The 112,568-nt window shown below is 60.6% G+C and carries 104 protein-coding genes (1 of these 104 running past the window's edge); 54 read left to right on the top strand and 50 right to left on the bottom strand.

The annotated features are described in order from the left end of the window. The 7 genes from V8J63_RS09360 to fabF form a co-directional block, all read left to right on the top strand. Positions 1-427, top strand: the final stretch of a protein-coding gene (locus tag V8J63_RS09360; protein WP_336463928.1) for a glycosyltransferase family 4 protein. Its footprint begins 719 nt before the window's first position; 427 of the gene's 1,146 nt are visible here — the last part of the coding sequence; its start codon lies beyond the left edge, outside the window; the stop codon is at positions 425-427. Then, positions 424-1,533, top strand: coding sequence for a glycosyltransferase family 4 protein (locus tag V8J63_RS09355; RefSeq protein WP_336463927.1), 1,110 nt, complete (start codon positions 424-426; stop codon positions 1,531-1,533). The genes V8J63_RS09360 and V8J63_RS09355 overlap by 4 nt, the downstream gene beginning before the upstream one ends. A gap of 457 nt (positions 1,534-1,990) precedes the next feature. Next, positions 1,991-2,962, top strand: coding sequence for a UDP-glucose 4-epimerase family protein (locus V8J63_RS09350; protein WP_336463926.1), 972 nt, complete (start codon positions 1,991-1,993; stop codon positions 2,960-2,962). Beyond that, positions 2,959-4,008: an MraY family glycosyltransferase gene (locus V8J63_RS09345; protein ID WP_336463925.1), complete on the top strand. Its 1,050-nt coding sequence runs from the start codon at positions 2,959-2,961 to the stop codon at positions 4,006-4,008. The genes V8J63_RS09350 and V8J63_RS09345 overlap by 4 nt, the downstream gene beginning before the upstream one ends. Positions 4,009-4,092: 84 nt before the next feature. Beyond that, positions 4,093-6,087: a polysaccharide biosynthesis protein gene (locus tag V8J63_RS09340; RefSeq protein WP_130888515.1), complete on the top strand. Its 1,995-nt coding sequence runs from the start codon at positions 4,093-4,095 to the stop codon at positions 6,085-6,087. 110 nt (positions 6,088-6,197) lie between these two features. After that, positions 6,198-6,533, top strand: coding sequence for a ComEA family DNA-binding protein (locus V8J63_RS09335; protein ID WP_197891856.1), 336 nt, complete (start codon positions 6,198-6,200; stop codon positions 6,531-6,533). A gap of 205 nt (positions 6,534-6,738) precedes the next feature. Beyond that, positions 6,739-8,013 carry a beta-ketoacyl-ACP synthase II gene (gene fabF, locus V8J63_RS09330; protein WP_336463924.1) on the top strand — a complete coding sequence of 425 codons (1,275 nt, stop codon included), beginning with the start codon at positions 6,739-6,741 and terminating at the stop codon, positions 8,011-8,013. On the opposite strand, the gene V8J63_RS09325 is transcribed toward fabF, so the two are convergent. The 3 genes from V8J63_RS09325 to eat all read right to left on the bottom strand — a co-directional run bounded on the left by V8J63_RS09325 (position 8,010) and on the right by eat (position 10,366). Continuing rightward, positions 8,010-8,567 carry a TetR/AcrR family transcriptional regulator gene (locus V8J63_RS09325; RefSeq protein WP_336463923.1) on the bottom strand — a complete coding sequence of 186 codons (558 nt, stop codon included), beginning with the start codon at positions 8,565-8,567 and terminating at the stop codon, positions 8,010-8,012. The genes fabF and V8J63_RS09325 overlap by 4 nt on opposite strands. A 137-nt stretch (positions 8,568-8,704) precedes the next feature. Beyond that, positions 8,705-8,872, bottom strand: a complete 168-nt coding sequence (locus V8J63_RS09320) for a DUF2897 family protein (protein WP_016770901.1) — start codon at positions 8,870-8,872, stop codon at positions 8,705-8,707. A 129-nt stretch (positions 8,873-9,001) separates the two neighbouring features. Continuing rightward, positions 9,002-10,366, bottom strand: a complete 1,365-nt coding sequence (gene eat / locus V8J63_RS09315; protein ID WP_016770900.1) for an ethanolamine permease — start codon at positions 10,364-10,366, stop codon at positions 9,002-9,004. A gap of 399 nt (positions 10,367-10,765) precedes the next feature. Here eat and kdpF point away from each other — a divergent pair, with 399 nt between their 5' ends. The 6 genes from kdpF (at position 10,766) to V8J63_RS09285 (ending at position 18,933) form a co-directional block, all read left to right on the top strand. Continuing rightward, a complete protein-coding gene (kdpF, locus tag V8J63_RS09310) occupies positions 10,766-10,855 on the top strand; it encodes a K(+)-transporting ATPase subunit F (protein WP_007899818.1) in 90 nt (29 codons plus the stop codon). A gap of 8 nt (positions 10,856-10,863) precedes the next feature. Beyond that, positions 10,864-12,558, top strand: coding sequence for a potassium-transporting ATPase subunit KdpA (gene kdpA, locus V8J63_RS09305; protein ID WP_024013853.1), 1,695 nt, complete (start codon positions 10,864-10,866; stop codon positions 12,556-12,558). A 10-nt stretch (positions 12,559-12,568) separates the two neighbouring features. After that, positions 12,569-14,626 (top strand): potassium-transporting ATPase subunit KdpB, encoded by a 2,058-nt coding sequence (gene kdpB / locus V8J63_RS09300; RefSeq protein WP_336463922.1) that lies wholly within the window; start codon positions 12,569-12,571, stop codon positions 14,624-14,626. Positions 14,627-14,856: 230 nt separating this feature from the next. Then, positions 14,857-15,402, top strand: a complete 546-nt coding sequence (gene kdpC / locus V8J63_RS09295; RefSeq protein ID WP_041478316.1) for a potassium-transporting ATPase subunit KdpC — start codon at positions 14,857-14,859, stop codon at positions 15,400-15,402. 144 nt (positions 15,403-15,546) lie between these two features. Beyond that, positions 15,547-18,198, top strand: coding sequence for a sensor histidine kinase KdpD (locus V8J63_RS09290; protein ID WP_336463921.1), 2,652 nt, complete (start codon positions 15,547-15,549; stop codon positions 18,196-18,198). Between the two features lie 48 nt (positions 18,199-18,246). Continuing rightward, positions 18,247-18,933: a response regulator gene (locus V8J63_RS09285; RefSeq protein ID WP_136492982.1), complete on the top strand. Its 687-nt coding sequence runs from the start codon at positions 18,247-18,249 to the stop codon at positions 18,931-18,933. Between the two features lie 118 nt (positions 18,934-19,051). Here V8J63_RS09285 and V8J63_RS09280 read toward each other — a convergent pair whose 3' ends face one another. Then, entirely contained in the window at positions 19,052-20,089 is a 1,038-nt protein-coding gene (locus V8J63_RS09280; RefSeq protein ID WP_071173138.1) for a patatin-like phospholipase family protein, read from the bottom strand. Positions 20,090-20,303: 214 nt separating this feature from the next. On the opposite strand from V8J63_RS09280, the gene V8J63_RS09275 reads away from it, so the two are divergent. The 3 genes from V8J63_RS09275 (at position 20,304) to V8J63_RS09265 (ending at position 22,481) form a co-directional block, all read left to right on the top strand. Then, positions 20,304-20,582 carry a hypothetical protein gene (locus V8J63_RS09275; RefSeq protein ID WP_016770894.1) on the top strand — a complete coding sequence of 93 codons (279 nt, stop codon included), beginning with the start codon at positions 20,304-20,306 and terminating at the stop codon, positions 20,580-20,582. A 106-nt stretch (positions 20,583-20,688) separates the two neighbouring features. Beyond that, positions 20,689-21,450 carry a CHAD domain-containing protein gene (locus V8J63_RS09270; RefSeq protein WP_136492983.1) on the top strand — a complete coding sequence of 254 codons (762 nt, stop codon included), beginning with the start codon at positions 20,689-20,691 and terminating at the stop codon, positions 21,448-21,450. Positions 21,451-21,686: 236 nt separating this feature from the next. Then, on the top strand, positions 21,687-22,481 hold the full coding sequence (locus tag V8J63_RS09265) for an acyl-CoA thioesterase (RefSeq protein WP_130888504.1): 795 nt from the start codon (positions 21,687-21,689) through the stop codon (positions 22,479-22,481). A 1-nt stretch (position 22,482) separates the two neighbouring features. Here the strand turns inward: V8J63_RS09265 and V8J63_RS09260 are convergent, their stop codons facing one another. From V8J63_RS09260 to V8J63_RS09250, 3 genes are all read right to left on the bottom strand, one after another. Further along, positions 22,483-22,848, bottom strand: coding sequence for an Mpo1-like protein (locus tag V8J63_RS09260; RefSeq protein ID WP_016770891.1), 366 nt, complete (start codon positions 22,846-22,848; stop codon positions 22,483-22,485). Positions 22,849-23,050: 202 nt separating this feature from the next. After that, positions 23,051-24,532, bottom strand: coding sequence for a methyl-accepting chemotaxis protein (locus V8J63_RS09255; RefSeq protein WP_336463920.1), 1,482 nt, complete (start codon positions 24,530-24,532; stop codon positions 23,051-23,053). A gap of 207 nt (positions 24,533-24,739) precedes the next feature. After that, complete coding sequence (locus V8J63_RS09250; RefSeq protein WP_130902140.1) at positions 24,740-25,546, bottom strand: TatD family hydrolase; 807 nt, start codon at positions 25,544-25,546, stop codon at positions 24,740-24,742. Positions 25,547-25,780: 234 nt separating this feature from the next. On the opposite strand from V8J63_RS09250, the gene V8J63_RS09245 reads away from it, so the two are divergent. From V8J63_RS09245 to V8J63_RS09235, 3 genes are all read left to right on the top strand, one after another. Continuing rightward, positions 25,781-27,202, top strand: coding sequence for a transglycosylase SLT domain-containing protein (locus V8J63_RS09245; protein ID WP_125926352.1), 1,422 nt, complete (start codon positions 25,781-25,783; stop codon positions 27,200-27,202). Positions 27,203-27,315: 113 nt separating this feature from the next. Next, positions 27,316-27,750, top strand: coding sequence for a DoxX family protein (locus tag V8J63_RS09240; protein WP_125926351.1), 435 nt, complete (start codon positions 27,316-27,318; stop codon positions 27,748-27,750). Between the two features lie 249 nt (positions 27,751-27,999). After that, positions 28,000-28,308, top strand: a complete 309-nt coding sequence (locus tag V8J63_RS09235; protein WP_130902139.1) for a class I SAM-dependent methyltransferase — start codon at positions 28,000-28,002, stop codon at positions 28,306-28,308. A gap of 6 nt (positions 28,309-28,314) precedes the next feature. On the opposite strand, the gene greB is transcribed toward V8J63_RS09235, so the two are convergent. Genes greB through V8J63_RS09220 form a run of 3 tightly spaced genes read right to left on the bottom strand, consistent with a single transcriptional unit; the run spans position 28,315 to position 32,034 of the window. Beyond that, positions 28,315-28,812 (bottom strand): transcription elongation factor GreB, encoded by a 498-nt coding sequence (gene greB, locus V8J63_RS09230; RefSeq protein WP_130902138.1) that lies wholly within the window; start codon positions 28,810-28,812, stop codon positions 28,315-28,317. Between the two features lie 34 nt (positions 28,813-28,846). Next, the gene (locus tag V8J63_RS09225; protein WP_336463919.1) at positions 28,847-31,351 is read right to left on the bottom strand and encodes an ABC transporter permease; all 2,505 of its coding nucleotides are present in this window, start codon (positions 31,349-31,351) and stop codon (positions 28,847-28,849) included. Then, on the bottom strand, positions 31,351-32,034 hold the full coding sequence (locus tag V8J63_RS09220; protein ID WP_016770883.1) for an ABC transporter ATP-binding protein: 684 nt from the start codon (positions 32,032-32,034) through the stop codon (positions 31,351-31,353). The genes V8J63_RS09225 and V8J63_RS09220 overlap by 1 nt, the downstream gene beginning before the upstream one ends. A 10-nt stretch (positions 32,035-32,044) precedes the next feature. Here V8J63_RS09220 and V8J63_RS09215 point away from each other — a divergent pair, with 10 nt between their 5' ends. From V8J63_RS09215 to V8J63_RS09205, 3 genes are all read left to right on the top strand, one after another. Next, a complete protein-coding gene (locus V8J63_RS09215; RefSeq protein ID WP_071173130.1) occupies positions 32,045-32,650 on the top strand; it encodes an arylesterase in 606 nt (201 codons plus the stop codon). A 57-nt stretch (positions 32,651-32,707) separates the two neighbouring features. Further along, positions 32,708-33,001 carry a hypothetical protein gene (locus V8J63_RS09210; protein ID WP_016770881.1) on the top strand — a complete coding sequence of 98 codons (294 nt, stop codon included), beginning with the start codon at positions 32,708-32,710 and terminating at the stop codon, positions 32,999-33,001. Positions 33,002-33,124: 123 nt separating this feature from the next. Beyond that, positions 33,125-34,096 (top strand): L,D-transpeptidase family protein, encoded by a 972-nt coding sequence (locus tag V8J63_RS09205; protein WP_024013783.1) that lies wholly within the window; start codon positions 33,125-33,127, stop codon positions 34,094-34,096. A gap of 126 nt (positions 34,097-34,222) precedes the next feature. Here the strand turns inward: V8J63_RS09205 and oprI are convergent, their stop codons facing one another. Next, positions 34,223-34,474: an outer membrane lipoprotei OprI gene (gene oprI / locus V8J63_RS09200; protein ID WP_003183784.1), complete on the bottom strand. Its 252-nt coding sequence runs from the start codon at positions 34,472-34,474 to the stop codon at positions 34,223-34,225. Between the two features lie 639 nt (positions 34,475-35,113). On the opposite strand from oprI, the gene V8J63_RS09195 reads away from it, so the two are divergent. Next, entirely contained in the window at positions 35,114-35,395 is a 282-nt protein-coding gene (locus V8J63_RS09195; RefSeq protein ID WP_016770879.1) for a GNAT family N-acetyltransferase, read from the top strand. A gap of 60 nt (positions 35,396-35,455) precedes the next feature. On the opposite strand, the gene V8J63_RS09190 is transcribed toward V8J63_RS09195, so the two are convergent. Continuing rightward, entirely contained in the window at positions 35,456-36,532 is a 1,077-nt protein-coding gene (locus V8J63_RS09190; protein WP_016770878.1) for a 3-deoxy-7-phosphoheptulonate synthase, read from the bottom strand. Positions 36,533-36,661: 129 nt separating this feature from the next. After that, positions 36,662-37,105 (bottom strand): PilZ domain-containing protein, encoded by a 444-nt coding sequence (locus tag V8J63_RS09185; protein WP_217878622.1) that lies wholly within the window; start codon positions 37,103-37,105, stop codon positions 36,662-36,664. Between V8J63_RS09185 and V8J63_RS09180 the strand changes: the two genes are divergently transcribed. The 5 genes from V8J63_RS09180 to cysB all read left to right on the top strand — a co-directional run bounded on the left by V8J63_RS09180 (position 37,104) and on the right by cysB (position 41,060). Further along, positions 37,104-37,490, top strand: a complete 387-nt coding sequence (locus V8J63_RS09180) for a thioredoxin family protein (RefSeq protein ID WP_073472427.1) — start codon at positions 37,104-37,106, stop codon at positions 37,488-37,490. The two genes, V8J63_RS09185 and V8J63_RS09180, sit on opposite strands and share 2 nt — an antisense overlap. Next, positions 37,487-38,443 carry a putative 2-dehydropantoate 2-reductase gene (locus V8J63_RS09175; protein ID WP_336463917.1) on the top strand — a complete coding sequence of 319 codons (957 nt, stop codon included), beginning with the start codon at positions 37,487-37,489 and terminating at the stop codon, positions 38,441-38,443. The genes V8J63_RS09180 and V8J63_RS09175 overlap by 4 nt, the downstream gene beginning before the upstream one ends. Positions 38,444-38,465: 22 nt before the next feature. Beyond that, complete coding sequence (locus tag V8J63_RS09170; RefSeq protein WP_024013777.1) at positions 38,466-39,371, top strand: 5'-nucleotidase; 906 nt, start codon at positions 38,466-38,468, stop codon at positions 39,369-39,371. Between the two features lie 97 nt (positions 39,372-39,468). Further along, positions 39,469-39,972 carry a universal stress protein gene (locus tag V8J63_RS09165; protein WP_016770874.1) on the top strand — a complete coding sequence of 168 codons (504 nt, stop codon included), beginning with the start codon at positions 39,469-39,471 and terminating at the stop codon, positions 39,970-39,972. A 113-nt stretch (positions 39,973-40,085) separates the two neighbouring features. Continuing rightward, a complete protein-coding gene (cysB, locus tag V8J63_RS09160) occupies positions 40,086-41,060 on the top strand; it encodes an HTH-type transcriptional regulator CysB (protein WP_016770873.1) in 975 nt (324 codons plus the stop codon). A gap of 9 nt (positions 41,061-41,069) precedes the next feature. Here cysB and V8J63_RS09155 read toward each other — a convergent pair whose 3' ends face one another. Both V8J63_RS09155 and V8J63_RS09150 read right to left on the bottom strand, forming a co-directional pair. After that, positions 41,070-41,552 (bottom strand): GreA/GreB family elongation factor, encoded by a 483-nt coding sequence (locus V8J63_RS09155; RefSeq protein ID WP_024013776.1) that lies wholly within the window; start codon positions 41,550-41,552, stop codon positions 41,070-41,072. 2 nt (positions 41,553-41,554) lie between these two features. Beyond that, positions 41,555-41,971, bottom strand: a complete 417-nt coding sequence (locus V8J63_RS09150) for a hypothetical protein (protein WP_071173125.1) — start codon at positions 41,969-41,971, stop codon at positions 41,555-41,557. Between the two features lie 125 nt (positions 41,972-42,096). Between V8J63_RS09150 and earP the strand changes: the two genes are divergently transcribed. Next, positions 42,097-43,239: an elongation factor P maturation arginine rhamnosyltransferase EarP gene (gene earP / locus V8J63_RS09145; protein ID WP_336463916.1), complete on the top strand. Its 1,143-nt coding sequence runs from the start codon at positions 42,097-42,099 to the stop codon at positions 43,237-43,239. Positions 43,240-43,287: 48 nt separating this feature from the next. Continuing rightward, complete coding sequence (locus V8J63_RS09140; RefSeq protein WP_003226785.1) at positions 43,288-43,857, top strand: elongation factor P; 570 nt, start codon at positions 43,288-43,290, stop codon at positions 43,855-43,857. A gap of 91 nt (positions 43,858-43,948) precedes the next feature. Here the strand turns inward: V8J63_RS09140 and V8J63_RS09135 are convergent, their stop codons facing one another. The 4 genes from V8J63_RS09135 to V8J63_RS09120 all read right to left on the bottom strand — a co-directional run bounded on the left by V8J63_RS09135 (position 43,949) and on the right by V8J63_RS09120 (position 47,233). After that, positions 43,949-44,959: an alpha/beta hydrolase gene (locus V8J63_RS09135; RefSeq protein ID WP_130889152.1), complete on the bottom strand. Its 1,011-nt coding sequence runs from the start codon at positions 44,957-44,959 to the stop codon at positions 43,949-43,951. Positions 44,960-44,996: 37 nt separating this feature from the next. Then, complete coding sequence (locus V8J63_RS09130) at positions 44,997-45,416, bottom strand: organic hydroperoxide resistance protein (protein WP_007940002.1); 420 nt, start codon at positions 45,414-45,416, stop codon at positions 44,997-44,999. Positions 45,417-45,744: 328 nt separating this feature from the next. Then, positions 45,745-46,200 carry a MarR family winged helix-turn-helix transcriptional regulator gene (locus tag V8J63_RS09125; protein ID WP_073472431.1) on the bottom strand — a complete coding sequence of 152 codons (456 nt, stop codon included), beginning with the start codon at positions 46,198-46,200 and terminating at the stop codon, positions 45,745-45,747. Positions 46,201-46,276: 76 nt separating this feature from the next. After that, on the bottom strand, positions 46,277-47,233 hold the full coding sequence (locus V8J63_RS09120; protein ID WP_122746655.1) for a LysR family transcriptional regulator: 957 nt from the start codon (positions 47,231-47,233) through the stop codon (positions 46,277-46,279). 111 nt (positions 47,234-47,344) lie between these two features. Between V8J63_RS09120 and V8J63_RS09115 the strand changes: the two genes are divergently transcribed. Continuing rightward, positions 47,345-48,091: a sulfite exporter TauE/SafE family protein gene (locus V8J63_RS09115; RefSeq protein WP_166554492.1), complete on the top strand. Its 747-nt coding sequence runs from the start codon at positions 47,345-47,347 to the stop codon at positions 48,089-48,091. Here the strand turns inward: V8J63_RS09115 and V8J63_RS09110 are convergent. Beyond that, positions 48,081-48,935 (bottom strand): LysR substrate-binding domain-containing protein, encoded by an 855-nt coding sequence (locus V8J63_RS09110; protein ID WP_174823892.1) that lies wholly within the window; start codon positions 48,933-48,935, stop codon positions 48,081-48,083. The genes V8J63_RS09115 and V8J63_RS09110 overlap by 11 nt on opposite strands. Before the next feature lie 97 nt (positions 48,936-49,032). Between V8J63_RS09110 and V8J63_RS09105 the strand changes: the two genes are divergently transcribed. Both V8J63_RS09105 and V8J63_RS09100 read left to right on the top strand, forming a co-directional pair. Further along, a complete protein-coding gene (locus tag V8J63_RS09105) occupies positions 49,033-49,254 on the top strand; it encodes a DUF1127 domain-containing protein (protein WP_016770864.1) in 222 nt (73 codons plus the stop codon). A 64-nt stretch (positions 49,255-49,318) separates the two neighbouring features. Continuing rightward, positions 49,319-50,545 (top strand): winged helix-turn-helix domain-containing protein, encoded by a 1,227-nt coding sequence (locus V8J63_RS09100; RefSeq protein ID WP_336463915.1) that lies wholly within the window; start codon positions 49,319-49,321, stop codon positions 50,543-50,545. Between the two features lie 89 nt (positions 50,546-50,634). Here V8J63_RS09100 and V8J63_RS09095 read toward each other — a convergent pair whose 3' ends face one another. Beyond that, positions 50,635-51,981: a class II 3-deoxy-7-phosphoheptulonate synthase gene (locus tag V8J63_RS09095; protein WP_038861070.1), complete on the bottom strand. Its 1,347-nt coding sequence runs from the start codon at positions 51,979-51,981 to the stop codon at positions 50,635-50,637. Between the two features lie 152 nt (positions 51,982-52,133). Between V8J63_RS09095 and V8J63_RS09090 the strand changes: the two genes are divergently transcribed. Continuing rightward, positions 52,134-52,889 carry a spermidine synthase gene (locus tag V8J63_RS09090; RefSeq protein ID WP_024013768.1) on the top strand — a complete coding sequence of 252 codons (756 nt, stop codon included), beginning with the start codon at positions 52,134-52,136 and terminating at the stop codon, positions 52,887-52,889. Positions 52,890-52,998: 109 nt separating this feature from the next. Here V8J63_RS09090 and V8J63_RS09085 read toward each other — a convergent pair whose 3' ends face one another. Beyond that, the gene (locus V8J63_RS09085) at positions 52,999-53,790 is read right to left on the bottom strand and encodes a crotonase/enoyl-CoA hydratase family protein (protein ID WP_336463914.1); all 792 of its coding nucleotides are present in this window, start codon (positions 53,788-53,790) and stop codon (positions 52,999-53,001) included. Positions 53,791-54,209: 419 nt separating this feature from the next. Between V8J63_RS09085 and V8J63_RS09080 the strand changes: the two genes are divergently transcribed. Beyond that, positions 54,210-55,883, top strand: coding sequence for a DEAD/DEAH box helicase (locus tag V8J63_RS09080; RefSeq protein WP_016770859.1), 1,674 nt, complete (start codon positions 54,210-54,212; stop codon positions 55,881-55,883). 117 nt (positions 55,884-56,000) lie between these two features. Here V8J63_RS09080 and V8J63_RS09075 read toward each other — a convergent pair whose 3' ends face one another. Beyond that, complete coding sequence (locus V8J63_RS09075; protein ID WP_016770858.1) at positions 56,001-56,768, bottom strand: DODA-type extradiol aromatic ring-opening family dioxygenase; 768 nt, start codon at positions 56,766-56,768, stop codon at positions 56,001-56,003. A 103-nt stretch (positions 56,769-56,871) separates the two neighbouring features. On the opposite strand from V8J63_RS09075, the gene V8J63_RS09070 reads away from it, so the two are divergent. Next, entirely contained in the window at positions 56,872-57,528 is a 657-nt protein-coding gene (locus V8J63_RS09070; RefSeq protein ID WP_336463913.1) for a thiopurine S-methyltransferase, read from the top strand. Between the two features lie 172 nt (positions 57,529-57,700). Here the strand turns inward: V8J63_RS09070 and htpX are convergent, their stop codons facing one another. Further along, a complete protein-coding gene (gene htpX / locus V8J63_RS09065; RefSeq protein WP_007908619.1) occupies positions 57,701-58,588 on the bottom strand; it encodes a protease HtpX in 888 nt (295 codons plus the stop codon). A 303-nt stretch (positions 58,589-58,891) separates the two neighbouring features. After that, complete coding sequence (locus V8J63_RS09060) at positions 58,892-60,103, bottom strand: pyridoxal phosphate-dependent aminotransferase (protein WP_016770856.1); 1,212 nt, start codon at positions 60,101-60,103, stop codon at positions 58,892-58,894. Positions 60,104-60,327: 224 nt separating this feature from the next. On the opposite strand from V8J63_RS09060, the gene msrB reads away from it, so the two are divergent. The 3 genes from msrB to V8J63_RS09045 all read left to right on the top strand — a co-directional run bounded on the left by msrB (position 60,328) and on the right by V8J63_RS09045 (position 61,768). Then, positions 60,328-60,723, top strand: a complete 396-nt coding sequence (gene msrB / locus V8J63_RS09055) for a peptide-methionine (R)-S-oxide reductase MsrB (protein ID WP_323164641.1) — start codon at positions 60,328-60,330, stop codon at positions 60,721-60,723. Between the two features lie 104 nt (positions 60,724-60,827). Beyond that, the gene (locus V8J63_RS09050; protein WP_016770854.1) at positions 60,828-61,313 is read left to right on the top strand and encodes a glutathione peroxidase; all 486 of its coding nucleotides are present in this window, start codon (positions 60,828-60,830) and stop codon (positions 61,311-61,313) included. Continuing rightward, on the top strand, positions 61,310-61,768 hold the full coding sequence (locus V8J63_RS09045) for a MarR family winged helix-turn-helix transcriptional regulator (RefSeq protein WP_130887912.1): 459 nt from the start codon (positions 61,310-61,312) through the stop codon (positions 61,766-61,768). Before V8J63_RS09050 ends, V8J63_RS09045 begins: the two co-directional genes overlap by 4 nt. On the opposite strand, the gene V8J63_RS09040 is transcribed toward V8J63_RS09045, so the two are convergent. Next, positions 61,752-64,073, bottom strand: a complete 2,322-nt coding sequence (locus V8J63_RS09040) for a hybrid sensor histidine kinase/response regulator (protein ID WP_130887913.1) — start codon at positions 64,071-64,073, stop codon at positions 61,752-61,754. The two genes, V8J63_RS09045 and V8J63_RS09040, sit on opposite strands and share 17 nt — an antisense overlap. 165 nt (positions 64,074-64,238) lie before the next feature. Between V8J63_RS09040 and V8J63_RS09035 the strand changes: the two genes are divergently transcribed. Next, positions 64,239-65,129 carry an ATP-binding protein gene (locus V8J63_RS09035; protein ID WP_041478431.1) on the top strand — a complete coding sequence of 297 codons (891 nt, stop codon included), beginning with the start codon at positions 64,239-64,241 and terminating at the stop codon, positions 65,127-65,129. Then, positions 65,126-65,608 (top strand): GAF domain-containing protein, encoded by a 483-nt coding sequence (locus V8J63_RS09030; RefSeq protein ID WP_130887914.1) that lies wholly within the window; start codon positions 65,126-65,128, stop codon positions 65,606-65,608. The genes V8J63_RS09035 and V8J63_RS09030 overlap by 4 nt, the downstream gene beginning before the upstream one ends. Here the strand turns inward: V8J63_RS09030 and V8J63_RS09025 are convergent, their stop codons facing one another. The 8 genes from V8J63_RS09025 to V8J63_RS08990 all read right to left on the bottom strand — a co-directional run bounded on the left by V8J63_RS09025 (position 65,609) and on the right by V8J63_RS08990 (position 76,976). After that, positions 65,609-68,554 (bottom strand): HD domain-containing phosphohydrolase, encoded by a 2,946-nt coding sequence (locus tag V8J63_RS09025; protein ID WP_336463912.1) that lies wholly within the window; start codon positions 68,552-68,554, stop codon positions 65,609-65,611. A 49-nt stretch (positions 68,555-68,603) separates the two neighbouring features. Next, positions 68,604-72,248, bottom strand: coding sequence for a transporter substrate-binding domain-containing protein (locus V8J63_RS09020; protein ID WP_336463911.1), 3,645 nt, complete (start codon positions 72,246-72,248; stop codon positions 68,604-68,606). Between the two features lie 8 nt (positions 72,249-72,256). Next, positions 72,257-72,883, bottom strand: a complete 627-nt coding sequence (locus V8J63_RS09015) for a response regulator transcription factor (RefSeq protein ID WP_016770847.1) — start codon at positions 72,881-72,883, stop codon at positions 72,257-72,259. Between the two features lie 372 nt (positions 72,884-73,255). Beyond that, positions 73,256-74,584 carry a deoxyguanosinetriphosphate triphosphohydrolase gene (locus V8J63_RS09010; RefSeq protein WP_016770846.1) on the bottom strand — a complete coding sequence of 443 codons (1,329 nt, stop codon included), beginning with the start codon at positions 74,582-74,584 and terminating at the stop codon, positions 73,256-73,258. 69 nt (positions 74,585-74,653) lie between these two features. Continuing rightward, entirely contained in the window at positions 74,654-75,817 is a 1,164-nt protein-coding gene (locus V8J63_RS09005; RefSeq protein WP_125926334.1) for an EAL domain-containing protein, read from the bottom strand. A gap of 120 nt (positions 75,818-75,937) precedes the next feature. After that, positions 75,938-76,276: a hypothetical protein gene (locus V8J63_RS09000; protein WP_016770844.1), complete on the bottom strand. Its 339-nt coding sequence runs from the start codon at positions 76,274-76,276 to the stop codon at positions 75,938-75,940. Next, entirely contained in the window at positions 76,273-76,659 is a 387-nt protein-coding gene (locus V8J63_RS08995; RefSeq protein WP_008079909.1) for a phage holin family protein, read from the bottom strand. Before V8J63_RS08995 ends, V8J63_RS09000 begins: the two co-directional genes overlap by 4 nt. Positions 76,660-76,661: 2 nt before the next feature. Further along, positions 76,662-76,976: a DUF883 family protein gene (locus V8J63_RS08990; protein ID WP_016770842.1), complete on the bottom strand. Its 315-nt coding sequence runs from the start codon at positions 76,974-76,976 to the stop codon at positions 76,662-76,664. Positions 76,977-77,277: 301 nt separating this feature from the next. Between V8J63_RS08990 and V8J63_RS08985 the strand changes: the two genes are divergently transcribed. Then, complete coding sequence (locus V8J63_RS08985; RefSeq protein WP_336463910.1) at positions 77,278-78,486, top strand: ammonium transporter; 1,209 nt, start codon at positions 77,278-77,280, stop codon at positions 78,484-78,486. Here the strand turns inward: V8J63_RS08985 and V8J63_RS08980 are convergent. Then, the gene (locus V8J63_RS08980; protein WP_016770839.1) at positions 78,483-80,195 is read right to left on the bottom strand and encodes a cation:proton antiporter; all 1,713 of its coding nucleotides are present in this window, start codon (positions 80,193-80,195) and stop codon (positions 78,483-78,485) included. The two genes, V8J63_RS08985 and V8J63_RS08980, sit on opposite strands and share 4 nt — an antisense overlap. Positions 80,196-80,393: 198 nt before the next feature. Here V8J63_RS08980 and V8J63_RS08975 point away from each other — a divergent pair, with 198 nt between their 5' ends. From V8J63_RS08975 to V8J63_RS08965, 3 genes are all read left to right on the top strand, one after another. After that, a complete protein-coding gene (locus V8J63_RS08975; protein WP_016770838.1) occupies positions 80,394-80,630 on the top strand; it encodes a glutaredoxin family protein in 237 nt (78 codons plus the stop codon). 113 nt (positions 80,631-80,743) lie between these two features. Next, positions 80,744-81,061 (top strand): hypothetical protein, encoded by a 318-nt coding sequence (locus V8J63_RS08970; protein WP_016770837.1) that lies wholly within the window; start codon positions 80,744-80,746, stop codon positions 81,059-81,061. 70 nt (positions 81,062-81,131) lie between these two features. Beyond that, on the top strand, positions 81,132-82,022 hold the full coding sequence (locus V8J63_RS08965; protein ID WP_130903338.1) for a pseudouridine synthase: 891 nt from the start codon (positions 81,132-81,134) through the stop codon (positions 82,020-82,022). Between the two features lie 82 nt (positions 82,023-82,104). Here V8J63_RS08965 and V8J63_RS08960 read toward each other — a convergent pair whose 3' ends face one another. Both V8J63_RS08960 and mobA read right to left on the bottom strand, forming a co-directional pair. After that, the gene (locus V8J63_RS08960; protein ID WP_016770600.1) at positions 82,105-82,326 is read right to left on the bottom strand and encodes a YgdI/YgdR family lipoprotein; all 222 of its coding nucleotides are present in this window, start codon (positions 82,324-82,326) and stop codon (positions 82,105-82,107) included. A gap of 78 nt (positions 82,327-82,404) precedes the next feature. Beyond that, positions 82,405-83,007 (bottom strand): molybdenum cofactor guanylyltransferase MobA, encoded by a 603-nt coding sequence (mobA, locus tag V8J63_RS08955; protein ID WP_125926331.1) that lies wholly within the window; start codon positions 83,005-83,007, stop codon positions 82,405-82,407. Between the two features lie 80 nt (positions 83,008-83,087). Between mobA and moaB the strand changes: the two genes are divergently transcribed. Both moaB and V8J63_RS08945 read left to right on the top strand, forming a co-directional pair. Further along, entirely contained in the window at positions 83,088-83,627 is a 540-nt protein-coding gene (gene moaB / locus V8J63_RS08950) for a molybdenum cofactor biosynthesis protein B (protein ID WP_016770598.1), read from the top strand. Further along, a complete protein-coding gene (locus tag V8J63_RS08945; protein WP_125926330.1) occupies positions 83,611-84,837 on the top strand; it encodes a molybdopterin molybdotransferase MoeA in 1,227 nt (408 codons plus the stop codon). Before moaB ends, V8J63_RS08945 begins: the two co-directional genes overlap by 17 nt. Before the next feature lie 59 nt (positions 84,838-84,896). Here the strand turns inward: V8J63_RS08945 and V8J63_RS08940 are convergent, their stop codons facing one another. Beyond that, positions 84,897-85,205: a hypothetical protein gene (locus V8J63_RS08940; protein WP_177433352.1), complete on the bottom strand. Its 309-nt coding sequence runs from the start codon at positions 85,203-85,205 to the stop codon at positions 84,897-84,899. 315 nt (positions 85,206-85,520) lie between these two features. On the opposite strand from V8J63_RS08940, the gene yegS reads away from it, so the two are divergent. Continuing rightward, positions 85,521-86,438, top strand: a complete 918-nt coding sequence (yegS, locus tag V8J63_RS08935; protein WP_016770833.1) for a lipid kinase YegS — start codon at positions 85,521-85,523, stop codon at positions 86,436-86,438. On the opposite strand, the gene V8J63_RS08930 is transcribed toward yegS, so the two are convergent. The 3 genes from V8J63_RS08930 to V8J63_RS08920 form a co-directional block, all read right to left on the bottom strand. Beyond that, the gene (locus tag V8J63_RS08930; protein ID WP_016770832.1) at positions 86,422-87,081 is read right to left on the bottom strand and encodes a response regulator; all 660 of its coding nucleotides are present in this window, start codon (positions 87,079-87,081) and stop codon (positions 86,422-86,424) included. The two genes, yegS and V8J63_RS08930, sit on opposite strands and share 17 nt — an antisense overlap. Further along, entirely contained in the window at positions 87,078-87,971 is an 894-nt protein-coding gene (locus tag V8J63_RS08925) for a sensor histidine kinase (RefSeq protein ID WP_123443514.1), read from the bottom strand. Before V8J63_RS08925 ends, V8J63_RS08930 begins: the two co-directional genes overlap by 4 nt. Positions 87,972-88,434: 463 nt before the next feature. After that, positions 88,435-88,905 (bottom strand): hypothetical protein, encoded by a 471-nt coding sequence (locus tag V8J63_RS08920; protein ID WP_336463908.1) that lies wholly within the window; start codon positions 88,903-88,905, stop codon positions 88,435-88,437. A gap of 454 nt (positions 88,906-89,359) precedes the next feature. Between V8J63_RS08920 and V8J63_RS08915 the strand changes: the two genes are divergently transcribed. Both V8J63_RS08915 and V8J63_RS08910 read left to right on the top strand, forming a co-directional pair. Then, positions 89,360-90,295 (top strand): chemotaxis protein CheV, encoded by a 936-nt coding sequence (locus V8J63_RS08915; RefSeq protein WP_016770829.1) that lies wholly within the window; start codon positions 89,360-89,362, stop codon positions 90,293-90,295. 87 nt (positions 90,296-90,382) lie between these two features. After that, a complete protein-coding gene (locus V8J63_RS08910) occupies positions 90,383-91,189 on the top strand; it encodes an MOSC domain-containing protein (RefSeq protein WP_336463907.1) in 807 nt (268 codons plus the stop codon). Between the two features lie 72 nt (positions 91,190-91,261). Here the strand turns inward: V8J63_RS08910 and ppnP are convergent, their stop codons facing one another. The 8 genes from ppnP to V8J63_RS08870 form a co-directional block, all read right to left on the bottom strand. Beyond that, complete coding sequence (ppnP, locus tag V8J63_RS08905; protein WP_024013687.1) at positions 91,262-91,546, bottom strand: pyrimidine/purine nucleoside phosphorylase; 285 nt, start codon at positions 91,544-91,546, stop codon at positions 91,262-91,264. A 71-nt stretch (positions 91,547-91,617) separates the two neighbouring features. After that, positions 91,618-92,160 carry an exonuclease domain-containing protein gene (locus tag V8J63_RS08900; protein ID WP_336463906.1) on the bottom strand — a complete coding sequence of 181 codons (543 nt, stop codon included), beginning with the start codon at positions 92,158-92,160 and terminating at the stop codon, positions 91,618-91,620. Between the two features lie 70 nt (positions 92,161-92,230). Beyond that, positions 92,231-94,192, bottom strand: coding sequence for an acetyl/propionyl/methylcrotonyl-CoA carboxylase subunit alpha (locus tag V8J63_RS08895; RefSeq protein WP_336463905.1), 1,962 nt, complete (start codon positions 94,190-94,192; stop codon positions 92,231-92,233). Between the two features lie 118 nt (positions 94,193-94,310). Continuing rightward, on the bottom strand, positions 94,311-95,108 hold the full coding sequence (locus V8J63_RS08890) for an enoyl-CoA hydratase/isomerase family protein (protein ID WP_336463904.1): 798 nt from the start codon (positions 95,106-95,108) through the stop codon (positions 94,311-94,313). Then, a complete protein-coding gene (gene atuD, locus V8J63_RS08885; protein ID WP_056788533.1) occupies positions 95,105-96,262 on the bottom strand; it encodes a citronellyl-CoA dehydrogenase in 1,158 nt (385 codons plus the stop codon). The genes V8J63_RS08890 and atuD overlap by 4 nt, the downstream gene beginning before the upstream one ends. Positions 96,263-96,289: 27 nt before the next feature. Then, positions 96,290-97,906 (bottom strand): acyl-CoA carboxylase subunit beta, encoded by a 1,617-nt coding sequence (gene atuC, locus V8J63_RS08880; protein ID WP_207807725.1) that lies wholly within the window; start codon positions 97,904-97,906, stop codon positions 96,290-96,292. 3 nt (positions 97,907-97,909) lie between these two features. Beyond that, the gene (locus V8J63_RS08875; protein ID WP_122700113.1) at positions 97,910-98,794 is read right to left on the bottom strand and encodes an SDR family oxidoreductase; all 885 of its coding nucleotides are present in this window, start codon (positions 98,792-98,794) and stop codon (positions 97,910-97,912) included. Between the two features lie 12 nt (positions 98,795-98,806). Then, entirely contained in the window at positions 98,807-100,591 is a 1,785-nt protein-coding gene (locus tag V8J63_RS08870; RefSeq protein ID WP_336463903.1) for an acyclic terpene utilization AtuA family protein, read from the bottom strand. Positions 100,592-100,775: 184 nt separating this feature from the next. Between V8J63_RS08870 and V8J63_RS08865 the strand changes: the two genes are divergently transcribed. The 3 genes from V8J63_RS08865 to V8J63_RS08855 all read left to right on the top strand — a co-directional run bounded on the left by V8J63_RS08865 (position 100,776) and on the right by V8J63_RS08855 (position 103,388). Continuing rightward, positions 100,776-101,399 carry a TetR/AcrR family transcriptional regulator gene (locus V8J63_RS08865; protein WP_016770820.1) on the top strand — a complete coding sequence of 208 codons (624 nt, stop codon included), beginning with the start codon at positions 100,776-100,778 and terminating at the stop codon, positions 101,397-101,399. A gap of 93 nt (positions 101,400-101,492) precedes the next feature. Then, the gene (locus V8J63_RS08860; RefSeq protein WP_125926323.1) at positions 101,493-102,290 is read left to right on the top strand and encodes a substrate-binding periplasmic protein; all 798 of its coding nucleotides are present in this window, start codon (positions 101,493-101,495) and stop codon (positions 102,288-102,290) included. Positions 102,291-102,374: 84 nt separating this feature from the next. Next, positions 102,375-103,388 carry a GNAT family N-acetyltransferase gene (locus V8J63_RS08855; protein WP_130887928.1) on the top strand — a complete coding sequence of 338 codons (1,014 nt, stop codon included), beginning with the start codon at positions 102,375-102,377 and terminating at the stop codon, positions 103,386-103,388. A 136-nt stretch (positions 103,389-103,524) separates the two neighbouring features. Here the strand turns inward: V8J63_RS08855 and V8J63_RS08850 are convergent, their stop codons facing one another. After that, entirely contained in the window at positions 103,525-104,079 is a 555-nt protein-coding gene (locus tag V8J63_RS08850) for an RNA polymerase factor sigma-70 (RefSeq protein ID WP_008088195.1), read from the bottom strand. A gap of 370 nt (positions 104,080-104,449) precedes the next feature. Between V8J63_RS08850 and V8J63_RS08845 the strand changes: the two genes are divergently transcribed. Continuing rightward, positions 104,450-112,568 (top strand): non-ribosomal peptide synthase/polyketide synthase (locus tag V8J63_RS08845; protein WP_336463902.1); only part of this gene is annotated, 8,119 nt, incomplete at its 3' end.

The following is a 112,568-nucleotide window of genomic DNA, read 5'->3' as shown; positions in this document are numbered from 1 at the left end:
TTACTATGGATGGCAAAACGAGGATATTCATAACCGGCTTGAAAGCGCACGTCGCGAGGGCTGGGCCTACTATCTCGGTTTTGTTCCCAGCGAAGACTTGCCTCTGTTGTTTGCCGGTGCCCGGCTATTTACCTTCCCCTCGTTGTACGAGGGTTTCGGTTTACCGGTGCTAGAGGCTATGAGTTCGGGCGTTCCCGTCGTTTGCTCCAACAGTTCTTCCCTGCCAGAGGTTGCCGGTAATGCGGCACTTATGTGCGAAGCAACGGACACGCTGGCGTTGACTGAGCTTTTGCGCCGAGGCCTTGAAGATGAGGTGTGGCGCGCCAGTGCCATTGAACAGGGATTGCTGCACGCAGCGAAGTTTTCCTGGGAGCGGTGCGCAAAGGAAACGTTCGAGGTTTATCAGAAGGTGGTCGACGGGCGATGATCAAGGTTCTGCACTTCTTCAAGACTTATTACCCGGAGACAATGGGGGGCATCGAACAAGTCATCTTTCAGATTGCCGAAGGTGGTTTGCAGCATGGGTACGAGTCCCAGGTGCTCTATCTCAGTGAGCGAGGGGCTGCACGCAATGAACCGATTGCGCATCATCTGACCCATCGCTCAAAACTGGATCTTCACGTTGCTTCTACGGGATTCTCGTTTTCGGCGCTCAGGGATTTCATCGAGCTGGCTCGAGAAGCGGATATTGTTCATTACCATTTTCCGTGGCCTTACATGGATCTCGTTCATTTTGCGAGTCGAGTCGGCAAGCCCAGTGTGGTCAGCTATCACTCCGATATCGTCAAGCAAAAAACGCTGCTCAAACTTTATCAGCCACTAATGAATCGCTTCTTGTCCAGTGTCGACTGTATTGTCGCGTCGTCGCCAAATTATCTGGCCAGCAGCCCGGTTTTGACACGATTTGAAGATAAGGTACGTGTTGTTCCTTACGGTCTGGATCGCTCGACTTATCCCGTCCCTTCTGCAGAGAAACTGGCATTCTGGCGAGACCGGTTGGGTGAGCGATTTTTTCTTTTTGTAGGTGCCCTGCGTTATTACAAGGGCCTGGATTACTTGCTTGAGGCAGCCAGGGCGACCGGGTTACCGGTGGCCATTCTCGGAGGCGGGCATCTTGAGGCAGAACTCAAGGCTCAAGCCGCGGAAGCGAGTGTGCCCAACGTGCATTTTCTGGGGTTGTTACCTGACGAAGACAAGGCTGCGCTGCTGACGCTTTGCTACGCTTTTGTCTTTCCGTCGCATTTGAGATCGGAGTCTTTCGGAATTTCCCTGCTCGAAGGGGCTATGTACGGAAAACCGATGATCTCTTGTGAAATTGGCTCGGGCACCACCTACATCAATATTGCCGAAGAAACCGGATTGGTCGTCCCTCCCAGGGATTCCATTGCATTGGCACAGGCTATGACAACGCTGTGGAGCGAACCTGCGACAGCTGCCAGGATGGGCTTGGCCGCCGAACGCCGGTTTGAGGAGGTGTTTTCCTCAAGTTTGATGGCGCAATCCTACGCTGATATTTATCGCTCGTTGCTATAAAGCTTTTCGCAACCCATGTTAATGGGCTGTCAGGACAATGCCTTGTCTGGCGGATGCTTGCGGATAATTAGAGTCGATTTTTTTCGTTTCATTGTCTGGCTACTTGCGTGCAAGTTTTTCTCAAGCAAAGTTTGTTTCATTTAATATTACTTGTTGCAGAGTGTGTGCGTGAGTTTGCCAAAGAACTTGGTTTGTTAACAGTCTGTAAGGCGCGCAAAATGCAGCAGTGAATTTTGCCTCAATGAAGGCGGGTTTCAGGGTGTGTTTTTATGACGTGGCGCAAGTTGTCTTTCCTGCTGCTTTGAAGTGGCCAAGAATCGCGTAATTCAATAGACTGCCACTCGCATATCCCTCGACGAAGCGATCTCCATGGTTGCTGCAGTCACGCATCCATTTGCCGCTTCAACGGGGCTGTTGCCGACAGGCAAGCATTGATTTCTTAGCTCAAGGTGCTTTCATGAGATCCAAGACATTCCTGATTACCGGCGGTAATGGTTTTCTGGGGAGAGCACTCATAGATCGGCTAATACTGGAGTCGGATTGTTCTGTCGTAGCGCCGATGCGTACTAGAACTCATGAACATGCTCCATGTGTGGACGTTATACCCTTCGAAGGTCTCAGTGGGGCTAACGATTGGAGTCGCGTCCTCACAGAAGTTGATGTTGTCGTCCATGCGGCAGCGCGCGTTCACGTCATGGACGAAGTCGCGGTCGATCCCTTGGCTGCCTTCCGGGAAATCAATGTCGACGCGACTTTGAATCTCGCTCGTCAGGCTGCAGCGTCAGGAGTTAAACGGTTTATTTTCGTCAGTTCGGTGAAAGTGAACGGAGAGAGCACTTTTTCAGGCGCTCCTTTTTGCGCCGATGATTTGCCTGCACCACTTGACGCCTATGGCATTTCCAAATTTGAAGCCGAGCAGGGCTTAAAGCGACTGGCGCAGGTTACGGATATGGAAGTGGTGATTATTCGCCCGGTTCTGGTCTACGGTCCGGGGGTGAAAGCTAATTTTCTCACCATGATGCAATGGCTGGAGCGCGGCGTCCCGTTACCATTCGGCTCAGTGCGTAACAGCCGTAGTCTGGTGTCAATAGGCAATCTTGTAGATCTCATCGTGACCTGTGCCAGCCATCCGGGTGCTGCCAATCAAACTTTTATGGCGAGCGATGGCGAAGATGTTTCCACGAGTGACCTGTTGCGCAAGCTAGGCCAAGCGTTGGGTAAGCCCAGTTATCTCTTGCCTGTTCCGGTATGGGTGATGAAGCGGCTTTTGGCACTGGTAGGACGGCGGTCTATATCTCAGCGGCTTTTCGGCTCTCTGCAGGTCGATATCGGTAAAAATCGACAGTTACTGGGTTGGACCCCGCCCATCAGTCTCGATAAGGGTCTTGCTTTGACCGCAACGCACTTTCTGGAAACCCGCAAATCATGACTAATGGATGGTTCCTTTCCGTCGTTCTGTGCCTATCCTTCTCCCTCACCTGGGCGTTACGCCGTTACGCATTGGCGCGCAGTTTGATGGATATTCCGAATGCGCGCAGTTCGCACTCTGTGCCTACTCCTCGTGGCGGTGGCGTAGCGATAGTGATCGCATTTGTTTTTGCGCAAGTAGTGTTATGGGGCGTCGGAATTACTTCGGGTAGTGCTTTTCTCGCTGTTGCCGGCGCTGGAAGTCTGGTTGCAGTGATTGGCTTCATGGATGACCACGGCCATATCGCGGCGCGCTGGCGTCTGCTGGGGCATTTTCTGGCTGCGGGATGGCTGTTGTTCTGGATGGGCGGCATGCCCGTGGTTGAGGTACTCGGAGCGCAGGTCGATCTGGGTATCTTTGGTCATTTCCTGGCACTGTTTTATCTGGTATGGCTACTTAATCTTTACAACTTCATGGATGGCATCGATGGAATCGCAGGTGTCGAGGCGGTTTGTGTTTGTCTTGGGGCGTGTGTGTTGTATTGGCTTGTCGATGCAGCAGCGTTGATCTGGGCTCCGTTGATGTTGGCTGCGGCGGTGATGGGCTTTCTCTGCTGGAATTTTCCGCCGGCAAAAATTTTCATGGGTGATGCGGGTAGCGGATTTCTTGGCGTTGTTTTGGGCGGACTTTCTCTGCAGGCTGCGTGGCATGATCCTTCACTATTTTGGGGCTGGCTCATACTGCTCGGTGTGTTTATCGTGGATGCCACCTTCACGTTGTTCCGGCGCCTGCTCAGAGGAGACAAACTGTATGAGGCTCACAGAAGCCACGCCTATCAGTTTGCTTCCAGGCAATTTGGCCGGCATTTGCCCGTAACCTTGGCAACAGGCTTGATCAATCTATGCTGGCTGTTGCCCATTGCGGTAGGTGTTATACGGTTTGAACTGGGCGGCGTATGGGGTGTACTTTTAGCCTATATCCCGCTGGTTTTTCTAGCGATCAGGTTTCATGCTGGGGAGCTTGAAAAGACCGCTGATGATGGAAAAGAAAACAATTCTGTCATCTAGGTTTAGAGTCATGATGCCGGCTTGTGGTGATTCATTACGGTGATCAGCATTTGAAAGAGGGAAACTGAGGTGCTTGAAGAGTTAATGGATAAAGTCAGAGAGCGTCTCGTTGGACTACCACGGCGGCGCAAACGACTGATACAGGTTGGCACAGACATTTTTCTGGTTTGGGTGGCCCTGTGGTTGGCATTCATCGTGCGCTTGGGTATCGATGATATGTACAACCCCTTCAAAGTCCACTTCTGGCTATTCGTCTGCGCCCCTGTTGTGGCCATTCCATTGTTCATTCGCTTCGGCATGTACCGTGCCGTCATGCGCTATTTTGGCAATGACGCGTTGATTGCAATTATCAAGGCTGTCAGTTTGTCTTCGCTGATTCTGGCGGTTGTCGTTTATTGGTACAGCAATCACGAAGCGGTTGTGCCTCGCTCGATCATTTTCAATTACTGGTGGTTGAGCCTGGTCATCATTGGGGGGTTGCGGTTATGTATGCGGCAATACTTCATGGGGGACTGGTTTACAGCCGCGCAGCATGTTCCTTTTGCCAACCGTGACGATGGTCTGACCAAAGTTGCGATATACGGCGCAGGCGTAGCAGGCAATCAACTCGTTGCCGCACTACGCATGGGGCGCGTTCTGCGCCCTGTCGCCTTTATCGATGATGACCCGGGTATTTCCGATCGCTCGATCTCAGGCTTGCAGGTTTATAAACCCAAGCATATTCAGCAGATGATCGACGTCACAGGGGCGCAGGAAATCCTTCTCGCTTTGCCATCCTCGACTCGTGCTCGTCGCCGGGAAATTCTCAACTTGCTTGAAGGCTTTCCACTGCACGTTCGCAGTGTGCCGAATTTTTCCGATCTGGCGAGTGGCCGAGTCAAAGTTGAAGATATTCAGGAAGTCGATATTGCAGACCTGTTGGGGCGCGATGCCGTTCCAGCTCAGCCTGATCTTCTGGAGCGCTGTATCAAAGGCAAGACTGTCATGGTCACAGGTGCCGGCGGTTCGATCGGTTCGGAGTTGTGTCGGCAGATTTTTGCGTTGGAGCCAACCGCGCTTCTGTTGTTCGAACACAGTGAATTCAATCTCTACAACATTCTTTCAGAGCTGGAGCAACGCAGCTCTCGAGAGTCGGCTCCGGTTCGATTGCTTCCCATACTCGGGTCCATACGCCACCAGGATAAATTGCTCGATGTGATGAAAACCTGGAAGGTCGACACGGTTTATCATGCGGCCGCCTATAAGCATGTGCCCATGGTCGAACACAACATTGCCGAAGGTGTGCTGAACAATGTGATCGGCACCCTCAACACCGCTCAGGCGGCTTTGCAGTGCGGCGTCGCTAACTTCGTGTTGATCTCCACTGACAAAGCGGTCCGCCCCACCAATGTCATGGGAAGCACGAAGCGCTTGGCGGAATTGACACTTCAGGCCCTGAGCCGTGAAATCGCCCCTGTCTTGTTCGGCGACAAAGCCAACGTTTCCAGAGTCAACAAAACCCGTTTCACCATGGTCCGCTTCGGCAACGTGCTCGGCTCTTCCGGCTCTGTCATCCCGCTGTTCCATAGCCAAATCAAAGCCGGCGGGCCGTTGACCGTCACCCATCCAAAAATCACCCGCTACTTCATGACCATCCCCGAAGCCGCACAGTTGGTCATCCAGGCTGGTTCCATGGGGCAGGGCGGAGACGTCTTCGTCCTGGATATGGGCGAGCCAGTACGGATCGTCGAACTCGCAGAAAAAATGATCCACCTGTCCGGACTAAGCATCCGGTCCGAGCGCAATCCTCAAGGCGACATCTCCATCGAGTTCACCGGTTTGCGTCCAGGCGAGAAGCTGTACGAGGAATTGTTGATCGGGGACAACGTCGCAGCTACGTCGCATCCGATGATCATGAGCGCCAATGAGGATCACCTTCCTTGGGACGTTTTGAAAGCCCGATTGAGTGAACTGCTCAAAGCCGTGGAAGCCGACGACTACACCCGCGTCCGCCAGCTCCTGCGCGAAACCGTCTCCGGCTACACCCCCGACGGCGAGATCGTTGACTGGATCTACCAGCAACGTCGTCTCGAGCCGTGATTGTTTCACATCCTGTAACGCTCGCATTTTTGACTTCCCTCCATCATGACCTACGTTTGGAGAGCAGCTTGGGAAAAGCTGCTTTCTAAAACGATGATGGAGCGTCACTTATGCGTACCGGTTATTTCTACTCGCTGATTTTTGCTTTCCTCACCAGCGCCTCGATCGCTGCGATTGCTGCGCCTGTAGCGCCCACCGAGACAACAAAGGCGCCTTTGCTGATGGATGCGGCTGCGCCCTCGGCAAGCGCCAAGGTCGATCTCAACGGCGCGGATGCGGCAACGTTGCAGAAGGAGTTGGCGGGTGTGGGTGAGGCCAAGGCGCAGGCAATTGTTGCGTATCGGGATACAAACGGGCCGTTCGCGTCGGTGGATGAGTTGCTGGAAGTGAAGGGGATTGGCAAGGCGATTCTGGATCGCAATCGTGAAAGGCTGGAAGTGAACTAAGCTGACAGTTCTACGCCGAGAGGCCGGTCATTGACCGGCCTTTTTATTGGGTGCTGATCGGGTGGATGCCTGAACGCTGAAAATTACGGGTATCATATTGCGCCTTGATTATGCCTATAATAATTTCGCTCGGGACTGATTCAGCAGTCGAATCGCAGCACACCGATGCACGTCGAATTTTGAATTGATAAGGGGTAACCACGGTATGAACCAACGTCGAGTCGTCGTCACGGGCATAGGCCTGGTTTCACCCTTGGGCAGTGATGTTGAAATTGTCTGGCAGCGTTTGCTGGCCGGTCGTTCCGGGTTGCGCAATTTGCCCGATGCGGTTGTGGCTGATCTGCCGACCCGGGTCGGCGGCAGTGTGCCGACGGTGGAGGAGGATGCCGAGGCCGGATTTGATCCGGATCGTGCGACGCCGCCCAAGGAACAGAAGAAGATGGATCGCTTCATCATGTTCGCCATGGAAGCCGCGCGGCAGGCGCTGGAGCAGGCCGGGTGGCATCCAGCCGACGCGGAAAGCCAGGAGCGCACTGCGACAATCATCGGTTCCGGTGTCGGCGGTTTCGGTGCCATTGCCGATGCGGTGCGTACCACCGACAGCCGTGGCCCTCGGCGGTTGTCGCCGTTCACCATTCCATCGTTTCTGGTAAATCTCGCGGCGGGTCATGTGTCGATCCAGCATGGCCTCAAAGGACCGTTGGGCGCACCGGTTACCGCCTGTGCCGCCGGGGTGCAGGCGATCGGTGATGCCGCGCGGTTGATCAGGGCGGGAGAGGCGGACATCGCAGTATGTGGCGGTGCTGAAGCTTCGATCGATCGCGTCAGCCTGGCCGGTTTCGCCGCCGCGCGGGCGCTGTCCAGCGGCTACAACGACACCCCGGAAAAAGCTTCGCGCCCCTTCGACAGTGGGCGCGATGGTTTCGTGATGGGCGAGGGCGCCGGTCTATTGGTCATCGAGTCGCTGGAGCATGCACTGGCACGCGGTGCGAAGCCGCTGGCCGAACTGGTCGGTTACGGCACCACCGCCGATGCCTATCACCTGACCGCCGGGCCGGAAGACGGCAGTGGCGCACGCCGGGCGATGCAATTAGCACTGGCTCAGGGCGGTGTAACGCCGGAGCAGGTGCAGCATCTCAACGCACATGCGACGTCGACGCCGGTCGGTGACCTGGGCGAGTTGGCGGCGATCAAGGCGTTGTTTGGCACGCAGAACAAGATCGCCGTAACGTCGACCAAATCCGCCACCGGTCATTTGCTCGGTGCGGCCGGCGGGCTGGAGGCGATTTTCACGCTCTTGGCGATTCGTGATCAGATGGTGCCGCCAACGCTTAACTTCGAAAACCCGGACCCGGCCAGCGTAGGTGTTGACATTGTCCATGGCGAAGCGCGATCAATGGCAATCGAATATGCCTTGTCCAACGGCTTCGGTTTCGGCGGGGTCAATGCGAGCGTGTTGTTCAAGCGCTGGGAAGGTTAATCGCTCGATTGCTTGAGATGTTCGCGGGTGACGTCGAGGATGCGCTGGGCGAAGTCGGCATCCGCGACGCTGCGTGACAGCAGCAGTGCACCGGCCAGGGTCGCCATGATGACAATGCTGCGATCGGCGACGTGCTCGCCTTCGAGCGCGCCCTGAATTTGTTCGAGGCGAGCATTGAGGACTTCGTCACTGGTGGGGCTTGGCTGGCCGCGCAGGCCCAGCTCGGAGGAAATGGTCAGCAGTGGGCAGCCTTCGTGGGGCGAGGTCTGATGCCACTCTGACAGGTAGGTGTCGATAAAGACTTGCAGAGGGTGTTCCTGCGCGAAAATTTCTTCGCACAGGCCCGCGACTTGCTCGCCAGCCTCTTGCAGGGCTTTTTCGACCAGTTCTTCCTTGGATTTGAAGTGCGAGTAGAAACCGCCATGGGTCAAGCCCAGGGCTTTCATCAAAGGCTGCAGGCCGGTGGCGCCGATACCGTCCTTGCGAAATCGGGCGGAAGCTTCCTTGATGATGCGTTGATGGGTCTGGGCTTTGTGATCTGGCGAGTAACGCATGTGGAGCTCTCCGCGACGATGCTGCCATCTTAACCACGGAAGATTAAATGGTGACTGTACTTCTAAAATCTAAACAGCCTGTGGGTAAGTCCGATCGTGCTGAAAAAACAAACCCCGCCATTGCGGCGGGGTTGGTATCAGCGGTCTTGTGCATCCTTGGCATCCGCTTCGGCATTGCGCTGTGCGACGCGCTTGCGTTCTTCATCGGTCAGTTCGACCTTGTTGGCGGTGTCGCGCAACATCATCAATCCGCCGACAATCGAGCCGATCGCAACGACCAGAATCAACCAGGCATACCAGGGCATAACGGCTCTCCTTAATGGCAGCTCGACGGGCGAGGACTTCGCCGTGCAACGCTGCATACCACCTTTGAGCGAAACGACTTCGCGGTGGTTCCATTCTAGGCCGCTTATGCCCGGTACACCCGAACCGTGTTACAGACCAGTCAACATGGCATCCGCCGGCGCATCGGCGCGCAGTTGCCCGGTCAGCATGAAGTAGCAGAACCCGACCGCCATGAAACCGAGGAAAATCAGCCCGATCAGTGTGTTGAACCACGCCATCGCCACCAGGCAAACCACCGCCAGCACCAGCGCGATCAGCGGAACCAGCGGATAGCACGGCGCGCGGAAAGTACGCTCCAGATTCGGTTCCGATTTACGCAGTTTGAACAGGCTGAGCATGCTCATGATGTACATCACGATCGCGCCGAATACGGCCATGGTGATCATCGCTGCGGTGAGTGTCATGCCGCCGAGGTTGATCAGTCCGTCGCTGTAGATCGCCGCGATGCCGATAAGCCCGCCAGCGATGATTGCGCGGTGCGGGGTCTGGAAGCGCGACAGTTTTGCCAATGAGGCGGGCAGGTAACCGGCGCGGGCAAGGGCGAAGAATTGTCGTGAGTAGCCGAGGATGATGCCATGGAAACTGGCGACCAGGCCGAACAGGCCGATCCACACCAGCATGTGCAGCCAGCCGGAGTTGTCGCCGACCACGGTTTTCATCGCCTGCGGCAGTGGGTCGTTGATGTTGGACAAGGTGCGCCAGTCGCCGACGCCGCCCGCGAAGAACATCACGCCCATGGCCAACAGCACCAGGGTCAGGATGCCGCTGATGTAGGCTTTTGGGATCGTGCGTTTCGGGTCCTTGGCTTCTTCGGCGGCCATGGCGGCGCCTTCGATGGCAAGGAAGAACCAGATCGCGAAGGGAATCGCCGCGAACATCCCGGCAATTGCCGGCGCGCCGAAGACGTCGGAACCGGCCCAGCCATTCAGCGCGAAGTTGCTGAAGCTGAACGCCGGCGCGACCACGCCCATGAACACCAGCAACTCAGCCACCGCCAGCACGCAGACGATCAGCTCGAACGTCGCGGCCAGTTTCACCCCGAGAATGTTCAGGCCCATGAACACGATGTACGCGCCGACCGCCGCGTGTTTCGGGTCCAGCGCCGGGAATTGCACATTGAGATACGCGCCAATCGCCAAAGCAATCGCTGGCGGCGCGAAGACGAATTCGATCAGTGTGGCCAGTCCGGCGATCAATCCGCCTTTTTCGCCAAACGCGCGACGGCTGTAGGCAAACGGCCCGCCGGCATGGGGAATCGCGGTGGTCAGTTCGGTGAAACTGAAGATGAAGCAGGTGTACATGGTCGCGACCATGAATGAAGTCACCAGAAAACCCAGCGTACCGGCCACGCCCCAACCGTAACTCCAGCCGAAATATTCCCCGGAAATCACCAGCCCCACGGCAATGCCCCACAGGTGCAACGTGCCCAGCGTGGGTTTGAGTTGTGTGTTCATGCGCTTGCTCCCGCAATGGTTGGAAAGCTCGAGGGAGGGCGCGTGCAGTGGGCGTGCCATTACGCTGAAACAAGTCGTAATGAGTTCAAAGCTGTCGCAGCGGGGATGTTCGGGTGGGGATAGCTGCTTTTTGTGCGCCAGTTGGGTGCGATGTTGTCGGTGATGCCGTCTTCGCGAGCAGGCTCGCTCCCACATTTTGAAATGCGTTGCCCCTGTGGGAGCGAGCCTGCTCGCGAAGGCGCCAGCCCAAACACCACGAAATTCAGCCGTAAAGCCCGCATAAACCCACTCTTTACGCTTTCTTTATGACCCACGCCGGGCCTCGCTCTCGTTCCTTTACAGCCTCCTTCCCGACAATCGCTGCACACACGGCAATACGCCGTTACACGGAGATCTTCCATGAGCGTTCTGGACGGGGTGTCACTGCTGTTGGCAGTGGGGCTGTTCATTTATCTGTTGGTTGCGCTGTTGCGCGCGGACCGGAACTAGGAGCGGCTATGCACAGTTATGACTATTGGCTGATCCTCGGGTTTTTTGCGCTGGTCCTGCTGCCGGCGCCGTTCCTTGGGCGCTTCTATTACAAGGTCATGGAGGGCCAGCGCACCTGGCTGACGCCGATTCTCGGACCGGTCGAGCGTGGTTGCTATCGTCTTGCCGGGGTCGATGCGCAGGCGGAGCAGAGCTGGCAGAAGTACACGCTGGCGCTGCTGGCGTTCAACCTTGCCGGTTTTCTGCTGCTGTTTGCGATTCTGCTGTTCCAGGATCACCTGCCGCTGAACCCGCAAAACCTGCCCGGCCAGGAATGGACCCAGGCGTTCAACACCGCGGTCAGTTTCATGACCAACACCAACTGGCAGTCCTACAGCGGTGAAGCGACCCTCAGCTACCTGAGCCAGATGGTCGGTCTCACCGTGCAGAACTTCGTCAGCGCCGCCACCGGCCTCGCCGTGCTGGTCGCGCTGTGCCGTGGCATCGGCCGTAAATCGGCGCAGACCCTCGGCAACTTCTGGGTCGACATGACCCGCGCCACCCTCTATGGCCTGCTGCCGCTGTGCCTGCTGCTGGCGCTGTATCTGGTCTGGCAGGGTGTGCCACAAACCTTCGCCCAGTATGTAAATGCCGTGACCCTGCAAGGCGTCGATCAGGTGATCCCGCTCGGCCCGGCCGCCAGCCAGATTGCGATCAAGCAACTGGGCACCAACGGTGGTGGTTTCTTCGGGGTCAACTCGGCGCATCCGTTCGAGAACCCTACTGCGTGGAGCAACCTGTTCGAAGTCGCTTCGATCATCCTGATCCCGGTGGCGCTGGTGTTCACCTTCGGCCATTACGTCAAGGATCTGCGCCAGAGCCGCGCGATCATCGCCTGCATGCTGGCGCTATTCCTGATCGGCGGTGCGACATCGTTGTGGGCTGAGTATCAGCCGAATCCGACCCTGAACAACGCCGCTGTCGAGCAGACTGCGCCGCTGGAAGGCAAGGAAGCGCGCTTCGGTACCACCGCGACGGTGCTGTGGTCGGTGACGACCACGGCGGCTTCGAACGGCTCGGTCAACGGCATGCACGATAGCCTCAACCCGCTGAGCGGCATGGTCGCGCTGGTCAACATGATGGTCGGCGAAGTGATCTTCGGCGGGGTCGGCGCCGGGCTCTACGGCATGTTGCTCAACGTGCTGATCGCGGTGTTCCTCGCCGGTCTGATGATCGGTCGGACGCCGGAATACCTCGGCAAGAAGCTACAAGCGCGTGAGGTGCAATTGCTGGTGGTGACGCTGTTGGTGATGCCCGTCGGCGTGCTGGTGCTCGGCGCGATTGCCGCCACGGTTCCCAGCGCTGCGGCAACCATCAGCAACCCCGGCGCGCATGGTTTCAGTCAGTTGCTCTATGCCTACACCTCGGCGAGCGCCAATAACGGTTCGGCATTTGGTGGCCTGGGCGCGAACACGCCGTTCCACAACCTGATGCTCGGCCTGGGCATGTTGATCGGCCGCTTCGGCTACATCCTGCCGGTGCTGGCACTGGCCGGTAGCCTGGCGATGAAGAAAAGCGCACCGGTCGGCCAGAACAGCTTCCCGACTCACGGCCCGCTGTTCGTGACCCTGTTGACCGTGACCATTCTGCTGGTGGGCGGCCTGACGTTCTTGCCGACGCTGGCGCTCGGTCCTGTCGCCGAACATTTAAGTATGGGCTTCTAAGGAATCCATCATGAATATGCCTGCAATCAAACCCGCCGCCGTCAAAGCGCCGGAACAAGCCAAAACCGCGATCTCGGCCCTGTGGCGCCCGGCGCTGGTGCAAGCCTTCGTCAAGCTCGACCCACGGCAGCTGGCGCGTTCGCCAGTGATGCTGGTGGTCGAACTGACGGCGATTTTCACCACCGTGCTGTGCTTCCTTCCGGACGCTGATGTGCCGACCTTCGTCGCCGCACAAATCGCTCTGTGGCTGTGGTTCACCGTGCTGTTCGCCAACTTCGCCGAGGCCCTGGCCGAAGGACGTGGCAAGGCTCGCGCCGACAGCCTCAAGGCCGGCAGCGAAGGCCTCAGCGCCCGTTGTCGCCAAGCCGATGGCAGCTTCAAGATCGTGCCGGCTGCCAATCTGCGCAAGGGCGACGTGGTGCGAGTCGAAGCCGGGGAGATGATCCCCGGTGACGGCGAAGTCATCGAAGGCATCGCGGCGGTCAACGAAGCGGCGATCACTGGCGAATCGGCGCCGGTGATCCGCGAGTCCGGCGGCGACCGCTCGGCCGTCACCGGCAACACGCGGTTGGTGTCCGACTGGCTGCTGGTGAAGATCACCACCAACCCTGGTGAATCGACCCTCGACCGCATGATCGCCCTGGTCGAAGGCGCCAAGCGTCAGAAGACCCCGAACGAAGTCGCGCTGGATATCCTGCTGATCGGCCTGACCCTGATCTTTCTGCTGGTGGTCGTCACCCTGCAACCGTTCGCGCATTTCGCCAATGGCAGCCTGCCGCTGGTGTTCCTCGTGGCGTTATTGGTCACGCTGATCCCGACCACCATCGGCGGTCTGCTGTCGGCCATCGGTATCGCCGGGATGGATCGGCTGGTGCGCCTGAATGTGATCGCCAAATCCGGCCGCGCGGTGGAAGCGGCGGGTGATGTGCACGTGCTGTTGCTCGACAAGACCGGCACCATCACCTTCGGTAACCGTCGTTGCAGCGCGGTGTATGCCGCGCCGGGTGTGACCGGCCGTGAGCTGGCCGAAGGCGCGCTGTTCGCCTCGCTGGCCGACGAAACCGCTGAAGGCAAGTCCATCGTCGAGTTCCTTCGTGGCCTGCATCCACAACCGGAGCCGGCCCTGGAAACCCTGATCGCCGTGCCGTTCAGCGCGGAAACCCGTTTGTCCGGCGTCGATTATCAGGGCCGCGTGTATCGCAAAGGCGCGGTGGATTCGCTGCTGGCGTTTCTCGGTCAGCAACGTAGCGATCTGGCCCCGGCGCTGGCGCGGGAAATCGACAAGATTGCTCAGAGCGGTGGCACGCCGTTGCTGGTCTGCGCTGACGGCAAATTGCTTGGTGCGATCCATCTCAAGGACGTGGTCAAACCAGGCATCCGCGAGCGTTTTGCCGAGTTGCGCAAACTGGGGATTCGCACGGTGATGGTCACCGGCGACAACCCGCTGACCGCAGCAGCGATCGCCGCTGAAGCGGGCGTCGATGATGTGCTCGCCGAAGCCACGCCGGAGAAGAAACTCGCGCGGATTCGTCACGAGCAGAACGACGGTCGCCTGGTCGCCATGTGCGGCGACGGCGCCAACGACGCCCCGGCGCTGGCCCAGGCAGACGTCGGCATGGCGATGAACGATGGCACGCAAGCGGCACGCGAAGCGGCGAACATGGTCGACCTCGACAGCGACCCGACCAAGCTGCTCGACGTGGTGCAGATCGGCAAGGAATTGCTGGTGACCCGTGGCGCACTGACGACCTTTTCCATCGCCAACGACATCGCCAAATACTTCGCGATTCTGCCGGCGCTGTTCGCCTCGATTTACCCGCAGCTGGGCGTGCTGAACATCATGCATCTGAGCAGTTCGCAGAGCGCGATACTCTCGGCCATCGTCTTCAACGCGCTGATCATCGTTGTGCTGATTCCACTGGCATTGCGCGGCGTGCGGGTGCAGGCGGCGAGTGCGGCGGCGTTGCTGCGGCGCAATCTGCTGATCTATGGCGTCGGCGGGATTGTCGTGCCGTTCGTGGGGATCAAGGTGATCGACATGCTGCTTACGGCGTTGCATCTGGTGTGAGGCTGAAAAGAGCCCCTCACCCTAGCCCTCTCCCGGGGGGAGAGGGGACTGACCGAGGTGTTTGTGCGAGGTTCGCCGACCTGAAATTCCGAGCCGAACTCAGGTCTTGAACAGCATGAAGATCGGCTCCCTTTCTCCCTCGCCCCCTTGGGGGAGAGGGCTGGGGTGAGGGGGAAAAGATCTCCCTGACACCCGGCAAAAGTTTGTCCAACGAATTTGAGGATCTTGAAATGTCCACAATGATACGCCCGGCCCTGACCCTGTTGGCGCTGATGACCCTGATCACCGGCGTCGCCTATCCACTCGCGGTTACCGGCATCGCCCAAGTCGCTTTCCCGGCTCAGGCCAATGGCAGCCTGATCCACGACGCTGACGGCAAAGTCCGAGGCTCGGCGCTGATTGCTCAGGATTTCAGCGGCGACAACTGGTTCCACCCACGGCCGTCCGCCGGGGCTTTTGCCACCGTCGCCAGCGGCGCCAGCAACCTCGCGCCGAGCAATCCGGCCCTCGCGACCCGCGTAATCGAAGACGCGCAAAAACAACAAGTCGCTGGGCAGGGGCCGGTGCCATTGGCCTTGCTGACCACCTCCGCCAGCGGTCTCGATCCGCACTTGCCACCGGCGGCAATTGCCTATCAACTGGCGCGTGTCGCGGCGGCGCGCAACCTGCCGGTGTCGACCTTGCAGCAATTGCTCGATAAGCACATCGAACAGCCGCTGGTTGGGCCGCCGGTGGTGAATGTGCTGGAGCTGAATCTGGCACTGCAAAACCTGTAATTCAGTTGATACCGATCGTTCCCACGCTCTGCGTGGGAATGCATCAATAGACGCTCTGCGTCTGCTTTTATGGGACGCAGAGCGTCCCGGGCTGCATTCCCACGCAGAGCGTGGGAACGATCATCAGGAAGAGAGACATCAAGCATGAGCGACTCCGGCCGCGCCGACGCATTATTAGCAGACCTGCCCCGCGATGGCCGTGGCCGGCTCAAGGTTTTCCTCGGCGCCGCCCCCGGGGTCGGCAAGACCTACGCCATGCTCCAGGCTGCCCACACGCAACTGCGCCAGGGCGTGAAGGTCCTCGCCGGCGTGGTCGAAACCCATGGCCGCGCCGAAACCGAAGCCTTGCTCGGCGGCCTGCCGCAGCAGCCGTTGGTGCGCAGCGAATACCGTGGCGTGCTGCTCGAAGAAATGGACCTCGACGGCATTCTCGCGGCCAAGCCGAAGCTTGTGCTGGTGGATGAACTGGCCCACAGCAACGCCCCCGGCAGTCGGCACGCCAAGCGCTGGCAAGACATTCAGGAACTGCTCGCCGCCGGCATCGACGTGTTCACCACGGTCAACGTCCAGCACCTGGAAAGCCTCAATGATCAGGTGCGCGGCATCACTGGCGTGCAGGTGCGCGAAACCCTGCCGGACTGGGTCTTGCAGGAGGCGTTCGAACTGCTGCTGATCGACCTGCCGCCGCGCGAATTGCTCGAGCGTCTGCGCGAAGGCAAGGTCTACGTGCCGGAACAGGCCCGCGCCGCCATCGATGCGTTTTTCACCCAGACCAATCTCACCGCCCTGCGCGAACTGGCGATGCAGACCGCTGCCGCGCAGGTCGACAACGATCTGGCCCAGGGCTATCGCCAACTCGGCCAGGCCGCGCCGGCGGTGCGCGGGCGTTTGTTGGTCGGCATCGATGGCGATGCGCAGGCCGAGCGGCTGGTGCGTCACGCCAGCCGCGTCGCCCAGCGCCGGCATCTGCCGTGGAGTCTGGTGCATGTCGACAACGGCAGTGCGCGGGATGAGCAATCGCGGTTGCGCCTGCAAAGCGCCCAGCAACTGGCCGAACGCCTCGGTGGCGAAGTGGTGCTGTTGCGGGCGGGCGAAGTGGCGAAAACCCTGATTCAACACGCCGCCGAACGCCGCGCCAGTCTGTTGCTGGTCGGCCAGTCGCGGCCACGGTTGCGCCGTAGACTGTTCGGCGGTGGTCTGGCGGCGCGCCTGCTGCGTCAGGCGCACGGTCTGGAAATAAACGTGCTCGACAGTGATCACGAGCAGCACCAACCGCGCCCGCGCAATTCAGTTACGCTGGTGTGGTTCGACTATGCGCTGGCGCTGGTCGCGACGTTGTTGGCCACGGCCCTGGCCTGGGCGGTGTCGAGTGTGTTGCCGCTGCCGAACATCTCGCTGGTGTTTCTCGCGGCGGTGTTGCTGGTGGCGGTGCGCAGCAGCCTCGGCCCGGCGCTGGCCTGTGCGGCGCTGTCGTTTCTCACCTACGATTTTCTGTTTATCCCGCCGAATTTCTCGTTCAGCATTCAGCGCGAAGAAGACGTGCTGACGCTGCTGTTCTTCCTGTTGATGGCGGCGCTCACCGGCAACCTTGCGGCGCGTCAGCGGCGGCAGTTGCAGGCTTTGCGCGATACCCAGGAAGAGACCAGCGAACTGCTCGACCTGTCGCGCAAACTTACCGCCGCGACGGATCGCCAGGCCGTGATCAGCGCCGCCGCGCAACACCTCGAAGGCTGGAGCGATGTGCAATTGTGCCTGCTCAACCGCGACGGGCAGGGCGGCTGGAAAGTCGAAGCCGGCGGGCCACTGCAATTCACCGAGGCCGAACGCGCCGCCGCCGATTGGGCCTGGCAACACGATCAACCGGCGGGCAAGGGCACCGGTACCTTGCCGCTGGGGCGTTGGTGGTGGTGGCCGTTGTCGGTCGAGGACGGGCCGCTGGCGTTGCTTGGTGTTTGCGCCAAGGAAGGCCAGAGCTTGAGCGGTCAGCGCCGACGTTTGCTCACTGCGCTGAGCCAGCCGTTGGCGCAAGCCTTGGCTCGTGCGCAGTTGGCCGATGACCTCGAAGCGGCGCGTCTGCACGGCGAAACCGAACAGTTGCGCAGCGCCTTGCTGGCCTCGGTGTCCCACGATTTGCGCACGCCGCTGACGGCCATGCGCGGCAGCATCGACAGCCTGTTGGCCCTCGGCGAAGCGATCCCGCTGGAGGATCGCCGCGAGCTGCTCGAAGGCACCCGCGATGAGGCCGAACGCCTCGACCGCTACATTCAGAACCTGCTCGACATGACCCGCCTCGGCCACGGCGCCTTGAAGCTGGCGCGGGACTGGGTTTCGCCAGCCGATATCGTCGGCAGTTCGCTCAATCGCCTGCGCGCCGTGCTGGCGCCGCTGCAGGTCAGCACCGAAGTGCCGGCCGAGTTGCCGTTGCTCTATGTGCACGCGGCGCTGATCGAGCAGGCGCTGGTTAACGTGCTGGAGAACGCCGCGCGATTTTCGCCCAGCCATGGTCGCCTGCAACTGCGCGCCGGTGCCGATGAGCAGGAGATTTTCTTTGCGGTCAGCGATGAAGGCCCGGGGATCCCTGAAGAGGACCGAGCGAAGATTTTCGACATGTTCTACACCGCCGCGCGCGGTGATCGCGGCGGGCAGGGCACGGGTTTGGGGCTGGCGATCTGTCAAGGCATGGTCGGCGCGCACGGCGGGCGTATTTCCGTGGCTGACGGCATCGACGGGCGCGGCACCTGCATCACCTTGCACCTGCCGTTGCAGGCGCAGCCGGGGATGGACGGTGAAGCTTGAAGTCGACTGCGCTACTCTCTTGCCAATCTATTGTGTTGATGTGAATTCATGAGCCAGACCGCGACCATTTTGGTCATCGACGACGAACCGCAGATTCGCAAATTCCTGCGCATCAGCCTCGCTTCACAAGGCTACAAAGTGCTCGAAGCCGGCACCGGCGCTGAAGGCCTGGCACAAGCCGCGCTGAGCAAACCGGACCTGGTGGTGCTTGATCTCGGCCTGCCGGACATGGACGGTCAGCAGGTCCTGCGCGAACTGCGCGAGTGGGCGACCACGCCGGTGCTGGTGCTGTCGGTGCGTGCCAGTGAAGGGCAGAAGGTCGAAGCGCTGGATGGCGGCGCCAATGACTACGTGACCAAGCCGTTCGGCATTCAGGAGTTTCTCGCCCGAGTCCGCGCGTTGTTGCGTCAGGCCCCGGCGGGGGAGGCGCAGCCGGCGGCGCTGAGTTTCGGCCCGTTGACCGTGGATCTGGCCTATCGGCGCGTGCTGCTCGATGGCGCCGAAGTCGCCCTGACCCGCAAGGAATATGCGGTGCTCGCGCAACTGGCGCGGCATCCGGGGCGGGTGATCACCCAGCAGCAATTGCTAAAGGATATCTGGGGGCCGACGCACACCGAGGACAGTCATTACCTGCGCATCGTGGTCGGGCATCTGCGGCAGAAACTGGCGGATGACCCGACCCGGCCACGGTTTATCGTGACTGAGGCGGGGGTGGGGTATCGGTTGTTGAGTTAAGCTGGCTGAGCTGACGCTTTCGCGAGCAGGCTCGCTCCCACAGGGGAATGCATTTCAAATGTGGGAGCGAGCCTGCTCGCGAAGAGGCCATCAAATACTCCGAAAAATCCGCATCAGATCAACCCTGCTCCTGCTCATACCGATCCAGCGTATCACTGGCAATCTGTCTGCCCAGCGCGATCAACTCCGGCGCCTTGTAGAACTCGAAAAACCGGCACACCCGCTTCGGCACGTTGATCAGGATATCCGGCGGATACCCGGCAATCTTGTACTGCGCCAGTGAGGTCTGCATCACCTCGAAACTCTGGTTGATCAGATCCAGCAACGACGCCGGCCCGACGTTATCGATGATGAACGAACCGGTGGCGGATTTCGGTGCGCCTTCGCGTTCCGGGGCGGCGGCCGGTTGCTGGCTTTCCGGTTCGACGCCTTCGAGCCACGGATTGATCTCCGCTGCCTCGGCGCGCAGGGCTTCCTGTTCCAGCTTCAACAATTGCTCGGCCTGTTTACGCCGGAACGGCAACTTCGAACCCATGGATTTGATCAGGCTGTCGAAGCGCGAACGGAACGCCGCCGGTCGCTCGATCACCGGCAACTTGTACTGGCGCTGATTGGTGGCGTTGAGGTTGACCGCGATGATCAGGTCGCAATGGCTCGATACCACCGGAACGATCGGCAACGGATTGAGAATGCCGCCGTCGACCAGCATGCGGTTGCCCTGCATCACCGGGGTAAACAGGCTGGGAATCGCCGCCGAGGCGCGCATGGCCTGATGCAGGCAGCCTTCCTGAAACCAGATTTCCTGCTGGTTGGTCAGATCGGCGGCGACGGCGGTGTAGGGGATGCGCAGGTCTTCGATGTTGATCTCGCCGACGATCTTGCGGATCTGCCCGAAGACCTTTTCGCCGCGAATCGCGCCGAGACGGAAACTCACATCGACCAGGCGCAGCACGTCGAGGTAATCAAGGCTTTCGATCCAGCGCCGGTACTCATCCAGTTTGCCGGCGGCATAGATGCCCCCGACCACCGCGCCCATCGAACAACCGGCAATGCAGGCGATGTCGTAGCCGCGTTTTTCAATTTCTTCGATAACGCCGATATGGGCATAGCCCCGGGCGCCACCGGAGCCCAGCACCAGTGCGACACGCTTTTTCATCAAACTTCCTCCCGACAAGCCTGCACAATGCACGCATCGGCCAAGCGGCTCAATCGCCAAGGTCGTTGCGCGAAGCGGTGACGTCGTTTTTCGCTCGCGAATGACACTTCAGCGCTATGCTCTGCGCCACGTGGTTTCAGCGCCCGGCGAGGCACTTTTTCGCCGCTTGACCGTCTTACCTGCACGACTGTTGACCTACCTTGAGGTGTGAGTGATGAAAGCCTGGATCTGTGTACCGTTGATGGCCCTGGTTCTGGCCGGTTGCGCCGGCAAAACCGCGTACCGCGACAGCTGCGGCAGCCAACTCGACGCGGCCTGGCACGAACTGGACCTGGCCAAGGCTGAAGGCTTCGCCGGCACCGTCAGCTATTCCAAAGCGCTGTCGCTGCTGACCGCCGCCAAGACCCAGCAACAATTCGAAGGCTTTGAAGGCTGCAGCAAGAAAGCCGAGAAAGCCCGCTTCTACATTCGCGAATCCCGCGCAGGAAGATAAAAAAGCAGCTGCAAGTTTCAAGCTGCAAGCGGCAAGCTTTGAAGCAAACGCATTCAGCTTGAAGCTTGTAGCTAGAAGCTTACAGCTGTCTACGGAGTAGACCCCCATGATCGATCGCTTGGTGGCTCATGTGTTGAGCCTGGATGTGCGGCTGTTGGCATGTCAGGCGCGCTTGACTGCGCGCACTGATCCCGAGGCGTTGCATGATTTGCGCACTACGGTGCGGCGCTTGCGCAGTCTTTTGCGGCCGTTGCGCGGCTTGCCGGGTGTCGAGCAACTGGAGGCGGCGGCTTCTGCGGTGGGCGATCTGACCACACCGTGGCGTGATCGCGAAGTGCTGGCGGCGTATCTGCTCGAGCATGATCAACCCGAGGCTGCGCAGCGGCGTCTGGCGCAAATGGCCGAGGCGTATCCGGCGCTGGCGGCGAGTGCGGAACTGGCTTCGCTGCTGATGATTCTCGACGCGTTTCCACGATTTTTGCGCGCGTCCGAGCGTCAGGGCTTACTCAAGGATCTGGGTAAACGCATTGAAAAACGCTTGGGCAAACAATGGCAGAAACTCGACGAAGCGCTGCACGATCCCGCCCATGACCGCCATCGTCTGCGCCTGCTGATCAAGCGCGTGCGCTATGGCATCGAAGCCTATCCCGAGCTGGATCGCTTGCCGAAACCGGCTTACAAACGCCTGAAATCGGCGCAAGGCGCACTGGGCGACTGGCACGATTGCTGGCAATGGCTGGCCCGCGCCGAGCAGGAAGCCGATCTGCAACCGTGTGTGGCCACCTGGCAGGCCGGCTTGATCAAGGCAGAGCTGAAGGCCGATCAAGTGCTGGAAAAGCTCAGCGCGACGTGTTTCAAACACTCCTGAAGATGGCTCTGTTCCCCTGTGGGAGCGAGCCTGCTCGCGAAGGGGCCGTGTCAGTCGCAATCGTTGTCGACTGATCGACCGCTTTCGCGAGCAGGCTCGCTCCCACAAGGTGATTTGTCGCTTGAAGGAATCGGGCCAAGGCCTATCTGTCAGCCCATTTGACCGGAATAGACGCTGCGCCGCCGCCCGGGGCTGGGTAAGATCCGCGCATTCCTTTCTCGTTTTCCGAGGTTGCCATGCGCTTTTGCGATCTGCTCGATGCTGTCCGCCAACAACCTGAAGTGACCATCCCCGCCGAATGGGGGCAGGGCCGTGCCAGTTTTGGCGGGCTGGTGGCTGCGCTGCAATTTGAAGCCATGCGCGCCAGGGTGCCGACGGAGCGCCCCGTGCGTTCGCTGGCGATTACCTTTGTCGGCCCGGTCGAGCCGGAGGTGCCGGTGAGTTTCGAAGTCGATGTGCTGCGTGAAGGCAAAGCCGTCAGCCAGGTGTTGGGTCGCGCCATGCAAAATGGCCAAGTGGTGACTATCATTCAGGGCAGCTTCGGTGCCTCGCGGCCTTCGGTAGTCGCCGTCGAAGCCTATCCGGCGCCCACCATGAAACACTGGGACGAGTGCCAGGAGCTGCCCTACATCAAAGGCGTGACCCCGGAATTCATGCGCCATCTGGCGATGCGCTGGAGCGTCGGCGGTATTCCGTTCTCCAACACGCCATCACGCTTGATGGGCGGCTGGGTGCGGTTGCGTGGGGATGTCAAAGAGGAGCCGGTCAACGAGGCGCATCTGCTGGCGCTGGTGGATGCCTGGCCGCCGGCGCTGTTGCCGTATCTGAAGAAACCGGCGCCGGGTAGCACGCTGACCTGGACCATCGAATTCGTGCAGCCGTTACACGACTTGAGCACGCTGGACTGGTGCCAATACCTGGCCGACATCGAATACGCAGCCGACGGCTACGGCCATGTCGCCGCGAAGTTGTGGAGTGCGAAGGGAGAGTTGATTGCCATGAGTCGGCAGACTGTGACGATCTTCGCCTGACTCAATGCCGACGGTGACGCTCACGCCAGGCGCGCCACCAGCCACCGCTGAGAAAGAACCGCGGAAAGGTCAGAAACTGCTCGACCAGCAAACGTGACACGGCATCTTTGCGATCACTGAACGGCTCGGAGGCTTGCGCCTCCAGGCCGTGGCCGTGGCGCTGCAGACCCAGCGCCGCGATGATACCGATCACGCCGATGGCGACGCTGGCCAGGCTCAGGCTGAACACCCCCGACACGATCAGCAGAAACGCCACGATAAACAGCGGCACGGCGATCAGGTGCAGGACCAGATTGGTCGGATGCTGATGATTGCCCGGGTAAGCGCGCCATTGCCAAGCGGGAAGGTTGGGGTGACGTTTGCCCATGTTTGCTACTCCTCGATCCATGTTGAACACATGCTTGAAGAATAGGCCCGGGTGCGGAGGGCGGCGAATCAAGGTTGGCTATTGAAGTGATAGCCGTCATCGCAGGATTCGATGTAGATGCCTCTGACGCCTTCGCGAGCAGGCTCGCTCCCACATTGATTCAATGGTGCATGTGGGAGCGAGCCTGCTCGCGAAAGCGGACTCACAATTTCAACTGACCTATCGCCTTGTTCAACTCCCCGGCCAATGTAGCCAGCTCATTACTGGTCGTCGCCGAATCCACCGTCTGCTGCACGGTATTTTCAGTCACGTCACGAATACTCACCACCGCCCGGTTCATCTCCTCGGCGACCTGACTCTGCTGTTCCGCCGCCACGGCAATCTGCGTGTTGCTTTCGCGCATCTGCGCCACCGCTCCGGTGATTTCCGCCAGCGCCGCGCCAGCCTCCTGCGCCTGCTGCACGCAGTCGTCGGCCTTGTATGAACTCTCCTGCATGAAATCCACCGCATCGCGGGTGCCGGCCTGCAACGCGGCGATCATGCCGGTGATCTCGTCGGTGGACGCCTGCACGCGCTTGGCGAGGTTGCGCACTTCATCGGCGACCACGGCAAAGCCGCGCCCCATCTCCCCGGCGCGGGCCGCTTCGATCGCCGCATTCAGCGCGAGCAGATTGGTCTGTTCGGCAATGCTGTGAATCACACTGACCACGCCGTTGATCTTCTGACTGTCCTCGGCCAGGCGTTGAATCATTTCTGCCGTCTGCTGCACGCCGCTGGACAAACCGGCAATCGACTGCTGCACCCGCGCCACCACCTGCTGACCGCTGCCAGCGAGACCATCGGCGGCTTTCGACAGATCGCGGGTGGCGCCGGCGTGTTGCGCGATGTGATAAACGGTGGCGGTCATTTCGTTGATCGCAGTGGCGGCCTGATCGGTTTCGCTTTGCTGGCCAAGCATGCCGTGGCGCACATCATTCATGCTCGAGGCCAGCCGCGCAGCGCCGTCATCCAGTTGTCGAGCGGTGCTGGCAACGGTGGTTACGACGCGTTGATAACCGGCCTGCATGGCGTTGAAGGCATTGGCCATCTGCCCGACTTCGTCCTTGCCCACCAGCGGAACACGAGCAGAAAGATCGCCGGTTTTTTCAACGTGCAGCATCACGTCTTTCAACGTGTTGAGCTGGCTGAGCAGAAAGCGGATCAGCAGTTGCGAAGCGCCGAGCATCGCCAGCATCAGGACGAAGACCGCCAATGCATAGTTGGCGAAACGCTCGCTAAACACCTGGCTCAGGCTCGGGGCATAGGCGATGACCGCCACTTGCTCACCGTCGGCACGGCTGAACACTTCGGCGCCCAGCAACGGGTCGTCACCGAACAGTGGCATTTCATTGATGGCATTCCAGCCGTTGCTGCCGCTGATTTCCAGCAGCGGTTGATCATTGAGACGCGGCGCTTCACCGCGCTTGAAGGTCAGCACCTGAGCGGACTTGGGCAACGATTGCCCGGTCGGCCAGGCCTTGAGCAACTGCGCCTGCGCCTGCGCGGACACCTGCGCGGCATGGCTGCGGGCCTGTTGTTCGAGATGCACGGCGTACAAAACCAACAGCAGGGTGGTGACAAAGGCGACCGCGTTGACCGCCCAGAATTTATATTTCAGCGAGATGTTGCTAAGCCAGGCACCCATGGAGGTCTTCTCTGATAGCGGAAACAGTTTTGGCAAGGTGCCATTATTGTGCCGCTATGCAGATTCGGGAGTTTTGATATGAATCAACAGATGCCGAGATCTATTGTGGGAGCGAGCCTGCTAGCGAAAGCGCTGCGTCATTCAGCCCATTTGTAGCCGATCCACAGCCTTCGCGAGCAGGCTCGCTCCCGCGGGGGACGTGTGCAGTCAGGGGAGAATGGGGAGTTTAAAAAACGCCCGGGCACACGCGGTGGTATGCGCGGCCAGCGCTTCCTCGGTCTCGCCGCGATGCAACGCCACTTCGCGCAGCACTTCGCTCAGATACGCCGGTTCATTGCGGCCGTTTTTCGGCTTCGGCCGCAATGTGCGCGGCAGCAGATACGGCGCGTCGCTTTCCAGCATCAGCCGTCCCGCTTTGATCTCTTTGACCAGCGGATGCAGATGCGTGCCCCGGCGTTCGTCGCAGATCCAGCCGGTGATGCCGATGTGCAGATCCAGATCGAGGTAGCTGAACAAGGCCTTTTGCTCGCCAGTGAAGCAGTGCACCACCGCCGCCGGCAGTTGATCGCGGAAGTCCTTGAGGATCTCCAGCAGCCGCTGGCTGGCATCGCGCTCGTGCAGGAACACCGGCAATTGCAGTTCGACGGCCAGCGCCAGGTGTTCTTCGAGAACCTTTTCCTGTTGCGGGCGCGGGGAGAAGTCGCGGTTGAAATCCAGCCCGCATTCGCCCACCGCGACGACGCTGGATTCGTTCAACAGACTGCGCAGGCGACGAGCACTGTCAGCGTTCCAGTCGCTGGCCGAATGGGGGTGAATACCGGCGGTGGCGAACAGCCGTTGGCCGCTTTCATCCAGTTGCTGGCACAGTTCCAGCGCCTGCTCGCTACCCTCGACGCTGGTACCGGTCAGCACCAGTTGGCAGACGCCGGCGGCGAAGGCGCGGTCGAGCACGGCCTGGTGTTTGTCGGCGAAACTGGGGTTGGTCAGGTTGACGCCGATATCGATGAGTTGCATGGTGCTACCTCGGGCCGAAGGCCGGAAAGCATATCAGAGCTGTAGATTTATAAGAAAAGCCAAGAACTACAACGACTTATGGCTGTCTGTTGAGGCCGCGAAGGACTCCGGGGTGGCGACGATGCCATCACTGTGCCAGTCTCTCGCACTTTACCAGCGCTCAAAGCGCTCTGTTTTCGTCGGTGATGTCGTCTTTTTTGCGACGAATCGCCCCGTATTCTTTTCGGAGAGTGGATGCATCGTCCCTCGGTTCTGCTGCTGTTGTGTGCTGCGTTGCTGCTGCCGATGACGGCGGTCGCGCGCCTGCCCGGGCCGCTGCAAGCCGTGCCGGCGAGCAAGGTTCGCGACCTCTCGGACATTCGCAGCAGCCGCGTGTTGCGGGTGTTGGTCAATCAGAGCCGCAACAGCTCCGGCGAGGTCCAGGGCCAGGCCATCGGTGTCGAGTACCACCGACTGCGCGCGTTCGAGCAATACCTCAATGGCCATGCTCGTGACGGCCAGGAAGTCACCCTCAAGATCATTCCCAAAGCCAAGGATCAATTGCTCGGCGCCTTGCAGCGCGGCGAAGGCGATATGGTCGCGCCCGGTGAATTGCTCGACCTGCCTTCTGGCTACGCGGTCGCCAGCAGTGAACCGATTGCCAGCAACGTGCCGCTGGTGCTGGTCGGCATCAAGGGCCAGCGCCGTTACACCAAGGTCGAGCAACTGTCCGGCAAAACCCTGGCGCTGCCCACCGGTAGTGCGGCGGGGGAGGTGGTCAGTCAGCTCAACCAGAAACTGGCGCTGCACAAACTCGCGCCGATCAACATCGAATGGGTCGATCCGACGCTGGCGGTCGAAGATGTGCTGGAGATGGTTCAAGGCGGGATTTTCCACCTGACCATCGTCGAGCAACCGATTGCCGAGCGTTGGGGCAAGATCCTGCCGAAGCTGCGCCTCGATCGGCAACTGAGCCTCGGCGAGCCGGGCGAGGAGCATTGGTTCGTGCGTCGCGATGCATCGATGTTGCGCGCGAGCATCGATCGCTTCCTCACCGATTACAAGAAACCGTCGGACGAAGACGCGGCCTTTCTGCGCATCTATCGACGCCTGTATCAAGTACACAATCCGCTGGCCAAGGCCGATCGCCAGCGTCTGGAAAAACTCCGTCCGACCCTGCAAAAGCACGCCGATGCGCAGAACATGGACTGGCTTAACCTGGCGGCGCTGGCGTTCAAGGAGTCGCGTCTGCAGCCCAACGCTCGCAGCGGCAGCGGTCCGACCGGGCTGATGCAGATCACCCCGTCCGCCGCGCAGCGGGTCGGCGTGAGCAATATCCAGAATCTCGATGCGAATGTGCAGGCCGGCGCCAAGTACCTGGCGATGATCCGCCGCAAGTTCTTCAGCAGCCCGAAACTCAACGAGCGTGAGCGCATGGCCTTCACCCTCGCCGCGTACAACATCGGCCCCGAGCGCGTGCAGGGCATGCGCGCGGAAGCCCGCCGCCGCGGCCTCAATCCCAACCAGTGGTTCTTCCAGGTCGAGCGCATCGCCATGGAGCAGGTGGGGATGGGCGCCGTCAGCTATGTTAATAGCGTGAACAAGTATTACCTGGCATTCGACCGGGAGCGTGAGTCGCTCGAGCCCCGGCAGCAGAAAGTGGTCACACGGAAATAATCTAACAATTCGATTGTTATGGCGAAATTTTTGCGCTTTAAACATGAAATAAACTGATTAATATAGCGACCAACCCAAACACACAAACACTTCTGCACAACAAGGAATGCACCATGAGCTCTCTGATCAACAAGGTTCTGTTCACCCGCGCCGGTTACGGCCTGACTGTCCTGCGCATTGCTGTCGGCGTGATCTTCGCCGCCCACGGTTCGCAGAAACTCTTTGGTCTGTTCGGTGGTTACGGCCTGGCCGGCACCGCGCAATGGATGGAAAGCATCGGCCTGACCCCGGGCTATCTGATGGCCGCGCTGGCAGGTGGTACCGAGTTCTTCGCCGGTCTGGCGCTGATCATCGGCCTGCTGGCACGCCCGGCGGCACTCGGTCTGGCGTTCCTCTCGCTGGTGGCGATCTTCTCGGTGCACATCGGCAACGGTCTGTTCATGGCCAACAACGGTTATGAGTTTGCTCTGGCTCTGCTGGCCGGCAGCATCGCGGTACTGATCGAAGGTGCCGGCAAGCTCTCCGCGGATCGCGCCATCGCCGGTTGAAGGCTCTGGCTCAAGGCAAAGGCCCGCATTGTGCGGGCCTTTTTTTGTTGCGGGGGATTATTGACACTGGTCGGTCACGTTCTCTAGGATGTTGCCCATGCGCCGATTTAAACAGCTACTTGCGGGGCGCCAGGTGACTTCTACAGTTACCGTCAGAAGCCGGAACAGGGCTTCGAAATACCGCTAAAGCGCTGGTTCGGTGTTGCCTCTCACCTGCCATGCAGACTTTTGAGGCAGAGACACGACACGATGAACGCACTACGCCCTCCAGCACGTCCCGCGCCGATCACGGCACATGTCACCCAGCACAACCCGAAAATCCTTCTTGGCGGCAAACACCAGCCGACGCTGTTGCGTTATCTCGATGGCTGGCCACGTCGCAGCGGCGGTCCTGCCGCGTTCCTGATCCAGTTTGTCGATGACGGCGAGTCGCTGGCGCGTTTCGCGACGGACAGCTTTGATCTGGCGGTGATTCAGGCGCCGAGCGCAGACGATGCGCCGGAGATGATCAAGCAACTCACCCGCGTTGCACGGCAGGGTCTGATCACTCGGCGCTGATGGTGCTTACGGGTATTCAATCGCAACGATGTAAACGAACTGCTCGCCGGTCGGCGTCTGCACCCGCACTTCCGCGTCGAGTGCCTTGCCGATCAGCGCGCGTGCCAGCGGCGAGTCGATGCTGATCAAACCCTGTTTGAGTTCCAGTTCATCGGGGCCGACGATGCGGTAGCGCGACTGCTTGCCGTCCTCGTCTTCGATGGTTACCCAGGCGCCGAAATAGACTTTGTTCGGGTCGCTGGGTTTTTCGCTGACCACCTTGAGCGCTTCCAGGCGTTTGGTGAGAAAACGCACGCGACTGTCGATTTCGCGCAGCATCTTCTTGCCGTAGGTGTACTCGGCGTTTTCCGAACGATCGCCCTGCGCCGCCGCTTCACTCACCGCCTGGGTGACCTGCGGGCGACGCACATGCCACAACTCATGGAATTCGGCGCGCATCCGCGCTTCACCCTCGGGGGTGATCAGCGCGGTGCCGGCGGTGCGGGGAGGGCGATAACGGCTCATGGCGACTTCTTGTGATTAAGACCGCTTGAGTCTATCAACCCTCGCGCAACACTGTCAGCGGGCTGGCGTTCAGCGCCCGACGCGTGCCGAACACACCGGCGCCACCAATCAGCGCGGCGCCAATCAGCGGTAGCACCAGCAGCCATGGATGCGGATGCCACGGCAAATCGAAGGCGAAGCGGTACAGCACCAGACTGACCACCTCCGAACCGATCGCCGCGAGCAGACCGCTGACCGCACCCAACAAACCGAATTCGATACGCCGCGCCTTGATCAGCAACTGCCGCTCGGCGCCCAGCGCGCGTAATAGCGCACCCTGGCGGATTCGTTCATCCAGCGTCGCTTGCAGACCGGAGAACAGCACGGCCATCCCCGCAGCCAGAACAAACAACAACACATATTCCACCGCCAGGGTGACCTGAGCGAGGATGCTGCGCAGCTGTTCGAGCAACGCTTCGACCTGCAGGATGGTCACCGCCGGGAAGGTCCGCGACAGCTCGACGATCTGCTGATCATGCCCTGGCGCCAGGTAGAAACTGGTCAGGTAGGTCGCGGGCAGATCCTTCAAGGTGCCGGGCTGGAAGATCATGAAGAAGTTCGGCTGGAAGTTGTCCCAGTTGATTTCGCGCAGGCTGGTGACCTTCGCTTCGCGATTGACCCCGCCGACGCTGAATACCATGTGATCGCCGAGTTTGAGTTTCAGGCTTTCGGCCACCTTGCCTTCCACCGAAACCCCCGGCACGTCGTCGGACGGCTGGCCGCTCCACCACGAGCCGGCGGTGAGCTTGTTGCCCGCCGGCAGATCTGCCGCCCAGGTCAGGCTCAGGTCACGCTGGATGGCGCGGTCACCGGCCGAGTCCTTGCTGACGATTTGCTGCACCGCCTCGCCATTGATGCTGATCAACCGACCCGGCACCACCGGATACAACGGCGCCGCTTGCGCCGACACCTTGATCAGGTGATCGGCGAAGGCCTGCTTGTCAGCCGGGAGGATATTCAGCGCGAAATAGTTCGGCGCGTTTTTCGGTAGCTGGTTTTGCCAGGTGTCGAGCAGTTCGCCGCGCAGCAGTGCGATCAGCGCCATCGACAACAGGATCAGACCGAACGCCAGCGACTGCCCGGCCGCCGCCAATGGATGCCGCAACAACTGGCCAAGGCCCAGACGCCATGGCAACGAGGCGCGGGCGAGCATGCGGCGCAGGCTTTGCAGCAGCAACAACAGCAGGCCGCCCAGCACCAGCGCGGCGACCACGCCACCGCCGAGCAGGGCGAAGGTCAGCAGCAGGTCGAGGCTCAGACGCCACATGATCAGGCCCAGCGCACCCAGCGCCGCGCCGTAGACCATCCATGTGCTCGAGGGGATCGGCAGCATGTCGCGGCGCAACACCCGCAGCGGCGGCACGCGACCCAGTGCAGCCAATGGCGGCAAGGCAAAACCCGCCAGCGCCACCAGCCCGGTGCCAATCCCGGCCATCGCCGGAAACAGCCCGCCCGGCGGTACGTCACTTGGCAGCAAATCATGCAGCAGGGCGAACAGCCCCAGTTGCGCCAGCCAGCCGAGCAGCGCGCCACTGATGGCGGCAACCAGGCCGAGCACGGTCAGTTGCAGGCTGAACAGCACCATGGTTTCCCGGCGCGACAAGCCGAGGCAGCGCAGCAAGGCACTGGCGTCGAAACGTCGACTGGCGAAACGGTTCGCCGACAACGCCACGGCTACGCCAGCCAGCAATACCGCAACCAGACTGGCCATGTTCAGGTAGCGCTCGGCCTTGCCCAGCGCGCCGCCAATCTGTCGGTTGCCGTCGCGGGCATCCTGGATTCGCTGGTTTGCAGCGAGGCCCGGTTTGATCAACTCACGATAGGTTTCCAGCGTCTGCGGTTCACCGCGCCACAGTTCTCGATAGCTTACCCGGCTGCCCGGTTGCACCACGCCGGTGGCGGCGAGGTCGTCAAGATTGATCAGCACCCGTGGCGTCAGGCTGTAGAAGTTGCCAGCGCGATCCGGCTCGTAGGTCAGCACGCGGGTCAGCTTCAAGGTCTTCATGCCGACGTCGATGTTGTCGCCGATCTTCAGATCCAGCGCGGTCAACAGACGTGCCTCGACCCAGGCTTCACCGGATTGCGGTTCGCCGCCGACTTCTTCCTGGGCAAAGGGTGCGGGCGCGCTCTTCAGCTCGCCACGCAGTGGATAGGCGCGGTCGACGGCTTTGATGCTGGATAACTGAATGCCGTTGTCGGTGGCAATGACGCTGGAAAACTCCACCACTTGCGCATGATTGAGGCGCAGTTCGGTGCCGCTGCGGATTTGCTCCTCGCGGGCCGGCGAGCTGCCTTCAAGGACCAGATCGGCACCGAGAAACTCGGTAGCGCGCAGCATCATCGCGCCATTGAGGCGGGCGCCGAAATAGCCGATCGCGGTGCTCGCCGCGACGGCCACCACCAGCGCAAAGAACAACACGCGCAACTCACCGGCGCGGGCATCGCGCATGAGTTGGCGCAGGGCAAGGCTGAACAGACGCAACAGCGGCAGACGTGCCATCAAGGCTCCAGAGGGGCGACCAGCAGCCCGGCTTCAAGACGGATCAGGCGCCGGCAGCGATGGGCCAGGCGTTCGTCGTGGGTCACCAGCACCAGGGTGGTGCCGCGTTCCTTGTTCAATTCGAACAGCAAGTCGCTGATGCGCTCGCCGGTGTGGCTGTCGAGGTTGCCGGTCGGCTCGTCGGCGAACAGCACGTCCGGTTCGGCCGCGAAGGCGCGGGCGATGGCCACGCGCTGCTGTTCACCACCGGAGAGCTGGCGCGGCGAGTGGGTCAGGCGCTGCCCGAGCCCGACGCGCTGGAGCAATTGCGTGGCGCGCTCGCGGGCATCTTTGCGGCCGTCGAGCTCAAGCGGCAGCATGACGTTTTCCAGCGCGTTGAGGCTGTCGAGCAACTGAAATGACTGGAAGACAAACCCGACGTGCTCGGCGCGGATTCGTGCGCGCTGGTCTTCGTCGAGATTGCTCAGGCCCTGGCCGGCGAGGGTGACTTCGCCGCTGCTCGGCAGGTCGAGGCCGGCGAGCAGGCCGAGGAGGGTGGATTTGCCGGAACCGGACGCGCCGACGATGGCCAGGCTGTCGCCCTTGTTCAGTTCCAGGCTGAGTTCGTGCAGGATAGTCAGTTCACCTTCCGCGCTAGGGACCACTTTGCTGAGGTTCTTCGCGGTGAGAATGCTTGCGCCCATGGAGAATCCGATGCGTGTATGGTTTTTGAGTGCTGGCCTGGCCTTGATGTGCATGGCCCAGAACGCAGCGGCGGGTACTGTCCTGATCGTTGGCGATAGTATCAGCGCCGGTTTCGGCCTGGATACCCGTCTGGGGTGGGTGTCGCTGCTCGAGCAGCGGCTCAAACAGGAGGGTTTCGACGATAAAGTGGTCAACGCCTCGATCAGTGGTGACACCAGCGCCGGAGGCCAGGCGCGGCTGCCGGCGCTGCTTGCAGAGCATAAGCCGGAGTTGGTGATCCTCGAGCTGGGTGGCAATGACGGCCTGCGCGGGATGCCGCCAGCGCAATTGCAACGAAATCTTTCCTCGATGATCGACAGCTCGCGGCAGAGCGGCGCGAAAGTGCTGCTGCTCGGCATGCAGTTGCCACCCAATTATGGCAAGCGCTACACCGATTCGTTCGCCGAGGTTTACGGCAAGCTCGCGGAAGAGAAAAACATCCCGTTGGTGCCGTTTTTTCTCGAAGGTGTCGGTGGTCATCCGGACCTGATGCAGGCCGACGGTCTGCACCCAGCGGCCGGGGCTCAGGGCAAGTTGCTGGAAAATGTCTGGCCGACGCTAAAACCGCTGTTATGAGGCTTTTCTAGTGGCAGGCTTTCGGCTAATGTGGCGCCCCCGAATTTGGAGCCCCCGATGCCGCGTCCTGCCTGGTCCCTGTTTGCCTACCAACTGATCGAGCCTGACGAGCAGCTGGATCTGTTCGCCTGCCAGGAAGTGCGGGTGCATCTGGTGACGCGGCAGCTGGAACTCGGTGGCTCGGCCGATCGCACGCTGTGCGGCACTCTGCTGCCGGCGCAACCGCGCTGGTCGAATGTTGATCGCCGGGTGTTCCAGGATCAGCGCCTGTGCTCGCTGTGCCGGGCGATTCTCGAATCGCAGAAGCGCGGCACCTCGCCGATCTGGCCTGAGCTGCGATTCGAACTCTGAGCGCTCAAGATCAAAGTGTGGGAGCACCCTGTCGCCAATAGCGGTGCTACCTCCCCGAATCCCCAAGCCGCGGTGTACAATCGCGCCCTTATACCCTTGATGATCATGCGAAGGATTTTCCGGATGTTGCCGCGCTTTCCTGCCGTCACCCGCTGCCTGTCACTTGCCGCCCTGTGTGTGGCCGGTCCCGTTGCTGCATTGGAGCTTCCCCTGCCACCACCCGGCGAGGACATCGTCGGCCAGGTGCAGGTGATCAAAGCCAAGTACGAAGACACCTTCGCCGACTTGGGCACCACCTACGATCTGGGCTATTCGGAAATGGTTGCGGCCAACCCGGGCATCGATGCCTGGCTGCCTGGCGCCGGTACCGAGATCGTCCTGCCGACGCGCTTCATCCTGCCGCCGGGCCCGCGTGAAGGCATCGTCATCAACCTCGCCGAATACCGTCTCTATTACTATCCGAAAGGCCGCGACGTGGTGTACACGTTCCCGCTGGGTATCGGCCGCGAAGGCTGGGGCTCGCCGATCGCGCACACCTCGATCATAGCCAAGACACCGAACCCGACGTGGACGCCTCCGGCTTCGATCAAGGCCGAACACGCTGCTGACGGTGATCCGCTGCCGAATGTGGTGCCGGCCGGTCCTGATAACCCGCTGGGGCCGTTCAAGTTCACCCTCGGCACGCCGGGCTACCTGATCCACGGTTCGAACAAGAAGTTCGGCATCGGCATGCGCACCAGCCACGGCTGCTTCCGCATGTTCAACAACAACGTGCTGGAAATGGCCGGCATGGTCCCGGTCGGCACCTCGGTGCGCATCATCAACGACCCGTACAAGTTCGGTCGCAGTGGCGGCAAGGTCTATCTGGAAGCGCACACGCCGCTCGACGACAAGGGCAACCCGTCGGTAGTCGACAAGCACACCGCGGTGATCAACGCGATGCTCAAGCGTGAAGACATCACCAGCAATTTGCGCATGAACTGGGATGTGGTGCGTGATGTGGTCGCCGCCGAAGACGGCCTGCCGGTAGAGATCGCCGTGCCGAATACCTCGGCGCCAATGGTGAGCAGTGCACCGATCGATCTGCAGCAATAAGAGCTGATTGAAAACCCGCCGATGCGTGCAGCGTCGGCGGGTTTTTTGTTGCGCGGGGAAAAGCGCCGGGCACAAAAAAGCCGACCCGGAAAACCGGATCGGCTCGATAACAATCCCGAGGGATTATTACTTGCGGCTAGCTTTTTCCAGCATGCGCAGAGCACGCTCGTTAGCTTCGTCAGCAGTCTGTTGTGCTTTTTGAGCAGCAGCCAGAGCTTCATCAGCTTTACGGTAAGCTTCGTCTGCACGAGCCTGGGAGCGAGCAGCTGCGTCTTCAGTAGCGGTCAGACGTGCTTCGGTTTCTTTCGATGCGCTGCTGCAACCGGTAGCCAGAACTGCGGCCAGAGCCAGAGCAGAGAATTTCAGAACGTTGTTCATCGTGTTCCCCTTCAAGGACTTTCAAATTAAGTGGCTGTCTCCTCACGATTGAGGAAATAGCCGGCGTACATACTACCCATTACTTGTAGTAAGTAAACTGACGTAGCGCAAGAAGCAAAAAAAATTGTAGGCGTTGATTCTTTTTCGAGCAACTTTTAACTGCGCTGTATAAAAAATATCCAGCTGCAAGCCCCGGCGTGAGCGACTCAAACGGAAAAAGTTCCCGCCCTCGTGCGCTGTTTTTGCGACTTCGGCTAAAGTCTTTCTAAATGAATTCGTCCACACTTTTGTTCAGGTTCTGCGAAGCGCTTCGCGTATCTTTGTTGATGTACAGGTGACTTTAAAAAAGGTTGCACGTCTTAAGTCTCAACATTCCGGCAATGTTCAGGCAAACGGCACGCAAAGATTGTCTTGCGGCCGAACCTGCGACCATCGATGCCAATGCACGCAAACCATCCGATGACGAGCGTACCTTGAGCATTTTCGCCAATGGTGCCTACTATTCAGCAGGTGTCAGATTGCGCGAGATCGGTGTGGCTCTTCTCAGTGTCCATCAGGCACGGGGTGGCGTAGATGTTCCTTCGCCGGAAAAACATCGGTAAGGTAGGGGTCACAATTCAAGACCCGCGAGGAGTAGTGATGAGCGAGGCGTTGTCCATCCACCATGACCAGGCTGGTCATCAATTCGAGACCACTGTGGACGGTCATCGTGCTTACCTGACCTACATGGATCTGGGCAAGCAGACCCTGGATATCTACCGCACCTTCGTGCCTAATGCCCTGCGCGGCCGTGGCATTGCCGCAGCGCTGACTGAACGCGCGCTGCAATACGCCGAAGAAATGGGCTACACGGTGATCCCGTCTTGCTCCTACGTCGAGCGCTACATGGAACGCCATCAGCGTCGCGCCGCGAAGATCTGAATCGCACACACAAAAACGCCGGACAATGTCCGGCGTTTTTTTATGCCCGTAAAACGCAGCTTACGTGCGCTGACGCTTCGGCAATACGTCCTTGAGCTTGGCGTGCATGCTGCGCAAGGTGTTTTCGGTAGCGGACCAATCGATGCAGGCATCGGTGATCGACACGCCGTATTGCAGGTCGGCGAGGTCTTTCGGAATCGCCTGGCAGCCCCAGTTCAGGTGGCTCTCAACCATCAGGCCGATGATCGACTGGTTGCCTTCGAGGATCTGGTTGGCGACGTTTTCCATCACCAGCGGTTGCAGGGCCGGGTCCTTGTTGGAGTTGGCGTGGCTGCAATCGACCATGATGTTCGGCTTGATCTTCGCTTTGTTCAGCGCCTGCTCGCACAGGGCCACGCTGACCGAATCATAGTTCGGCTTGCCATTACCGCCACGCAGCACCACGTGACCGTAGGCGTTGCCTTTGGTGGTGACGATCGACACGCCACCTTCCTGGTTGATGCCGAGGAAACGGTGCGGGCTGGACACCGACTGCAAGGCGTTGATCGCCACGGTCAGGCCGCCATCGGTGCCGTTCTTGAAGCCGACGGCCGAGGACAGGCCGGAAGCCATTTCGCGGTGAGTCTGCGATTCGGTGGTACGCGCGCCGATGGCCGACCAGCTGATCAGATCCTGCAGATACTGCGGGGAGATCGGGTCGAGGGCTTCGGTCGCGGTCGGCAGGCCTTTCTCGGCCAGGTCGAGCAGCAACTGACGACCGATGTGCAGACCGTCCTGGATCTTGAACGAGTCGTCCAGATACGGATCGTTGATCAGACCTTTCCAGCCGACGGTGGTGCGCGGCTTCTCGAAATACACGCGCATGACCAGATACAGGGTGTCGGAGACTTCCTCGGCGAGCACCTTGAGGCGATCGGCGTATTCGTGGGCAGCCTTTATGTCGTGAATCGAGCACGGGCCGATCACGACGAACAGACGGTGGTCGGTGCCATCGAGAATGTTGCGAATGACTTCGCGGCCCTTGGTGACGGTGCGCAGGGCGGCGTCGCTCAGGGGGATATCACGCTTGAGCTGATCGGGAGTGATCAGGGTCTCGTTAGAGGCGACGTTTAGGTCGTTGATCGGTAAATCAGCCATCGTTTACTCGTCAGGTCACGGGTGCCGGCCGCCAGCGATCCCCGCGCGGCGGAGCACAGCAGATTTAGCGCGTCGGGGGAGCCGAACCTTAGCGCGTCAGAGGCGGCTCGACAATGGGCAAACCGTGCTTTAGTCCAGCGCTGGCTGCGCAAAAGCCTTGCGCACATTGTCGTGGGAGAACTCTTCGGCGTGCTCCTCGACCCATTGCAGGGCCAGCGCCTGACTATCCTGCAGATCGTCGTGGCTGTCCTGCATGCGCGAATAGCGTTCGATCTGACACACCTGCTCACCCATTCGCGCGCTGAACAGGGTCTGTTCGTCAGTGAAGGCAATGCCCACCAGATAGCCTTTTTTACGGCGCAGACACCAGGCCACGTAGCCCGGGCAACAGAAGTCGGCATTCAGCGTCGGCATGCGTACTTGCAGTGCAGTGCCGTGGCGCCAGGCGCGGTGGTAATTGCAAGCGATGCCGCCGAGGCTGATAGTGTGCAGCTGTTGTCTGGAAATGCATTCAGGCTTGAGTAACGTCAATTCAACCGGCACTTCGTCCGGATGAGGAATGAAACGTCCCATGAGCACAGACTCCCTGTGTCGGCCATCTGACATTGTTTCCCCCAGTATAGTGGTCGAATCCGAGCTGACCGACTTCGACGCCGACCAGCGGCTGCTGGCGATGCGCGGGGTTTCTCTGGTGATCTTCACCAGCGTCGGCTGCGCCAGTTGTCGTTATGCCCGCGAGGTGTTGCCGGGATTGCCGCTGGCGATCGATCGGCTGTGCTGGATCGACGCCGGCAACAATGGCGGCCTAGTCGAGCGTTATCAGGTGTTTCATTTGCCGGCGCTGTTTGTGGTGCGCGACGGCGAGTTCTTTGGCGCAGTGCACAGCCGCCTGACGGTTGCCGAGCTCAACCAGGCAGTGGCACAGGCGCTGGGTCGAATTGCAGAGGAGTTGCCATGAGCGAGACAGTCAGCAAACCGGTGGTGGGAATTATTGGCACCGGTGCGATCGGCGGGTTTTACGGGGTGATGCTGGCGCGTGCCGGTTTCGATGTGCATTTCTTGTTGCGCAGCGAATTTTCCGCCGTGGCTGAGCGCGGTTTGCAGATCAACAGTGCGGTGCACGGGCCGTTGACGCTGAATCCGGCCAATGCCTATTCCGCTGCCGAAGACATGCCGCCCTGTGACTGGCTGCTGGTCGGCACCAAGACCACCAGCAACGCCGGTCTGGCCCCGGCGATCATTCAGGCCGCCAAACCTGACGCAAAAGTGCTGTTGCTGCAGAACGGTCTGGATGTCGAAGACAGCCTGCGACCACTGTTGCCGGATTCGCTGCATCTGCTCGGTGGTCTGTGCCTGATCTGCGTGCACCGCGAGGGGCCGGGGCAGATTACCCATCAGGCCCTTGGCGCGGTGAATGTCGGTTATCACAGCGGCTCGGCCATTGATGAAGTAGCGCGCATGGCGATCGTCGAGGAGGGCGCCGGACTGTTCCGTGCCGCCGGCATCGACTCTCAAGCGATGGCCAACCTGCATCAGGCGCGCTGGCAGAAGCTGGTGTGGAATATCCCCTATAACGGACTTTCAGTATTGCTCGGCGCGGGAACGCAAGCGCTGATGGCCGATGCCGACAGCCGCCTGTCGATTCAGGCGTTGATGGCGGAAGTGGTTCAGGGTGCCAAGGCCTGTGGTTACGAGATCCCGCCCGGCTATGCCGAGTACCTGTTCACCATGACGGAAAAAATGCCCGATTACTGGCCGAGCATGTACCACGATTTTGCACACAAGCGTCCGCTGGAGCTGGAGGCGATCTACGCCCGGCCACTGGCGGCGGCGAACGCGGCGGGCTGCGAGTTGCCGCGCATCGAGGCGTTGTATCGCCATTTGGGTTTTATCGACCGACGCAATACCTGAGTCGGTTGTTCTGGGGGAAGGCATGGCCAATAACATCGATGACAAACTGGTGCTGGCGATTTCCTCGCGCGCCTTGTTCGACCTGAGCGAAAGCCACAAGGTCTACCTGTCGAGCGGAGTCGAAGCCTATCGGCAATATCAGATCGAGCACGAAGATGAAATCCTCGCGCCGGGCGATGCGTTCCCGCTGGTGGAAAAACTCCTGAGCCTGAACAGCCGCCTCGGCCGCGCGCGGGTCGAGGTGATTCTGGTTTCCCGCAACAGCGCCGACACCGGTCTGCGCGTGTTCAATTCGATTCATCATTACGGCCTGGCGATTTCTCGTGCGGCGTTCGTCGGCGGGCGCAGTCCGTATCCGTATCTGAAAGCGTTTGGCTGCGACCTGTTTCTCTCGACCCACGCCGAAGACGTGCGTGCCGCGCTGGACGCCGGGTTCGCTGCGGCAACGATCCTGTCCGGTGGCGCGAGCCGTGCGGCCAGCGATGAATTGCGTATCGCCTTCGACGGTGACGCGGTGATCTTCTCGGACGAGTCCGAGCGCGTTTATCAGTCCGGCGGCCTGGAAGCGTTTCAGGCCAAGGAACGCGAATCGGCACGCGAGCCTTTGCGCGGTGGGCCGTTCAAGGGCTTTCTGGCAGCGCTCAATCTGTTGCAGCGCGAGTTTCCCGATGACGATTGCCCGATCCGCACGGCGCTGGTTACCGCGCGTTCGGCGCCGGCCCATGAGCGGGTGATTCGCACCTTGCGGGAATGGGATATTCGTCTCGATGAGTCGCTGTTTCTTGGTGGCCTGACCAAATCGGCGTTCCTCGAAGCCTTCGCCGCCGACGTGTTCTTCGATGACCAGACCGGTCATTGCGAACTGGCTCGCGAAGTGGTCGCCACCGGCCACGTGCCCCACGGCATCAGCAACGAACCGCCGATCTAGAGCCTTTTCATTCAGGACGTTGCGTCGCACGTCGTACTCGCCAAGGCACTGCTAAGCTGAATCAATCTCCGCCATCGTTGGCTCGCGAGGAGGTCCCATGATTCGCTCAATGCTGTATGCCACCGACCTCGGTCTGTACGCACCGTTCGTGATGCAGCATGCCCTGGCCTTGGCGCGCACCTTCAATGCCGATCTGTATGTAGTACACGCGGTGGAACCCATGGGCCTGTTTGCCGAGTCGGTGCTGCAAAGCTATCTCGACGAACAGGCATTGAACGAATTCCATAGTCAGGGTCTGAAAACAGTCATCGCCAATATCGAACAACGGGTGCTCGACAGCTTTCGTGAAGAACTGGGGGACGACGGCGAACAGGATCTGCAGCGCATACGCGCGGTGCGCGTGCTGCAGGGTGATCCGTCGCAGGTGATTCTCGACCAGGTGCACAAGCTCTCGGTCGATCTGCTGATCGTCGGCAGTCACAGCCATGGTGTCGGTGCGGAAACGCCGTTGGGGCGCACGGCGGCGCGGGTCCTGCAACTGGCCAAGGTGCCGGTCTATCTGGTGCCGCTGATGGAGCGCCGGCGGCGTGAGGATCGCTGAAGCAGGAATAATGGCGTTTTGATAAAAAAGTTCTAGATTTATTCTTCGAACCATTAATATAGTTATATACCGTCGCTGATGCCCGTGGCGTCTACCTGCTTTGAGGGATTGATATGAAGCTTCAACAACTGCGCTACATCTGGGAAGTGGCGCACCACGACCTCAACGTTTCCGCTACCGCTCAAAGCCTGTACACCTCGCAACCGGGCATCAGTAAGCAGATCCGCCTGCTGGAAGACGAGCTGGGCGTCGAAGTCTTCGCCCGCAGCGGCAAGCACCTGACCCGCGTCACCCCGGCCGGCGAGCGCATCATCACCACCGCTGGCGAGATCCTGCGCAAAGTCGAAAGCATCAAGCAGATTGCCCAGGAATTCTCCAACGAGAAGAAGGGCACCCTGTCGATCGCCACCACCCACACCCAGGCGCGTTATGCGCTGCCGCCGGTGATCAGCAATTTCATCAAGCAATACCCGGACGTGGCCCTGCACATGCATCAGGGCTCGCCGATGCAGATCGCCGAAATGGCCGCTGACGGCACCGTCGATTTCGCCATTGCCACTGAAGCGCTGGAGCTGTTCGGTGATCTGGTGATGATGCCGTGCTACCGCTGGAACCGCTGCGTGGTCGTACCCCATGGCCACCCGCTGACCAAGCTGCCGAAGCTGACCCTCGAAGCGCTGGCCGAATATCCGATCGTCACTTACGTGTTCGGTTTCACCGGCCGTTCCAAGCTCGACGAAGCCTTCAGCCATCGTGGCCTGACGCCGAAAGTGGTGTTCACTGCTGCTGACGCCGACGTGATCAAAACCTACGTGCGCCTGGGCCTGGGCGTAGGCATCGTGGCTAAAATGGCGGTCGATACCAAACTCGATAACGACCTGGTGGTACTGGATGCCAGCGAGCTGTTCGAGTCGAGCATCACCAAGATCGGTTTCCGTCGTGGCACCTTCCTGCGTGGCTTCATGTGCGACTTCATCGAGAAATTCGCCCCGCACCTGACCCGCGAAGTCATGGCCAAGGCCATTCAGTGCCACAACAAGCAAGAGCTCGAAGAGCTGTTCGACGGCGTCGAACTGCCCGTTCACTAAACACCCGCTTCAGAGCACCTCGGTGACAGCAAACTGTTGCCGGGTGCCCGCCACCAGAATCTCCACCTCATCGCCCGCGAACTTGCCCAGCAGGCTTTTGCCAAGCGGCGAGCGCGGGGTGATGACGGTGATCGGCTGACCGACCACGTCGACTTTCAGCCCCGCCGCATCCGGCGCCAGAAACAGCCATTGCTCGCGACCCTTTTCGTCCTCCAGACCGAGCAGGGCGCCGACTTCAATGCCGCGATTTTCATCGTAGGCACGCAACGTCAGGTTCTGACACAGCGCCAGTGACTGACGGATTTCCTCAACCCGCTTCGCCTGACCCGCCGCCAGATACGACGCCTCCAGCCCCAGCGTGTCGTACTTGTTTTCGGCGATGTTTTCTTCGTGGGTCGCGGTTTCGTAAGCGGTTTGCGCGGCGCGCTCGGCGATGTCGAGGTCGATGCGCAGCTTGTCGAGAATCAACTGGTGGACGCTGTGTTTGTTCATGATCAATCGCAGAATTGCAAAACGTTGGCGCGGCTCTTTTCGGTCGGCGCGGTCTGGTCCTGCTGCAGCCAGAACTGGCATTTCGGGTTCGACGCATTACGCGAATTGGCGCGCGCCTGATCCAGTCGGGCCTGCTGTTCATTCTTGCGCAGGTTTTCTTCGTACTGTTGGAACAGCGGACTTTGCGGTGGAATGTCCGGCTGAACCTGCACGGGCGCCACAGCCTGGGGATTGACGCGCTGCTGCACCGCTTGCGCGACAGGGGCCAGTTGCTCGGGAAAGATAAAGCGCGAAAGCAGCCAGCAGGTCAGCGCAATCGCCAGGAACCCCAGCCACAGGCCCAGCGCAATGCTGCCGGTCAGATGCAGCGCGCTAAGCTGAACAGGCAAGGGACGACGGGGATTGGGACGGTAGGGCATGGCGGCCTCCTGGCGGATGGTTGCGGGCAAGCGGCGATTGTCGCACGAAGATTAATCGCCGTCGGCTCTTCTGCGCGAGCGCATTTATGCGGACAATCGAGGTTTTTTGCCAACGGGAGAACGGCATGCCTGAAGCGAAACCCCGCTGGGACATTTTCTGCACCGTGGTCGATAACTTCGGTGACATCGGCGTAACCTGGCGCCTGGCCCGGCAGCTGGTGGCCGAGCATGCCTTGCCGGTGCGCCTGTGGGTGGATGATCTGCGCGCGTTCGAGCGCCTCTGTCCTGAGATCGATGTCGATGTTGTGCAGCAGTGGCAGCAGGGCGTCGAGGTGCATCAGTGGCCGAGCGAATGGCTGCACGCCGAGGCGGCCGACGTAGTCATCGCCGCCTTCGCCTGCCAACTGCCCACTGATTACATGGACAGCATGGCCGCACGGGAAACGCCACCGCTGTGGCTCAACCTCGATTATCTCAGCGCCGAAGACTGGGTCACCGGCTGCCACGGCTTGCCGTCGGTAAAATACAAAACGGTGCAGAAGTTCTTCTTCTTTCCGGGCTTCAAGCCGGGCACCGGTGGCCTGCTGCGCGAACGCGGACTGCTCGAACAGCGTCGGCAGTTTCAGCAGCATCGGCCGGCCCAGCGACATTTCCTGCAAGCCTTGGGTATCGATCCTGCTCCGGACGCGCAACTGATCTCGCTGTTTGCTTATGAAAACCCCGGGCTGGCCAGTTGGCTGGACGTGTTGGCGGCCGATGCACGGCCGACTCACCTGCTGGTGCCGGAAGGGCGAATTATCGGCGATGTGGCGCGCTGGCTGGGCGTTGAAACCTTGATGGTCGGCGCGATTCACGTGCGCGATTCGCTCACCGTGCAAGTGCTGCCGTTCGTCCGTCAGGACCAATACGACCATCTGCTCTGGTGCTGCGATTTCAACGCGGTGCGCGGTGAAGACTCATTCGTTCGCGCGCAATGGGCGGGGCGGCCGATGCTCTGGCACATCTATCAGCAGGACGATGACATCCATCTGGACAAGCTCGACGCTTTCCTCGCGCTCTACACTCACGGCCTTTCACCCGCTGCGGCGCAGGCGATGAACGGTCTGTGGCGAGCATGGAGCGCCGGGCAACCGATCGGCGAGCACTGGCTGGCGGTGCGAAATCATTGGCCGGAACTCGAGGAGAACGCCGAAGCATGGTGTCTGGAACAGGCCTTGCAGGCGGATCTTGCCACGGCGCTGGTACAGTTTTATGTAAATTGGATATGATACGCGGCCTAGATTTTTGTAAATCCCATCCAAATTCGGATATTCGCAATGAAAACTGGTAAAGAACTCAAACCCGGTACCGTGATCCGTATCGACAACGATCCTTGGCTGGTTCAGAAAGCTGAATTCACCAAGTCGGGCCGTAACAGCGCGATCATGAAGACCAAGCTGAAGAACCTGCTGACCGGTTACAAGACCGAAACCGTTTACGGTGCGGACGACAAACTGGACGACGTGATCCTGGATCGTAAAGAAGCCACCCTGTCGTTCATCAGCGGTGACACCTACACGTTCATGGACACCACTGACTACACCATGTACGAGCTGAACGCCGAAGATATCGAAAGCGTTCTGCCTTTCGTTGAAGAAGGCATGACCGACGTTTGCGAAGCCGTGTTCTTCGAAGAGCGTCTGGTTTCCGTAGAACTGCCGACCACCATCGTGCGTCAGGTTGACTACACCGAAGGCTCCGCTCGCGGTGACACTTCCGGCAAGGTGATGAAGCCTGCCAAACTGAAGAACGGTACCGAGCTGTCGGTTGCCGACTTCATCGAAATCGGCGACATGATCGAGATCGATACCCGCGAAGGCGGTTCCTACAAAGGCCGTGCGAAATAAGCACTGCTTTTTGCGGAAAGAAAAAACCCGACCATTGAGTCGGGTTTTTTTGTGCCTGTAAGAAACACTCGCTCCCACAATGGGACGGTGATTACTTCAAGTGTTGCTTCAGCGCTTCAGAAGCCTGCAACATCGCCGAACGCACCGCCGGTACCTGGCTGACCACGTTGAGCAAACCGTAGTCGTGGATCATGCCGTTGTAGCGCACCGATGTTACCGGAACCCCGGCTTCGTCGAGTTTGCGCGCATAGGCTTCGCCTTCATCACGCAACACGTCGGCGCTGGCAGTCTGCACCAGTGCAGGCGGCAGGCCTTTGAGCTGTGCGGTGGTGGCGCGCAGCGGTGAGGCGTAGATCTCGTTGCGCTGCTTGGCGTCGGTGGTGTAGTTGTCCCAGAACCACTTCATCATGTTGCGGGTGAGGAAGTGCCCTTCGGCGTACTGGTTGTACGAACCGGTGTCGAAGTTGGCATCGGTCACCGGCCACAGCAGCACCTGGAATTTGATCGCCGGAGTGCCCTTGTCCTTGGCCATCAGCGCAACCACTGCGGCCATGTTGCCGCCGACGCTGTTGCCGGCCACGGCCAGGCGCTTGCCGTCGACATTGATCTCTTTGCCATGTTCCGCCACCCACTTGGTCGCAGCGTAGGCCTGGTTGATCGCCACCGGGTAATGCGCTTCCGGCGAAGGGGTGTAATTGACGAACACCGCCGCCGCCCCCGAACCGACCACGAGATCGCGCACCAGACGTTCGTGAGTCGGGAAGTCCCCCAGCACCCAGCCGCCGCCGTGGAAGAACATGAACACCGGCAGCTCACCCTTGACCCCGGCCGGCCGGACGATGGTCAGGCTCAGCGGTTGGCCATCGACCTGGATGGTCTTCTCGCTGACATCGGCTTTGGGCAACGTCAACTTGACCCCGGACTGCGCGCCGACCAGCACGGCGCGGGCATCCTTGGGTGACAGCTGCTCGATCGGCTTGCCGCTGCCTGAATTCAGCGCATCGAGGAATGCCTGGGTGTTTTGTTCGACATCACCGGCGAAAGCGCTGTGTACCGACAGGGCGAGAAGGGTACCGGTCAAGACTTTGCTGAAGGTGTTCATGTTCATTTTTCCTTGTTCGGGCCGGGGGCTTGAGTGATTACACAGTCACGTGCAGACGCACATCGACGTTGCCACGGGTGGCGTTGGAGTACGGGCAGACCTGGTGAGCGGCGTCGACCAGCGACTGCGCATCGGCTTGTTCCAGGCCCGGCAGGCTGATGTGCAAATCAATGTCCAGACCGAAACCGCCAGGAATCTGACCGATGCCGACATGCGCGGTGATTGACGCGTCGTCAGGAATCTTGCGCTTGGTCTGGCTGGCGACGAATTTCAGTGCGCCGATGAAGCAGGCCGAGTAACCGGCAGCGAACAGTTGCTCAGGGTTGGTCGCCGCACCGCCAGCACCGCCGAGTTCTTTCGGGGTGGCCAGTTTGACGTCGAGTACGTTGTCGCTGGAGATCGCACGACCGTCACGGCCGCCAGTGGAAGTTGCGATTGCGGTGTAGAGAGTTTGCATGGTGTGAGCCTCATTGGTTGCGTTTTTGCGCGCTAATTGTTTGCGCGCTAAGTAGGTGTGAAGAGAATGTATAGCGCTAATGTTTAGCGCGCAAGATAAATTTTTAATAAAAATCGCATTTTGTTCAAGGGCATAGCGTGGAAGGGGCGGTTAAGGCTTGATTTAGAGCGCTTGACGAGGGAATGCAGGCGGGAAAAATATTTTTATTGGCGCTGAAATCACTGTGGGAGCGAGCCTGCTCGCGAAGGCGGTGGAACATTCAACGACTCGCTGTCTGATCGGACGCTTTCGCGAGCAGGCTCGCTCCCACAGGGGAATGTAGCGGGGCTTAATTCAGGCTGTCTTGCAGATGTCCGCGCAGCGCTTGCAGCTCGGCCTGCAACTTCTGCAGACGTTCAAGGGTGAAGCCACTGGCGCCAAGGATGCACTGCGGCACGGTCTGCGCCTTGTCACGCAAGGCGCGGCCTGCTGCGGTCAGTTCGACAATCACCACCCGCTCATCTTCGCGACTGCGGGTGCGGCTGAGCAGGCCTTCGGCTTCCAGGCGTTTGAGCAATGGCGTCAGCGATCCCGGATCGGTCAGCAGGCGTGCGCTGATTTCTCCGACAGTCAGACCGTCCTTCTCCCACAACACCATCATCGCCAGATACTGCGGATAGGTCAGGCCCAGCGCCTGCAACAGCGGCTTGTAGACCTTGGTCATCATCAGCGAGGTCGAGTGCAGGGCGAAGCACGCCTGATTGTCGAGCAGAAGGTCGTCGCAGTTGTCGCGTTCGCAAGTCATTGTCAAAGCCTTGATCGTTGATCGTTTTTTAATCTAGCGCTCGAATCTTTAAGGCGCCAGATAAATATGTCCGGCGTCAGTGCCGGGCGAATTGCCGTTGCAACGCCAGATCCCACGGCGGCACCGGGCTGAAGCGGGTTTTCAGGTATTCCAGCAACAACCGACTGCGCGAATGGACCTGCTGTTCCATGCGCAGCGCGTAAATACCGGTGGACTCCGGCGGCGGCAGGCCGTTTTCGCAGAACAGTGGCACCAGTTCGCCACGCAGCAAGTATTCGCTGGCCAGCCAGGTCGGCAAGTGTGCGACGCCCAGACCCGCCGCCGCGCCACACACCAGGGCCTCGGCATTGTTGGCACTCAGCCGCACCCGCGATGGCCGGTGCAATTGCATTTGCCCGTCCACTTCGAATTTCCAGGCAAACGGCGGCGCAAGGCCCTCCCAGTCGAGCCCGTCGTGTTCACTCAACTGCGCCGGGTGCTCGGGCACGCCGCGCTGCTTGAGATAGTCAGGGCTGGCGCAGGCGACGCGGACCATGCTCGCCAATGGCGTGGCGACCAGGCGCGAGTCAGCCAACTGGCCGGTACGCAGCACCAGATCGACCTTGCCCAGGCTGCTGCCGGCCATGTCGCTGAAGCTGTCGATCAGATGCATCTGCACATCCAGTCCCGGGTACAGCAGGAGAAAATCGGCAATCACCGGCGCCAGATGCCGCCGCCCGAAGGCTGCTGGCGCATCGATGCGGATCAGGCCTTCCGGTGCACTGCTTAACGACACCGCTTCGGCCCGCGCCAGTTGCAACTCGGCGATGATCCGTCGCGCCCGCTCGGCAAAGGCCAGGCCGGCCGAAGTCGGCAGCACGGCATGGGTGCTGCGCACGAACAGCTGACTGCCGACGGCACTTTCCAGGCTATCGATGCGCCGCGCCACGGCGGAAGGCGTCAGCGGATGGCGGCGCGAAGCGGCAGAAAAGCTGCCACTCTCCAGCACATCGAGAAACAGGCCGAGCTGATCGGTCAATTGGTTGGGATTCATGGAAACCACGCTTGTGCAAAATCGGCATAGCCATTGTGCGTTGCTATGCGTTTCCCCGCTAGGCGCGAGTGCGTAGCATTGGCCGCCTGTCGTTAGAGGATTACCGTTGTGATGGATTTTCTGTTGTACCTGCTGTTCGGCGCCGCCCTGGGCACATTGGGCGGGATCTTTGGCATTGGCGGTGGCTTGATTGCGATTCCGTTGCTTGGCGTATGGTTTGGGCTTGATCAGCAGATCGCCCAGGGCACGGCGCTGGTGATGGTGGTACCGAACGTGATGCTGGCGCTGTGGCGTTATCACCAGCGCAATCGCATCGAACTGCGCCATGCGCTGCCGTTGGCGGTGATGGGTTTCTGCTTTGCCTGGCTTGGCTCGATCTGGGCGGTGGGCATTGATGCGCAGACCATGCGCATCGGATTTGTTGCCTTTCTGGTGGCGCTGTCGGCCTACAACCTGTTGAAGATGTTCGGTCCGCGACCAGCGCCGACTGCCGAGATGCGCTATTCGTGGCCGTGGTTGGGCGTGCTCGGCGCCGCCTCGGGGACCATGGGCGGCTTGTTCGGCGTCGGCGGCGCGGTGGTGGCGACGCCGGTGCTGACCAGCCTGTTCGGCACCAGCCAAGTGGTTGCTCAGGGATTGTCGCTGGCGCTGGCCCTGCCGAGCACTGGCGTAACCCTGGTGACCTATGCGGTGCACCACGAAGTCGACTGGATGATCGGCCTGCCTCTGGCGGTCGGAGGTCTGCTCAGCATCAGTTGGGGCGTGAAAGTTGCCCACGCCATGCCGGAAAAACTCCTGCGTGGGCTGTTCTGCGGTTTTCTGGTGCTGTGTGCGGTGATGCTCGCGTTTAAAGTTTGAAGCCCTCGACGATGTGCTCGGCCAGGCACTCGGTGATCGGCGACGGGTTGTTCAGATTGCGGATCAGCATGATGCTCGCCTCGGGCAGCAGTGGCAGGTCTTCGGCGGCGCCAAGGATGCGCATGTCCGGGGTGATCAGACTCTCCAGTTGCGCGGTGATCGCCAGCCCTGCGCTGACCACAGCCATCAGCGCCGACAGGCTGCTGCTGTTGTAGGCGATGCGGTAATCGCGGCCCATCGCGTCCAGCGCATTGCACGCCCACAGGCGGCAGAAACAATCACTGTTGAACATCGCCAGGGGCAGCGGCGTCTGTTCGTGGGCGCTGAAGTTCTGCGCCTCGGCCCAGACAAAGCGCTCCTTGCGCAGCAACTGGCCGATCTCGTTGCCCGGCTCACGGGTGACGATCGACAAGTCCAGATCAGTGCGCTGCAACAGTTGTTTGGTCGATTCGCAATGCACTTCGATCTGGATCAGCGGATAGAACTGCGCGAACCGCGACAGGATCCCCGGCAGAAAACGCATCACATAATCATCCGGCGTACCGATGCGCACGGTGCCGACCATGTGCGGCTCGCGCAGGGTGTTGAACACCTCACTGTGCAGTTTGAGGATGCGCCGCGCATAACCAAGCAGCACTTGGCCTTCAGCCGTAAGCCGCACCTGACGGCCATCGCGCTCGAACAGCTGGCGCTGCAACACGTCTTCTTCCAGACGTTTCATCTGCATGCTCACCGCCGACTGGGTGCGGTTGACCATCTCGCCGGCACGGGTGAAACCGCCCTGATCGGCAATCGCGACAAAGGTGCGCAGGACATCGGTATCGATACTGGGGTAGGCGGACAATTGATGAATCTCCGTGATGCATGCCATCAGAAACATTCGTTGGATTGATCTTAGCGCTGGCGCGAGACTTGAGCCATCCACAAAAGGAGGCAAGGCGATGAAAGGTCAAAGAGAGTATGCAAGCCAAGAACAGCTGTCCGGCCATGGCCATATCGTGTCCGATCTGCTGCACAAATTCAGCCGTTGGTATGAGCTGCATCGTGAACGGGAAATGCTCGCCGGTCTGAGCGATGAGGCGCTGAAGGACATCGGCATCAGCCGCGCCGATGTCGAACACGAAACCGTGCGGCCGTTCTGGGACGACCCGATGCATAAATGATGAGGCTATCGCTACACAAACCCCTTTCAGGTGAGGTAGGTTGCGAGCAGACATGGAGGAATAAATGCCCGCGACAGTGTCCTTTTCCCTCAAACAGGCGCGACGTCTGGCGCTGGCTGCCCAAGGGTTCAACGGGCGCCAGCCGCCGACCGTCAATGCCAGTCATCTCAACCGGCTGATCGAACGGCTGGGCCTGCTGCAAATCGATTCCGTCAATGCCGTGGTGCGCTCGCACTACCTGCCGCTGTTTTCCCGTCTCGGTTCCTACCCCTCTGACTTGCTCGACCAGGCTGCCTGGAGTTCGGGGCGTCGGCGCACGCTGTTCGAATACTGGGGCCATGAAGCGTCGCTGTTGCCGCTGTCGATGTACCCGTTGCTGGGCTGGCGCATGCAACGCGCCAAGCGTGGCGAAGACATCTATCAGCAATTGGCGAGGTTTGGTCGCGAACAGCAGGAAACCATTCGCCGCGTGCTGACTGCGGTTGAGGAGCGGGGCGCGCTGGGTGCCGGCAGTCTGTCGACCCGCGAAGACAAGGCCGGGCCATGGTGGGACTGGAGTGCCGAGAAACATGCGCTGGAATGGTTGTTCGCCGCCGGTGAGGTCACAGTGGCGGGGCGACGCGGTTTCGAGCGCTTGTACGATTTGCCCGAGCGAGTGATTCCGGCAGCGATTCTGCAGCAGCCCACGCCGGACGAGGCCGAGGCGCAACGCGGTTTGCTGTTGCATGCGGCGCAAGCATTGGGCGTTGGTACGAAAAAAGACCTGCGCGATTACTTTCGCCTGAGCCCCGCGGATGCTCGCCCGCGTCTGGCTGAGTTGGTTGAAGCTGGTCAATTGCAGATGTGTGAAGTCGCCGACTGGCGGCAGATCGCCTATTGCCTGCCGGAGCCCAAAGTGCCGCGCAAGGTCATTGCCAGTGCGCTGCTGTCGCCGTTCGACTCGCTGATCTGGGAGCGCAGCCGCACCGAGCGCCTGTTCGATTTCCGCTATCGCCTGGAAATCTACACACCGCAGGCCAAGCGGGTTTACGGCTATTACGTGCTGCCGTTTTTGCACAACGAGCGGATCGCAGCGCGGGTTGATCTGCGCGCCGAACGGGCGGCAGGGCAGTTGGCGGTGCATGCGGTGCATGAGGAAGAATCGGGACTGGACGAGGAGGGCATGCTGGCGCTGGCGCTGAATTTGCGGCGGATGGCGCAGTGGTTGGGGTTGGCGCGGGTGGAGTTGAATTGTCAGCGCGAGAGTGCGTGGCGGTTGCGGGTGGCATTGGCGCGGATTGAGGTTGCCTGAGCCGGCCCTTTCGCGAGCAGGCTCGCTCCCACAGGGAAACGCATTGCAAATGTGGGAGCGAGCCTGCTCGCGAAGGGAGGCGACACGGTCTAGCGCCGAACTTGCTTCAGGGTTTCGGCAATCAAAAACGCCAATTCCAGCGACTGATCGGCATTCATCCGCGGATCACAGTGGGTGTGATAACGATCGGACAAGCCATCCTCGGTAATCGGCCGCGCGCCGCCGATGCACTCGGTGACGTTCTGCCCGGTCATCTCGATATGGATGCCGCCGGCATAGCTGCCTTCCGCTTCGTGCACCTGGAAGAACTGCTTCACCTCGCCAAGGATCTGCGCGAAGTCACGTGTCTTGTAGCCGCTGCTGGCCTTGATGGTGTTGCCGTGCATCGGATCGGAGCTCCACAGCACCTGCTTGCCTTCGCGCTGTACCGCGCGGATCAGTGCCGGCAGATGATCGCCGACCTTGTTCGCACCCATCCGCGCGATCAGGTTCAAGCGGCCCGGATCGTTGTCCGGGTTGAGCACGTCGATCAGGCGGATCAGGTCATCAGGGTTCATGCTCGGTCCGACCTTGACCCCGATCGGGTTGTTCACCCCCCGGAGGAACTCGACGTGCGCGCCGTCGAGCTGGCGGGTGCGGTCGCCGATCCACAGCATGTGCGCCGAGCAATCGTAGTAATCGTTGGTCAGGCTGTCGCGGCGGACGAAGGCTTCTTCGTAGTTCAGCAGCAACGCTTCGTGGGCGGTGAAGAAACTGGTTTCGCGCAGTTGCGGCGAGCTGTCCATGCCGCAGGCGCGCATGAACGCCAGGGTTTCATCGATGCGGTCGGCGAGGTGGCTGTACTTCTCGGCCAGCGCCGAGTTGGCGATGAAATCCAGGTTCCACTTGTGCACTTGATGCAGGTCGGCAAAACCGCCCTGGGCGAAAGCGCGCAACAGGTTCAAGGTCGCTGTGGACTGATGATAGGACTGCAGCAAACGCTCCGGATCCGGCACGCGGCTCTTTTCGTCGAAGCCGATGCCGTTGACGATGTCGCCACGGTAGGCCGGCAGGGTTACGCCGCCGATGGTTTCGTCGTTGGCCGAACGCGGTTTGGCGAACTGGCCGGCCATGCGCCCGACCTTGACCACCGGGCAGCCAGCGGCGAAGGTCATGACGATTGCCATTTGCAGCAACACTTTGAAGGTGTCGCGGATCTTCGCGGCGGAGAATTCGGCGAAGCTTTCCGCGCAATCGCCGCCCTGCAACAGAAACGCGCGACCCTGAGTGACTTCGGCGAACTGGCGGCGCAGCTCGCGCGCTTCGCCGGCGAACACCAGCGGCGGATAGCTGGCCAGGGTCTGCTCGACCTGGCGCAGGTGCGCGGCGTCGGGGTATTGCGGTTGTTGCTGGATCGGCAGGGCGCGCCAGCTGTCAGGGCTCCACGGTTGGCTCATCACGGTCTCGAAGTTCATACGCAGGGAAGCGCCATGTTAGCAGCAATTTAGTGCGTGACCTGCTCCCGCCCCATCGCCGACAATCGCCGCTTTGCCACGGCGCCACAGCGGTGCCATCGCGTCACCGCGCCCGGTGACCATCAGGAGACGAAATGACTGAGGAGCGCGTCGAGCATCTGCTCGCCGAAGTACAGGATGAGTTCGGCGTGATTCGCGTGCTGGAAGTGGCCGATTACCGCTTTCTCGAGTTCGGCGATGCGATCGAGCAGAGCTGCGTGTTCACCGCCGACCCGAGCTGGCTGGAGTATGACTACACCCGCGCGATGCTGATCGGCGCGCTGTGTCACGAGCAGCCGGAGAGTGCGCTGTTTCTCGGTTTGGGCGCGGGCACGCTGACCCAGGCTTGCCTGAAGTTTCTGCCGCTGGAAGACGTCGAAGCCATCGAACTGCGCCCGGACGTGCCGCGCCTGGCCATCGAATATCTCGGTCTGGATGATGATCCGCGTTTGTACATCCGCGTCGGCGATGCGCTTGAACTGCTGCCGACTGCCGAGCCGGCGGATCTGATTTTCGTCGACCTCTATACCGATGTCGGTCCCGGTGTCGGGCATCTGGCCTGGAGTTTTCTCGGCGATTGTCAGAAGCGCCTGAATCCGGGCGGCTGGCTGGTGATCAACCAGTGGGCCACCGACGATGGCAAGCCACTGGGCGCGGCGTTGTTGCGCGGGCTCTATCACCGGCATTACTGGGAGTTGCCGGTGAAGGAGGGCAACGTGATTCTGATCGTTCCGGCGGATCTCGATCAGGCGCTGGACATGCAGGCGCTGACCCAACGGGCCGAAGCGCTGGCGCCGCAGCTGGGTTATTCGTTGCAGTCGTTGATCAACGCGATTCGCCCGGCGACCTGAGCCGGCAGTACCGCCCCCTTCGCGAGCAGGCTCGCTCCCACATTTGAAATGCATTCTCCCTGTGGGAGCGAGCCTGCTCGCGAAGAGGCCCTGACAGGCAGCAGAATCTTCAGACGCCTTTGAAGATCCCCGGACGCCGCTCCACCAACGACCGCACCCCCTCCAGGGCATCTTCAGTGGCGAGCAACTTCTTCACCAGCGCCGGTAATGCCTGCGCCGCCGCTGTCTCACCCTCATAACGCGCCTGTCGCGCTGACATCAAGGTCGCCTGCACGCCCAACGGTGCCTGCCGGGCAATCCGTTCGGCCAGCTCAATCGCCCTTGGCAGCAAATCCTCACTGGCCATTACTTCCTGCACCAGGCCCAGATGCAACGCATCGTGGGCATCAAATTCATCGCCAGTCAGCAGCCAGCGCATCGCGTTGCCCCAGCCGGCGATCTGCTGGAAACGCAAAGTCGCGCCGCCAAACGGAAAGATCCCACGCTGTATTTCCATCTGCGCGAAGCGAGTGTTGCTCGCGCACAGGTTGATGTCCGCCGCCAGCATCAGCTCGATGCCGATGGTCAGGCAGTAACCCTGCGCGGCGACGATGACCGGTTTGCTCACCCGTGGGCCGACGAAAACGCCCCAGGGATCGCAGCCGCCGCTCGGAACCTGCCAGCCTTCGGCCAGGGCTGCGCTGGCATTGACCAGATCGAGCCCGGCGGTGAAGTGCTCGCCATGGCCGAACACCACGGCGACCCGCGCTTCGCGGTCGGCTTCGAATTCGCCGTAGGCCAGGCTCAGGTCGTTGAGCAGGTCGATATCGAAAGCGTTGCGCTTGGCCGCCCGATCGAGGCCGATCAAGTGCACATGACCACGACGTTCTCGGCTGACGCGGCCGGCGCAGGGCTGATTCATGGCTAAATCCTCGAGCAGGAAGGGCGGGTGCGCGGCGCTTTGCCGCAGGTCGGTGAACCGTTTAAGCGTCATCGCCCGCAGGGCCGGGCCTTTGCAAAATAGACCGTTGCGCGATTATCCGCAAAACCCCGTTACACGGCGGTGACACACGGATAAAGGCCACAAAAAAAGCTCCCTTTTCGGGCGAAATCCGGTATAGTGCGCGCCGGCCTTTAACCGGGCCGCGTTTAGGTAGCGCATTTCCCGAAGTCAGCTTCGGCTGCACGTCCGCATTGCGGGCTCTTCCTTGACGATTCATCTTCATTCATTCGTTTTCGCAAATCCCCGCCGACAAAGCTGCCAGGGCGACTCTTGAGTCTCAACACGGCATGCGCAGCTTTGGAGCATGGGTCTTTGCGGATGCACTTAGAGGCAGACCCATGACCCAGGAAACCGGCGGATTCGCCGCTTTTAATCTCAACCCGAATATTCTTGCAGCCGTCGCAGCGACTGGCTACGAAGAGCCTTCGGCGATTCAGCAGCAATCGATCCCGATCATCATGGCCGGCCAGGACATGATTGGCCAGGCGCAAACCGGTACCGGTAAAACCGCCGCGTTCGCACTGCCTATTCTGCACCGCATCGATCCTGCCAAGCGCGAACCGCAAGCCCTGATCCTGGCGCCAACCCGAGAGTTGGCGCTGCAAGTAGCAACCGCTTTTGAAACCTACGCCAAGCAAATGCCAGGCGTCACCGTCGTGGCTGTCTACGGCGGCGCGCCGATGGGCCCGCAACTCAAGGCAATCCGTAATGGCGCACAGATTGTTGTCGCTACTCCGGGTCGTCTGTGCGACCACCTGCGTCGCGACGAGAAAGTCCTGTCGACCGTGAACCATCTGGTTCTCGACGAAGCTGACGAAATGTTGAAGCTGGGCTTCATGGATGACCTGGAAGTCATCTTCAAGGCTCTGCCATCGACCCGCCAGACCGTGCTGTTCTCGGCGACCCTGCCGCAGTCGATCCGCGCCATTGCCGAACGCCATCTGCGCGATCCGCAACACGTCAAGATCCAGACCAAGACCCAGACAGTCACCGCGATCGAACAGGCTCACCTGTTGGTTCACGCTGACCAGAAAACCTCGGCCGTACTCAGCCTGCTGGAAGTCGAAGACTTCGACGCGCTGATCATGTTCGTGCGCACCAAGCAAGCGACCCTGGACCTGGCCAGCGCCCTCGACGCCAAAGGCTACAAAGCCGCTGCGTTGAACGGTGACATTGCCCAGAACCAGCGTGAGCGCGTGATCGACTCGCTCAAGGATGGCCGCCTGGACATCGTTGTCGCGACCGACGTTGCTGCCCGTGGTCTGGACGTTCCGCGCATCACTCACGTGTTCAACGTTGACATGCCGTACGACCCGGAATCCTACGTGCACCGTATCGGCCGTACCGGCCGTGCCGGTCGCGAAGGTCGAGCACTGCTGCTGGTGACTCCACGTGAGCGCCGCATGCTGCAAGTGATCGAGCGCGTAACCGGTCAGAAAGTTGCCGAAGTACGCCTGCCAGACGCTCAGGCCGTTCTCGATGCACGCATCAAGAAACTGACCAACAGCCTGTCGCCGCTGGTTGCTGATGCCGAATCGACTCACGGTGAGCTGCTCGACCGTCTGACCGCCGACATCGGTTGCACCCCGCGTGCACTGGCCGCTGCGCTGCTGCGCAAGGCTACCAACGGTCAAGCGCTGAACCTGGCAGCGATCGAGAAGGAACGTCCACTGGTGCCGAACAACGCACCGCGTGGCGACCGTCCTGAGCGTTCCGGTGATCGTCCTGATCGTGGTGACCGCGAGCGTCGCGCGCCAATGCCTTTGGGCGAAGGCCGTGCTCGTTGCCGTACCGCGCTGGGTGCGCGTGACGGTATCGCTGCGAAAAACCTGCTGGGCGCCATCCTCAACGAAGGCGGTCTGGCCCGTGAAGCGATCGGTCGCATCCAGGTGCGTGACAGCTTCAGCCTCGTCGAACTGCCGGAAGAAGGTCTGGAAAAGCTCCTGACCAAGCTGAAGGACACTCGCGTGGCTGGTAAGCAGCTCAAGCTGCGTCGCTACCGCGAAGATTGATCCGCCCTTGGGCTGATTGATCGAACATAAAAAATCCCCGACTGGTTCGGGGATTTTTTTTGCCTGCTTTTAGGGTTCACACAAAACACTGTGGGAGCTGGCTTGCCAGCGATGACGTCAGCCGAAGCGATATATATCCATACCCAGCGCCCCCATCGTGAAACCCTGATGCGCCACGCTGAAAACCCCGCCAGCACCGCGAGCAAAATACAACGGCAACAAATGCTCATCACTGGGGTGACTGCGCACGGCATTCGGCGCCTGCTGGCGATAATCATGCAGCGCCGTTTCATCGTCGGCCGCCAGTTTGTCGATCATCCAGTCACGAAAATCCCGCGCCCACGGTTCAATGCTTTCCGGGCCGGCATGCCAGTCCAGCTCGCGGAGGTTGTGGGTGATGCTGCCGGAGCCGATCAACAGAATGCCGTGTTCGCGCAGGCTCGCCAGCGCACGGCCAACCCGCGTCTGTAACGCCGGCCCGCCACGACTCGGCAGCGAGACTTGCACCACCGGAATGTCGGCCTGCGGATACATCAACGACAGCGGCACCCAGACACCATGATCGAACGGTCGTTGCGGATCGAGCCGAGCCGGCAATTCATGGGCGTTCAGCAGTTCAGCCACTTCGGCGGCCAGCTGCGGATTGCCCGGGGCCGGGTACTGAACTTCAAACAGCGCACGGGGGAAACCGCCGAAGTCGTGCCAGGTTTCCGGATGCGGGTGGCTGCTGACCAGCAGTTCCTGGCTTTCCCAGTGCGCCGAGACGATGACGATGGCTTTGGGGCGCGGCAGTTCGGCGGCCAGTCGCGCCAGTGCCGGGCCGCTGGCACCGGGCTCCAGCGCGAGCATCGGTGAACCGTGGGAGATAAACAGGCTGGGCAACATGGACGGGCTCCTGAGCGCTAAGATGAGCCATCTTCAGTCAGATCATCGATCTGAATCCAATATAAGTTTCTGCGGTTTTTCATCGGTTTTTCGGGAGTGAGCCATGCAGCCTGAGTTTTGGTACAAGAAATGGGATTCGAACCAGATCGGCTTTCATCAGGCCGAGGCCAACCCGTATTTGCAGCGCTACTGGCCGGAGCTGGCGATTGCACCGTCGGCACGCGTGCTGGTGCCGCTGTGCGGGAAGAGTCTGGATCTGCTCTGGCTTGCCGGGCAGGGACACCAGGTCATTGGAGTGGAGCTATCGGAAAAGGCTGTCGAGGAGTTTTTCAGCGAACATCAGTTGCAACCGCAGATCAGCGAGCAGGGCGCATTCAAGGTTTATCGCACTGTTGCGTTCGAATTGTGGTGCGGTGATTTTTTCGCGCTGACGGCAGAGGATGTTGCCGGTTGCACGGCGCTGTACGACCGCGCCGCGCTGATTGCCTTGCCGGACGCGATGCGCCAGCGCTACGCGGAGCATCTGCAACAGTTGCTGGCGCCGGGGATGAAAGGGCTGGTGATTACCCTGGATTACGATCAGTCGCAGATCCCGGGACCGCCGTTTGCGGTGAATGATGATGAGGCGCAGCGGCTGCTGGGCCAGGGTTGGCAGCTGGAGAAACTGGAAGAGCGGGATATTCTGGATGAGAGCCCCAAGTTTGTGCAGGGCGGGGTTGAGTGGTTGGTGGAGCGGGTTTATCGGGTTTCTTCCAGATAGTTTTCTGTCAGCAGCTTCGGCGTCCTCGCGAGCAGGCTCGCTCCCACAGTGGGATGCATTCCAAAGGTGGGAGCGAGCCTGCTCGCGAAAGGGACTTTGCTGACAACGCATGATCTGGAGATACAAAAAAAGGCCCGCATCGCTGCGGGCCTTCTTTTTCACTTCGGTCAAATCAACCGCGACGACGCAGTGCGTCAATACGCTCTTCCAGCGGCGGGTGGCTCATGAACATGCGGGCGAAGCCCTGTTTGATGCCACCGTTGATGCCGAAGGCGTTCAGGGTGTCGGGCATGTGCACCGGCAGGCCTTGTTCGGCACGCAGACGTTGCAGAGCGCCAATCATCGCGCTGGTACCGGCCAGGCGGGCGCCGGCTTCGTCGGCACGGAATTCGCGCTTGCGCGAGAACCACATGACGATTGCGCTGGCGAGGATGCCCAGCACCAGTTCGGCGAAGATGGTCGCGACGTAGTAGGCGATGCCCTGGCCTTCTTCGTTCTTGAAGATGACCTTGTCGACGAAGTTGCCGATGATCCGCGCGAAGAACATCACAAAAGTGTTCACCACGCCCTGGATCAGCGCCAGCGTGACCATGTCGCCGTTGGCGACGTGACCGATTTCGTGGGCCAATACGGCTTTCACTTCATCGGGCGAGAATCGCTCGAGCAGGCCCTGGCTGACCGCGACCAGCGCGTCGTTCTTGTTCCAGCCGGTGGCGAAGGCGTTCGCTTCGTAGGCCGGGAAAATCCCGACTTCAGGCATCTTGATCCCGGCTTCGCGGGACAATTGCTCGACCGTTTGCAGCAGCCATTGCTCATGACGGGTGCGTGGCTGGCTGATGATTTGCGTGCCGGTGCTCATCTTCGCCATCCACTTGGAGATGAACAGCGAGAACAGCGAGCCGGCGAAACCAAAGACCGCACAGAAAACCAGCAGCTGACTGAGGTCGAGGTCGACCCCGTTGGCCGCCATGAACCCGTTGAAGCCGAACAGGCTCAGGGTGATGCTGGCTATCAGCACGACCGCCAGGTTAGTGGCCAAAAACAGCAGGATGCGCATCATGGTTGTAGAACTCTCCTCAAGCTAAAGATGTAGCGTACTGCGGGGTATATAAGGTGCGGCACCGGGCTATTCAACCGAGTGACTATTTCAAACTGTGTCCTACAGCGGTTTCCTGAGCAAAAAGAAAATTCCCACCCTCGATTCCGACACGGATGACACAGCCTTTCGCCCCGCCGCCATTAGGTCAGATACGTCTGTACGGCTCGCATCGCAAGTGTAGAAGGGCTGCAAAGGCGCGGAACAAAGATGTGTTGCTGAATCAGACAGTGCGCAACAGCCAATCCGTTGCGCACTGCTGGCCCATTACTGGCGGTAGGACTTGAGGAAGTTGCCGATGCGGCCGATGGCCATTTCCAGATCATCGACGCGGGGCAGGGTGACCACGCGGAAGTGATCCGGCCACGGCCAATTGAATGCCGTGCCCTGCACCACCAGCAGCTTCTCGGAAAGCAGCAGATCAAGCACGAATTTCTCGTCGTTATGGATCGGGCAGACCTTCGGGTCGATTTTCGGGAACGCGTACAACGCGCCCATCGGCTTCACGCAGCTGACGCCGGGAATATCGTTGAGCAACTCCCAGGTGCGATTGCGCTGCTCCAGCAGGCGACCCTGCGGCAGCACCAGATCGTTGATGCTCTGGTAGCCGCCCAGCGCCGTCTGGATCGCGTGCTGGCTCGGCACGTTGGCGCACAGGCGCATGTTGGCCAGCATGTCGATGCCTTCGATGTAGCTCTGCGCGTTGTGTTTCGGCCCGGAGATGGCGATCCAGCCGGAGCGGAAACCGGCCACGCGGTAGGATTTCGACAGGCCGTTGAAGGTCAGGCAGAGCAGGTCCGGGGCCAGCGAAGCGGTGCAGATGTGCACGGCGTCGTCATAAAGAATCTTGTCGTAGATCTCGTCGGAGAACACCACCAGATTATGAGCCCGGGCGATTTCCAGCATGCCCAGCAACACTTCCTTCGAGTACACCGCACCGGTCGGGTTGTTCGGGTTGATGATCACCATGGCCTTGGTGTTCGGGGTGATCTTGGCCTTGATGTCGGCCAGATCCGGGAACCAGTCGGCGCCTTCGTCGCACAGATAATGCACAGCGTTACCGCCAGCGAGGCTGACGGCAGCGGTCCACAGCGGATAGTCCGGGGCTGGCACCAGCACTTCGTCGCCGTTGTTGAGCAGCGCCTGCAGCGACATCACGATCAGCTCGGACACACCGTTGCCCAGGTAGATGTCTTCGATGCCGACACCTTCAACCTGCTTCTGCTGGTAGTACTGCATCACCGCCTTGCGCGCGCTGAACAGGCCTTTGGAATCGCTGTAGCCCTGCGCGGTCGGCAGGTTGCGGATCACGTCCTGGAGGATTTCGTCCGGCGCTTCGAAACCAAACGGCGCCGGGTTGCCGATGTTCAGCTTGAGGATGCGCTGGCCTTCCTCTTCCAGTCGTTTGGCGTGCTTGAGCACCGGGCCGCGAATGTCGTAGCAGACGTTGGCGAGCTTGTTCGATTTGCTGAACTGCATGGCGATGTGATCCCGAAAATGAACGATCCAGGCGGCAAATGGACAACCGTACTGGGATTGCTGCGTCTTCGCACAGGCGGAGGTCTGGCGCTTTAGCGCTCAGAATCCGTTTGAATGCGCCCGGTCTGGCTGCCAGACTGGCGCGTGACGAGGCGCAATCATACGTGCCGCCCGATCCGTGGAAAAGGTACAGATCGGGCTTTTTCAGCCGCTGAGGTGTGATGATGGAAAAGTTGCAGAAAACCCTGGAAGAATGGCGTGCCATGCTCGACCCCGAGCAGTACAACGTCTGCCGTATGAGTGCCACCGAGCGCCCGTTCTCGGGCAAATACAACGACACCAAAACCGACGGTGTCTACCACTGTGTCTGCTGCAACGAGCCGCTGTTCGATTCCAAGACCAAATTCGACTCCGGCTGTGGCTGGCCGAGCTTTTACGCGCCGATCGGCGATAGCGCGATGGCTGAGATCCGCGACACCAGTCACGGCATGATCCGCACCGAAGTGAAATGCGCGCGCTGTGATGCGCACTTGGGCCACGTGTTCCCGGATGGCCCACCACCGACGGGCCTGCGTTATTGCATCAACTCGGTGTGCCTGAATCTCGAGCCGCGCGAATAACCGAAACAGGCGACATTGCGTCGCCTTTTTATCGAGCAATTAGATTGCACGCAATTCAATTGCTCGTTATGTTTGCGCCTTCCTCACCATTGCGGAGCCGACCCATGAGCGACAACCTGCTGAATATTCCGTGCACCACCATCAAGGGTGAGCAAAAGACCTTGGCCGATTTCGCCGGTAAAGCGGTGCTGGTGGTCAATACCGCGAGCAAGTGTGGCTTCACTCCGCAATACAAGGGCCTCGAAGAACTCTGGCAGACCTACAAGGACCAGGGGCTGGTGGTACTGGGTTTTCCGTGCAACCAGTTCGGCAAGCAGGAGCCGGGCAATGAGGGCGCCATCAGCGAGTTCTGCGAGCTGAATTTCGGCGTCAGCTTCCCGCTGTTCAAGAAGATCGACGTCAACGGCGCCGATGCTCACCCGCTGTTCGTGCAGTTGAAGAAGCGCGCCCCGGGCCTGCTCGGCTCGCAGGGCATCAAGTGGAACTTCACCAAGTTCCTGATCGGCAAGGATGGCCAGTTGGTCAAGCGTTTCGCCCCGACGACCAAACCGCAGGACCTGAGCGGCGAGATCGAAGCTTTGCTGAAATGAGCCAGCCGGGTGACTCGCTGAAGCTCGACAGCCAGTTGTGCTTCAAGCTGTACGCGGCCTCGCGGGCGGTGATTCGCGCCTATAAGCCGATGCTCGATCAGTTGGGCCTGACCTACCCGCAGTACCTGGCGATGCTGGTGCTGTGGGAATGGCAGGATGCTGCGCCGGAGCAACCGACGGTCAAGGCCTTGGGCGAACGTCTGGCGCTGGACTCGGGGACATTGACGCCATTGCTCAAGCGTCTGGAGCAGATCGATCTGGTCCGGCGTCGGCGCTCGGCGCGCGACGAACGTGAGATGCATCTGAGCCTGACGCCTGCCGGAGCCGCATTGCGCGAGCGGGTCGGTCCGCTGAAAGCGCGCCTGCTCTGCGACAGTGGCGTTGATCTGGACCGACTCAATGATTTGCGCGCCGGCCTCGATCACTTGCTCGGGCAAATCAAAGCGCTGGCGTAGTCGGCATCCACTGATCGAGCAGCGCGGCGAGTTCTTCGCGGCGAAACGGTTTGGCCAGATAGTCACTCATGCCCGCCGCGCGGCAGCGTTCGCGTTCCTCGGACATGGCATTGGCGGTCAGCGCGACAATCGGCAGATTCGGCCAGCGCCCGCTCTGGCGAATCTGCCGACTGGCTTCATAGCCATCCATCACCGGCATATTGCAATCCATCAGCACCAGATCGAAATCGGCAAACTCCAGCTGATCCAGCGCCTCGGCGCCATGCCCCGCCACCACCACATCGCAGCCAAGCTTGCCAAGCATGCCTTTTGCCACCAGTTGATTGACCGGGTTGTCCTCGACCAGCAGCACCTTGCCCCGACGCGCGGACGGCGAGGCGTCCGCTTGCGCTTCGGTGAGGGCGGCGACCTCCGGTTGCAGAATCCGTCGCAGATGCTGGTACAGCGCGTTGCGCGCCAGCGGCCGGGCCTGCTGCTGCAAGGGGGCGAGGGCGGCGGCTTCTTCGCTGGGCAGAAAACTGCCGTAAGCAGTCACCAGCAGAATCGGCGCGGTGATGCTCGGGCGTAAACCGAACAGGCATTCCGGACAATCGGTGATCAGCACATCCGGATTCAGGCCCAGCAGCGAATCATCGATGGTGCGCTGCGTGTATTCCAGGCCCCACACCGGCAACAGGCTTTTCAGCAATTCCGCCAGGCCACTGCTGGCAGCGGTGATGGCGAGAACCTTGCCGCGTAACGGCAGCGGAGGGAGGGCGCGAGTGTGGCAGGGCAGTGGCAGCTCGGCACAGAACTGGCTGCCAAAACCGCTTTCGGAGCTGATGGTCAGGCGCCCCTGCATCGCTTCGCACAGGTTATATGTCAGCGCCAACCCCAGCCCGGTGCCGCCGTACTGACGGGTGATACCAGCGCCGGCCTGGGTGAACGGCTGGAAGATTTTCACCTGCGCTTCCTGGGCGATGCCGATGCCGGTGTCGCAGACTTCGATGCGCACGCCGCCCTTGTGTGCCGACAGGCGCACATCGACCCGACCGAAACGGGTGAATTTCAGCGCATTCGACAGCAGGTTGCTGACGATCTGCCGCACTCGGGTCGGGTCGCCCAGCACCAGCGCCGGGAAGTGCGGCTCGATCAGGCAGGTCAGCTCTACGCTCGGCGCGGCGTTCTGCGAGAGCAGGTTGGCGGTGTCTTCGATCAGCGAGCCGAGGTCGAACGGGATGTTTTCCAACTCCAGTTGCCCGGCGTCGAATTTCGACAGGTCGAGAATATCGTTGAGCAGTTCCACCAGCACCTTGCCCGAGTCGTGGGCGATCGACAGTTGTTGCTGCTGCTCGGCGTTGAGCGGGCCATCCAGCGACAGTGCGATCATCCCCAGCAGACCGTTGAGCGGTGTGCGGATTTCATGGCTCATGTTGGCCAGAAACGCCGAACGCGCTTCGGCCATGTCCAGCGCAGTGCGGCGGGCCACTTCGAGCTCTTCGTTGGATTGACTGAGGCGGGCGTTGATTGCCTTGAGCTCGGCGGTGCGCGCCGAGACGATGTCTTCCAGTTGCGCGAGGTATTCGGTCAGGCGGTTTTCTGCGGTTCGCCGCTGCTGGATTTCGGTGGCGATGTTTTCGAACTGCTGATTGGCGACCTTGACCAGCACGCCGATTTCATCGTTGCCGTGGCCGGCCGGGCACTCGAGCGTGGTCGGCTCGGCGCTGCGCGGGTCGCGGCCGCTGAGCTCACGGATGACCCGCACCAGTGGTTTGGTCAGCATCACGTAGAACAGCGCCAGGAGGATCCCGGTCAGCAGCAGGCTGCGGGCGAAACCGTTGAGCAGGGTGACTTCCGCGCGGCGCAAGAAGCGGCTGCCAAAGGCGTAGGTGTCGACTTCCAGTTTGAGGACGCCGAGGGATTCGTTGGGCAAATGGTCGAGGTACAGGCGATCTTCGAAATGACGCTTGGCGCCGAACAGGAAGTCGCTGATCAGCCGATAGCTGCTCTGCAGTTCCGGGCGTTTGACGTTGGCCAGGACGGTCTCGTTGTTGTCGATTAATTGCGCGGCGATGATCGCCGGCGAGCGCAGCAGGCCGAGGGTGAGCTCCTGCGCCAGTTCGGCATCGATGTTGTAGGCGATGCGCGAGGCCGGATTGTGGCTGATTTCCAGCAGTGCGAGGATTTCCCGGTTGATGGAAGCGTCTTCGCTGGCATAATCGATGCCGATCTGCAGCAGACTGAGCAGGGTGCCCAGAATGAACCCGACCAGCACGGTAAGCCTGGCTTGCTTGTAAGACAGCCGGTGGGTGAATTTGATATCCATGGGTTGTTGAACCACTTCCGTTTCCCTTCGCTGCTCAAGCATAGTCGATCATGCAGGGATACCGAGGTTCCCGAATCGCCTTGTAACAAGGCTTGCTGAGGCGATTTTATCTGTGTGTCGTCGCTGGATCGTCATCATCACTGTGAAAGTGCCCGAGGAGAAGACGTGGATTCCCGATTGAATGCTTTTCTTGAACGCGCCGAGTCGGTTCTGGCGCGAATCGAACCACTGTTGCCGGCACCGCGCCCCGTCATTGACTGGAACACATGCCTGGCAGCGCGCTGGCAGCGTGACGGTCGCAGCGGCTACCTGTTGCCGCTGGAAGTCAGCCTCGACATGCGTCTGTCCGACCTGATCGGCGTCGACCGGCAGTTGGAGCAGTTGGGGCGCAACACACAACAATTTCTTGATGGCATGCCGGCCAACCACGCCTTGCTCTGGGGTTCGCGCGGTACCGGCAAGTCTTCGCTGGTGCGTGCGTTGCTGGCCGAGCACGCCGGTGCCGGCCTGCGTCTGATCGAGATCGAACGCGATCACTTGGCTGACCTGCCACGGGTGGTCGAGCAAGTCGCCAAATTGCCGCAACGTTTCGTGCTGTTCTGCGATGACCTGTCGTTCGAATCCGGCGAAGGCGACTACCGCGTGCTGAAAAGCGTGCTCGACGGTTCGCTCGAGCAGGCCCCCGACAACGTCTTGCTGTACGCCACTTCCAACCGCCGCCACCTGGTGCCGGAAAAGGAAAGCGACAACGAAAACTGGAAGCGCGTCGACGGCGAACTGCACCCGAGCGAAGCGGTGGAAGACAAGATCGCCCTGTCCGACCGTTTCGGTCTGTGGCTGTCGTTCTACCCGTTTACCCAGGAACATTTTCTAAACGTCGTCGAGCACTGGATCGGACAGTTGGCCGCCAAGGCCGGCCTGAGCTGGCAGCGCGACGAAGCACTGGACATCCTCGCCGTGCGCTGGGCCACCGGCCGCGGTAATCGCAACGGACGTTGCGCGTATCAATTCGCCCGTTACTGGGTGGGACTGAAATTGCTGGAGCACAAGGCATGATTGATTTGCAACAAAGCGGCCAGGGCCTCGAAGGCTACGGTATGTTGGCCGCGCAACTGGAATCGCTACTGGCGGACGAACGCGACTTCATCGCCAATGCCGCGCAGTTTTCCGCATTCCTGTTCAACCAGCTCGATGATCTGAACTGGGCCGGTTTCTACCTCAATCGCAACGAAGAGCTGGTGCTCGGCCCGTTTCAGGGTCAGATCGCTTGCGTGCGCATCCCGTTCGGGCGCGGTGTTTGCGGCGCTGCCGCTGCCAGCCTGCAAACCCAGCGCGTCGAGGATGTACATGCCTTCCCGGGCCACATCGCCTGCGACAGCGCGTCCAACAGCGAACTGGTAGTGCCCTTGGTCAAGGACGGACGCCTGATCGGTGTGCTCGACCTCGACAGCCCGAAGCTGGCGCGTTTCGGCGCCGAGGATCAGTCCGGCATCGAGCAACTGGCGGCGATTTTCCTGCGCCTGACCGACTGCTGATCAACCGCTGAGGCCAGCCTTGTGCAGCAGGCTGGCCGTATCCACGCTGTCGATTTGCGCGGGATCAAGAAACCGCGTCGCGTACTGCATGTACACACCCTCATTGATGAACAGGCCGAACAGCGGCGTATCGATGTGCGCTTCACGGCACATGGTCGCCATGATCCCCAGCGCCTCGCTCAACGACTTGGCTTTCTTGTAAGGGCGATCGGCGGCGGTCAGCGCTTCGAAAATATCGGCAATCGCCATCATCCTCGCCGGCAGGCTCATCTCCTCGCGTTTCAGCCGTTTCGGATACCCGGTGCCGTCCATTTTTTCATGATGACCGCCGGCGATCTCGGCAATGCTGTCCAGGTGACCGGGGAAGGGCAGGTGGCTGAGCATCATGATCGTCTGCACCATGTGATGGTTGATGATGTAGCGCTCTTCGCGGGTCAGCGTGCCACGGGCGATCTTCAGGTTGTACAACTCGCCGCGGTTGTACTTGTACGCGGGTACATCGAGTTTGAAGCCCCAGGGGTTGTCCTCGGGGATCAGCTCGTTCTTGTCGCGTTCGATCAGATGCTCGGGTTTGTCGGCCAGCAGTGTTTCACTGAAGGGCAGTGTCGGCGCCGGTGTTTTTGCCTGGCGGCGGTTTTCTTCCCATGACACACCGAGGCGATCATCCAGTGTGCGCAGCCATCTGCGTTGCGCGACTTGCTCGAGGCGCAGCAGATCGGCCTCGGCCATGGCCTCGCCACCGAGATTGCAGCGGGCGACAAAGGCGAAGTCGTCGTCGAGCATCAGCAACTCACTATCACGGGCGCGGGCCAGCGCCGCTTCATCTGCACCGTTCGCCAACGTCTGCCAGTAATTGATCCACACGTCACGCTTGAGCACCTCGAAGCGGGTGCGGATTTCGTGGATGCGGTCGTTGATGGTTTCGAGTTTGGTGGCCTTGTCGACTACGTATTCCGGCGTCGTGACCTTGCCGCAATCGTGCAGCCACGCTGCGATGTGCAACGCCTCCCATTCATCCTCGCTCGGTTGGTAAGCGCTGAACGCCGGGTCCTGGCTTGCCGCAGCAGCCTGGGCGAGCATCAGCGTCAATTCCGGCACTCGCTGGCAATGGCCGCCGGTGTAGGGGCTCTTGGCATCGATCGCGCTGGCGAGCAGTTGAATGAAGGCGTCGAGCAGTTGTTTCTGCCGCGCTTGCAGACGCTGACTTTCGATGCTCACCGCCGCCGCGCCGGACACCGCCTGCAAGAAGGCGATACGGTCGGGGCGCAGCTTTTCCAGGTCGCCCGGCGCGCCGCTGTCATTGACCAGCAGAATCAGCAGGCCGATGGTTTCATCGTGCTGGTTGTGCAGGCGGATACCGATCAAGTGGATGCGCGGTGATTCCATGGCCAGGAGGATTTTCTGCAAGTCGCCGGCCTGATCGAAGCCCAGATGGCTGACGGTATTGTTGGCGCTGGCCAGTTGCTCGAACCACGCCGGGCCGGTGTTTTTGTGCAGCTCACGTCCCTCAATGTCGAACGCCTCCAGCTTCTGCGGCACGCCATCAATCACCAGTCCATAAGGCTCCATGCGCGCGCCGTCGGCTTCGCGCAGGTAGATCAGACCGGCCTGTGCCTGAGCGATCTGCACGGTTTCGAACAGCACGCGTTCGAGCAGCGGGGCAAAACGGGTTTCGGCGCAAAGGCTGTCGGTGATGCGGAAGAAACTGCCCAGGGTTTCTTTCATCCGCGCCATCGACAGGCTCAATTGATCGACTTCCAGTACGGGCGAGCGGCGCGCCAGCGGAGAACTGAAGTCGAAGCTGCGGATCGCGTCGGCTTCCTTGACCAGGGCATGCAGCGGCTTGACCAGAATCCGCGAAATCACCCAGCCCAATGGCAGGCACAGCAACAGGATGGCGAGGGTGATCAGCGCGCCTTGCCAGCGCATGCGGAACGCGTCCACCAGCAATTCGTCTTCCGGCACCAGCAACGCCAGTTGCAAACCTTTCGGCCCGCCTTCCTCGATGCTGGTGCGCGCGACGATCCATTGCCGATCGTTTACTTGCAGACGCTTGCCGATAGTGTCGGAGCTGAGCAGCGCGTTCAGCTCAGGGCTGAGATCGGCCGCTCTGGCCAGACGCGCAGTGCGGTCATCGACGATCAGGCGATGGCTGTCGTGATAGGCCACGGCGTTGCCGTCGGTGTCGTACAACGCGATCTCTGTCGAAGGCGTGACCCGGTGCTTGCCCAGGGCGGTCGACAGCGAAGCGAGGGTCAGATCGGCGCCGATCACCGCGTTCTCGCCGCTGCGCCGGGCCAGCGTGGTGCCGACATTGTGGGTCGAGAAAAATACATAGGGCTCGGTGGTGATCTGCCCGGCCTGTTGCAGGGCGTCGCTGAACCAGGTCCGGCTGCGCGGATCGTATGGCTCGCCTGGATGATCGCGGCGGCTGAGCGGCGTCAGCGCCTGATCAAAGAACAGTGATTGCGAGCGTACAGTGCCTTGCGGCTCGTGCTCGATGCTCCAGACCTGATAGGCCGCCGCTTCCGGCGCCTGAAGCTGTGTCTTGAGTTCCGCCGTGCGCAGCGCGCGCACCATGAAGAAATCGCCATTGGCGTAACCCAGATACAGCGACGCCAGCGCCGGGTTGTCGGTCAGCGACTGGCTGAAGGGTTTGAGCAACGGCAGGCGTTGTTGCAGATCGCTCGCGTGGGCCGCCGGGGTGTCCGCCAGCAGGCTCAGCAGGTTGCGGATCGGCTGATAGGTTGCCTGCAGATCGAGGCGTACATCCTGCTCGATGCGGTCAAACAGCTTTTCGCTGCTCGACAGGATGATCTGCGTGGTCTGGTGGTAATTGAACAGGCCCAGCACCACGCCCGTGAGCAATAAAAGAAAGGTGAACATGACGCTGATGTGCACGTGCAGCGGCAACCGGCGTTGCTCGGGGCGCAGTGGGCTGTGCATTGCTGGCTCTCCATGAATGTTTAACTCACTGCTCAGCGTCCAAGCATAGTTAAGACTCGCTGACTGTGCCTTGATCGGCCAGGGTCAATTGCTGCTGCAGGGCCTGCGCCAGTTCGAGCATCGCCTGGCTGGTTGCCGCCCAGCGACGGGCAATCTCCTGTGATGCGAGCGCTTGCTCGCAAGCGGTCTCAAGCTCATCGCAACATTCAATCAGCCGCGAGGCCTGCGCGATGCGTGCTGCGCCCTTGATCTTGTGCGCAACCACCGCCAGCGCTTCGCGATCATCCTCGGGCGACAGCCTGAGCAGTTCCTCGCGGTCGAGGCGGCTGCTCTTGAGCAGCTCTACCAGCATGCGTCGGGTCTGCGCCGGGTTGTTGCCGGTCAGCAAGCTCAGACTTTGCAGATCGAACACCGAGGCCGGTGATGCCGGCGTGATGCCGTCGATCCACTGTCCGAGCAGGGTCAGACTCAACGGTTTGAACAGGCAGTCGTCCATGCCGGCGAGCTTGCAGCGCTGGACTTCTTCCGGCTGGGCATTGGCGGTGAAACCCAGCACGGTGCACGGCGGGCGATGGTTTTGCAGTTCAAGCTGGCGAATCCCACGGGTCATCTCGTAGCCGTTCATCAAGGGCATGTTGCAGTCGACGATCACCAGATCGAAATGATCGGCCTTCCACCGCTCAAGGCCGCTGCAGCCATCTTCGGCAATGCTGAAGCGATGTCCGAGAAATTCCAGTTGCTGACACATGAGCAGACGGTTGGCCGGATGGTCGTCGACAACCAGGACATGTAACGGCGTTGTCGCAGGCTTGATCAACGGCTCGCTTTTCGGCGGATTCGCCTTTGCCGGCAGGCTGTCCAGCGGTAGCGATATGCACACCTGAGTGCCGATGCCGGGCTGGCTGCTCAACTGCAGTTGTCCGCCCATCATTTCGCACAGGTTGCGACTGATCACCAGCCCCAGTCCGGCGCCGTTTTTTGCCTGCCGACTGCCGTTTTCCGCCTGCGAGAATGGCTCGAACAAGCGCTGTTGATCTTCGGCGCTGATGCCTGAGCCGCTGTCCTGCACGGTCAGCTGCATCAATGTTCGACCAGCAGCATCTGCCGGGATCAGGTCGAGGGTGATCCGCACGTGGCCGCTTTCGGTGAACTTGATAGCGTTGCTGACCAGGTTGGACAGCACCTGCTTGAAGCGCAGCGGATCCAGATGTACATCCACAGCCGGGTGCGGCGGGTTGAAGACGACTTGCAAGACAAGGTTTTTCTGCCGCGCGAGGCCGTCGAAGATGCGTGCAACGGAGGTCACCGTGTCGACCAGATTGATCCACTCCGGGGACAGGCTCAGACGTCCCGACTCAATGCGGGCAATGTCGAGGATATCGCCGATCAGCCCGAGCAGATCCTTGGCCGAATGGTAGGCCGTGTCGATCGATGCGCGATCGGGGTGTTGCGGATCGATGCGTCGCAGGGTCAGTTCGAGCATGCCGATTACGGCGTTCATCGGCGTACGGATCTCATGGCTCATGGTTGCCAGGAAGGTACTTTTGGCCCGGTTCGCCTCGTCCGCCTGTTCTTTGGCTGCACGCAGTTTCTCAAACAATTGGCGGCGTTCACTGATGTCTATCCAGCCGCCGATAATCCCTTGAACGTCACCGCTGGAGTCGCGGTAGGGAAGAATCCAGTGGTAAATCGTCAAACGGCGGCTGCCGATGTGCAGGGGCCGGTCGAGGATCAACGGAATGCCTTCGGCAATGACTCTCTGGTAATCGGCCTGGAATGCCTCGGCCTCGCATGCGTTGCTCAGGGTGCCCTGCATCACGCCTTTGCCGATGATGTCCTCGCGTCTGGCGTTGAACGCTTCGAGATAACTGTCGTTGCAACTTTGCAGCAGACCCTGGCGATCTCGCACGTAGATCGGGTGCGGCGTGCCGTTGACCAGCGAGCGCATGAACTCCAGTTGATCGTTCAGCGCTCGTTCGGCAGCCTGGCGTTGCTTGATCTGGTGGCGCATGTAGGCGTTCCAGGTCAACAACAGCAGCAGGATCAGACCGGCGGCTGCGACCACTTGGTAGAACAGGCGCTGGTAGTTTTGCCAGATGTTCTGTGATGCCGTGGAATAACCGCGCCAGCGGCCGTTGATCACGCCGAGCTCCTCGGGAGCGATGCTCAGCAGCGCCTTGTTGATGATCGAGGCCAGTTCGGTGTTGTCACGGGCGGTCGCCAGCGAGAAGGCTGCCTGACTGGTGCCGATCGTGGTGGTGATTTGCAGTGGCCGATCGAATATGCGCGATGAGATGAAATAGTTGGCGATCACCAGCGAGTTCACCGCACCGTCGACATGGTTGTCGGCCAGCATCGACACGGCGCTGAACGTGTCGGGGGTTTCGATCAGTTCGATGCCCGGGAAATTCTCATGCAAGTAGGCGACCAGCGGATTGCCTTGGGCGATCGCCAGACGCTTGCCTTTGAGTTGGCCCAGATTGGTCGGGCTGTCGGCGCTTTTGCGGGTCAGCAGCACGTAGGAATTTTCCAGATACGGGCGACTGAAGCTCAGGTTTTTTTCACGTTCGGCGCTGGGCAACAGTGCGGCAATCAGATCGGCCTTGTGGTTGTCGATCTGCCTGATCATTTCCGCATCGTTGCGGCTGCGCTGGACCTCGAAACGCAGGCCGGTACGCAAGCGGATCAGCTCGAGCAGGTCGGCGCTGATGCCGCGGAAATTGCCGGCGCTGTCGAAGAAGGTCAACGGTGCGTAAGCTTCATTGACCACCACGCTGACGACGGGATGCTGCTTGAGCCACTTTTCCTCACGATCTGTCAGCTGCAGTTTTCTGTCAGTGAGCAGCAGGTCGCTGCCGGCGCTCCAGCGCTTGGCGATGTCGTCGCGCTGACTGCTCGGGATCGCTGCGAGCACCGTGTCGATGATGCCCAGCAGCTGCGGATTGCTGCGCCGCACGGCGAAGCTGAAGCCATGGGCTTCCTGCTTGCCGAAGTTGGCCATACGGACATTGTTGAGATAGCCCTTGTTGATCATGTAATGGGTGGAGAGGGTGTCGCCGAGAAACACATCGGCCTGGTCGAAGGCCACCGCGTTGATTGCGTTCTGGTAGGACGGATAGCAAGTGATCAGCGCTTTGGGATACAGCGCTTTGATCTCGGGCACCGGCAGGTAGTGATACACCATGCTCAGGCGCAGGCCGGCGAGGCCTTCGGTCAGCGAGCGGGTTTCGTCCTCGCGGGTTACCAGTACCGGCTGATCGACCGCATAGGGTCTGGAAAGCGCGAGGTTGGCATTGCCTGCTTCGTAGCCGTTGGCTGTGCCAAGCAGGTCGATCTGGCCATCGATCAAGGCGCGAATTGCAGCCTCGCGCGAGGGAAAGCGTTGCACGCGAATCGGCAAACCGGTGGCCTGACCGAGAATCCCTGCGTAATCGGCGGTCAGTCCCTCGTAGTCCTGGCCACTGACGGTCATGTCGAATGGCGGGTAATCAGGTGCGGAGGTACCCAGTTTCAGTTCGCTGCGAGTCTGCAGCCATTGCCGTTGTGACGGCTGCAGGACAGTTTGCACGGCCTCGGTGGCCGAGCGGCTGAGCAATGCATAGTCCGGTGAAGCGCTTGGCGCGGCGAGGGCATTGGCGCTCAGGTACAGAACAGCGCTCAAGGCAATCAGGTAGTCCTTTACACGGCTGGGCATGCGGAGTCTCACACGAGTGCGTTACGTTTGGCCATCTCGATAAGTTCTACAAGGGATCTGGCTTTGAGTTTTTGCATCAGACGCTTTTTATAAGTGCTGACGGTCTTGTTGCTCAGAAACATGCCCTTGGCTATTTCCTTGTTGGTACGTCCCTGAGCAAATAACTGCAATACCATCAGTTCGCGGTCATTGACGGATTTGAACAGTTCAAGTTCAGCGTATCGAGTGTCGTCGGCGCGCACCGGATTAAGCGCTTGACTGGGGAAATAGTTATAACCGGAAAGTACCGCTTTGATTGCGCTGACCAATTCGCTCAAGTCTTCCTGCTTGCAGACATATCCCGATGCGCCGGATTGCATGCAACGAATGCCGAACAGCGTAGGACACTGCGCCGTCAGAATCAGAATCTTGAAATTCGAACCCATGGTGTTGAAGCGGGCCAGCACTTCGAGGCCGTCCAGCTTGGGGATGCTGATATCGAGAATGACCAGGTCGGGCATGCACTCACGGACCATCTGCATGGCATCGACACCGTTATCGGTCTCGCCGACGACCTTGTAGCCTTCATGTTCCAGGAGCATTCGCACGGCGAGGCGGATGACCGGATGATCGTCCACAATAAAAACGGAGTTCATAAATAGAGTCCCATGCAAGCATGAATAAAGCGCGCACCTTAGCTCAGATGCATGAGCACTCGCATGGACTGGTAGTGTCGCGACTACGTTATCGGATTAATCCTACGCGTAATGAGGAAAGAGACTACGTTGAAATTAGGTTCGGCGTAAGGAAGGGCGAGCAATCAATTGGCCGAAGATTGAAATGATCCGAAGGCCAATATTGATATTCAATTATTTGTCGATGTTTAAAGTTGCGTTTAATCAGCGGTGTTTATTTGATCGGGTTAATGGGTCAAGCGTAGTTGAATCTCACCTGGTTCACAGGGGCATTCAGCAAAACTCTCATGGTGGTCAGCCGGTCAGATCAGTGACCGGCTGCCCCCTCAAGACTCAGTGACTTGAACGCCCGGTCATTTCCAGTGCCATGTCACTGGCGTAACTGTCGGTCATGCCGGCGATGAAATCGATCATGCGCAGAAACGAACTGTGCAACGAACCCTGCGGATCCGGCGCATTGTTGCCAAGCAAATCGAGGATGCGCCGGCTCTTGAACGACGGCGTGCGACCGTTGTGCTGCTCCAGCGCGGCGCCGCAGAACGAATTGAGCAGGATCTCCAGCGTCGTGTACGCGCCGATCTCATGCAGGGTCTTGCGTTTGTCCTGAAAGATTTTCTTGCGCGCGATGTCCTTGGCGTTCAACACGCAGCGCTTCGCCGGCCCGTGCATGTGTTCGACCAGATCGCCGTGCAGCGTGCCGGCGAGCAGAGCATCCTGCTGTTCGACAAATGCCCGCGCCGCCGCGTTGGTCAGGTGCTCGATGGCCTTGCCGCGCAGGATCGCCAGTTTACGCCGGCGGGAATCCTGCGGGCCGAGCTGGCGATAGGTTTCCGGCAAATCGTCGCCGACCAGACCGAGCAGCAGTGACTCGACTTCGGCGTATTCGAGCAACTCCATTTCCAGACCGTCTTCGAGATCGATCAGCGCATAGCAGATGTCATCAGCGGCTTCCATCAGGTAGACCAATGGATGGCGTGCCCAGCGCTGGTCTTCGATTTGCGGCAGACCGAGTTTGTGCGCGATCTGTTCGAGCAATGGCAGCTCGCTCTGATAGCAGCCGAATTTGTGTTTCTTGTAGCCGAGGGAGTCGGCGTGGCGCGCGGTCCACGGGTACTTCAGATAGGTGCCCAGCGTCGCGTAGGTCAGGCGCGTGCCGCCGTCGAACTGGTGATATTCCAGCTGCGTCAGCACGCGAAAGCCTTGAGCATTGCCTTCGAAATTGAGGAAATCACCACGCTCGGCCTCGCTCATGCCGTCCAGCCAGCCACGCCCGGCGGCTTGTTGAAACCAGTGGCGGATGGCGTCTTCGCCGGAATGGCCGAACGGCGGATTGCCGATGTCATGCGCCAGGCAGGCCGATTGCACGACCATGCCGAGGTCGGCCGGGTCGCACCAGTCTGGCAGCGCGCTGCGCAAGGTTTCACCGACACGCATGCCCAGCGAACGGCCGACACAACTGACTTCCAGCGAGTGGGTCAGGCGGGTATGAATGTGATCGTTGCTGGTGACCGGGTGCACTTGGGTCTTGCGCCCGAGGCGGCGAAAGGCACCGGAGAAAATGATGCGGTCATGGTCTTTGTGAAAAGGGCTGCGGCCGAGTTCTTGCGGGCTGTGCAGCGGTTTGCCGAGGCGTTCGCGGTTGAGCAGGGTTGGCCAATCCAAGGCTGAATCTCTCCGTCTGGTGACTGATCGTCCTAGCTTCCCGGTTCGGCCCTGTGCCTGCAAGCAGAACTACAGGCCTGCTGCGTCGATATCGATCAACAGCAAGCGTTCACCGTTATCGAAAAACTGTCCGGCAGTCAGGCAATACTGGTTGCTGGTGGCATCGCGATAGGTGTTCGACAGGGTCAGGCGGCGTTCTTCCCAGCCTTCGGCCAGCAGATGATAGAAATACGGTCGCCACGACCAGTTGTGCCCCAGATAGCGGTCATCGGCAAACCAGCCGTCATGGCGCCATTCGAGGTTGGGCGTCAGTTGCGTGCCGTGGCGATCGCACTGATAAAAGCGCAGCAGCCAGGGAAACGCCTGCAATTGCGGCAATGCACTGAGCGGGGCGCGGGCCTGGGCCCATTGCTGCAGAATCGCCATCAGTTCGCTGAGCTGCTGACGCATCTGCATCAGCCTTCCGCGCTCGCTGAGTTTCTGTTTTACGTAGCGCTGCCTGAGTTGGGCGAAATGCGCGACGAAAGCATCCGTAGCGAAGAAGTCTTCCTGCGCCCGGGCGAAAAGAAAACCTTGTACGTAGCGCGAGCCGCACTCCAGGGCGAAATTCAGCTGTGCTTCGGTTTCGACGCCTTCAGCGATGATCCAGCAGCCGGTTTTTTCGGCCATCTGCGCAAGTGCTTTGACCACGTCACTGCTCGGTCCGCCGAGGGCCGCAGCCTGAAACAGGCGCATGTCGAGCTTGAGAATGTCCGGTTGCAGGGCCAGTACCCGATCCAGCTGCGAATAGCCGGCGCCAAAATCATCGATGGCGATTCTCGCCCCTGCGTCACGGTAGCGCCCGACCACGTGGGCCAGGCGTTCGCTGTTACCGCCCAGTTCGGTGATTTCAAATACGATGCGCTGCGGATCAACCTGGTGTCGCGCCAGTTGCTTGAGGCTTGGCAGCGCTTGATCGGCGCGCAGGCGACTGATCCAGCGTGGCGACATGTTCAGGCTGAGGAACCACTCCGCCGGCGCTTCATGCAGGCGGCTGAGGGCGTGGTCACGGATCTGCCGATCGAGACGGCGCAAGGCGGTGGCCGGGGTCCGTGGGTCGGCGAACAATGGCCCGACCGAGGTCAGTTGACCATCGCTCTGGCGCAAGCGACCGAGTGCTTCGACACCAGCGATGCGGCCTGTGGCGGTATCGATAAAAGGCTGAAAACAGGCGAGCGGTTGCCCGTCGATCACGGCAAGTCCTTAATCTTGTTTTTGGTTTGGCCGCGCTTGCCGGATAGGCACGCGGGATGGAATCTCCCGATAAGGAGATTCATCCCGGCGCTATTGCAAGAATGTAGCCAGAAGGGCGCTTCAGCGTTTGCCCGAGCTGTGCATTACCAGTCTGATCAGCGGCCCGAGCGTCGTGCCCAGACGCAGCAGTCGCGTCAAACCGCCACCACTGCTGCGTTTCGAGCCTTTGCCGGTGAGGAAACCCAGCAGCGTCACCGCCGCCACGCCCCACAACGGCGCGTGCTTGATGCCAAAACCATCCTGCACGTTCTGCTTCATGCCACGCATGCGCTGCAACGGTTGCAACACTTGCGCGGTCTCGTGGCGGATTTCCTGACGATGCATTTCCATGCGCAGGCGGATCAGCGCCTTGCGCATTTCCCGGCGTGAGCTGTTGTGCGGAAGTTCAGGCAGGCTCATGGCAGCAGGCGCTCCCGGTCGTTGGCCAGCTCTTCGAGCGTGCCGTGGAAAGGCGAGGACTCATCGAAAATCGCCGCTTTGAGACGCAGGCCGCAGAAGATCGACGCCAGCGTGTAAAACACGCACAGGCCGATGATCGCTGCCAGGCGGTAGGTGTCCCAGAAGATGATCATCACCAGCGTGGACAGACCCACCAGCAACAGCAGGGCAAACACCAGCGCCAGGCCGGCGAACAGCAGCAGGCTGACAGTGCGTGATTTCTGCTCCTGCAGTTCGATGCCGAACAGTTCGACATGACTGTGCAGCAGTCCCAGAACGGCAGCGCCGAGGCGACGTGTGGAGGAGGCGGTGCCCGCAGTCGGGCCGGATTCACCGATCGACATGATCAGCGCCGAGTTGCCAGCAGGCCGATCAGAAAGCCGACGCCGGCAGCGATGCCCACCGATTGCCATGGGTTGGCCGATACATAGTCTTCAGTAGCGGTGACCGCCGCCTGACCGCGTTCGCGCAGGGTGTCTTCAGTCACTTTCAGGGTTTCCCGGGCACGCAGCAGGCTGTCGTGAATCTGGGCACGCAGCTCATCGGCCTGATCACCAGCGAGGGTCTTGGTGTGCTCGAGCAGGCGTTCGGTGTCGGCGACCAGAGTCTGGAAGTCGTTCATCAGGATTTCTTGAGCAGTCTTTGCCTTGATGCTGGCCATGGGTGGATCTCCGTAGGTGGCTTTGAAGCGTTCGAGTATGAGCCTTGCGCGAAGGTTCAGTGCAAATGCCTGGTACAACTTTTGCTGTGTCGTGGTGCGTCGCTCCGCGTATGTGCGCTGTTGCCGGGCGTCCGAGCAGAAAAACTCTAATTCATTTGCTAGCCGTTTGTGATCGGGCATCGATATATGCGCCAAATCAGTTCATCAACCCTGCGGTTGTATGACTGATGAGTCGTAATTTGGTGCATGAAATGCCCGCATGAACCGCTTTGGTGCCTTTTAGCCTTGGGTCTGCCTCTTCATGGAAAATCTGCAAAGCGCTGTGGACACGCTGGTTCACAGCTCCAACACGTTGTTCATTCTGATCGGTGCGGTGATGGTACTGGCGATGCACGCCGGTTTCGCCTTTCTGGAGGTCGGCACGGTCCGGCAGAAGAACCAGGTCAACGCACTGGCGAAAATCCTCAGCGACTTTGCCGTCTCGACCCTGGCCTATTTCTTTATAGGCTATTGGATCTCCTATGGCGTCACCTTCATGCAACCGGCAGCGGTGCTCACGGCAGACCATGGCTATGGACTGGTGAAGTTTTTCTTTCTGCTGACCTTCGCTGCCGCCATCCCGGCGATCATTTCCGGCGGCATTGCCGAACGCGCGCGTTTCGTCCCGCAGTTGTGCGCGACGGCGCTGATCGTGGCGTTTATCTATCCGTTTTTCGAAGGGCTGATCTGGAACGGCAACTTCGGCTTGCAAGGCTGGCTGACGGCGCAGTTTGGCGCGGCATTCCATGATTTCGCCGGCTCGGTGGTGGTGCATGCCGTGGGCGGTTGGCTGGCGTTGGCCGCTGTTCTGCTGCTCGGCCCGCGCAATGGTCGCTACCGCGATGGGCGCCTGGTCGCGTTCGCGCCGTCGAGCATTCCGTTTCTGGCGCTGGGCTCGTGGATCCTGATTGTCGGCTGGTTCGGCTTCAACGTGATGAGCGCGCAAACCCTGCAAGGTGTCAGTGGCCTGGTCGCGGTCAACTCGCTGATGGCCATGGTCGGTGGCACCGTCGCCGCGTTGATCGTCGGGCGCAATGACCCGGGCTTTCTGCACAACGGCCCGCTGGCCGGGCTGGTGGCGATTTGCGCCGGCTCCGACCTCATGCATCCGGTGGGTGCGCTGGTAACCGGCGCGATCGCCGGAGCCTTGTTTGTCTGGTGCTTTACCGCTGCCCAAGTCAAATGGCGCATCGATGATGTGCTGGGCGTATGGCCGCTGCATGGTTTGTGTGGCGTGTGGGGCGGGATTGCCTGCGGCATCTTCGGTCAGTCTGTGCTGGGTGGCCTGGGCGGTGTCAGCCTGATCAGCCAGTTGATCGGCACTGCGCTTGGCGTCGCGGTCGCGCTGGTCGGCGGTTTCGTCGTCTACGGCACGATCAAGGCATTGCATGGGCTGCGCCTGAGTCAGGAACAAGAGTATTACGGCGCCGACCTGTCGCTGCACAAGATCGGCGCGGTGAGTCAGGACTAGATTTCCTCATCATTGGCTCCGGGATAGAAACCGTGGAGCAGGCGATAGCGATCGATACGCACTTGATCGACCTTCTCCTGCACTTTGTGCGCGGGCAGGCCGAGCATGATCAGCGCATGTGAAGCGAGCATCAGGCTCGACTCCAAAAGCTCCGGCACCACCTCGGTGGCACCGGCGGCTCTGAGTTCCGCCGATTGGCTGTCGTCACGGGTGCGTACCAGAATGGGCACCTGTCGGTTGAGTCGGCGGGCTTCGCGCAGAATGCGCAACGCCACGTCGCTCTGATCTACAGCAATCACCAGCAGCCTGGCGCGCAACAGGCCAACCGCAGTAAGCAGATCGCCACGCGCCGAGTCGCCGTAATGCACGTCGCTTTCCGCAGATGCGGCTTCCTGCACCCGCACCGGATCGTTGTCCAGCGCAACATAGGCTTGCCCGGCGTTGCCCATGAAGCGGCCGATGGATTGGCCGACGCGTCCGTAGCCGCAGATCACCACGTGCTGGTCGAGGTCGGCGTTGAGCGCGCTGATCTGTTCGATCTGCGCTTCCTGATTGGGCTTGCGGTGCAGCACGGCGGCGATGCGCGGCGCCGCACGCAACAGCAGTGGCGTGAGCAGCATCGAACAGAAGGTCGCCGCGAGCAGCAGGGCGCCCGGTTCGGCCGGCAACAGGCTGTTCTGCTGCATCTGCGCCATCAAGGCAAAACAGAATTCGCCACCCTGGGCCAGGGCCAGGCCGCTGCGCCATGCGGTTTCGCTGTCACTGCCGCGCCACTTCACCAGCAGCGCGACCACGATGCCCTTGATCAGCATCAGGCCGAGCGTCAGGCCGATGATCAACAGGCTGTGACTGACGAACAATTGCAGGTCGATCAGCATGCCGATGCTGACGAAGAACACGCCGAGCAGAATGTCGCGAAAGGGCCGGATGTCGGCTTCGATCTGGTGCCGGTAATGGCTTTCCCCGAGCAACATGCCGGCGAGGAAAGCGCCGAGTGCAGGCGACAGCCCCAACAAGTGCGTGAGCCAGGCAGTCAGCAGCACGATCACCAGCGCCAGCAGGACGAACAGCTCCGCAGAGCGCGAGGCCGCCACCTCATGAAACAGCCGTGGCAATAACCAGCGACTGGCGAGCAGCAGGCCGAAGAACAGCACCACGGTTTTGCCCAGGGTCAACGGCAGGGCCCAATACCAGGCCTGCTCGCTGGTGCCGGCGAAGACCGGAACCAGTGTCAGCAGCAATACCGCGACAACGTCCTGAAACAGCAACACGCCGACCGCGTTCTGGCCGTGGCTGCTGAATACTTCACCAAGACTGCCCAGCTCCTTGGTCACGATCGCCGTGGATGACAGCGATAACCCTGCGCCGAGTAACAGCGCCGGCATCAGCGGCATGCCCAGGCCCATCAACAGTGTGCCGAGCAGCGCTGTGCTGATCAGCACTTGCTGACTGCCGAGGCGAAACACCACCTGACGCAGCGCAATCATCTTCGACAGGGAGAACTCCAGACCCAGCGAAAACAGCAGAAACACCACGCCCAGCTCGGCGACATCGGGCAGATGTTCGCTCTCGTTGACCCAGTCGAATGCGTTCGGCCCGACCAGTAATCCCACGCACAGGTAACCCAGCACCGGCGGCAGTCGCAGGCGCCGGAACAGGGCAATCACCACCAGGGATGAGGCGAGGATGATCAACAGATTTGCAAACACGGGACACTCCGCTGTCAGGGCGTTGGCCTCTGAAGCGTAGAGGCAAAAAGTCCGCGAGGATGACGCATTTGCAATTTGCGCTGAATGATTTGCGTCAGGATTTTGCGCCGGGAGCGCTGGGTCCTTTGGGCGCCGCCGGGTCGACGAGGGTTTAGTGGCGTCCTAGAATGGGCTCACTTGTTTTCCGGTAATGCCGTCATGCCTCCTGAATGTCAGCTGTTCGGCACCCTCGGGTGTCACCTGTGTGAAGTCGCCGAAGCCGAGCTGATGCCCTTCGTCGAGCATGGTCTGCTGGTTGAACTGGTGGACATCGCCGAAGACGAATCGTGGTTCGAAAAATACAGCTTGCGCATCCCGGTACTGCGGCGGGTCGACACGGGCGCGGAGCTGGATTGGCCGTTCAGTGGCGATGAAATCGCGGCGTTTTTACGATGATGAGTTTCACTACCGTTCTCCCGCTGGTCGCAGCAATACATCCTTGCGTTGGCGCTCGCGGAATTCTTCGGTTACTGTATGTCCATACAGCAATCGAGTCAGAGGGATGAACCGTGGTCAATGTCGAACAGTTGAAGAGCAGCGTTAACCGGATGTCGGTGGACGTGGTGCGCGAGGCCGTCCTCGAATTGCGCCTGGACGGGCTGGTCACGGAAGGCAAGACGCCATTCAACAAGCTGCATTTCAATACCTGCTTTGCCGAAATCGAAGCCCTTTTTCAACGCGCCGGTTATCACAAGCAGCTGGATGTGGTCGGTTATCAGGGACTGTTATACGCGTTGTACGATCCGGGGCGCTGGGAGGCGGTCGATGTCTTGCGCTGGCTGAAGGAGTTCACCGAAGCGGCGGCCCTCAAGTCGATTCCGGCCTGATCAAACTGCGCTAGGTGGCTTTGCCTCACTGTTGGATAATGCCGGCCTGCATTGAGGATTTCTGTTTCGTATGTCCAGTCCCGTATTTTCCGCTGCGCACAATCAGGCCAGCACCTTGTATTTGCCGCCCGGTCCCTGGCTGACGGTACTCGATTGCCTGTGCGAGCACTTCAGTGCCATCGGCCGCGAACAGTGGCTTGACCGGATTGCTCGCGGACGGGTGCTGGATGCGCAGGGCCAGCCGATTGCGCTGGACTTGCCGTACAGGGAAGGGCTGCGCATTCATTACTTTCGTGAGGTGCCGGACGAAAAGCCGATCCCGGTTCTCGAGTCGATTCTCTATGCCGATGAACACTTGGTGGTGGCCGACAAACCTCACTTTCTGCCAGTCACCCCGGCCGGAGAATATGTCGAACAAACCCTGCTGCGGCGGCTGATCCGTCGGCTGGACAATCCGCATCTGGTGCCGCTGCACCGCATCGATCGGCATACGGCGGGGCTGGTGATCTTCTCGGCCAATCCGCAGACCCGGTCGGCCTATCAGTCATTGTTTCCGACCCGGCAGATCGACAAGCGCTACGAAGCGATTGCCCCGGCATTGCCCGAGCTGAATTTCCCTCTGGTGCACAAGAGCCGCCTGGTCGATGGCGAGCCGTTCTTCCGCATGCAGGAGGGGCCTGGCGCCAGCAATACCGAAACGGCGGTCGAGGTGCGTGAGAAAAATGGTGATCTGTGGCGCTATGGCCTGTATCCCGTGACGGGCAAGAAGCATCAGTTGCGTGTGCACATGACGTCGCTGGGAGCGAGTATCTGCAACGATCCGTTTTATCCGACTGTGTTGAAAGATGTCGAGGACGATTACGCCAACCCGTTGAAGCTGCTTGCGCAAGGCCTGCGCTTCATCGACCCGGTGACCGGTGAGTTGCGGGAGTTCGAGAGTCAAATCACCTTGCAGTGGTAATGCTGAAACTGCTTTCCGAGCGCCCATGAAAAAGCCCGCATGACAATGCGGGCTTTTCTGTATCCGGTAACGACGCGGAGCCTTACAGCTCTTTAACGGTACGAACCTGATCCTTGTTGATGCGGGTCTCTTTGCCGTCCAGCTGCTGGAACTCGTAGAAGCCCGAATCATCATCGTATTTCGGGGTGTCGACGGCCTGGATTTCGCGACCGTCATTCAAGGTGATCACTGTTGGCGAGGAGCAACCTGCGAGGGTTGCCAGGCCCAGTGCGAGCATGAAAGTGGCGAGGGTCCGTTGAGTCATGAGTGTGTCTCCGAATGGGAAATCTTCTGGTTACTGAGCTTGAGACGTAAACAAGGCGTGAGAGTTCCTTGGATAGTGTCAGTCTGACACAGTGTTGTGCAGATGTAACAATTCCGGGGTGTTGAGGTTGGCCAGTCGCGGGTCGTTGTCAGGGCATTGCAATGCGACGGCGCCGAGGCTGCGCATTACCCGCCCCGGGCTGCGCTCGCCTGCATTCCAGGCTGCTTCGAATGCCGGCAACAGCGCCACGGGAATCACGCACAGCAGCGGTTCCCAATGCTCGCCGTGGCGCAGCATTAAAGGTTTTTCACGTTGCAGATTGGCAGTAATCAGCATGTCTTCGAGCAAGGCCTCGTCGATTCGCGGCACATCACATGGCAACACCAGCAGATGCGCATGGCGCGCCGCTTTCAGCCCGGCACGAATACCGGCCAGCGGCCCGGGGAAATCGCCTTCATCATCCATCACCAACTGATCGGCAAACCCGGCATAACGCTCGCGATTGCGGTTGCAGGAGATGATCAGATCGTCGGTCAACGGCCGTACCTTGCGCTGCAAATGCGCGATCAAAGGCTCGCCCAGCCACTCGATAAGCCCCTTGTCCTGACCGCCCATGCGCTGGCCGCGTCCACCCGCCAGAAGCAGGACGGAGCAGGGCGACAATTGACTGTTCGACGGCATGACGACTCTCCAGAGGGCGGCGGAAAAATGAGCCGCTGTGATATAACACCGGGCTGTTTCCCCTACAACTGGAAGAGCCTATGAAAGCCAAGGCTGATGTACCTTTCGTGCCGCTCAATATTGCGGTGCTGACTGTCAGCGACACCCGAACCCTGGAAACCGATACCTCCGGCCAGGTCTTCGTTGATCGCTTGATCGCGGCCGGTCACGCGCTGGCCGAGCGGGTTTTGCTTAAAGATGATCTCTACAAAATCCGTGCGCAAGTCGCCAACTGGATTGCCGACGATGTGGTTCAGGTTGTGCTGATCACCGGCGGCACTGGCTTCACCGGGCGTGACAGCACACCGGAAGCGGTGGCATGCCTGCTCGACAAACAGGTCGACGGATTCGGCGAACTGTTCCGCCAGATATCCGTGGCCGATATCGGCACTTCGACTGTGCAGTCCCGGGCCTTGGCTGGTCTGGCCAACGGCACGCTGGTGTGCTGCCTGCCGGGTTCGACCAATGCAGTGCGCACCGGTTGGGACGGCATTCTCGCTGAGCAACTGGACGCCCGTCATCGTCCCTGCAACTTCGTCACCCATCTGAAGCAGGCGGCGCCTTGTGAATCCCGTGGGTAAGCCGGGCAAGACCGGCAGTTTGCTGCCTGTCGAAACGGCGCTCGAGCGTTTGCTGGCCATGGCCGATGCGTCGCGCATTGTCGAGCGCGAGCACTTGCCGCTGGCTCAAGTCGAAGGGCGGGTGCTGGCGGAAGATTTGATCTCGACACTGGATCTGCCGCCATGGCCGAACAGCGCCATGGACGGCTACGCCTTGAACCTGGCGGATTGGCAGGGCGAGCCGCTGCCGGTCAGTCAAAAGGTCTTCGCCGGGCAATCTCCGCAATCGTTGGAACCAGGCACCTGCGCACGCATCTTTACCGGGGCACCGCTGCCGCCGGGCGCCGACTGTGTCGAGATGCAGGAAAATGCTGAAGTCCAGGCCGATGGCCGAGTGCGCTTCCTCGAGCCTTTGAAAGCCGGGCAGAACATTCGTCCGCAGGGCCAGGAAACTACGGTCGGCGAATTGGTGCTGCAAGCTGGAACCCGGCTCGGACCGATTGAGCAAGGCCTGGCTGCTTCGCTTGGCTGTGCCGGGGTTAACGTCGTGCGCAAGCCGCGGGTGGCGGTTCTGTCCACTGGGGACGAACTGGTTGAACCCGGTCAGGCATTGGGGCCGGGCCAGATCTACAACAGCAACCGCGTGCTTCTGTGCAGCTGGCTGCAGCGTCTGGGTTGTGAAGTGATTGATGGCGGAATTCTCCCGGACGATCTGGCCACCACGCGGGCGCGGCTGGGCGAATTGCAAGACGTCGATCTGATTCTGTCTACCGGCGGTGTCTCGGTCGGTGAGGCGGATTTCCTCGGCATTGCCCTGCGTGAAGAAGGCGAGTTGGCCCTGTGGAAGCTGGCCATCAAGCCCGGGAAACCGTTGACCTTCGGCCATTTTCGCAACGTGCCGGTGATTGGCCTGCCCGGCAATCCCGCCTCGACGCTGGTGACGTTCGCCCTGCTGACGCGGCCTTATCTTTTGCGTCGCCTGGGTGTGCAAGCCGTCGAACCGCTCAAGTTTGCAGTGCCAGCAGGTTTTGTCTGGTCGGTGGCCGGCAACCGTCGTGAATATCTGCGCGGGCGCTTGGAACAGGGGCGGGCGATCATTTACCGCAACCAGAGTTCGGGTGTGCTGCGTAGCGCCGCGTGGGCCGACGGGTTGGTGGAAGTCCGAGAGGGCCGCACGCTGAGCGAGGGTGATGAAGTGAGCTTCATTCCCCTCAGTGACCTGCTGGGGTAGCCGGTCTTGCCCATGCACGCGTCGGCGGGTAAGCACGGCGCGTGCAACAATTGATTCGGTCAGTTGCTGATCAACGTCACCAACTGGTCGAATCGGCTGTTGGCCACCCATCCCAGCAGTCCAAGGATGACAGCGGTAGCACCCGCCGAATACGCCAGACGGTGTTTGATCGTCCGCACATCATTGAGCACTTCGTCCATGTCGCGGCGCATGTATTTGAAGTGAGTCTCCAGCTCGCTGACTCGGGGTTCCATATCAAACTCTCCAGGGGTCTTGGCGCTGTTACAGAAGTCTGGTTTCTTGCTGGCACGACTTTCGGCGAGAGCGGCGACCGGGGTCACCGGTGCCTTGGTTTCATGGTTGCGCATGGAAGTACTCGCTGGTCGTAGCAACTGCACGCTTGCTGATTATTCCATTGCTCGATTCATGGAAATGAATCGCGGGGTATCCGTTCATTACCGGCACATCCTTGTGTTATTGAGTTGAAAGTTGGTGCTGCCGGCACACGGTGACCCAATGATCGGACGGGGTCAATTAAGCCGATTCCTCTTGTTCCGTACGAAAAAATACCGCTGTGTAGGACGCTGGCCGTTTGAAAAGCAATTAATTGCCATCCCTGCGGCTTTTTTAACGCGCGCAGTGGTCAAGATGTTTCAATCGATTTCAATTCTTGGAGTGACGTTATGAGTGAACGCCGGGCACTGCTGATCTTGCATGGCAAACAGGCACTCAACGAAGATGTCCGCGCTGCCGTCGAAGCCAAGCGTGAGCAAGGCTGGGAACTGGCTGTGCGAGTGACGTGGGAGGCTGGCGACGCCCAGCGTCTGGTTGAGGAAGCGTTGGCGGCCGGCTACAGCAAAATCATCGCCGGTGGCGGTGATGGCACGTTGCGCGATATTGCCGAGGCGCTGGCGCAGCATCCGCAAAAAGCCAGTCTCGTCCTCCTGCCGCTGGGCACCGCCAACGATTTTTCCCGTGCCGCCGGTATTTCCCTGGAGCCGGCCGAAGCCCTTGAGCTACTGGATGTTCAGCCCTCGGATATCGATCTGGGCGAGGTGGGCGGGCAGATTTTCCTGAACATGGCGACCGGCGGATTCGGTAGCCAGGTGACCGCCAATACTTCGGAAGACCTGAAAAAGGTCTTGGGCGGCGCCGCTTATCTATTTACCGGCCTGACCCGGTTCAGCGAACTGCATGCCGCTTACGGCGAGTTGCAAGGCCCGGATTTTCATTGGCAGGGTGAACTGCTTGCACTGGGAATCGGCAACGGACGGCAGGCGGGCGGCGGCCATGTGCTGTGCCCCGAGGCGCGAGTCGACGATGGTTTGCTGGACATCAGCATTCTGCCGGCACCGCAGGAGCTGGTCGGCACGCTGAAGAATCTGCTGAGCGAGGGCTTCGGCCTCGACAATATGTTTGTGCGGGCGCGATTGCCGTGGGTCGAGATCAAGGTCGCCGAAGGGCTGAGCATCAATCTCGATGGCGAGCCGCTGGAAGGCGACAGTCTGCGATTTGTTGCGAAACCTGCAGCGTTGCAGGTGCATCTGCCGAAGGACTCGCCGTTATTGGGCCAACAACCGTCGATCAGTCATCAAGGCTGATGATCTGTTCACGCACAGCGAACAGCACCAGGCCCGCCACGTCGTAGATTTGCAGGCGCTTCATGATCTGTGCGCGGTGGGTTTCGACGGTCTTGACGCTTAAGCCCAGGCCGTTGGCAATTTCCCGGGTCGATTTGCCGCGCACGATCAGGCGAAGGATTTCCAGCTGGCGCGCGGTCAGATTGTGCGAATCGGCGACGTCCGGCTGGCTTTTCTGGTTTCGCGTCAGTGCCTGATTGATCACCGTATGGGCAATGGCCGGGCTGAGGTAGCGTTCGTTGTTGCGCAGGGCTTCCAGCGCATGTTCGAGCTCGGTGGCCGTGGTGTCCTTGAGCAGGTAGCCGTGGGCACCGGATTCCAGCGCCTGCATGATCAGCGCTGGATCGGTGTGCATCGACAGGATCAGCACTTTGCTCTGCGGCCGCACACGCTTGAGGCGTTGCAGCGCTTCCAGGCCACCGGTTTCCCTCATCGAGATGTCCAGCAATACGATGTCGGGGCTCAGTTGCTCGACCATTTCGAGCAATTGCGAACCATCACTGGCTTCGCCGATTACCGCGTAACCGGGAATATCCAGAACCAGAGCACGCACGCCGGCTCTGATCAGCGAGTGGTCATCCACCAGAAGTAAGTTACAAGTCAACGCATAACCTTATTCGTACTGGCCCGTTCGAGCGCTCGCGGCGCCCACGGGAAAAGTGCTTCGATTCGAGTGCCTTTGCCCGGCTCGCTGATAACGCTCAATGTGCCGCCCAACTGTTCGATGCGCTCGGCCATTCCGGCCATGCCGCGTTGGCCTTCTCTGGCCGGGTCGGCCGCCGGGGCAAAACCCAGGCCGTCATCACTGATCAACAGCGTCAGACCTTGCGGCAATCGCTGTACCCGAATCAACAGGTTTTTTGCCTGTGCGTGCCGGAGGATGTTGGTCACGGCTTCCTGGGCAATGCGAAACGCCGCGACGGCCATTTCCTCGGGGATGCCGTTGAGCCGTTGCTGGCAATCGAGACTCCAGTTGACCGGCGTGTTGGCCAGTGTCTTGAGCAAATGCGCACGCAGGCTGGCTTCGAGGCCCAGGCTGGTCAATTGACGTGGATTGAGAATCGCCGAGACGTCACGCACCTTGGTCAGGGTTTCATCCAGCGTGTCGCAGAGGACCTTGCATTGTTCCTGCAGATCTTCCGGCAGGCGGCGTTTGAGCCAGTCACTTTGCAGCTTCGCGGCGGTGAGCAACTGGCCGATATCGTCGTGCAATTCACGGCTGAGGCGATGTCGTTCGTTTTCCTGGACTTGCAGCAGTCGATCAGCCAGCTCTTGTGGCTGAAACTTGATCGATTTGCGCGACAAGCGATATTGCACCCAGACGCACGCGGTGGCGGCGATGTCGAGTGCCAGCAACCCCAGTGGAATGTGCGCGGAAAAAACATAGGCCAGCAGACTGCCAATAGTCGCCAGAACACACAGCACTAGTGTGAAGCGCCGGGCGTTTTCCCGCGAGGGTGGCCATGTAATAAGTGACTTGAGACTGGCGTACATAACGGATGGAGCCAATGGATGTTCGCTGCGGGCAGACCGACCGGTGACTGGCGGATCTCTGTGTGGAAATACTGTCAATTATGTTATTGATTCATACCGCATTCGTTAAGCAATCATTGACCGGCAGTAACATTGCTAATGAAACGCTGAAGTCACTGTGCCATTAAACGGCAGGTAATTAACCGGCGGCATAATACCACTTAACATACCGTTGGTCGCGGTCGCTATATATGTCCATTCAGTCAGGAAATACCGGATCGTGGACGCAAGTTCCATATTGGAAAAAGTTGGGATTTTTGTAGTTGGACGACTTCGATTAGCCTGGAAGTGTCTCTGGGAGCACACAGGGAAAACCCTGATGGCGGCCTCTGGAAATCAGCCGTTGGTCGGGCAGATTATTTGACCCGGATTGTCGCTTTCAGGTACGAAGCATTCATTTACGACAATATTGCGGATTGCTGGCTTAAGCCTGATGCGCGGTAAAGGGCGCAGAGAGCAAACGTTTGCTCATCATCTTCGGCTCGAACGTGTCCTGGCCCATTTGTGCCGCGAAGGCCTCAAGCAGGGCTGTCTGCTCGCTGCCATCAAGGCTCAGTTGTCCGGTTTTATGATCGACCAGCTCAAGCTGCCATGCCATCAGGGTGAAACAGTCTCGCAAGGCATCGAGGGCCTGTTCGTGCAGGTCGACGTGATCCTGGGTCAAATTCAGCAGACTGTAGATGTGCAGGGAAAACTCGGAGATTGCTTCCAGCGCCAAGGCTTCGGCGCGGCCGGCCAGCTTCAGCAGAGTGCCGAGCATGCAGTCGATGGCATCCTTGTCATTGCTGATCAGTTGCAGATGGCTCAGGCATTCTTCGGACTTGGCGAGAAGCGTTTCGGCCTCGACCAGAAATTCGGGGAAGCGTTGCGCCCAGTCTTTACGGTCGATTGGCATGTTCATCTCCACCACGTCGTGTTGGTTGACGGATGGCCGTGTGTGGCGACGATCGTGAATCGTCGGCAGATCGCGCCCGGCGGTGCAGGTGCACGGACCGAGGGGTTCCAGAGGGTGGGTTGCCACTGAATTGCGATCGCACACAATAGCCTGACTCCGTTCATGCAATGAGAATGGCGTCACAGTAATGGCTATTGGAAATGGCGAATATCAGGTTGGGCCTGATTGACCCTAGGGGAATCCCTTAGTCGCGGGAACCTAACGTGCAAACCGAGGTCGCGCCGCAATGAATCTAGCAGATGAAATCACGATTGCCAGTAAAGCATGATGTCAGTGTGACATCAATGGCCGTTTATGGCATTTTTAGCGGCGCGCTTTACAGCAATCAAGATTAGCTGAATGCAGCCGATAAACCCCCATAGTGAATTCATCAGAACAAGCCCAGGAGTCATTGATGGCCGGCATTCTCGACACGGTAGACCAACGCACGCAACTGGTGGGTGAGAATCGCCTGGAAATCCTCATGTTTCGCCTGGCCGGACGCCAGCTGTTCGCGATCAACGTGTTCAAGGTTCAGGAAGTGCTGCAACTGCCCAAGCTGACCCTGATGCCGCAGCGTCATCCTTTCGTCTGCGGCGTGGTCAATCTGCGCGGACAGACCTTGCCGGTGATCGATCTGTCCCAGGCAATCGGTATGCGCCCACTGGTGCCGGGCCCGAACAGCACGATCATCGTCACCGAATACAACCGTTCGGTGCAGGCCTTCCTCGTCGGCGGTGTCGACCGCATCGTCAACATGAACTGGGAAGCCATTCTGCCGCCGCCGACCAGTGCCGGCCGCCAGCATTATCTGACCGCGATCAGCAAGGTCGACGATCAACTGGTGGAGATCATCGACGTCGAGAAAGTCCTCGCTGAAATCGTCCCGTACAACGCCAAGGTCTCGCGCGAGAAACTCGACGATCCGGTACTGGAGCGCGCCCGTGGCCGCGAAGTGTTGTTGGTGGACGATTCCAACGTAGCGCTATCGCAATTGCGCGATACCCTCGGCCAGCTCGGGGTGAAAATGCACATTGCCAGCGACGGTCTGAAAGCCTTGAACATGCTCAAGGCCTGGGCCGATACCGGCGTGCACATGACCGACAAACTGCTGATGATCTTCACCGATGCGGAAATGCCGGAAATGGACGGCTATCGCCTGACCACGGAGATCCGCAACGACCCTCGCCTGCGTGGCCTGTACGTCGTACTGCACACCTCACTGTCCGGCAGTTTCAACGACTCGATGGTGAAGAAGGTCGGTTGCGACAACTTCCTCTCCAAATTCCAGCCGGACAAACTGGTCGACGTGGTGCGCCAGCGTCTGATGCTCGACGCCGTGCCGGCCTGACCGCACACCCATTATAGGAGTGAGCCTGGTCTTTGATTCCAGATCGAGCTCGTATAGGGTGGCGTTTTTCCTCCAAGGAAGCTGGCCATGCTGCGTCTGAGCGCGCTTTATCGTTACCCGTTGAAATCCGGCAAGGGCGAAATGCTGCAAAGCATCGAGCTGGACAAGCTCGGGCTGGCGGGCGACCGACGCTGGATGCTGGTGGACGAGGCCAGCGGGCGCTTTCTGACCCAGCGTGCCGAAGCGAAGATGAGTCAGTTGTCGGCGTTATGGAATGCCAGCGGCGGTCTGACCCTCAGCGCTCCCGAGCAGGGATCTATCGAAGTCGCGCTGCCCGCTGCCGACGCCGAGCTGCGCGGTGTGACGATCTGGCGTGACACGCTGCGGGTGCCGGACGCCGGTGATCAAGCCGCGCGGTTTGTCAGCGACTTCCTCGGCAAGCCGACACGTCTGGTGCAGATGCCGCTGGAGCGGGCACGCACCACGCAGTCGGGTTTCGGCAAGGACGACGATCAAGTGGCGTTCGCCGACGGTTATCCATTGCTGCTGATCGGCGAAGCTTCGCGGCTGGCGCTCTCGGAAACGGTAGGGCGAGAGCTGGAGATGCTGCGCTTTCGTCCGAATCTGGTCATCGAAGGCAGCGAGGCTTACGCCGAGGACAACTGGAAACGCATTCGCATCGGCGATATCGAATTCCGCGTGGTCAAGCCATGTGCGCGTTGCATCATGACCACTGTCGACCCGCAAACCGGTGAGCGCAGCGCCGACCGCGAGCCGTTCGCGACGTTACAGAAACACCGCAGCACCGCCGATGGCGCGATGTTCGGGCAGAATCTGGTCAACGACGGTAACGGTCGCCTGGAAGTCGGCATGCCGGTGGAGATTCTCGAATAGGCTGTCGCTGAAACGAAAAATGCCCGGGTCTTTTGGACGCGGGCATTTTTTTGCGCGGTGAAACCGGCGGGATCAGCCGCGGTATTCGCACAGGTAAGCGGTATCCACTTCGACTTTCAGTTGGAACTTGCTGTTGGCCGGAACGTTGAACTGGCTGCCGGCGGCGAAGGTTTCCCAGTCGCTGCTGTCTGGCAGTTTTACGCTCAGCGCGCCGGAAACCACGTGCATGATCTCGCGCTGGCTGGTGCCGAATTCGTATTCGCCCGGGGCCATGACGCCAATGGTCGCCGGACCTTCAGCGGTGCCAAAGGCGATCGACTTGACGGTGCCGTCGAAGTACTCGTTGACTTTAAACATGGGCGGATTCCTCGAAAAGGGCTTAAAAGGGGGCGGCCAGTATGCACAAGGCTTTTCGCGCCGTCACGCGTCTAAAGCGGCAGGACCAGCGGCAATAACCGTGCAGTATTGCGGGCATCTTCCAGCGCGCGATGTTGTTGGCCGTTGAACTGCATGCCCGCCAGTTGCAACGCGCCGTTGAGCCCCAGCGGTCGTTCCAGGCGCCGAGCCTTGGCGAAGCGCTGTTTGAGGTTCATGTGCGGGACTTTGCCCAGGCCGCTGTCGATGTTCAGGCGTTGCCACTCCTGCAGCAACTGCTGGCGATCATAACCGCCCCAACTGGCCCAGCCTTCCAGACGGGTTTGATGCTGCGCGAGCCAACGCTCAAAGGCCGGCCAGACCTCGCTCAGCGGTTGCGCCGAATCGATGTTGGCCTGGGTGATGTGTGTCAGCTCCCGACAGAACGGCGTCAGCAATGGCCGGCGGGTCGGTTTGACGAAGCGCTGGAAGTGATCCTGCTCGCGCCCGGCGCGGTCGACCAGGGTCGCACCGATCTCGATAATTTCCATTTCCGTGACCGGCCAGCCACCCTCGTCTGTGGTGGCTTCCAGATCTATGACCAGCCAATGGGGCATCGCAGGGTTCCTGATTTCCGCGTTCTGATTTATCAGAGCGTAGTCAAACCCCGCGCTTGTGCCCGGGCGACTACTCGACCTGCAACAGAACCTGACGATTTTTTACCTGATCGCCGACCTTCACTTGCACCCGTTTGAGCACGCCATCGATGCCGGCCTTCAACGGATGCTCCATTTTCATTGCCTCCAGTACCACCAGCAATTGACCCTTGCTGACCGTACTGCCCTCGCTGACCAGCACATCGACAATGGCACCGTCCATCGGGGCTTTCAGGGTGCCGGAGGCGACGCTGGTCTGACTGTCGATCGGCGCATGAGTTCGATCCTCCAGGCGCAGGCTGCCCGGATGGGTGAACAGCCACAGCTGCCGATCGTGCAGACGATAGGCGTGGCGCTGGCGCAGACCGTCGACTTCGATGGTGATCGATTGCGCGGCGTGCTCAATGATTTTCACCGCCACAGTGCTTTCGCCAGCCTGCACGACCAACTCGCCGGGTTTGCGCGCCAGCACCGCCAGCGTCCAGTCCTGCTCGTCACTGCCCAGTCGATAGTGCAACGGCACGCTGGCGTTGTTGCGCCAGCCGTTCAGCGGGGCGCGATGGGGCAGGGCGCTGGCCTGATAGAACAACACCACGGCAATCGCCAGTTGCGCCGTCGTCGGCACATAAGTGTTGAGGCAGGCATGGCTGGAAAAATGTTCCTGGATGAAGGCGGTGCTGAAATCGCCACTGATGAACTGCGGATGTTGCAGCAGGCCTTCGAGCAAGCGTTGGTTGCTTTGCACGCCAAGCAGCACCGTGTCCTGCACCGCCCGCAACAATTTGCGCCGCGCCTCTTCGCGGGTTGCGCCGTGGGCGATCAGTTTGCCCAGCAGCGGGTCGTAGAACGGGCTCACCGACTGGCCTTCAAGCAGACCGTGATCGATCCGCGCCCCGTGATCCGAAGCCGGTTGCCATGCGGCAATTCGGCCGGTTTGCGGGAGAAAATCCGCAGCGGGATCCTCAGCGTAGAGGCGCACTTCCATGGCGTGACCGTCGAGGCGGACCTGTTCCTGCGTCAGCGGTAACGGCTGGCCCTCGGCAACCAGCAGTTGCCACGCGACCAGATCGAGGCCGGTGATCAATTCCGTCACCGGATGCTCGACCTGCAGACGGGTGTTCATCTCCAGAAAGTAGAACTGGCCGCGTGCGTCGAGGAGGAACTCCACGGTGCCGGCGCCGACATAATCCACCGCGCGCCCGGCCTTGAGCGCCGCTTCGCCCATGGCCTGGCGCAGCTCGGCGGTCATCACCGGGCACGGCGCTTCTTCGATGACTTTCTGATGGCGGCGCTGGATCGAGCAATCGCGTTCGCCGAGATAGACCAGATGGCCGTGCTGGTCGCCGAACAATTGCACTTCGACGTGGCGCGGTTCGATCAATGCCTGTTCGAGAATCAACTCGTCGCTGCCGAAACCGTTCATTGCTTCGGACCGCGCGGTGCGCAGTTGCGCCGCCAGTTCGCTGGCCTCGTGCACCAGGCGCATGCCACGTCCACCGCCGCCGGCGCTGGCCTTGATCATCAGCGGATAGCCGATGCGCTCGGCTTCGGCCAGCAGCGTCGCGTCGTCCTGCGCTGCGCCTTGATAGCCGGCAATGCACGGCACGCCCGCGTCGAGCATGGCGATTTTCGACAGGCGTTTGCTGCCCATCAGTTCGATCGCTTCGGCGCTGGGGCCGATGAAAATCAGCCCGGCTTCGGCGCAGGCGCGAGCGAAATCGGCGTTTTCCGAGAGAAAGCCGTAGCCCGGGTGAATCGCGTCGGCGCCGCTGCGGCGGGCGGCGTCGAGGATCGCCGCAATGTTGAGGTAGGACTGCTGCACCGGCGCCGGGCCGATACGCACGGCTTGGTCGGCCATTTGTACGTGCAGCGCATCGGCGTCGGCGTCGCTGAAAACGGCGACGGTGCGATAACCCAGCGCCTGGGCCGTGCGCTGGATGCGGCAGGCGATTTCACCGCGGTTGGCGATCAGGATTTTGTGGAGGGTGGGCATGGGCTATTTCCTCAGAAGTTGCGTCGCAGGTGCTGGCCTCTTCGCGAGCAAGCTCGCTCCCACAGAGATTTGTAAGTGATCCAGATCCAATGTGGGAGCGAGCTTGCTCGCGAAGCTTTCAGATAGCCCACCGCGGTTTACGCTTTTGCATAAAGGCCAAGGTGCCTTCGATCCCTTCGTCTCCAGTCACTGCCGCGCTGAACCACTGCGCCGCGTCATCGAGCAATTCATTCGACGGCTGCCCGGCACTCGCCAACAGCAATTTCTTGGTCATCGCATTCGCTTCCGGCGCGCAGCGCAGCACCTGTTGCAAGACCTCATCCAGTCGCTCGGCCAACGCCTGCGCATCCTGTTCAACGAAATGCACCAGCCCCAATCGCTGCGCCTCGGCGCCATCGAAACGCGCCGCCGTCAGCGCCAGTCGCCGGGTTTCGGTCAAGCCGATCCGTTGCACCACAAACGGTGCGATTTGCGCCGGGATCAGGCCGAGGCTGGTTTCCGGCAAGCCGAACTGCGCCTTGTGATCGCTAATCGCAACATCGCTGACGCAAGCCAGGCCGAAGCCGCCGCCGAGCACGGCGCCTTGCAGCACGGTGATCAGCACCTGCGGCGTATGCTGGGCTTCCTCCAGTAACGCACCGAACGCCCGGTTCAACTCGCGGTAAGCGTCTGCGCCCTGCGACCGTGCGCTGGCCATGTCCTTGATGTCGCCGCCGGCACAAAAATGCCCGCCGGCACCGCTGAGCACCAAGGCCCGCACTGTGCGGTCATCGCGCACCGCCGCCAGCAGCGCGCGCAGTTCGGCGACCATTTGCAGGCTCATCGCGTTGCGGCTGTCCGGACGGTTGAGGGTGATGTGCAGCACGCCGCCATGCAGTTCCAGCAACAGCGTCTGGCAATCGGGCAGGCGGCTCATTTCTTTTTCCCCGGCAGGATGCCCATCAGTTTGCAGATGATCCCCAGCATGATTTCGTCGGCGCCGCCGCCAATCGACACCAGGCGCACATCGCGATAGGCGCGGGCCACCGGGTTGTCCCACATGAAGCCCATACCGCCCCAATATTGCAGGCAGCTGTCGCTGACTTCCCGGCCGAGACGCCCGGCCTTGAGCTTGGCCATCGACGCCAGGCGCGTGACGTCCTGGCCTTTGATGTACTGCTCGGTGGCCTGATAGACCAGCGCGCGCAGGCATTCGATTTCGGTCTGCAATTCGGCGAGGCGGAAGTGGATCACCTGGTTGTCGATCAGCGCGTTGCCGAAGGTCTTGCGCTCCTTGCAGTACTCGATGGTGCTGTCGATGCAATATTCCAGGCCCTTGATCATGTTCGCCGCGCCGAACAGGCGTTCCTCCTGGAACTGCAGCATCTGCATCATGAACCCGGCGCCTTCATGGCCGATGCGGTTGCGCTGCGGCACGCGCACGTTGTCGAAGAACACCTGCGCGGTTTCCGAGCTGCGCATGCCGAGCTTGTCCAGGTGCGAACTGAGGCTGATCCCCGGGGTGTTCATCGGCACCATGATCAGCGACTTGTTGATGTGCGGCTTGTCGTCGGAAGTGTTGGCGAGCAGGCAGATGAAATCGGCGCTCGGCGAGTTGGTGATCCACATTTTGCTGCCGTTGATCACGTAGTCATCGCCGTCCTTGCGTGCCGTGGTTTTCAGCCCGGCGACATCGGAGCCGGCGCCGACTTCGGAAACGCCAATGCAGCCGACCTGTTCGCCCGTGATGGCCGGGCGCAGGAATTCTTCGCGCAATTCATCGGAGCCGAAGCGGGCGAGGGCGGGTGTACACATGTCGGTCTGCACGCCGATCGACATCGGAATCCCGCCGCAATGAATGGTGCCGAACTCTTCAGCGGCGACGATCGAATAGCTGTAGTCGAGGCCCATGCCGCCGAATTTTTCCGGCTTGGAAATGCCCAGCAGGCCCAGCTCGCCGGCCTTGCGGAAAATCTCGTGGATCGGAAAGCGCCCGGCTTTTTCCCACTCTTCGACGTGCGGGTTGATCTCGTGCGTGACGAATTGGCGGACGGTGCGGCGCAGGGCTTCGTGTTCCGGGGTGAAGATCATTGTTGTTCTCCGTAGGATCCGTGGCGGTCAGAAGCGGCTGACGCCGAAGCTGTTGGGTTGCAGCTTGCGCGTGTCGGCTTCGTGGCAGATATCCAGCAAGTAACCGAGCAGGGTGCGGGTGTCGCGCGGGTCGATCAGGCCGTCGTCCCACAGATTGGCGCTGCCGTACAGGGCGGTGGATTGGCTGTCGAGTTTCTGCGCGGTCATCTGTTCGAGCATGTCGAGCATTTTCGGATCAGGCTCGATGCCGTCCTTGAGCTGTTTGGCCTCAGTGACGATGCGCAGAACCTTGCCGGCCTGCGCGCCGCCCATCACTGCCGTTCGGCTGTTGGGCCAGGCGAAGATGAAGCGCGGATCGAGCCCGCGCCCGCACATGGCGTAGTTGCCGGCGCCGTAGGAACCGCCGACGACGATGGTCAGTTTAGGCACCCGTGCGTTGGCCACCGCCTGGATCAGTTTCGAGCCGTGCTTGATCACGCCTTGCTGTTCCGATTCGGTGCCGACCATGAAACCCGTGGTGTTGTGGAAAAACAGCAGCGGCGTCTGGCTCTGGTCGCACAACTGGATGAACTGCGCCGCCTTGCTCGCACCTTGCGGGGTGATCGGTCCGTTGTTGCCAATGAAGCCGCAGGCGCGGCCCTGGATTTTCAATTGGCCGCAAAGGGTTTGCTGATCGAACTCGCCTTTGAATTCGAGAAAGTCCGATTCATCGGCAATCCGCGCGATGATTTCGCGCACGTCGTAGGGTTTTTTCGCATCGTCCGGGATCAGCCCGAGCAGTTCGTCGATGGGGTAAAGCGGTTCTTTGAATTGCGGCTGCGGCAGCCAGGGCAACTGCTCGTTCCAGGGCAGCATGCGCATGATGTCGCGGACCTGGCGTATGCCGTCAGCGTCGTTTTCGGCGAGATATTCGGCAGTGCCGGCGACCTGCGCGTGCATTTCGGCGCCACCGAGTTCTTCATCGGTGGCCACTTCGCCGGTCGCCGCTTTGAGCAACGGTGGGCCGGCGAGAAACAGCTTGGCCTTGCCGCGCACCACCACCACGTAATCCGACAACCCCGGTTGATAGGCGCCGCCGGCCGTGGCCGAGCCGTGCACCACGGTGATCTGCGGCAAACCCATGGCTGACATGCGCGCCTGATTGGCGAAACTGCGCGCGCCTTCGACAAAAATCTCCGCCGCGTAGTTGAGATTGGCACCGCCGCTTTCAGCGAGGGTGATCATCGGCAGTTTGTTCTCCCGCGCGATCTGTTGCAGGCGCAGGGATTTTTTCAGGCCGCTCGGCGAGATCGTGCCGCCCTTGATTGCGCTGTTGTTGGCGACCACCATCGCACGGATGCCGCAGACATAACCGATGCCGGCAATCAGCCCGCCACCGGCCGAGCTGCCGTCCTTGTCGTCATGCAATTTGTAGCCGGCGAGGCTGGCCAGTTCTAGGAACGGCGCGCCGGGGTCGAGCAGCAGGTTCAGGCGCTCGCGGGGCAACAGTTGCCCGCGTTTGCTGAATTTGTCTTTGGCTTCGGCGGCCTTGTTCAACAGGTTCTGTTCGAGCTGCTGCACCTGCTCGATGGCGGCGAGCATGGCCGCGCGGTTGCGCGCGAACGCTTCGCTGTGCGGATCGAGTTGCGACTGAATCTGCGCCATGGCTTATTCCTTGTCCTTGAGCACGTCGGGACGCAACACTTCTGGTAAATACGCGCGGTGAAAACCATTGAACGATTCGCTGTGGCTGGCTTTGTGCAGCGGCCAGGCGCGGCTGCCGAGGCTGGCGGCGCCGTCGATTTTCACCGTGGTGCCGCTGATGAATGCCGCTGCCGGGCTGAGCAGAAACACGATCGCCGCACTGACTTCCGATTCGGTGCCGATACGCTTGAGCGGCACATGCTCGCGCAGGGTCGGAATCACTGCTTTGAATGCGCCCTCGTAAGTGTCCATGCCGCTGGAGGCGATCCAGCCCGGCGCCACGGCGTTGACCCGGACCCCGGCGTAACCCCACTCGAACGCAGCAGTCTTGGTGAAGTTGTCCATGCCTGAACGCGCGGCGCCCGAGTGGCCCATGCCGGGCATGCCGCCCCACATATCGGCAAGCATGTTGACGATGCTGCCGCCGTGTTTGCTCATCGACTGGTTGAACACTTCGCGGGCCATCAGAAAGCCGCCGACCAGGTTGGTCCGCAGCACGGTTTCAAAGCCCTTCTGATTGATCGAGGCCAAGGGCGACGGGTATTGGCCGCCGGCATTGTTGACCAGACCGTGGATCGGCCCGTGTTCGGCGATCAGCTCTTTGACCAGTTGCTTGACCGCTTCTTCATCGCGGATATCGCAGGCCTTCCAGTGCGCGCGGCCGCCGTCTTCGGCGATTTCGGCGGCGACCTTTTCGAGTTTTTCCGGCTTGCGCCCGACCAGCAGCACATTGGCGCCAAGGGCCGCCAGTTCATGGGCGGTGCAGCGACCGATGCCGCTGCCGCCACCGGTGACAATCAGGTTCTGGCCGCTGAACAGATCGGCGCGAAAAATCGACGCGTAAGCCATGCACACCATCCTCTAGTCGAGCTGTTCGGCGATGCTCTGTGGCACCGGGATCTGGATTTCCAATAGTTGCTGGGCGAAGGCTTTGCCTTGCGGGTCGATGCGCAGACTGGCGACACCGCCACCGCCGAGGGCGTTTTCCAAAAGAAAGTTGAGGCTGTGGGTGCCGGGCAGATACCAGCGTTCGACACGCCCGAGAAGCGGATCGAGAACGTGGCGCATCCAGTCGACCACCACCGAGGTGGTGAGCGCCTCGGCGATCCATGGCAGGTAATCGGGATGGCGCGGCATCACGCCGATGTTGCTGTGGTTGCCCTTGTCGCCGGAGCGCGCCACCGCCAGTTTCACCAGCGGCACACTGGCATCGGCGCGGCCCTGGGGTCTGGGTGGCTGATGAGCGAGCGGCAAATCGGCGCTGTCGAGGGCCACTGGGTCGGGGAGGGCGCACGGATGGCGCTCACCGGCCATGTCAATTTGTAGTGTGCAGGCATTTTTATCTACGAGAAATGAAAACAAGCGGATGACCGGGTACACGGTCGGACGTCCGCCGACGATGCCGGTCAAACCGGGCGCCATACCGGTCGCGGCCTGGGCGATCTCTTTGGAAAACAGCACCAGCGCGCGTTTGTCAGGATGGCGTACGGCGATTTTGATCACCACTTCACGGCTGTCGCGGCGCTGGCCGTGTGGGCCGTAGGTGGCTTCGCTGCCGAGCAATTCGACATGGGTTTCGCTGTACGGCGCCCAGCCGCGCAGGCTGAACATCTCGGCGGTCTTGTCGATGATCGCCTGACTGACCCGCCGCGCCTTGTCCACCGCGTCGATGCCGGCCATCAGGCAACTGGCGGTGCAGCGAAAACCATCCGGGTACGTGGCGCTGACCTTGTATTTGTCGCTGGGCGGCAGGCCTTTGGCACCGTGCACGTGCACGACGTTTTTGCCTTGTTGCTGAAGTTTGACCTGGCTGAAATCGCAGATAACGTCGGGTAGCAGATAAGCCTGCGGATCGCCGATTTCGTAGAGCATCTGCTCGCCGACGGTCAGCGGCGTGACCAGGCCGCCGGAGCCTTCGGGTTTGCTGACGAGGAACTGGCCATCGGCGCTGACCTCGACGATCGGAAAACCGATGTGCTCGTAATCCGGCACCTCGCGCCAGTCGGTGAAATTACCGCCGCTGCACTGCGCGCCGCATTCGATGATGTGCCCGGCCAGCGCGGCCTGGGCGAGTTTGTCGTAGTCATGCCACGACCAACCGAATTTGTGAACCAGCGCCGCACTGACCACGGCGCTGTCGACCACCCGGCCGGTGATGACAATGTCGGCACCCAGGCGCAACGCTTCGACAATTCCCGGCGCGCCGAGGTAGGCGTTGGTCGACACGCACATGCGCGGAAGCGGCGCGCCGCTGAACATTTCGCGGATATCGGCGGGGTTTTTGAGCTGTCCTTGCAAGTCGTCGCCGAGCAACACGGCAATCTTCAGCTGGACCCCGGCCTGGTCGCAGGCTGCTTGCAGGGCCGCCGCGCAAGCCTGCGGATTGACCCCACCGGCATTGCTGATCACGCGGATGTTCTGTTCGGCCAGTTGCGTCAGCAGCGGCGCCAGCACTTCGATGAAGTCGCCGGCGAACCCGGCCTGCGGGTCTTTCAGGCGCGCGCCGGCCATCAGCGACATGGTGATTTCGGCCAGATAATCGAACACCAGATAATCCAGGTTTCCGCCGGAGACAAGCTGGGCGGCAGCAGTGGAAGTGTCGCCCCAAAAAGCACTGGCGCAGCCGATTCGCACGGTGGTTGGCATTTTTATCTCCGACTCAGGGACCTGCGACAGAAGTGTCTGGAGGCTACCAAGCAAGCGCTTGGTTTGTAAACAGGCGAAACATTCTTCTGCCCAAGCGCTTGCTTGGTGCCCGCGCGCGGCTTAAATTGCGCGCAACCCTGCGGTTACAGGGGGCAACACACTGATCGACTGTAGGAGAGAACGGGTGGACGAGCAAAAAGCCCTGCGGGTCATGCGCGAACTGGTCGACCAGGGCCAGTTGACCGACCCGGACAGCGCCCGTGGCAAATTGCTGCAAGTGGCGGCTCACCTGTTTCGCAACAAAGGCTACGAGCGCACCACGGTGCGCGATCTGGCCAGCGCTGTGGGCATCCAGTCGGGCAGTATTTTTCATCACTTCAAAAGCAAGGATGAAATTCTCCGCGCGGTGATGGAGGAAACCATCCGCTACAACACCGCGCTGATGCGCGCAGCCCTGGCCGAAGCCGGCGACGTGCGCGAGAAAGTGCTGGCGCTGATTCGCTGCGAATTGCAGTCGATCATGGGCGGCAGTGGCGAGGCGATGGCGGTGCTGGTGTACGAATGGCGCTCATTGTCCGAAGACGGCCAGGCTAAAGTCCTTGCTTTACGTGACGTTTATGAAGACATCTGGCTGCAGGTTCTGGGCGAGGCCAAGGACGCCGGCTATATTCGCGGCGACGTTTTTATTACCCGACGTTTCCTTACCGGCGCACTGTCCTGGACCACCACTTGGTTCCGTGCCGGCGGCAGTTTGAGCCTCGATCAGCTCGCCGATGAAGCGCTGATTCTGGTCCTCGAAGCGCGTTGAACGGTTGTCGGACCGGCCGACAAACTGGCTAAGTCGGCGAAACCGCCTAGCTTGAATGCATTGATCGCTATTTTTTTCGGGGAGTGGGGTGTTTTGAAGTCTTCGCCAATTCGGACAGCCGCCGGGCTGATGCTCGCTGCGCTGGCTGCGTTATGGGTATTGCCCGCTCAGTCAGCGCAATTGGTCCGGGTCGGCGCCGCGCATTTCCCGCCCTACACGATTCGCCCGGAAAACGGCGCCGACACCGGCCTGTTGCCGCAATTGATCGAGGCGCTGAACCGCTCGCAGAGCGACTATCAGTTCGTCCTGGTGCCGACGTCGATCCCGCGCCGTTTCGGTGATTTCAAGCAGGGCCGCATCGATATGGCGATCTTCGAGAACCCCGAGTGGGGCTGGAAGGACATTCCCCACGACGACGTCGACATGGGCCTGGAAGACGCCGAGATTTTCGTCGCGCAACGCGAGGACGGCCGCCAGCAAAACTACTTCTCGAGCCTGTCAGGCAAACGTCTGGCGCTGTTCAGCGGTTATCACTACGAATTTGCCAACTTCAACGCCGACCCGAAATACCTCGCGCACAACTACAACGCCACGCTGACCTATTCCCACGACAGCAACCTGCTGATGGTCCTGCGCGGGCGCGCCGACATTGCCCTGGTGACCCGTTCCTATCTGTTCGATTACCTGCTGCGCAACGAGAAGGTCCGCGATGAGCTGTTGGCGTCGCAGCGTACCGATCAGATCTATCACCATTACGCGATTCTGCGGCCAAGCGCTCCGATCAGCGGCGACGCCTTCGGCAATCTGTTGCAGCGTCTGCGTGACAATGGCGAATTGCTGAAGATTTTCGAGCCTTACAAGATTGCCGTGGTGCCCGTGCCGCATCACTGAAGCGCTGTTTTCGTCCCGCGCTTAAATTTCCCTTCCCGGCTCACGTCACTTCGTTGAACTGTGACGATTACGTGAGCCCGACCCATGTCCAATCTGAATGACCTGACTGCCCTGGCATTGCCCTCGGGCAGTCGCTTGATCGCTGATGCTACCGAGAGCCGCTTGAGCCTGAGCCTGGACGGGCAACCGCTGATTCGGCTGCGCCTGGACCGCGAGGCCAATGGCCCGATCCAGCTTGATGAACGTTTTGCCCTGCCGCCCGGGCAAGCCTTGTGGGCCGCCTGTTATTGGTTGTTCGCCCGTGCCCCGGCGTGCCAGCAATTGACCTGGCAACTCGATCAGCCACCGACCGAAGCCTTGCGCAGTGGTCTGCTGATCAATACCGAAGTCGCCGGTGAGTATCGCTGCGAGCGCACGCTGTTCTGGCAACTGCCGCAGCCGTGGCTGGGCACTTCACTGACCGGCAGCTATCCGCAGCAAATGGTCATCAGCCATGGCAAGCGCCATCCGCTGCGACCGGTGAAGCCGCGCGGTGAAGTCTACCGGCGTTTCGATGCGCGGCTCGGCGCGTGGATTTCCTTGCGAACGCTGGAAATCGAGGAAGATCTGTCGCGCTTCAATCGCTGGCAGAACAGCCCGCGCGTGGCGAGTTTCTGGCAGGAGGAGGGCAGCCTTGAGCAGCATCGCGACTATCTCAACAAGCTCGATGCCGATCCGCACACGCTGACGCTGATCGGCTGTTTCGATGATCAGCCGTTCGCTTATTTCGAAGCCTACTGGGCCAAGGAAGATCGCATCGCGCCGTTCTACGATGCCGGCAATTACGACCGTGGCATTCACATGCTGGTCGGCGAAGAAAGTCATCGCGGCCCGCATAAAGTGGCGAGTTGGTTATCGGCGCTGGTGCATTACCTGTTTCTCGATGATCCACGGACCCAGCGCGTGGTCGCCGAGCCACGTGCCGACAACGCGAAGATGATCGGCCATATGCACAACCAATGCTTTCACTGCGAGAAGGAATTCGATTTCCCGCACAAGCGCGCGGCGTTGATGATTCTGGGACGGGAGCGGTTTTTTGATCGGTGCCGGTTGGCCTGATGTATTCGGCCTCGGAATTTCGTTGGGTCTGAGGCCGCTTTCGCGAGCAGGCTCGCTCCCACACTGGATTTGTGTCGTTAATCAAACCCTGTGGGAGCGAGCCTGCTCGCGAATGGCTTGACGCAAAATCCGGATCCTAACGACGCCCCGCAATCACCGCATCCCGCCGACTGCCCGAGACCTTGCGGCAGTGCACCAGCGCATCACGAATCATGAAGTTGACCAGGGTGGGTGATACGCCCAGTTCCTTGGCGATGTCTTTCTGCGGCACGCCGTGCAAGCGGTACATCTCGAAGGCATAACGGGTGCGGCTGGGCAGTTCGGTCAGCGCATCGGCGATGTGTTCGAGGGTCGAGAAGTTGATGTGCGAAGTTTCCGGCGAAGCGCCCTGAATCACCACGTTCAAGCCTTCCTCTTCCGGGCCTGAGTATTTCTGTTCGAGCGCCTGCTTGCGGTAGTGATCGATGGCGAGGTTGCGCACGATCTGGAACAGGTAGCTCAGCTGAGCCTTGATCGACGACGTGATCGGCGGCGCCGATTGCAGTCGGAAAAACGCATCCTGAACCACATCTTCGGCACGAGACCTGCAACCGGTAATGCGGGCTGCAATCTTGACCAGAATCAGTCGATTGTCGACGAATGCCTGAAGTAGCGGTGAATCGCACCTGCTTGTGGATACTTGTTCCGTCATGGAAATCACCTTGCTGCCAATAGGTTAGTGGGAGGGCCTCGGGGGACGGCGCCGTCCTACACATCGAGCGACAAATTATGTTGAATGATAATGATTGTCAAATGAGAAAGAGAGGTATTGCTGTAAGGCGATGTGTTTTGCCAACTGCGACACGCCGCCGCACCCCAGCCCCGCTGGACGTCGCGCCTGCCGACTAATTATTTCCCCACTCCATCCGTTCTCATTGGTGAATGGCCCGGGTGCAGATCCCCGGCCTCAGCGCATTCCGATGCCTTGCGCGGTCGGCACAGACCGCGCCCCGCACGCCTCTCGACAGGTGTGACGCAGCCACCCGATTCCACTTGCAAGCCGAATTCAGGCAGGAAATCTCATGACCGACGCGTTCGAACTCCCCAGCACCCTGGTCCATGCCCTCAAGCGTCGCGCGGCCCTGACGCCGGACCGACTGGCGTTGCGCTTTCTCGCCGAAAACGCCGATCAGGCTGTGGTGCTCAGCTATCGCGAACTGGATCAACGCGCGCGCACCATCGCTGCTGCGTTGCAGGCTCAGGCTGGATTCGGTGAGCGTGCGGTGCTGCTGTTTCCCAGTGGCGCGGATTACGTCGCGGCTTTTTTCGGCTGCCTGTATGCCGGTGTGATTGCGGTACCGGCCTATCCGCCGGAATCCGCGCGTCGTCATCATCAGGAGCGTTTGCTGTCGATCATCGCCGACGCCGAGCCCACGCTATTGCTGACCAGCGCCGACCTGTGCGATGCCTTGCAACAAATCGACGGCGCGCCGCCGCTATTGTGTGTCGACACCCTCGACAGCGCATTGGCCGAACGCTGGATTGAACCGAGCCTGCCGCCCGAACACATCGCCTTTCTGCAATACACTTCCGGCTCCACCGCGCTGCCCAAGGGCGTGCAGGTCAGCCATGGCAATCTGGTCGCCAACGAACTGCTGATCCGTCACGGTTTCGGCATCGACGTCAACCCGGACGACGTCATCGTCAGCTGGTTGCCGCTGTATCACGACATGGGTTTGATCGGTGGTCTGCTGCAACCGATTTTCAGCGGCGTGCCGTGCATTCTGATGTCGCCGGCCTACTTCCTCGGCCGGCCGTTACGCTGGCTGGAAGCGATTGCCGAATACGGCGGCACCATCAGCGGCGGCCCGGATTTCGCCTACCGTTTGTGCAGTGAGCGGGTCAGCGAGTCGGCCCTTGAGCGCCTCGATCTGAGTCGATGGCGCGTGGCCTATTCCGGTTCCGAGCCGATCCGTCTCGATACCCTCGAGCGCTTCGCGGAAAAATTCGCTGCTTGCGGTTTCAGCGACAACAGCTTCATGGCTTCGTACGGTCTGGCCGAGGCGACCCTGTTTGTTGCCGGCACGCCGCGTGGCACCGGCATCCCGGCGCTGCGCGTGGACGATCAGGCGCTGGCGCAAAACCGCGCCGAGCCGGGCGACGGCAGCGCGATCATGAGCTGCGGCATCAGCCAGCCTGAGCACGCGGTGCTGATCGTCGAACCGAATACGCTCGAAGAACTCGCCGACAACGCCGTCGGCGAAGTCTGGGCCGCCGGCCCGAGCATCGCCCACGGTTACTGGCGCAACCCCGAAGCCAGCGCCAAGACTTTTGTTCAGCATGCCGGCCGCACCTGGTTGCGCACCGGCGACCTGGGTTTTATCCGTGACGGCAAGTTGTTTGTCACCGGGCGCCTGAAAGACATGCTCATCGTCCGTGGCCATAACCTGTATCCGCAGGACATTGAGCAGACTGTCGAGCGCGAAGTCGAAGTGGTGCGCAAGGGGCGTGTGGCGGCGTTCGCGGTCACTCACAACGGCGAAGAGGGCATCGGCATCGCTGCGGAAATCAGCCGCAGCGTGCAGAAAATCCTTGCGCCAGATGCGCTGATCAAAGCCATTCGCCAAGCCGTGGCCGAGGCGTATCAGGAGGCGCCAAGCGTGGTAGTGCTGCTCAATCCGGGCGCGTTGCCGAAAACCTCCAGCGGCAAACTGCAGCGCTCGGCGTGCCGCAACCGTCTGGCCGATGGCGGTCTCGACAGTTACGCGCTGTTCCCTCCGATCACAGCCGCAACGGAAACCGCGACCAGCAGCACTTCGGATCTTGAAGCGTTGATCGGGCAAATCTGGGCCGAGCAACTCAACGTCAAGCAGGTCAGTGGCGACGATCACTTCTTCCTGCTCGGCGGCAACTCGATCGCTGCCACGCAAGTGGTGGCGCGGGTTCGCGAAGCACTCGGTGTCGAGCTGAGCCTGCGCCTGCTGTTCGAAGCGCCAACCCTCTCCGCTTTCGCCGCCGCCGTGGCGCAGCAGCAACAGACTGGCGGCAGCGCCCAAGATGCGATCAGCACGTTGTCGCGCAGTGAGCCGATGCCGCAGTCGCTGGCACAAAACCGTCTGTGGATCACCTGGCAACTCGATCCACAGAGCAGCGCCTACAATATTCCCGGCGGCCTGCGCCTGCGTGGTGAACTCGACGAAGACGCCTTGCGCAGCAGCTTCCAGCAACTGATCGAACGCCATGAATCACTGCGCACACGTTTCTTCGAACGCGACGGTGTGGCATTGCAGCAAGTGCTCGCCGCTGCCGAATTCAACCTGCATCTGATCGACATCAGCGACCTGCCAATGGCCGAGCGTGGAGCCCGTGCCGAGCAGATTCGCGAAGACGAGGCGCGCACTCGGTTCGATCTGGAAAAAGGCCCGTTGCTGGCGGTGACACTGGTGCGTCTCGATGACGAAGAACATCAACTGCTGATGACCCTGCACCACATCATCGCCGACGGCTGGTCGCTGAATATTCTCCTCGACGAATTCTCGCGTCTCTATGCCGCCGCTACCCAAGGTGCAACGGCGACGCTGGCAGCGCTGCCGGTGCAATACGCCGACTACGGCAACTGGCAGCGGCAATGGCTGGCGCAAGGCGAGGGCGAGCGGCAACTGGCGTACTGGAAAGCGCAGTTGGGCGAAGAACATCCGCCACTGGAACTGGCCACCGATCACCCGCGCTCGGCCAGACACAACCACAGCGCCGCGCGCCACAGCGTGCGCTTGAGTAGCAAACTCAGCGAGGCGATTCGCCAGACTGCGCAGGCCCACGAAGCCACGCCGTTCATGCTTCTGCTCGCTGCCTTGCAAAGTTTGCTGCACCGCTACAGCGGTCAGCGCGACATTCGCATCGGCGTGCCCAACGCCAACCGTCCGCGCCTGGAAACCCAAAGCCTGATCGGCTTCTTCATCAATACCCAGGTGTTGCGTGCGCAAATCGATTCGCGTCTGACATTTGCCGAGCTGCTGAACCAGACCCGCCAGGCCGCGCTCGGCGCTCAGGCCAATCAGGATCTGCCCTTTGAACAACTGCTCGAAGCGTTCCCGCAGGCCCGCGAACAGGGACTGTTCCAGGTCATGTTCAACCATCAGCAGCGCGACCTCAGTGCACTCAAGCGTCTGCCCGGTCTGCTCGCCGAAGAACTGCCGTGGCACAGCCGCGAGGCCAAGTTCGATCTGCAATTGCACAGCGAAGAGGATCGCAACGGTCGTCTGAGCTTGGCGTTCGACTACGCCAGCGAACTGTTCGATGCTGCGACCATCGAGCGTCTGGCCGAGCATTTCCATAATCTGCTCAGCGAGGTCTGCGAACAGCCACAGCAGGCCATCGGCGATCTGCGCTTGCTGGCCGCCAGCGAGCAGAATCAGCAGAAGGACTGGAGCGTCGCTCCGTGCACCCCGGCGCAACAATGGCTGCCGGAACTGCTCGAGCAACAATTGCGCAACACCCCGCAACGCACCGCGCTGGTGTGGGACGGCGGTAGTCTGGATTTTGCCGAGCTGCACGCGCAAGCCAACCGGCTCGCCCATTACCTGCGCGACAAAGGCGTTGGCCCGGACGTGTGCGTGGCCATTGCCGCCGAGCGTTCGCCGCAACTGCTGATCGGTCTGCTGGCGATCATCAAGGCCGGCGGCGCCTATGTGCCGCTTGATCCGGATTATCCGGCCGAGCGTCTCGCGTACATGCTCCGCGACAGCGGCGTCGAACTGCTCTTGACCCAGACGCAATTGCTCGAGCGTCTGCCGGCCAGCGATGGCGTCAGCGTGATCGCCATGGATGCGCTGCACCTGGATAAATGGCCGAGCCAGGCACCGGGACTGCGACTGCACGGCGACAACCTCGCCTACGTGATTTACACCTCGGGTTCCACCGGGCAACCGAAAGGCGTCGGCAACACCCACGCCGCGCTGGCCGAGCGCCTGCAATGGATGCAGGACACTTACCGCCTCGACGAAACCGACGTGCTGATGCAAAAAGCGCCGATCAGTTTCGACGTCTCGGTGTGGGAATGCTTCTGGCCGCTGATCAGCGGCGCGCGTCTGCTGCTTGCCGCCCCCGGCGAGCACCGCGACCCGCATCGCATCGCGCAACGGGTCCAGCAATACGGCGTGACCACGCTGCACTTCGTCCCGCCGCTGCTGGCGCTGTTCATCGACGAGCCGCTGAGTGCCGAGTGCACCAGCCTGCGCCGGGTGTTTTCCGGCGGTGAAGCCTTGCCCGCCGAGTTGCGCAACCGTGTGCTGACGCAACTGCCGGCGGTGCAATTGCACAACCGTTATGGCCCGACTGAAACCGCGATCAATGTCACCCATTGGCACTGCACAACTGCCGATGGTGAGCGCTCGCCGATTGGCCGGCCGCTGGGCAATGTGGTCTGCCGCATTCTCGATGCCGATCTCAATCCAGTGCCAGCGGGCGTGCCGGGCGAGTTGTGCATCAGCGGCATCGGTCTGGCTCGCGGTTACCTGGGTCGTCCGGCGTTGACCGCCGAGCGTTTTGTCGTCGATCCACTGGGCGAGCAGGGCGCCCGCTTGTACCGCACCGGCGACCGTGCGCGCTGGTCCTCGGATGGCTTGATCGAATACCTCGGTCGCCTCGATCAGCAGGTCAAGCTGCGCGGCTTTCGCGTGGAACCGGAAGAAATCCAGGCGCGACTGCTGGCGCAAAATGGCGTGGCCCAGGCCGTGGTGCTGGTGCGCGAAACCGCTGCCGGCGCGCAACTGATCGGCTACTTCACGGCGAGCGATGCGCAGGAAAATGCCGACCAACAAATCGCTCGACTGAACAACGCCTTGGTCGCTGAGCTGCCGGAATACATGGTCCCGGCGCAACTTTTGCGCGTTGATGCGATGCCGTTGAGTCCCAGCGGCAAACTCGACCGCCGCGCCTTGCCCGAGCCGCAATGGCAGGTGCGTGAACACGTCGAGCCGGTCAGCGATCTGGAGCAACAGCTCGCCGCGATCTGGCGCGAAGTGCTGGGTCTGAAGCAGATCGGCCTGCGCGATGATTTCTTCGCCCTCGGCGGTCATTCGCTACTGGCCACGCAAATCATTTCGCGCACACGTCAGGCCTGTGACGTCGAACTGCCGCTGCGCACCTTGTTCGAGCACAGCGAACTGGGCGATTACGCCGAACAGATTCGCCTGATCCAGGCCAGCGGCCGCACCAATCAACAGTTGCCGATTGCAAAAATCGACCGCAGCCAAGCGGTGCCGCTGTCCTATTCGCAGCAGCGCATGTGGTTCCTCTGGCAGATGGAACCGGACAGCCCGGCTTACAACGTCGGCGGCATGGCGCGCTTGCGCGGCGTGCTGCATGTCGAGCATTTCGAGGCGGCGTTGCAGGCGCTGATCCTGCGCCACGAAACCCTGCGCACCACATTCCCAAGTGTCGATGGCGTCGCCCGCCAACAGGTGCATGCCGAGACCGGCGTGCGCATGGGCTGGAAGGATTTCTCCAGCCTGCCGGCAGAAGTCCGGGAGCTACAAGTCCAGCAACTGGCTGATGCAGAAGCGCACCAGCCGTTCGATCTGGAAACCGGCCCGTTGCTGCGTGCCTGCCTGGTCAAGACTGCCGAGCACGAGCATTACTTCGTTCTGACCCTGCACCACATCGTCACCGAAGGCTGGGCGATGGACATCTTTGCCCGTGAACTCAGCGCGCTGTATGAAGCGTTCGTCGATGAGCGCGCCTCGCCGCTCGAGCCGCTGCCGGTGCAATACCTCGACTACAGCGTCTGGCAGCGTCAGTGGCTGGAGTCCGGCGAGCGCCAGCGCCAGCTCGATTACTGGACCGCGCAGCTCGGTCGCGAACATCCGCTGCTGGAACTGCCCGGCGACCGTCCGCGTCCACCGGTACAGAGCCATCAGGGCGAGCTGTTCCGTTTCGATCTGAGCGACGATCTCGCTGCGCGGGTGCGGGCGTTCAATGCGCAAAACGGTCTGACCCTGTTCATGACCATGACCGCCGCGCTCGCCACATTGCTCTACCGCTATAGTGGCCAGACCGACCTGCGCATCGGCGCGCCGGTGGCCAACCGTATCCGCCCGGAGAGTGAAGGGCTGATCGGGGCGTTTCTCAACACCCAGGTGCTGCGTTGCCAGCTCGACGGGCAGATGTCGGTCGGCGAACTGTTCGAGCAGGTGCGCCACACCGTGATCGAAGGCCAGTCCCATCAGGATCTGCCGTTCGATCATCTGGTCGAAGCCTTGCAGCCGCCACGCAGCGCGGCTTACAACCCGCTGTTCCAGGTGATGTGCAACGTGCAGCGCTGGGAATTCCAGCAGAGCCGCACCCTCGCTGGTATGACCGTCGAGTACCTGGCCAACGATGCGCGGGCGACCAAGTTCGACCTCAATCTGGAAGTCACCGATCTCGACCATCGCCTCGGCTGCTGCCTGACTTACAGCACCGACCTGTTCAACGAACCGACCATCGAACGCATGGCCAGGCATTGGCGCAACCTGCTTGAAGCGTTGATCGCTGATCCGCAGCAACGTCTCAGCGAACTGCCGTTGCTCGATAAGTCTGAGCAACAGCAGCTGCTCGACAGCCTTGGCGTCGAGCCGGGCGAACATCGTCTCGACCAGTGCATCCATCATCTGTTTGCCGAACAGGCACTGGCGCGCAAAGACGCGCCGGCGCTGACCTTCGCCGGGCAGACCCTGAGCTACGCCGAACTCGATGCCCGGGCCAATCGTCTGGCCTGGGCGCTGCGTGAGCGTGGGGTCGGCCCGCAGGTGCGGGTCGGTCTGGCGCTGGAGCGTTCGCTGGAAATGGTCATCGGCCTGCTGGCGATTCTCAAGGCTGGCGGCGCCTTTGTGCCGCTGGATCCGGAGTACCCGCTGGATCGTCTGCATTACATGATCGAAGACAGCCACATCGGTTTGCTGCTCAGCGATCGGGCGATGTTTCAGGCCTTGGGTGACTTGCCGTCAGACGTGGCGCGCTGGTGTCTGGAAGATGACAGCCCGGGATTGGCCGACTACCCGGCCAGCGAGTTGCCGTTTATCAGCCTGCCGCAACATCAGGCCTACCTGATTTATACCTCTGGCTCGACCGGCAAGCCGAAAGGCGTGGTGGTCTCCCACGGTGAAATTGCCATGCACTGCCGGGCCGTGATCGAACGCTTCGGCATGCGCCCGGACGACTGTGAACTGCATTTCTATTCGATCAATTTCGACGCTGCCACCGAACGTCTACTGGTGCCGCTGCTCAGCGGTGCGCAGGTGGTGTTGCGAGCGCAGGGCCAGTGGGACGCGGAAGAAATCTGCGGCTTGATTCGTGCGCATCGAATCAACGTCCTCGGGTTTACGCCGAGCTACGGCAGCCAGTTGGCGCAGTTCCTTGCCACGCAGAATGAAGTCCTCCCGGTGCGGATGATCATCACCGGCGGCGAAGCGCTGACTGGCGAGCATCTACAGCGCATCCGCGCGGCGTTCCAGCCAGCGCAGTTCTTCAACGCCTATGGCCCGACTGAAACCGTGGTCATGCCGCTGGCCAGTCTGGCGCCGCAGGTACTGGAAGAGGGCGCCGGCAGTGTGCCGATCGGTAGCGTGATCGGGTCGCGGGTCGCCTACATTCTCGACGCCGATCTGGCCTTGGTGCCGCAAGGCGCGACCGGTGAATTGTTTGTCGGCGGCGCCGGTCTGGCGCAGGCCTATCACGACCGTCCGGGCATCAGCGCCGAGCGTTTTGTCGCTGACCCGTTTGCCGCTGATGGTGGGCGCATGTATCGCACCGGCGACCTGGTGCGCCAGCGTGCCGATGGTCTGGTCGAGTATCTGGGGCGGATCGACCATCAAGTGAAAATCCGTGGTTTCCGCATCGAACTGGGCGAAATCGAAACGCGCCTGCTCGATCACCCTTCGATCCGCGAAGCGGTGGTGCTGGCGCTGGATGCGCCGAGTGGCAAGCAGTTGGTGGGTTATCTCGTTACCGATGTCGCCGGGCAAGGCGAAGCGCAACAGGCTGAACTGCGCGAAGCGCTCAAGTCGCACCTCAAGGCGCAACTGCCGGACTACATGGTGCCGACCCAGCTGATGCTGCTGGCAAGCATGCCGCTGACCGCCAACGGCAAACTCGACCGCCGCGCCTTGCCAGCGCCCGATCCCGAGTTGAATCGTCAGGACTATGTCGCGCCAAGCAATGAGC

Source organism: Pseudomonas sp. CCNWLW23, from assembly GCF_037095675.1.
GTDB lineage: Bacteria > Pseudomonadota > Gammaproteobacteria > Pseudomonadales > Pseudomonadaceae > Aquipseudomonas > Aquipseudomonas atacamensis.
This window is presented reverse-complemented; position numbering and strand designations above follow the sequence as displayed.

Excerpts from the sequence above, each read along its gene's own strand:
- V8J63_RS09170 (WP_024013777.1), top strand. The coding sequence starts at position 38,466 with ATGGCCAATAACATCGATGACAAACTGGTGCTGGCGATTTCCTCGCGC.
- V8J63_RS09350 (WP_336463926.1), top strand. The coding sequence starts at position 1,991 with ATGAGATCCAAGACATTCCTGATTACCGGCGGTAATGGTTTTCTGGGG.
- V8J63_RS08895 (WP_336463905.1), bottom strand. The coding sequence starts at position 94,192 with ATGCCCACCCTCCACAAAATCCTGATCGCCAACCGCGGTGAAATCGCC.
- V8J63_RS09075 (WP_016770858.1), bottom strand. The coding sequence starts at position 56,768 with ATGTTGCCCAGCCTGTTTATCTCCCACGGTTCACCGATGCTCGCGCTG.
- V8J63_RS09030 (WP_130887914.1), top strand. The coding sequence starts at position 65,126 with ATGATTGATTTGCAACAAAGCGGCCAGGGCCTCGAAGGCTACGGTATG.
- cysB (WP_016770873.1), top strand. The coding sequence starts at position 40,086 with ATGAAGCTTCAACAACTGCGCTACATCTGGGAAGTGGCGCACCACGAC.
- V8J63_RS08890 (WP_336463904.1), bottom strand. The coding sequence starts at position 95,108 with ATGAGCCGCCTGCCCGATTGCCAGACGCTGTTGCTGGAACTGCATGGC.
- V8J63_RS09235 (WP_130902139.1), top strand. The coding sequence starts at position 28,000 with ATGAACGCACTACGCCCTCCAGCACGTCCCGCGCCGATCACGGCACAT.
- V8J63_RS09155 (WP_024013776.1), bottom strand. The coding sequence starts at position 41,552 with ATGAACAAACACAGCGTCCACCAGTTGATTCTCGACAAGCTGCGCATC.
- V8J63_RS09060 (WP_016770856.1), bottom strand. The coding sequence starts at position 60,103 with ATGCAGTTCAGCAAATCGAACAAGCTCGCCAACGTCTGCTACGACATT.
- V8J63_RS09095 (WP_038861070.1), bottom strand. The coding sequence starts at position 51,981 with ATGAGCCAACCGTGGAGCCCTGACAGCTGGCGCGCCCTGCCGATCCAG.
- V8J63_RS09180 (WP_073472427.1), top strand. The coding sequence starts at position 37,104 with ATGAGCACAGACTCCCTGTGTCGGCCATCTGACATTGTTTCCCCCAGT.
- V8J63_RS09040 (WP_130887913.1), bottom strand. The coding sequence starts at position 64,073 with ATGGATATCAAATTCACCCACCGGCTGTCTTACAAGCAAGCCAGGCTT.
- V8J63_RS09000 (WP_016770844.1), bottom strand. The coding sequence starts at position 76,276 with ATGAGCCTGCCTGAACTTCCGCACAACAGCTCACGCCGGGAAATGCGC.
- V8J63_RS08995 (WP_008079909.1), bottom strand. The coding sequence starts at position 76,659 with ATGTCGATCGGTGAATCCGGCCCGACTGCGGGCACCGCCTCCTCCACA.
- htpX (WP_007908619.1), bottom strand. The coding sequence starts at position 58,588 with ATGATGCGCATCCTGCTGTTTTTGGCCACTAACCTGGCGGTCGTGCTG.
- V8J63_RS09270 (WP_136492983.1), top strand. The coding sequence starts at position 20,689 with ATGATCGATCGCTTGGTGGCTCATGTGTTGAGCCTGGATGTGCGGCTG.
- kdpC (WP_041478316.1), top strand. The coding sequence starts at position 14,857 with ATGTCCACAATGATACGCCCGGCCCTGACCCTGTTGGCGCTGATGACC.
- V8J63_RS08965 (WP_130903338.1), top strand. The coding sequence starts at position 81,132 with ATGTCCAGTCCCGTATTTTCCGCTGCGCACAATCAGGCCAGCACCTTG.
- V8J63_RS09325 (WP_336463923.1), bottom strand. The coding sequence starts at position 8,567 with ATGCGTTACTCGCCAGATCACAAAGCCCAGACCCATCAACGCATCATC.
- V8J63_RS09100 (WP_336463915.1), top strand. The coding sequence starts at position 49,319 with ATGCCCGCGACAGTGTCCTTTTCCCTCAAACAGGCGCGACGTCTGGCG.
- V8J63_RS08925 (WP_123443514.1), bottom strand. The coding sequence starts at position 87,971 with ATGTACGCCAGTCTCAAGTCACTTATTACATGGCCACCCTCGCGGGAA.
- eat (WP_016770900.1), bottom strand. The coding sequence starts at position 10,366 with ATGAACACACAACTCAAACCCACGCTGGGCACGTTGCACCTGTGGGGC.
- V8J63_RS09190 (WP_016770878.1), bottom strand. The coding sequence starts at position 36,532 with ATGGCTGATTTACCGATCAACGACCTAAACGTCGCCTCTAACGAGACC.
- V8J63_RS08900 (WP_336463906.1), bottom strand. The coding sequence starts at position 92,160 with ATGCCCCATTGGCTGGTCATAGATCTGGAAGCCACCACAGACGAGGGT.
- V8J63_RS09285 (WP_136492982.1), top strand. The coding sequence starts at position 18,247 with ATGAGCCAGACCGCGACCATTTTGGTCATCGACGACGAACCGCAGATT.
- V8J63_RS08920 (WP_336463908.1), bottom strand. The coding sequence starts at position 88,905 with ATGCCAATCGACCGTAAAGACTGGGCGCAACGCTTCCCCGAATTTCTG.
- V8J63_RS09050 (WP_016770854.1), top strand. The coding sequence starts at position 60,828 with ATGAGCGACAACCTGCTGAATATTCCGTGCACCACCATCAAGGGTGAG.
- atuD (WP_056788533.1), bottom strand. The coding sequence starts at position 96,262 with ATGATCTTCACCCCGGAACACGAAGCCCTGCGCCGCACCGTCCGCCAA.
- V8J63_RS09120 (WP_122746655.1), bottom strand. The coding sequence starts at position 47,233 with ATGAATCCCAACCAATTGACCGATCAGCTCGGCCTGTTTCTCGATGTG.
- V8J63_RS09025 (WP_336463912.1), bottom strand. The coding sequence starts at position 68,554 with ATGCACAGCCCACTGCGCCCCGAGCAACGCCGGTTGCCGCTGCACGTG.
- V8J63_RS09255 (WP_336463920.1), bottom strand. The coding sequence starts at position 24,532 with ATGGGTGCCTGGCTTAGCAACATCTCGCTGAAATATAAATTCTGGGCG.
- V8J63_RS09175 (WP_336463917.1), top strand. The coding sequence starts at position 37,487 with ATGAGCGAGACAGTCAGCAAACCGGTGGTGGGAATTATTGGCACCGGT.
- V8J63_RS08855 (WP_130887928.1), top strand. The coding sequence starts at position 102,375 with ATGTCCAATCTGAATGACCTGACTGCCCTGGCATTGCCCTCGGGCAGT.
- V8J63_RS09220 (WP_016770883.1), bottom strand. The coding sequence starts at position 32,034 with ATGGGCGCAAGCATTCTCACCGCGAAGAACCTCAGCAAAGTGGTCCCT.
- yegS (WP_016770833.1), top strand. The coding sequence starts at position 85,521 with ATGAGTGAACGCCGGGCACTGCTGATCTTGCATGGCAAACAGGCACTC.
- V8J63_RS09195 (WP_016770879.1), top strand. The coding sequence starts at position 35,114 with ATGAGCGAGGCGTTGTCCATCCACCATGACCAGGCTGGTCATCAATTC.
- V8J63_RS09105 (WP_016770864.1), top strand. The coding sequence starts at position 49,033 with ATGAAAGGTCAAAGAGAGTATGCAAGCCAAGAACAGCTGTCCGGCCAT.
- V8J63_RS09245 (WP_125926352.1), top strand. The coding sequence starts at position 25,781 with ATGCATCGTCCCTCGGTTCTGCTGCTGTTGTGTGCTGCGTTGCTGCTG.
- V8J63_RS09260 (WP_016770891.1), bottom strand. The coding sequence starts at position 22,848 with ATGGGCAAACGTCACCCCAACCTTCCCGCTTGGCAATGGCGCGCTTAC.
- fabF (WP_336463924.1), top strand. The coding sequence starts at position 6,739 with ATGAACCAACGTCGAGTCGTCGTCACGGGCATAGGCCTGGTTTCACCC.
- V8J63_RS09250 (WP_130902140.1), bottom strand. The coding sequence starts at position 25,546 with ATGCAACTCATCGATATCGGCGTCAACCTGACCAACCCCAGTTTCGCC.
- V8J63_RS09320 (WP_016770901.1), bottom strand. The coding sequence starts at position 8,872 with ATGCCCTGGTATGCCTGGTTGATTCTGGTCGTTGCGATCGGCTCGATT.
- V8J63_RS09340 (WP_130888515.1), top strand. The coding sequence starts at position 4,093 with ATGGATAAAGTCAGAGAGCGTCTCGTTGGACTACCACGGCGGCGCAAA.
- V8J63_RS09335 (WP_197891856.1), top strand. The coding sequence starts at position 6,198 with ATGCGTACCGGTTATTTCTACTCGCTGATTTTTGCTTTCCTCACCAGC.
- oprI (WP_003183784.1), bottom strand. The coding sequence starts at position 34,474 with ATGAACAACGTTCTGAAATTCTCTGCTCTGGCTCTGGCCGCAGTTCTG.
- V8J63_RS09080 (WP_016770859.1), top strand. The coding sequence starts at position 54,210 with ATGACCCAGGAAACCGGCGGATTCGCCGCTTTTAATCTCAACCCGAAT.
- V8J63_RS09150 (WP_071173125.1), bottom strand. The coding sequence starts at position 41,971 with ATGCCCTACCGTCCCAATCCCCGTCGTCCCTTGCCTGTTCAGCTTAGC.
- V8J63_RS08960 (WP_016770600.1), bottom strand. The coding sequence starts at position 82,326 with ATGACTCAACGGACCCTCGCCACTTTCATGCTCGCACTGGGCCTGGCA.
- V8J63_RS08990 (WP_016770842.1), bottom strand. The coding sequence starts at position 76,976 with ATGGCCAGCATCAAGGCAAAGACTGCTCAAGAAATCCTGATGAACGAC.
- V8J63_RS09135 (WP_130889152.1), bottom strand. The coding sequence starts at position 44,959 with ATGAACACCTTCAGCAAAGTCTTGACCGGTACCCTTCTCGCCCTGTCG.
- V8J63_RS09210 (WP_016770881.1), top strand. The coding sequence starts at position 32,708 with ATGCCGCGTCCTGCCTGGTCCCTGTTTGCCTACCAACTGATCGAGCCT.
- V8J63_RS08875 (WP_122700113.1), bottom strand. The coding sequence starts at position 98,794 with ATGGCTTACGCGTCGATTTTTCGCGCCGATCTGTTCAGCGGCCAGAAC.
- V8J63_RS08915 (WP_016770829.1), top strand. The coding sequence starts at position 89,360 with ATGGCCGGCATTCTCGACACGGTAGACCAACGCACGCAACTGGTGGGT.
- V8J63_RS09045 (WP_130887912.1), top strand. The coding sequence starts at position 61,310 with ATGAGCCAGCCGGGTGACTCGCTGAAGCTCGACAGCCAGTTGTGCTTC.
- V8J63_RS09090 (WP_024013768.1), top strand. The coding sequence starts at position 52,134 with ATGACTGAGGAGCGCGTCGAGCATCTGCTCGCCGAAGTACAGGATGAG.
- V8J63_RS08940 (WP_177433352.1), bottom strand. The coding sequence starts at position 85,205 with ATGCGCAACCATGAAACCAAGGCACCGGTGACCCCGGTCGCCGCTCTC.
- kdpF (WP_007899818.1), top strand. The coding sequence starts at position 10,766 with ATGAGCGTTCTGGACGGGGTGTCACTGCTGTTGGCAGTGGGGCTGTTC.
- V8J63_RS09265 (WP_130888504.1), top strand. The coding sequence starts at position 21,687 with ATGCGCTTTTGCGATCTGCTCGATGCTGTCCGCCAACAACCTGAAGTG.
- V8J63_RS09165 (WP_016770874.1), top strand. The coding sequence starts at position 39,469 with ATGATTCGCTCAATGCTGTATGCCACCGACCTCGGTCTGTACGCACCG.
- kdpB (WP_336463922.1), top strand. The coding sequence starts at position 12,569 with ATGAATATGCCTGCAATCAAACCCGCCGCCGTCAAAGCGCCGGAACAA.
- V8J63_RS09140 (WP_003226785.1), top strand. The coding sequence starts at position 43,288 with ATGAAAACTGGTAAAGAACTCAAACCCGGTACCGTGATCCGTATCGAC.
- V8J63_RS09015 (WP_016770847.1), bottom strand. The coding sequence starts at position 72,883 with ATGAACTCCGTTTTTATTGTGGACGATCATCCGGTCATCCGCCTCGCC.
- kdpA (WP_024013853.1), top strand. The coding sequence starts at position 10,864 with ATGCACAGTTATGACTATTGGCTGATCCTCGGGTTTTTTGCGCTGGTC.
- ppnP (WP_024013687.1), bottom strand. The coding sequence starts at position 91,546 with ATGTTTAAAGTCAACGAGTACTTCGACGGCACCGTCAAGTCGATCGCC.
- V8J63_RS09275 (WP_016770894.1), top strand. The coding sequence starts at position 20,304 with ATGAAAGCCTGGATCTGTGTACCGTTGATGGCCCTGGTTCTGGCCGGT.
- earP (WP_336463916.1), top strand. The coding sequence starts at position 42,097 with ATGCCTGAAGCGAAACCCCGCTGGGACATTTTCTGCACCGTGGTCGAT.
- V8J63_RS09085 (WP_336463914.1), bottom strand. The coding sequence starts at position 53,790 with ATGAATCAGCCCTGCGCCGGCCGCGTCAGCCGAGAACGTCGTGGTCAT.
- V8J63_RS09185 (WP_217878622.1), bottom strand. The coding sequence starts at position 37,105 with ATGGGACGTTTCATTCCTCATCCGGACGAAGTGCCGGTTGAATTGACG.
- V8J63_RS09225 (WP_336463919.1), bottom strand. The coding sequence starts at position 31,351 with ATGGCACGTCTGCCGCTGTTGCGTCTGTTCAGCCTTGCCCTGCGCCAA.
- V8J63_RS08910 (WP_336463907.1), top strand. The coding sequence starts at position 90,383 with ATGCTGCGTCTGAGCGCGCTTTATCGTTACCCGTTGAAATCCGGCAAG.
- V8J63_RS09215 (WP_071173130.1), top strand. The coding sequence starts at position 32,045 with ATGCGTGTATGGTTTTTGAGTGCTGGCCTGGCCTTGATGTGCATGGCC.
- V8J63_RS09125 (WP_073472431.1), bottom strand. The coding sequence starts at position 46,200 with ATGACTTGCGAACGCGACAACTGCGACGACCTTCTGCTCGACAATCAG.
- msrB (WP_323164641.1), top strand. The coding sequence starts at position 60,328 with ATGGAAAAGTTGCAGAAAACCCTGGAAGAATGGCGTGCCATGCTCGAC.
- V8J63_RS09070 (WP_336463913.1), top strand. The coding sequence starts at position 56,872 with ATGCAGCCTGAGTTTTGGTACAAGAAATGGGATTCGAACCAGATCGGC.
- mobA (WP_125926331.1), bottom strand. The coding sequence starts at position 83,007 with ATGCCGTCGAACAGTCAATTGTCGCCCTGCTCCGTCCTGCTTCTGGCG.
- V8J63_RS09290 (WP_336463921.1), top strand. The coding sequence starts at position 15,547 with ATGAGCGACTCCGGCCGCGCCGACGCATTATTAGCAGACCTGCCCCGC.
- V8J63_RS09130 (WP_007940002.1), bottom strand. The coding sequence starts at position 45,416 with ATGCAAACTCTCTACACCGCAATCGCAACTTCCACTGGCGGCCGTGAC.
- V8J63_RS09115 (WP_166554492.1), top strand. The coding sequence starts at position 47,345 with ATGGATTTTCTGTTGTACCTGCTGTTCGGCGCCGCCCTGGGCACATTG.
- V8J63_RS08985 (WP_336463910.1), top strand. The coding sequence starts at position 77,278 with ATGGAAAATCTGCAAAGCGCTGTGGACACGCTGGTTCACAGCTCCAAC.
- V8J63_RS09355 (WP_336463927.1), top strand. The coding sequence starts at position 424 with ATGATCAAGGTTCTGCACTTCTTCAAGACTTATTACCCGGAGACAATG.
- V8J63_RS09205 (WP_024013783.1), top strand. The coding sequence starts at position 33,125 with ATGTTGCCGCGCTTTCCTGCCGTCACCCGCTGCCTGTCACTTGCCGCC.
- V8J63_RS09345 (WP_336463925.1), top strand. The coding sequence starts at position 2,959 with ATGACTAATGGATGGTTCCTTTCCGTCGTTCTGTGCCTATCCTTCTCC.
- V8J63_RS08850 (WP_008088195.1), bottom strand. The coding sequence starts at position 104,079 with ATGACGGAACAAGTATCCACAAGCAGGTGCGATTCACCGCTACTTCAG.
- V8J63_RS08870 (WP_336463903.1), bottom strand. The coding sequence starts at position 100,591 with ATGCCAACCACCGTGCGAATCGGCTGCGCCAGTGCTTTTTGGGGCGAC.
- V8J63_RS09020 (WP_336463911.1), bottom strand. The coding sequence starts at position 72,248 with ATGCCCAGCCGTGTAAAGGACTACCTGATTGCCTTGAGCGCTGTTCTG.
- V8J63_RS09280 (WP_071173138.1), bottom strand. The coding sequence starts at position 20,089 with ATGAAAAAGCGTGTCGCACTGGTGCTGGGCTCCGGTGGCGCCCGGGGC.
- moaB (WP_016770598.1), top strand. The coding sequence starts at position 83,088 with ATGAAAGCCAAGGCTGATGTACCTTTCGTGCCGCTCAATATTGCGGTG.
- V8J63_RS09240 (WP_125926351.1), top strand. The coding sequence starts at position 27,316 with ATGAGCTCTCTGATCAACAAGGTTCTGTTCACCCGCGCCGGTTACGGC.
- greB (WP_130902138.1), bottom strand. The coding sequence starts at position 28,812 with ATGAGCCGTTATCGCCCTCCCCGCACCGCCGGCACCGCGCTGATCACC.
- V8J63_RS08975 (WP_016770838.1), top strand. The coding sequence starts at position 80,394 with ATGCCTCCTGAATGTCAGCTGTTCGGCACCCTCGGGTGTCACCTGTGT.
- atuC (WP_207807725.1), bottom strand. The coding sequence starts at position 97,906 with ATGGCGCAGATTCAGTCGCAACTCGATCCGCACAGCGAAGCGTTCGCG.